Source organism: Pseudorhodobacter ferrugineus DSM 5888, from assembly GCF_000420745.1.
GTDB classification, from domain to species: domain Bacteria; phylum Pseudomonadota; class Alphaproteobacteria; order Rhodobacterales; family Rhodobacteraceae; genus Pseudorhodobacter; species Pseudorhodobacter ferrugineus.
On record NZ_ATVN01000004.1, the window covers coordinates 113,675 to 213,752 of the forward strand.

The 100,078-nt window shown below is 58.1% G+C and carries 104 protein-coding genes and 1 tRNA gene (1 of these 105 only partly in view); 54 read left to right on the plus strand and 51 right to left on the minus strand.

Translation table 11 applies throughout. From position 1 onward, the window contains the following. Positions 1-415, minus strand: partial view of an acetyl-CoA carboxylase carboxyltransferase subunit alpha gene (locus G560_RS0105250; RefSeq protein WP_022703261.1) — the beginning only. It extends 545 nt beyond the left edge of the window; the window shows 415 of its 960 coding nt (coding positions 1-415); its start codon is at positions 413-415; its stop codon lies beyond the left edge, outside the window. Between the two features lie 147 nt (positions 416-562). Here G560_RS0105250 and G560_RS0105255 point away from each other — a divergent pair, with 147 nt between their 5' ends. Together G560_RS0105255 and G560_RS0105265 are read left to right on the plus strand one after the other, a co-directional pair. Next, positions 563-1,027, plus strand: coding sequence for an AraC family transcriptional regulator (locus tag G560_RS0105255; RefSeq protein ID WP_022703262.1), 465 nt, complete (start codon positions 563-565; stop codon positions 1,025-1,027). Positions 1,028-1,198: 171 nt separating this feature from the next. Next, complete coding sequence (locus G560_RS0105265; protein ID WP_155947159.1) at positions 1,199-1,843, plus strand: DUF4304 domain-containing protein; 645 nt, start codon at positions 1,199-1,201, stop codon at positions 1,841-1,843. A gap of 19 nt (positions 1,844-1,862) precedes the next feature. Here G560_RS0105265 and G560_RS20950 read toward each other — a convergent pair whose 3' ends face one another. Further along, the gene (locus G560_RS20950; RefSeq protein ID WP_022703265.1) at positions 1,863-2,021 is read right to left on the minus strand and encodes a hypothetical protein; all 159 of its coding nucleotides are present in this window, start codon (positions 2,019-2,021) and stop codon (positions 1,863-1,865) included. Between the two features lie 128 nt (positions 2,022-2,149). Beyond that, positions 2,150-2,473, minus strand: a complete 324-nt coding sequence (locus G560_RS0105275; RefSeq protein WP_022703266.1) for a hypothetical protein — start codon at positions 2,471-2,473, stop codon at positions 2,150-2,152. Positions 2,474-2,620: 147 nt separating this feature from the next. Here G560_RS0105275 and pheT point away from each other — a divergent pair, with 147 nt between their 5' ends. Then, the gene (gene pheT / locus G560_RS0105280) at positions 2,621-5,038 is read left to right on the plus strand and encodes a phenylalanine--tRNA ligase subunit beta (protein WP_022703267.1); all 2,418 of its coding nucleotides are present in this window, start codon (positions 2,621-2,623) and stop codon (positions 5,036-5,038) included. A 120-nt stretch (positions 5,039-5,158) separates the two neighbouring features. On the opposite strand, the gene G560_RS0105285 is transcribed toward pheT, so the two are convergent. Then, positions 5,159-6,133, minus strand: a complete 975-nt coding sequence (locus tag G560_RS0105285; RefSeq protein ID WP_155947161.1) for a hypothetical protein — start codon at positions 6,131-6,133, stop codon at positions 5,159-5,161. After that, positions 6,097-6,765 carry an NAD(P)H-binding protein gene (locus G560_RS0105290; protein WP_022703269.1) on the minus strand — a complete coding sequence of 223 codons (669 nt, stop codon included), beginning with the start codon at positions 6,763-6,765 and terminating at the stop codon, positions 6,097-6,099. The genes G560_RS0105285 and G560_RS0105290 overlap by 37 nt, the downstream gene beginning before the upstream one ends. Positions 6,766-7,024: 259 nt before the next feature. Between G560_RS0105290 and G560_RS0105295 the strand changes: the two genes are divergently transcribed. The 8 genes from G560_RS0105295 to G560_RS0105330 all read left to right on the plus strand — a co-directional run bounded on the left by G560_RS0105295 (position 7,025) and on the right by G560_RS0105330 (position 12,304). Continuing rightward, entirely contained in the window at positions 7,025-7,639 is a 615-nt protein-coding gene (locus G560_RS0105295; RefSeq protein ID WP_022703270.1) for a ribonuclease D, read from the plus strand. An 89-nt stretch (positions 7,640-7,728) separates the two neighbouring features. Further along, the gene (gene lptC, locus G560_RS0105300; protein WP_022703271.1) at positions 7,729-8,340 is read left to right on the plus strand and encodes an LPS export ABC transporter periplasmic protein LptC; all 612 of its coding nucleotides are present in this window, start codon (positions 7,729-7,731) and stop codon (positions 8,338-8,340) included. Between the two features lie 28 nt (positions 8,341-8,368). Continuing rightward, on the plus strand, positions 8,369-8,869 hold the full coding sequence (locus G560_RS0105305; protein ID WP_022703272.1) for an LptA/OstA family protein: 501 nt from the start codon (positions 8,369-8,371) through the stop codon (positions 8,867-8,869). Continuing rightward, positions 8,869-9,627, plus strand: a complete 759-nt coding sequence (lptB, locus tag G560_RS0105310; RefSeq protein WP_022703273.1) for an LPS export ABC transporter ATP-binding protein — start codon at positions 8,869-8,871, stop codon at positions 9,625-9,627. Before G560_RS0105305 ends, lptB begins: the two co-directional genes overlap by 1 nt. Positions 9,628-9,910: 283 nt before the next feature. Further along, positions 9,911-10,486 (plus strand): ribosome hibernation-promoting factor, HPF/YfiA family, encoded by a 576-nt coding sequence (gene hpf / locus G560_RS0105315; protein WP_022703274.1) that lies wholly within the window; start codon positions 9,911-9,913, stop codon positions 10,484-10,486. Positions 10,487-10,519: 33 nt separating this feature from the next. Continuing rightward, entirely contained in the window at positions 10,520-10,987 is a 468-nt protein-coding gene (locus G560_RS0105320; protein WP_022703275.1) for a PTS sugar transporter subunit IIA, read from the plus strand. Positions 10,988-10,995: 8 nt separating this feature from the next. After that, a complete protein-coding gene (gene queG / locus G560_RS0105325; RefSeq protein ID WP_022703276.1) occupies positions 10,996-12,018 on the plus strand; it encodes a tRNA epoxyqueuosine(34) reductase QueG in 1,023 nt (340 codons plus the stop codon). A 91-nt stretch (positions 12,019-12,109) separates the two neighbouring features. Next, positions 12,110-12,304, plus strand: coding sequence for a hypothetical protein (locus tag G560_RS0105330; protein ID WP_022703277.1), 195 nt, complete (start codon positions 12,110-12,112; stop codon positions 12,302-12,304). A gap of 43 nt (positions 12,305-12,347) precedes the next feature. Here the strand turns inward: G560_RS0105330 and G560_RS0105335 are convergent, their stop codons facing one another. Next, positions 12,348-13,214 (minus strand): branched-chain amino acid aminotransferase, encoded by an 867-nt coding sequence (locus G560_RS0105335; protein WP_022703278.1) that lies wholly within the window; start codon positions 13,212-13,214, stop codon positions 12,348-12,350. A 153-nt stretch (positions 13,215-13,367) separates the two neighbouring features. Between G560_RS0105335 and G560_RS0105340 the strand changes: the two genes are divergently transcribed. The 8 genes from G560_RS0105340 (at position 13,368) to G560_RS0105375 (ending at position 20,455) form a co-directional block, all read left to right on the plus strand. Further along, positions 13,368-13,874, plus strand: a complete 507-nt coding sequence (locus G560_RS0105340; RefSeq protein ID WP_022703279.1) for a MarR family winged helix-turn-helix transcriptional regulator — start codon at positions 13,368-13,370, stop codon at positions 13,872-13,874. After that, positions 13,874-14,584: a response regulator gene (locus G560_RS0105345; RefSeq protein WP_028913756.1), complete on the plus strand. Its 711-nt coding sequence runs from the start codon at positions 13,874-13,876 to the stop codon at positions 14,582-14,584. Before G560_RS0105340 ends, G560_RS0105345 begins: the two co-directional genes overlap by 1 nt. Before the next feature lie 71 nt (positions 14,585-14,655). Next, complete coding sequence (locus G560_RS0105350; RefSeq protein ID WP_022703281.1) at positions 14,656-15,147, plus strand: hypothetical protein; 492 nt, start codon at positions 14,656-14,658, stop codon at positions 15,145-15,147. A 57-nt stretch (positions 15,148-15,204) separates the two neighbouring features. Then, positions 15,205-16,137: a histone deacetylase family protein gene (locus tag G560_RS0105355; protein WP_022703282.1), complete on the plus strand. Its 933-nt coding sequence runs from the start codon at positions 15,205-15,207 to the stop codon at positions 16,135-16,137. Then, entirely contained in the window at positions 16,127-16,375 is a 249-nt protein-coding gene (locus G560_RS0105360; RefSeq protein WP_022703283.1) for an exodeoxyribonuclease VII small subunit, read from the plus strand. The genes G560_RS0105355 and G560_RS0105360 overlap by 11 nt, the downstream gene beginning before the upstream one ends. Then, positions 16,372-17,235 carry a polyprenyl synthetase family protein gene (locus tag G560_RS0105365; RefSeq protein ID WP_022703284.1) on the plus strand — a complete coding sequence of 288 codons (864 nt, stop codon included), beginning with the start codon at positions 16,372-16,374 and terminating at the stop codon, positions 17,233-17,235. The genes G560_RS0105360 and G560_RS0105365 overlap by 4 nt, the downstream gene beginning before the upstream one ends. A 15-nt stretch (positions 17,236-17,250) precedes the next feature. Then, the gene (gene dxs, locus G560_RS0105370) at positions 17,251-19,176 is read left to right on the plus strand and encodes a 1-deoxy-D-xylulose-5-phosphate synthase (protein WP_022703285.1); all 1,926 of its coding nucleotides are present in this window, start codon (positions 17,251-17,253) and stop codon (positions 19,174-19,176) included. Between the two features lie 214 nt (positions 19,177-19,390). Further along, complete coding sequence (locus tag G560_RS0105375) at positions 19,391-20,455, plus strand: type I restriction enzyme HsdR N-terminal domain-containing protein (RefSeq protein ID WP_022703286.1); 1,065 nt, start codon at positions 19,391-19,393, stop codon at positions 20,453-20,455. A gap of 134 nt (positions 20,456-20,589) precedes the next feature. Here the strand turns inward: G560_RS0105375 and G560_RS0105380 are convergent, their stop codons facing one another. Genes G560_RS0105380 through G560_RS0105390 form a run of 3 tightly spaced genes read right to left on the minus strand, consistent with a single transcriptional unit; the run spans position 20,590 to position 27,141 of the window. Next, positions 20,590-21,471: a transglutaminase family protein gene (locus G560_RS0105380; RefSeq protein WP_022703287.1), complete on the minus strand. Its 882-nt coding sequence runs from the start codon at positions 21,469-21,471 to the stop codon at positions 20,590-20,592. Positions 21,472-21,474: 3 nt separating this feature from the next. Beyond that, positions 21,475-23,823 (minus strand): circularly permuted type 2 ATP-grasp protein, encoded by a 2,349-nt coding sequence (locus tag G560_RS0105385; protein ID WP_022703288.1) that lies wholly within the window; start codon positions 23,821-23,823, stop codon positions 21,475-21,477. Positions 23,824-23,826: 3 nt separating this feature from the next. Beyond that, complete coding sequence (locus G560_RS0105390; RefSeq protein ID WP_022703289.1) at positions 23,827-27,141, minus strand: transglutaminase family protein; 3,315 nt, start codon at positions 27,139-27,141, stop codon at positions 23,827-23,829. Between the two features lie 183 nt (positions 27,142-27,324). On the opposite strand from G560_RS0105390, the gene G560_RS0105395 reads away from it, so the two are divergent. Next, a complete protein-coding gene (locus G560_RS0105395; protein WP_197082869.1) occupies positions 27,325-27,957 on the plus strand; it encodes a LysE family translocator in 633 nt (210 codons plus the stop codon). Between the two features lie 204 nt (positions 27,958-28,161). Beyond that, positions 28,162-29,172 (plus strand): glycosyltransferase family 2 protein, encoded by a 1,011-nt coding sequence (locus G560_RS18635; RefSeq protein ID WP_022703292.1) that lies wholly within the window; start codon positions 28,162-28,164, stop codon positions 29,170-29,172. On the opposite strand, the gene G560_RS0105410 is transcribed toward G560_RS18635, so the two are convergent. After that, on the minus strand, positions 29,165-29,518 hold the full coding sequence (locus tag G560_RS0105410) for a hypothetical protein (protein ID WP_033419272.1): 354 nt from the start codon (positions 29,516-29,518) through the stop codon (positions 29,165-29,167). The two genes, G560_RS18635 and G560_RS0105410, sit on opposite strands and share 8 nt — an antisense overlap. A gap of 64 nt (positions 29,519-29,582) precedes the next feature. Continuing rightward, positions 29,583-30,392 carry a 4-hydroxy-tetrahydrodipicolinate reductase gene (gene dapB, locus G560_RS0105415; RefSeq protein ID WP_022703294.1) on the minus strand — a complete coding sequence of 270 codons (810 nt, stop codon included), beginning with the start codon at positions 30,390-30,392 and terminating at the stop codon, positions 29,583-29,585. An 80-nt stretch (positions 30,393-30,472) separates the two neighbouring features. On the opposite strand from dapB, the gene G560_RS0105420 reads away from it, so the two are divergent. The 5 genes from G560_RS0105420 to G560_RS18640 all read left to right on the plus strand — a co-directional run bounded on the left by G560_RS0105420 (position 30,473) and on the right by G560_RS18640 (position 34,706). After that, positions 30,473-31,249: a sterol desaturase family protein gene (locus tag G560_RS0105420; RefSeq protein WP_231575857.1), complete on the plus strand. Its 777-nt coding sequence runs from the start codon at positions 30,473-30,475 to the stop codon at positions 31,247-31,249. 91 nt (positions 31,250-31,340) lie between these two features. After that, positions 31,341-31,760, plus strand: a complete 420-nt coding sequence (gene rbfA, locus G560_RS0105425) for a 30S ribosome-binding factor RbfA (RefSeq protein ID WP_028913759.1) — start codon at positions 31,341-31,343, stop codon at positions 31,758-31,760. Then, on the plus strand, positions 31,750-32,478 hold the full coding sequence (locus G560_RS0105430) for a phosphodiester glycosidase family protein (protein ID WP_022703297.1): 729 nt from the start codon (positions 31,750-31,752) through the stop codon (positions 32,476-32,478). The genes rbfA and G560_RS0105430 overlap by 11 nt, the downstream gene beginning before the upstream one ends. A gap of 63 nt (positions 32,479-32,541) precedes the next feature. Continuing rightward, positions 32,542-33,447: a tRNA pseudouridine(55) synthase TruB gene (gene truB / locus G560_RS0105435; RefSeq protein ID WP_022703298.1), complete on the plus strand. Its 906-nt coding sequence runs from the start codon at positions 32,542-32,544 to the stop codon at positions 33,445-33,447. 194 nt (positions 33,448-33,641) lie between these two features. Beyond that, a complete protein-coding gene (locus G560_RS18640) occupies positions 33,642-34,706 on the plus strand; it encodes a calcium-binding protein (RefSeq protein ID WP_081647607.1) in 1,065 nt (354 codons plus the stop codon). Here G560_RS18640 and G560_RS0105445 read toward each other — a convergent pair. The 6 genes from G560_RS0105445 to G560_RS0105470 all read right to left on the minus strand — a co-directional run bounded on the left by G560_RS0105445 (position 34,703) and on the right by G560_RS0105470 (position 40,680). Further along, positions 34,703-35,596: an alpha/beta fold hydrolase gene (locus G560_RS0105445; RefSeq protein ID WP_022703300.1), complete on the minus strand. Its 894-nt coding sequence runs from the start codon at positions 35,594-35,596 to the stop codon at positions 34,703-34,705. The genes G560_RS18640 and G560_RS0105445 overlap by 4 nt on opposite strands. 3 nt (positions 35,597-35,599) lie before the next feature. Further along, the gene (locus tag G560_RS0105450; protein WP_028913760.1) at positions 35,600-36,106 is read right to left on the minus strand and encodes a DUF1643 domain-containing protein; all 507 of its coding nucleotides are present in this window, start codon (positions 36,104-36,106) and stop codon (positions 35,600-35,602) included. A 197-nt stretch (positions 36,107-36,303) separates the two neighbouring features. After that, a complete protein-coding gene (gene pnp, locus G560_RS0105455; protein WP_022703302.1) occupies positions 36,304-38,436 on the minus strand; it encodes a polyribonucleotide nucleotidyltransferase in 2,133 nt (710 codons plus the stop codon). A 315-nt stretch (positions 38,437-38,751) separates the two neighbouring features. Further along, positions 38,752-39,267, minus strand: a complete 516-nt coding sequence (locus G560_RS0105460) for a fasciclin domain-containing protein (protein WP_022703303.1) — start codon at positions 39,265-39,267, stop codon at positions 38,752-38,754. A 323-nt stretch (positions 39,268-39,590) separates the two neighbouring features. Continuing rightward, positions 39,591-39,860 (minus strand): 30S ribosomal protein S15, encoded by a 270-nt coding sequence (gene rpsO, locus G560_RS0105465; RefSeq protein WP_028913761.1) that lies wholly within the window; start codon positions 39,858-39,860, stop codon positions 39,591-39,593. 163 nt (positions 39,861-40,023) lie between these two features. After that, positions 40,024-40,680, minus strand: coding sequence for a peroxiredoxin (locus tag G560_RS0105470; RefSeq protein WP_028913762.1), 657 nt, complete (start codon positions 40,678-40,680; stop codon positions 40,024-40,026). 200 nt (positions 40,681-40,880) lie between these two features. Between G560_RS0105470 and G560_RS0105475 the strand changes: the two genes are divergently transcribed. From G560_RS0105475 to G560_RS19920, 3 genes are all read left to right on the plus strand, one after another. Next, complete coding sequence (locus G560_RS0105475) at positions 40,881-42,326, plus strand: aldehyde dehydrogenase family protein (RefSeq protein WP_022703306.1); 1,446 nt, start codon at positions 40,881-40,883, stop codon at positions 42,324-42,326. A 409-nt stretch (positions 42,327-42,735) separates the two neighbouring features. After that, entirely contained in the window at positions 42,736-43,380 is a 645-nt protein-coding gene (locus G560_RS21465; RefSeq protein WP_231575859.1) for an oxidoreductase, read from the plus strand. A gap of 20 nt (positions 43,381-43,400) precedes the next feature. Next, on the plus strand, positions 43,401-44,591 hold the full coding sequence (locus tag G560_RS19920) for an FAD-dependent oxidoreductase (RefSeq protein WP_231575860.1): 1,191 nt from the start codon (positions 43,401-43,403) through the stop codon (positions 44,589-44,591). Between the two features lie 73 nt (positions 44,592-44,664). On the opposite strand, the gene G560_RS0105485 is transcribed toward G560_RS19920, so the two are convergent. From G560_RS0105485 to G560_RS0105495, 3 genes are all read right to left on the minus strand, one after another. Beyond that, positions 44,665-45,120: a universal stress protein gene (locus tag G560_RS0105485; protein WP_022703307.1), complete on the minus strand. Its 456-nt coding sequence runs from the start codon at positions 45,118-45,120 to the stop codon at positions 44,665-44,667. An 83-nt stretch (positions 45,121-45,203) separates the two neighbouring features. Beyond that, the gene (locus G560_RS0105490) at positions 45,204-45,896 is read right to left on the minus strand and encodes a site-2 protease family protein (protein WP_022703308.1); all 693 of its coding nucleotides are present in this window, start codon (positions 45,894-45,896) and stop codon (positions 45,204-45,206) included. Positions 45,897-45,911: 15 nt separating this feature from the next. Further along, positions 45,912-46,778 carry a branched-chain amino acid aminotransferase gene (locus tag G560_RS0105495; RefSeq protein ID WP_022703309.1) on the minus strand — a complete coding sequence of 289 codons (867 nt, stop codon included), beginning with the start codon at positions 46,776-46,778 and terminating at the stop codon, positions 45,912-45,914. 198 nt (positions 46,779-46,976) lie between these two features. Here G560_RS0105495 and G560_RS0105505 point away from each other — a divergent pair, with 198 nt between their 5' ends. Further along, on the plus strand, positions 46,977-47,291 hold the full coding sequence (locus G560_RS0105505) for a hypothetical protein (protein WP_022703311.1): 315 nt from the start codon (positions 46,977-46,979) through the stop codon (positions 47,289-47,291). A gap of 84 nt (positions 47,292-47,375) precedes the next feature. On the opposite strand, the gene G560_RS0105510 is transcribed toward G560_RS0105505, so the two are convergent. The 3 genes from G560_RS0105510 to trpS form a co-directional block, all read right to left on the minus strand. Beyond that, entirely contained in the window at positions 47,376-48,632 is a 1,257-nt protein-coding gene (locus tag G560_RS0105510; protein ID WP_022703312.1) for an Hsp70 family protein, read from the minus strand. Between the two features lie 66 nt (positions 48,633-48,698). After that, complete coding sequence (locus G560_RS0105515) at positions 48,699-49,175, minus strand: VOC family protein (RefSeq protein ID WP_022703313.1); 477 nt, start codon at positions 49,173-49,175, stop codon at positions 48,699-48,701. Positions 49,176-49,655: 480 nt separating this feature from the next. After that, positions 49,656-50,693, minus strand: a complete 1,038-nt coding sequence (gene trpS, locus G560_RS0105525) for a tryptophan--tRNA ligase (RefSeq protein ID WP_022703315.1) — start codon at positions 50,691-50,693, stop codon at positions 49,656-49,658. A gap of 86 nt (positions 50,694-50,779) precedes the next feature. Between trpS and G560_RS0105530 the strand changes: the two genes are divergently transcribed. The 3 genes from G560_RS0105530 (at position 50,780) to G560_RS0105545 (ending at position 53,036) form a co-directional block, all read left to right on the plus strand. Beyond that, on the plus strand, positions 50,780-51,466 hold the full coding sequence (locus G560_RS0105530) for a rhomboid family intramembrane serine protease (RefSeq protein WP_022703316.1): 687 nt from the start codon (positions 50,780-50,782) through the stop codon (positions 51,464-51,466). A gap of 119 nt (positions 51,467-51,585) precedes the next feature. After that, positions 51,586-52,053, plus strand: coding sequence for a DUF3592 domain-containing protein (locus G560_RS0105535; protein ID WP_022703317.1), 468 nt, complete (start codon positions 51,586-51,588; stop codon positions 52,051-52,053). A gap of 230 nt (positions 52,054-52,283) precedes the next feature. After that, positions 52,284-53,036 (plus strand): hypothetical protein, encoded by a 753-nt coding sequence (locus G560_RS0105545; RefSeq protein WP_155947163.1) that lies wholly within the window; start codon positions 52,284-52,286, stop codon positions 53,034-53,036. A gap of 242 nt (positions 53,037-53,278) precedes the next feature. Here G560_RS0105545 and G560_RS0105550 read toward each other — a convergent pair whose 3' ends face one another. Further along, on the minus strand, positions 53,279-53,929 hold the full coding sequence (locus G560_RS0105550) for a pseudouridine synthase (RefSeq protein WP_022703320.1): 651 nt from the start codon (positions 53,927-53,929) through the stop codon (positions 53,279-53,281). A gap of 216 nt (positions 53,930-54,145) precedes the next feature. On the opposite strand from G560_RS0105550, the gene G560_RS18650 reads away from it, so the two are divergent. Next, positions 54,146-54,661, plus strand: a complete 516-nt coding sequence (locus G560_RS18650) for a hypothetical protein (protein WP_022703321.1) — start codon at positions 54,146-54,148, stop codon at positions 54,659-54,661. Here the strand turns inward: G560_RS18650 and G560_RS20570 are convergent. The 3 genes from G560_RS20570 to G560_RS0105570 form a co-directional block, all read right to left on the minus strand. Continuing rightward, on the minus strand, positions 54,581-54,949 hold the full coding sequence (locus G560_RS20570; RefSeq protein WP_081647608.1) for a VOC family protein: 369 nt from the start codon (positions 54,947-54,949) through the stop codon (positions 54,581-54,583). The two genes, G560_RS18650 and G560_RS20570, sit on opposite strands and share 81 nt — an antisense overlap. Before the next feature lie 43 nt (positions 54,950-54,992). Continuing rightward, on the minus strand, positions 54,993-55,448 hold the full coding sequence (locus G560_RS0105565) for a GAF domain-containing protein (protein WP_022703323.1): 456 nt from the start codon (positions 55,446-55,448) through the stop codon (positions 54,993-54,995). Between the two features lie 83 nt (positions 55,449-55,531). Beyond that, positions 55,532-56,704, minus strand: coding sequence for a thiolase family protein (locus G560_RS0105570; protein WP_022703324.1), 1,173 nt, complete (start codon positions 56,702-56,704; stop codon positions 55,532-55,534). Between the two features lie 97 nt (positions 56,705-56,801). Between G560_RS0105570 and G560_RS0105575 the strand changes: the two genes are divergently transcribed. From G560_RS0105575 to G560_RS0105585, 3 genes are all read left to right on the plus strand, one after another. Continuing rightward, complete coding sequence (locus G560_RS0105575; RefSeq protein WP_028913764.1) at positions 56,802-57,137, plus strand: STAS domain-containing protein; 336 nt, start codon at positions 56,802-56,804, stop codon at positions 57,135-57,137. A gap of 34 nt (positions 57,138-57,171) precedes the next feature. Beyond that, positions 57,172-57,600, plus strand: coding sequence for an ATP-binding protein (locus G560_RS0105580; protein ID WP_197082870.1), 429 nt, complete (start codon positions 57,172-57,174; stop codon positions 57,598-57,600). A 291-nt stretch (positions 57,601-57,891) separates the two neighbouring features. Beyond that, on the plus strand, positions 57,892-59,469 hold the full coding sequence (locus tag G560_RS0105585; RefSeq protein ID WP_028913766.1) for a gamma-glutamyltransferase family protein: 1,578 nt from the start codon (positions 57,892-57,894) through the stop codon (positions 59,467-59,469). A 57-nt stretch (positions 59,470-59,526) separates the two neighbouring features. Here the strand turns inward: G560_RS0105585 and G560_RS0105590 are convergent, their stop codons facing one another. From G560_RS0105590 to pheS, 3 genes are read right to left on the minus strand one after another with little or no spacing between them, the layout of a single operon-like run. Continuing rightward, entirely contained in the window at positions 59,527-60,468 is a 942-nt protein-coding gene (locus tag G560_RS0105590; protein WP_022703328.1) for an AEC family transporter, read from the minus strand. Then, positions 60,469-61,569 (minus strand): chorismate synthase, encoded by a 1,101-nt coding sequence (aroC, locus tag G560_RS0105595; protein ID WP_022703329.1) that lies wholly within the window; start codon positions 61,567-61,569, stop codon positions 60,469-60,471. Continuing rightward, positions 61,566-62,642, minus strand: a complete 1,077-nt coding sequence (gene pheS / locus G560_RS0105600; protein WP_022703330.1) for a phenylalanine--tRNA ligase subunit alpha — start codon at positions 62,640-62,642, stop codon at positions 61,566-61,568. Before pheS ends, aroC begins: the two co-directional genes overlap by 4 nt. A 213-nt stretch (positions 62,643-62,855) precedes the next feature. On the opposite strand from pheS, the gene G560_RS0105605 reads away from it, so the two are divergent. Then, a complete protein-coding gene (locus G560_RS0105605; RefSeq protein WP_022703331.1) occupies positions 62,856-63,533 on the plus strand; it encodes an SGNH/GDSL hydrolase family protein in 678 nt (225 codons plus the stop codon). 50 nt (positions 63,534-63,583) lie between these two features. Here G560_RS0105605 and rplT read toward each other — a convergent pair whose 3' ends face one another. The 4 genes from rplT to pyk form a co-directional block, all read right to left on the minus strand. Then, positions 63,584-63,973: a 50S ribosomal protein L20 gene (gene rplT / locus G560_RS18655; protein WP_022703332.1), complete on the minus strand. Its 390-nt coding sequence runs from the start codon at positions 63,971-63,973 to the stop codon at positions 63,584-63,586. Positions 63,974-63,985: 12 nt separating this feature from the next. Beyond that, on the minus strand, positions 63,986-64,186 hold the full coding sequence (gene rpmI / locus G560_RS0105615; RefSeq protein ID WP_028913767.1) for a 50S ribosomal protein L35: 201 nt from the start codon (positions 64,184-64,186) through the stop codon (positions 63,986-63,988). A gap of 150 nt (positions 64,187-64,336) precedes the next feature. Continuing rightward, entirely contained in the window at positions 64,337-64,561 is a 225-nt protein-coding gene (locus G560_RS0105620) for a hypothetical protein (protein WP_022703334.1), read from the minus strand. A 77-nt stretch (positions 64,562-64,638) separates the two neighbouring features. Next, positions 64,639-66,087, minus strand: coding sequence for a pyruvate kinase (gene pyk, locus G560_RS0105625; RefSeq protein WP_022703335.1), 1,449 nt, complete (start codon positions 66,085-66,087; stop codon positions 64,639-64,641). A 181-nt stretch (positions 66,088-66,268) separates the two neighbouring features. Between pyk and G560_RS0105630 the strand changes: the two genes are divergently transcribed. The 5 genes from G560_RS0105630 (at position 66,269) to G560_RS20270 (ending at position 71,583) form a co-directional block, all read left to right on the plus strand. Then, the gene (locus tag G560_RS0105630; protein WP_028913768.1) at positions 66,269-67,009 is read left to right on the plus strand and encodes an N-formylglutamate amidohydrolase; all 741 of its coding nucleotides are present in this window, start codon (positions 66,269-66,271) and stop codon (positions 67,007-67,009) included. Between the two features lie 3 nt (positions 67,010-67,012). Further along, complete coding sequence (locus tag G560_RS0105635; RefSeq protein WP_022703337.1) at positions 67,013-67,318, plus strand: DUF1244 domain-containing protein; 306 nt, start codon at positions 67,013-67,015, stop codon at positions 67,316-67,318. A 206-nt stretch (positions 67,319-67,524) separates the two neighbouring features. After that, positions 67,525-68,538 (plus strand): calcium-binding protein, encoded by a 1,014-nt coding sequence (locus G560_RS21590; RefSeq protein WP_022703338.1) that lies wholly within the window; start codon positions 67,525-67,527, stop codon positions 68,536-68,538. A gap of 278 nt (positions 68,539-68,816) precedes the next feature. After that, positions 68,817-70,349 (plus strand): calcium-binding protein, encoded by a 1,533-nt coding sequence (locus tag G560_RS18665; protein ID WP_022703339.1) that lies wholly within the window; start codon positions 68,817-68,819, stop codon positions 70,347-70,349. 250 nt (positions 70,350-70,599) lie between these two features. Further along, entirely contained in the window at positions 70,600-71,583 is a 984-nt protein-coding gene (locus G560_RS20270) for a calcium-binding protein (protein WP_022703341.1), read from the plus strand. Positions 71,584-71,763: 180 nt separating this feature from the next. On the opposite strand, the gene G560_RS0105660 is transcribed toward G560_RS20270, so the two are convergent. Together G560_RS0105660 and dgcA are read right to left on the minus strand one after the other, a co-directional pair. After that, on the minus strand, positions 71,764-72,627 hold the full coding sequence (locus tag G560_RS0105660; protein ID WP_022703342.1) for a D-amino-acid transaminase: 864 nt from the start codon (positions 72,625-72,627) through the stop codon (positions 71,764-71,766). 3 nt (positions 72,628-72,630) lie between these two features. Further along, positions 72,631-73,593: an N-acetyl-D-Glu racemase DgcA gene (gene dgcA, locus G560_RS0105665; RefSeq protein WP_028913769.1), complete on the minus strand. Its 963-nt coding sequence runs from the start codon at positions 73,591-73,593 to the stop codon at positions 72,631-72,633. Between the two features lie 311 nt (positions 73,594-73,904). Between dgcA and G560_RS0105670 the strand changes: the two genes are divergently transcribed. Next, positions 73,905-74,861, plus strand: coding sequence for an L-malyl-CoA/beta-methylmalyl-CoA lyase (locus tag G560_RS0105670; RefSeq protein WP_022703344.1), 957 nt, complete (start codon positions 73,905-73,907; stop codon positions 74,859-74,861). A gap of 49 nt (positions 74,862-74,910) precedes the next feature. Here G560_RS0105670 and trxA read toward each other — a convergent pair whose 3' ends face one another. The 8 genes from trxA to regB form a co-directional block, all read right to left on the minus strand. Beyond that, complete coding sequence (gene trxA / locus G560_RS0105675; RefSeq protein WP_022703345.1) at positions 74,911-75,231, minus strand: thioredoxin; 321 nt, start codon at positions 75,229-75,231, stop codon at positions 74,911-74,913. 58 nt (positions 75,232-75,289) lie between these two features. Further along, positions 75,290-78,646, minus strand: coding sequence for a double-strand break repair helicase AddA (gene addA / locus G560_RS0105680; protein ID WP_022703346.1), 3,357 nt, complete (start codon positions 78,644-78,646; stop codon positions 75,290-75,292). After that, entirely contained in the window at positions 78,643-81,594 is a 2,952-nt protein-coding gene (gene addB, locus G560_RS0105685; protein WP_022703347.1) for a double-strand break repair protein AddB, read from the minus strand. Before addB ends, addA begins: the two co-directional genes overlap by 4 nt. Then, positions 81,584-82,291 carry a nucleotidyltransferase family protein gene (locus G560_RS0105690; protein ID WP_022703348.1) on the minus strand — a complete coding sequence of 236 codons (708 nt, stop codon included), beginning with the start codon at positions 82,289-82,291 and terminating at the stop codon, positions 81,584-81,586. The genes addB and G560_RS0105690 overlap by 11 nt, the downstream gene beginning before the upstream one ends. After that, on the minus strand, positions 82,267-83,271 hold the full coding sequence (locus tag G560_RS0105695; RefSeq protein WP_028913770.1) for an aminoglycoside phosphotransferase family protein: 1,005 nt from the start codon (positions 83,269-83,271) through the stop codon (positions 82,267-82,269). Before G560_RS0105695 ends, G560_RS0105690 begins: the two co-directional genes overlap by 25 nt. Continuing rightward, positions 83,264-83,740 (minus strand): tRNA (adenosine(37)-N6)-threonylcarbamoyltransferase complex ATPase subunit type 1 TsaE, encoded by a 477-nt coding sequence (gene tsaE, locus G560_RS0105700; protein ID WP_028913771.1) that lies wholly within the window; start codon positions 83,738-83,740, stop codon positions 83,264-83,266. Before tsaE ends, G560_RS0105695 begins: the two co-directional genes overlap by 8 nt. Positions 83,741-83,789: 49 nt before the next feature. Next, positions 83,790-85,382 carry a PAS-domain containing protein gene (locus G560_RS18675; RefSeq protein ID WP_022703351.1) on the minus strand — a complete coding sequence of 531 codons (1,593 nt, stop codon included), beginning with the start codon at positions 85,380-85,382 and terminating at the stop codon, positions 83,790-83,792. Positions 85,383-85,514: 132 nt separating this feature from the next. Next, positions 85,515-86,915, minus strand: a complete 1,401-nt coding sequence (regB, locus tag G560_RS0105710; RefSeq protein WP_022703352.1) for a sensor histidine kinase RegB — start codon at positions 86,913-86,915, stop codon at positions 85,515-85,517. Positions 86,916-87,032: 117 nt separating this feature from the next. Here regB and G560_RS0105715 point away from each other — a divergent pair, with 117 nt between their 5' ends. From G560_RS0105715 to G560_RS0105725, 3 genes are all read left to right on the plus strand, one after another. Continuing rightward, positions 87,033-87,647: an SCO family protein gene (locus tag G560_RS0105715; protein ID WP_022703353.1), complete on the plus strand. Its 615-nt coding sequence runs from the start codon at positions 87,033-87,035 to the stop codon at positions 87,645-87,647. A gap of 53 nt (positions 87,648-87,700) precedes the next feature. Continuing rightward, the gene (locus tag G560_RS0105720) at positions 87,701-88,255 is read left to right on the plus strand and encodes an ActR/PrrA/RegA family redox response regulator transcription factor (protein ID WP_022703354.1); all 555 of its coding nucleotides are present in this window, start codon (positions 87,701-87,703) and stop codon (positions 88,253-88,255) included. Positions 88,256-88,393: 138 nt separating this feature from the next. Continuing rightward, the gene (locus G560_RS0105725) at positions 88,394-88,708 is read left to right on the plus strand and encodes an H-NS histone family protein (RefSeq protein WP_022703355.1); all 315 of its coding nucleotides are present in this window, start codon (positions 88,394-88,396) and stop codon (positions 88,706-88,708) included. A 25-nt stretch (positions 88,709-88,733) separates the two neighbouring features. On the opposite strand, the gene G560_RS0105730 is transcribed toward G560_RS0105725, so the two are convergent. Next, positions 88,734-89,324, minus strand: a complete 591-nt coding sequence (locus G560_RS0105730; RefSeq protein WP_022703356.1) for an HD domain-containing protein — start codon at positions 89,322-89,324, stop codon at positions 88,734-88,736. Positions 89,325-89,434: 110 nt separating this feature from the next. Between G560_RS0105730 and ahcY the strand changes: the two genes are divergently transcribed. Both ahcY and G560_RS0105740 read left to right on the plus strand, forming a co-directional pair. Beyond that, positions 89,435-90,823 carry an adenosylhomocysteinase gene (gene ahcY / locus G560_RS0105735; protein WP_022703357.1) on the plus strand — a complete coding sequence of 463 codons (1,389 nt, stop codon included), beginning with the start codon at positions 89,435-89,437 and terminating at the stop codon, positions 90,821-90,823. Positions 90,824-91,097: 274 nt separating this feature from the next. Further along, positions 91,098-91,439, plus strand: a complete 342-nt coding sequence (locus G560_RS0105740; protein ID WP_028913772.1) for a DUF2853 family protein — start codon at positions 91,098-91,100, stop codon at positions 91,437-91,439. A gap of 268 nt (positions 91,440-91,707) precedes the next feature. Here the strand turns inward: G560_RS0105740 and G560_RS0105745 are convergent, their stop codons facing one another. The 5 genes from G560_RS0105745 to tsaD all read right to left on the minus strand — a co-directional run bounded on the left by G560_RS0105745 (position 91,708) and on the right by tsaD (position 95,330). Continuing rightward, entirely contained in the window at positions 91,708-92,535 is an 828-nt protein-coding gene (locus tag G560_RS0105745; RefSeq protein WP_022703359.1) for a shikimate dehydrogenase, read from the minus strand. Between the two features lie 85 nt (positions 92,536-92,620). Then, on the minus strand, positions 92,621-93,040 hold the full coding sequence (locus tag G560_RS0105750; RefSeq protein ID WP_022703360.1) for an EVE domain-containing protein: 420 nt from the start codon (positions 93,038-93,040) through the stop codon (positions 92,621-92,623). Continuing rightward, complete coding sequence (locus G560_RS0105755) at positions 93,040-93,312, minus strand: YciI family protein (RefSeq protein ID WP_022703361.1); 273 nt, start codon at positions 93,310-93,312, stop codon at positions 93,040-93,042. The genes G560_RS0105750 and G560_RS0105755 overlap by 1 nt, the downstream gene beginning before the upstream one ends. Positions 93,313-93,318: 6 nt before the next feature. Then, a complete protein-coding gene (locus tag G560_RS0105760; RefSeq protein ID WP_022703362.1) occupies positions 93,319-94,254 on the minus strand; it encodes an NAD(P)H-dependent glycerol-3-phosphate dehydrogenase in 936 nt (311 codons plus the stop codon). Beyond that, on the minus strand, positions 94,251-95,330 hold the full coding sequence (tsaD, locus tag G560_RS0105765) for a tRNA (adenosine(37)-N6)-threonylcarbamoyltransferase complex transferase subunit TsaD (protein WP_028913774.1): 1,080 nt from the start codon (positions 95,328-95,330) through the stop codon (positions 94,251-94,253). Before tsaD ends, G560_RS0105760 begins: the two co-directional genes overlap by 4 nt. A 45-nt stretch (positions 95,331-95,375) precedes the next feature. Between tsaD and G560_RS0105770 the strand changes: the two genes are divergently transcribed. The 5 genes from G560_RS0105770 (at position 95,376) to G560_RS0105790 (ending at position 99,760) form a co-directional block, all read left to right on the plus strand. Further along, entirely contained in the window at positions 95,376-96,107 is a 732-nt protein-coding gene (locus G560_RS0105770) for a uroporphyrinogen-III synthase (protein ID WP_022703364.1), read from the plus strand. A gap of 81 nt (positions 96,108-96,188) precedes the next feature. Then, complete coding sequence (locus G560_RS18680; protein WP_022703365.1) at positions 96,189-97,472, plus strand: COG4223 family protein; 1,284 nt, start codon at positions 96,189-96,191, stop codon at positions 97,470-97,472. Between the two features lie 9 nt (positions 97,473-97,481). Beyond that, complete coding sequence (locus G560_RS0105780; RefSeq protein WP_022703366.1) at positions 97,482-98,954, plus strand: heme biosynthesis protein HemY; 1,473 nt, start codon at positions 97,482-97,484, stop codon at positions 98,952-98,954. 219 nt (positions 98,955-99,173) lie between these two features. Beyond that, a tRNA-Thr gene (locus tag G560_RS0105785) sits at positions 99,174-99,249 on the plus strand. 61 nt (positions 99,250-99,310) lie between these two features. Continuing rightward, the gene (locus G560_RS0105790) at positions 99,311-99,760 is read left to right on the plus strand and encodes a DUF6538 domain-containing protein (RefSeq protein ID WP_022703367.1); all 450 of its coding nucleotides are present in this window, start codon (positions 99,311-99,313) and stop codon (positions 99,758-99,760) included. A gap of 50 nt (positions 99,761-99,810) precedes the next feature. Here G560_RS0105790 and G560_RS0105795 read toward each other — a convergent pair. Continuing rightward, positions 99,811-100,078: ATP-binding protein (locus G560_RS0105795; RefSeq protein ID WP_028913775.1), on the minus strand; the 268-nt coding region annotated here is incomplete at its 5' end.

Genomic DNA, 100,078 nt, shown 5'->3' on the forward strand with positions numbered 1-100,078 from the left:
CCTTGCGATATCCCTCAGGCCGCGCCATGCCAAAATTACGTTCAATCCGGCTTTTGGTGTCATTGCCCTTCTCATGGCCAATCACCATGACCGGCATATCATTGAACCGCGCCAATCCGCCCATCACAGCATGATCATCAGCAAAGTTCCGGTCGCCCGCCAGCGGCGTATATTCGGTAAACAACGCCTCGATGTATTCCTTGCAATGCGGCCGGTCCGGATGCCGCGCCACAAGGCATTTCTGCCAAGGCGTCAAGCCCTTGTACAAATCGCGCAGCATCGTCGCGGCTTTCGCATCCAGCTGCGCCGCTTCCTTTTCCACATCCATCTGTTTGTTGGACCGCGCCATCGCGCGCAGCTCTTCCGCCTTGCCCTCAATTTCGGCCAACGGCTTTTCAAACTCAAGATAGTTCATCTGGATCTCCGCTCTCGCATTCCTGCGTTATATGACGCTTGGGCAGCCCAAATGCAACTGACCACGCCTTTCGGCCTCACATAACCCTGTGCCCGCCGCAAATTTGTGTCAAACTGGTGCAAAGCTCGCTTACCCAAAGGACAAACCATGTTCCCCGTCACCGTCAAGAAACTCCGCTCGCGCAATCTGGTCGGGCTGCCCCATACAGGCGACTACCAGCAGCTTTCGGATACCTACGCAAAACTGTTTGATCTGCTGGATACCCGCGACCTCACAGATAAAACCCGCCAAATGGTCGCAATCTTCTACGATGATCCGTCCAAAACCGCCGCCCCCAACCTTCGCTCTTTCGCCGCCGTCACAGCGCCCAAAACCGTGCCCTGCGACACGCCCCTGCAACCCATCACCCTGCCCACCGGCCCCCACGCCGTTCTGCGCTTTACCGGCCCCTACTCCGGCCTGCCAACCGCCTACACCTATCTCTATGGCGACTGGCTGGCACAATCGGGCCAACACCCCTCCGGCCAACCCAGCTATGAGGTTTATATCAACTCTCCCCGCACCACCGATCCAGCAGAGCTCGTAACCGAAATCTGCCTCCCCCTAAAATAACCCCCGCTTTCTTTTCGATACAAATATCCTCGGGGAGAAAGGGTTTGCCCCTGCGGCAAACCCTGTAGGGGGGGGGCAAACAGCCCCCCTTTCTGCGCCGCCCCTTCCCGCTTTTCAAAACGGCGCAATCCGTGCAAGCTTGCGCCAAACAGTCTGACAAAGGCCCAAACCATGCCCCTGCCCAGATGGCTTCGCGCCTTTTTGCCCAAACCCGTCTCCCCCACGCCACCCGTGCCCGCCAGAGATGTTCACGTCCTTGCCGCCAGCACGGCCGCTTGTGAACAGGCCCGCGCCGACTTGCAGCCAAGCCGTGATTTCATCGACACAGGCGTGCGCATGCATATCGCCGCCCATGACCCCGAATTTCCCAACAAACGCGAAGCCGCCGTAAAAACCATTCTTGCGGCAATTGATACTGTGGCACAGACGCATGGCTTTACCAAAAAGGCCAAATCATGGGCCAAAACCGGTAATCTCGGCATCGTCTCGATCCACCTTCAACGCAGCCGCTACGGGTTTGAAAGCTATGTAAATCTCGGATTTCAACCGCTTGACGAGGCCCCGCATGGCCCTTGGGCGCAAGATGATTTTGTCCGCCTAGCGCGGTTTTATCCGCCCAGCGCACCTCAATCCGGCGAGGCAGGAACCCTTACCTATCTGGATGTCTTTGACGATCCCTCAGCCCTCGACCAGCCTATGGAAATCCTGTCCGAACGGGCCTTGCCGTGGCTCGTGGCGCATTTGACCAACCCCACCGCCCACAGCCTGCCCTTCCTGCAAGGTCAGGCTGCGCTGCCCAATGACATATCCGATTGAATCGGTGGAACTGCCCGGTTTAGGCAAGCCCTAAAACCAAGGTGCCCAGCTCCGCCAAAACTGTCGTCTTGCGCCCGGCAACCACGAACAGCAGCAAAATTGTCAGCGCAAGGATAAGGCACAACCGCCCAACAGGCAGGCGCGTACGGTCCTTGGGAATTTCAAGCCACTTGTCCATCCAAGGGCTTCTACACGAGTTTGGGTTAACAAAACCGCATTTCCCCGCAAAAAATGGGCAACACGCCGTTTCCAGTTTAGAAACGCCCTGCACGGCAATATCGGATTTTCGCCCAAGCGGGCGGTGGGCTACTTGGCCTCGGGCCGCTTGAACACCGGGCCACCCGTGTTGCGGGCACCCGCATCCTCGCGCGTGGCGCTCAAAAACCGGATAGACGAAGTTTTGACCTTGGCCTTCAACACCACCGCACAGCCAAATGTTTTCAACTTGCTAGCACGTGCATCGGCAGAACAGTCTTCATACTGCGCGTTGCGCGTCTCAACCCTGTTCGGATCCGTCTCGGCAGGCTGAAGCCCAAACTCTTGGCTCGCCACGCCGCACAGGCTCATGACCCCCAGCGCAAGCACAATGCGCTTAATTCCCGCGATCCGGTCTTTCCAATCGCCTGACATAATCGTACCAACCTTTCCAAATACCCCTGCATCTTGTATGCGAAATTTGTCTAAACTTTGCGCGAATGGGGGCTTTCTCCTGTTATTGCGCCCCGCAGAATGAAACCGCCGACCCGAACAACCGCGCCTCAGCATTGGAGCCCTGCCATGAAATTCACCCTGTCCTGGCTCAAGGATCATCTCGACAACACCGCGTCACTTGACGACATCCTGTTTGCCCTGACCGATCTGGGGCATGAGGTGGAAGGCGTTGAAAACCCCGCCGATACGCTTGGCGCGTTCCGCATCTGCCGCGTGATCGAGGCGGTTCAGCACCCCAATGCCGACCGTTTGCGCCTGTGCCGCGTGGAAACCTATCCCAACGGTCCCGATGGCGCGCCGGAGGAAGTGCAGGTTGTCTGCGGTGCCCCGAATGCGCGCACGGGGTTGGTTGGTGTGTTCGCGCCCGTCGGCACCCATGTTCCCGGAACCGGCGTAGACCTGAAACCCGGCAATATTCGCGGCGTCGACAGCAACGGGATGCTGTGTTCCGAACGCGAACTCATGCTGTCGGACGATCATGACGGCATTATTGATTTGCCCGCCGATGCGCCCTTGGGCGAACGCTTTATCGACTATCGCGGCGTCAATGACCCGATGATCTACGTGAAAATCACTCCCAACCGCCCCGATGGCCTTGGCGTGCGCGGCCTTGCCCGTGACCTTGCCGCCCGTGGCCTTGGCACGCTCAAAACCCTTGATATCCCCGAAATCAAAGGCAGTTTTCCTTGCCCGATCACCGTGACAATCGACGCTGACCTGAAACCCAAGGCCGCCCCGCATTTCGCAGGCCGCCTGATCCGTGGCGTCAAAAACAGCCCCTCGCCTGCATGGATGCAAGCCCGCCTGCGCGCAATCGGCCTGCGCCCCATTTCCGCACTCGTTGATATCACCAACTATTTCACCATCGGCCTAAACCGCCCCTTGCACGTGTTTGACGCGGCCAAGGTTGTGGGCAACCTCCACATTCGCCCCGCGCAAGCAGGCGAAACCCTGCTGGCGCTCGATGGCAAAACCTACACCCTGACCCCAACCCAAATGGTCATCGCCGATGACAATGGCCCGGAATCCCTCGCCGGTATCATGGGCGGCGAACATTCCGGCTGCACCGACACCACCACCGATGTGTTCCTTGAATCCGCCTATTGGGACCCGATCACCATCGCCGCCACCGGCCGCGCGCTGAAAATCAACTCCGATGCCCGCTACCGGTTCGAACGCGGCGTCGACCCGGCCTTCACCCTGCTAGGCCTCCATGCCGCCACGCAAATGATCCTCGATCTGTGTGGGGGCGAGGCGTCCGACATCACCAGTGACGGCGCCGCCATCAACACCACCCGCCAGTATAAATTCGACCCCGCCCGCACAGGCTCTCTCGTCGGCATGGACATCCCCGAATCAACCCAGCGCCAAACCCTAACGGCCCTTGGTTTTGCCCTCACAGGCAACCTCGCAACCCCCCCCTCCTGGCGCCCCGATGTGCTGGGCGAGGCTGACTTGGTCGAGGAAATCGCCCGCATCGCCTCGCTCTCGAAACTGGTCGGCAAACCCTTGGCGCGCACCCAGTCCGGCGTCCCTGCCCCTATCCTGACCGCCGCCCAAATTCGCGAACGCGCTGCCCGCCGCACCTTGGCCGCCCTCGGTTACAATGAATGCGTCACCTACAGCTTCATCGACCACCAATCCGCTACCCTGTTTGGCGGCGGCACCGATGCCGTACGCGTCGATAACCCCATCTCATCCGAAATGTCGCACCTGCGCCCCGACCTTTTGCCGGGCCTTCTGCGCGCCGCCGCCCGCAATCAGGCCCGCGGCTTCATGGACCTGCAACTGGCCGAGGTTGGCCCAGCTTTCAGCGGCGGCGAACCGGGCGAACAACACACCCAGGCCGCAGGCATCCTTATCGGCCACATGGCCCCGCGTGACCCTTACGGGTCGCGCCGCCCCGCTGATATCTATGATGCCAAGGCCGATGCCGAGGCGGTTCTGGCCGCCCTTGGTGCCCCAACCCGTGCGCAAATCAACCGCAAAGTGCCAGCTTGGTTCCACCCGGGCCGCGCAGGCACCATCGGCCTTGGCCCCAACACGCTGGCCACCTACGGCGAAATTCACCCCCGCATCGTGGCGGAAATGGACCTGAAAGGCCCTGTCATGGGCTTTACCGTCTATCCCGCGAACGTCCCGCAGCCCAAAACCAAAACCACCCTGCGCCCCGCCTTGGCGCTGAACGCCCTGCAACCCGTAGACCGCGATTTCGCCTTTGTGGTGGATGCGAATGTCGAGGCCCTAACCGCCCTGAACGCCGCCATCGGTGCCGATAAAGCCCTGATCGCCAGCGTGCAGCTGTTTGACCAGTTCACCGGCGAAAAGGCGCAGGCGCAAATGGGCGCAGGCAAGAAATCCATCGCCCTGACCGTGCGCCTGCAACCCACCACCGCCACCCTGACCGACAAAGACATCGAGGCCGTGTCGGCCAAGATCATCGAAAAGGTCAGCAAAGCCACAGGCGGCACGCTACGGGGGTGAACGGGCGGTGGGTTCCACCCACCCTACGCATACCAAAAAAGGGCGGTGCAATACCGCCCTTATATCGGCCATGTGTCGGGGTTCACCCCGTCTCTCTTCCCTCTTGGTAATCCAGCCACATTAGCGGCAAATGGAAGGGACTAAATCTTTCAAATCACTGGACAAGAGGGTTGAATACTTGCGGTCTAATCCTGCTTGCTTCGCCCAACTTATGCTTGCGTTTTCAGCGATGATTACGTCTGCATAGGCAAGTGAAGCACACATCAACTCTATATCTCTAGAATCGTTTTCTATTAACGGCTGTGGCTCAGCCTCTAAAACCAAAGCCATCTCCCTCTCTATGTGGAGCCACGGCACGCCTCGAATAAAGTCTTTAAAAACAGAAGCCGCTATCGCCTTAAACTCAGCGGTAGGTATTCCCAAAGCGTCCACTTCAGCCCAAAAATGATCTTGGTTGTCCATCCACATTTGTGCACTCATTGCCCTTCGCCGCATCGACAAGGTTTCCAACGCAAACCGCTCTCTACGGTCTTGAATGGTAATCAACATTTTCCCCATACCCTCTGAATAACGCCGCAAGCCTTCGCTTCTGACGTCTGGATCTCGATCATTAATATAGGAAAAAAATGCGCCAGCAGGGTCAACTTTTATAGATTTCAATACAGCATCCGACAACTGATAACCGTCGATCAGCATCTCAATTGGCGCTGTTGCCTCCCAGTGAAGATCGGATAAAAACCAAAATTCCTCAAGGACAGGACTTGGCAACGAAAATGCTTTGCACAGCACCGTTTGCACTTGCCATTTTCTTTGGATCGCTCGCCCAACAATTACTTTTCCTTGGCTAACCAAACATTGAACATAAGACCGACTGCGGCGGCGCTTTGGATTTTCTATTCTTTCCGTCTCAAATATGGTTGTTTGACATAACGGAAAGACCGCACCTCCTTCTTGTGCCAAACGAACAATGTTTAACAAAATGTCGTAAGTCTCAGGATATTTTTCAGGCTGATCCAAAGCGTCTGCCAATGCGATCCACTTGTTTTGATCAAGAACGACTACTTTCGCCCCGCCAGCCCCATAATCCCGTCCCACTCCAAAACCTCCTCACCGTCACCCGCCCGCACAACATTGCGCGCCATCGCGGCCCCCAGTTTGGCCACCTCAACCCCCCGAAACTTGCGCAATCCGCCTTGCAAAACAGGGGTCAGCAGGGGCCAGACCTTCAGGATAATCCCTTGCGACAGCCCGTAACGGTTGGTCGGCGTCAAAATTATTGACGGGTGAAACAGGCTAAGGCGTTCAAACTCCAACCAGCGCAGCCCGTCCTCCAGCTCGCCCTTGCTGCGCAGGAAATAGGACCGTGACCGTGATGACACCCCCACCGATGACAGTAGTGAAAAATGCTGCACGCCCGCCGCTTTGCAGGCCGACGCAAACTCCAGCACGGCGGTTTTATCAACGTGCAAAAATTCCTCTCGGCTTACCTTGGATGGCTCGCCCACGCCAAAGGTGCAAATCGCGGCTCTGTGCCCTGCCAGATGCGCGGCATAGCTTGTGGGGTCGAATACATCGACCACCTCTTGGTGCAGTTTGGGATTGGACAGGGGCAAAACCCGCCGCCCCAAACTGGTGATCTGCGCCACATCCGGCAGCGCCAGTGCTTGCGTCAGCGCCTGCCCGCCCACAGCCCCAGACGCCCCCAACATCACAACCGAAACCGCCATCACTCTTCCCTTTCAAAACCCCGCTTTGCCCCGTTGTGTACGCATTAAAATTCAGTTAACAGAAACAGATATATATATGTATATCAACAGGTTACAAAAATGTTCGCGCGCGGTCATTTTCGTGGACACGCGGGCCAGTATTACCAAGCATCGGCGATTGGTCCGGTTTCGTAAACCCTTCCTTTCTGCAATCCCTTGGCATTTCAATCCTGCCAGCCCTATAAGCGGGCAACTCGATCCAATCGGAAAGCCCTGCCTGATGACCATTCACCTGCACCAAAATGACCTGCCAGACGGCCTTGACCTTGGCAAAATCGTCGCGATTGATACCGAAACGATGGGCCTTGATCCACGCCGCGACAGGCTTTGCGTGGTCCAGCTTTCTTCGGGCGATGGGAACGCCCATTTGGTTCAGATTTCCAAAGGCCAGACCTCGGCCCCGAATTTGGAACGGCTTTTGACCGACCCTGCCGTGACCAAGCTGTTCCATTTTGGCCGGTTCGATGTGGCGGCCCTTCAAAACGCGTTTGGCGTGGTCACGGCCCCCGTTTGGTGCACGAAAATCGCGTCCCGTTTGGTGCGGACTTTTACCGACAGGCATGGCCTGAAATACCTGCTTCAGGAACTGGTCGGGGTGGATGTTTCCAAACAGCAACAAACGTCAGATTGGGGCGCGGCCCAGCTGACCGAGGCGCAAAAAGATTATGCCGCGTCAGACGTTCTTTACCTGCACAAATTGAAAGAGGCGCTGGAGGCGCGTTTGATCCGTGAGGACCGTTTGGACCTTGCCCTGCGCCTGTTCCATTTTCTGCCAACCCGCGCGGAACTGGACCTGATGGGATATGATGAGCCGCTGGATATTTATCACCACTAGGCGGAGGAACGCCGCCGCCAAGGGCAAGGCTTGGCCTGCCAGCCAGCCGCGCCTATGGTGGCCGAAATCGCTTTGTGTTCGAGGGTGCCATGACGGGCCATGATAATTTCCACTCGACCGCCGTTGCATGGCTAAAGGTCGCGCTGCCCTTGCTGGCATTGGCGATCCTATCGACGTTATTTCTGGTATCGCGCACGATTGACCCGTCCGATGCCATCCCCTTTGCCGAGGTCGATGTCAAAGACCGCGTCCGCCAGCCGCGATTGACCAACCCGACATGGGCGGGCGTGACCGATGATGGCGCCGCCCTGACGATTGCGGCAAGCGAGGCCCGGCCCGAACAGGCAAACGGGGCTGCCGCTAGTGCCACCTCTCTTGTAGCGGATCTTGACACGCCTGACGGGGCCAGCACCCAATTGGTCGCAGCGCGCGGCGAGTTTGATACGGCGGCCAGGGTTTTTGCGATGGACGGAGGTGTTTTGATCACCACATCCACAGGATATACCTTGGAAACCGATGCGATGACGGCGGCATTGGACCGCACCTCGCTGATGAGCGACACCCCTTTGGCGGGGCGCGGACCCGCTGGAACCCTGACAGCAGGGGCGATGGAGTTGGTTCAAGCACCTGATGGTACAGGCGCGTATGTTCTTGTTTTGAAAAACGGTGTGAAGCTGGTATATCAACCCGTAGTCAAATAAGAATATCTGCAAAGTGATAGGGCTGGGCATGTTAAAGGCAATTCGAATTACCACAGTTTTGGCATTGTTTGCCCTTGCCCCCACAATGGGTGCAGCACAGGGCGCCAGCGTTGCCTTTGGCGGGTTGAAGCAAGATACGTCGCTTGCCGTCGAAGTTTCGGCAGATCAACTGGCCGTTAATCAGGCCGATGGGACAGCGGTGTTTACGGGCAATGTGCTGGTTGGGCAGGGTGCGATGCGGCTGTCTGCGGGGCGGGTCAAGGTGGAATATACCGCCGATGGTACAGGTATTTCCAAGCTGTTCGCCAGCGAAGGTGTGACCCTGATCAACGCAACCGATGCCGCCGAGGCGCGCGAAGCCGTCTATACAATCGACAGCGGCAATGTGGTGATGACGGGCGATGTGCTGCTGACCCAAGGCGGCAACGCGCTGTCGGGGCAAAAGCTGGTGATTGACCTTAAGGCCGGGACCGGCGTGATGGAGGGGCGTGTGCAAACTGTCTTTCAGCCGGGGAAAGCCAAGAACTGATGTCATCACCCGATCTGACAGTCACCGACGGGACTGCTGGCCTGCACATCGAAGGGCTGCGCAAAAGCTATAAGAACCGGCCTGTTATTCGGGATGTATCAATCCATCTGAATCGGGGTGAGGTTGTCGCGCTTTTAGGGCCGAACGGATCGGGCAAGACCACTTGTTTCTATTCAATTGCGGGGCTTGTGTCGCCAGAAGGCGGGCGGGTCATGATTGATGGGTATGACGTGACCGGCCTGCCCATGTACCGCCGCGCGCGAATGGGGATTGGCTATTTGCCGCAAGAGGTCAGCATTTTTCGTGGCCTGTCGGTTGAGGATAACATCCTAGCCGTGCTGGAAATCACGCTGGATGACCGCCACAAGCGGCGGGAACGACTGGAAGAGCTGCTGTCAGAATTCTCGATCACCCATCTGCGCCGTGCGCCTGCGCTGGCGCTGTCGGGGGGTGAACGGCGCCGTGTGGAAATTGCCCGCTGTTTGGCGGCTGATCCGAAATACCTGCTGCTGGACGAACCGTTTGCGGGGGTTGATCCGATTGCCGTGGGTGAAATCCGGCATTTGGTAAGCGATTTGAAACGGCGGGGAATTGGCGTTTTAATAACCGATCACAACGTCCGCGAAACGCTGGAAATCGTGGACCGCGCCTATATTTTGCACGATGGCAAGGTGTTGATGAGCGGGACCACAGACGAGGTGGTGCGCGATGAAAACGTGCGGCGGGTCTATTTGGGTCAAAATTTCCGAATTTCTTAGGCCGGTGCCTCTTGATTTTTGTACCTGATCAACGGGTTTGAAAAATCAGCATTTCATCGCTGAAAATCACTAGATTTCAAACGACCCCATTGACAAGCGCGCCTTGTCTGTCGCCAACTGGCCGTGATGCTAGCACGTACCGAACCAGTTCTGTGTTTTTACCCGATTGGCCTAAGCGCCCAAGCGCAAAGGGTTTTTGTTAACTGGATCGGTGTCTAACACCCATCGGCAGGGCCCCCTGCAAGGTGCGGGGACCCTTTGTAGAACCTAAAAAGGAGGGACTATGCGGTATCAGATCAGCGGGAAGCAAATCGACATTGGGGAAGCGCTTCAAACCCATGTAAAGGCCGAACTGGGCGAAACGGTTGAAAAATACGCCCAGCGCCCGACCGAAGCCATCGTGGTGTTTTCGCGCGAGGGCCATCAATTGATTTGTGAAGCAACGATCCACCTGTCGACGGGTCTGACGGCGCAGGCCCGCGGGCATGCAAGCGAGATCTATGCCGCTTTTGAATCCTGCCGTGAAAAGATGGACAAGCAATTGCGCCGCTACAAGCGCCGTTTGCGTGACCATCACCGTGATCGGCCAACCCCTGTTGAATTCGACGGCGGTTCCTCTTATATCCTCGCGTCAAGTGAGGACCACGGGGATAATGAGCCCGAGTCACTCCAGCCAATGATCATCGCCGAGATGGAGACCAAGGTTCCCACCGTCTCTGTCGGCGAAGCGGTCATGCAGCTGGAATTGGCTGGGCAACAGATGCTGGTGTTCCGCAACTCAAAGCATGGCGGGGTAAACGTCGTCTACCGTCGCGATGACGGAAACGTCGGTTGGATTGACCCGCGACATATAACGTAGAGCGCCTAATGCGGCGTAGGATAAAAGCGGACCATGGAACTAACCAATATCTTGGCACCCGGTGCCGTACGTATCGTTAGCCATTTGACCAGTAAAAAACGCCTGTTTCAAGAGATTGGAGAGGTTGTAGCCTCTGTTCACGGTCTGAATGCGTCCATCGCAGTTGACGGCTTGCAAGAGCGCGAAAGCCTTGGCCCCACAGGTGTGGGCCACGGCATCGCCCTGCCGCATGCGCGATTGCAGGAATTGGATAAAATTGTCGGCGTGTTCATGCGGCTGGAAAAGCCGTTGGATTATGATTCGGTAGATCGCCAACCAGCTGACCTGATCTTTGCGCTGTTTGCGCCCAAGGATTCGGGCGTGGACCACTTGAAAGCGCTGGCGCTGGTGTCACGCACCATGCGCGATGCAGGTGTGCTGGCAAAACTGCGGGCCAATAATGACCCGGCCAAGCTGTACGCGATACTGACCGAGGCACGCGCGCCACAAGCCGCCGCCTGACCGGAACAGTGGACAGTTTCCGCGAAACCCTGCATGCCCGCGCCCTGGCCGAGGGATTTTCGGCGATGGGCATTTGTGCGCCGGATGCGACACCTGATACCGCCGAACGGCTTGATCAATTTGTAGCGCTTGGCCGACATGGCCAAATGAGTTGGATGGCTGAACGCATGGGCTGGCGCGGGTCTGCTGCTGCTCTGTGGCCGCAAGCACGGTCTGTGATCATGCTGGCCGAGGTGTATACGCCGGATGGCAACCCCTTGGATGTGTTGTCCCAGCGCGATCGTGCGGCTGTGTCGGTCTATGCCCAAGGGCGGGACTACCATGATTTGGTGAAAAAGCGCCTGAAACGGTTGGGGCGCTGGATGGTGGAAACCACAGGGGCCGAAATCAAGGTGTTCGTCGATACCGCCCCTGTGATGGAAAAGCCCTTGGCACAGGCGGCGGGTCTGGGCTGGCAAGGCAAGCATACCAACCTGTTGTCGCGTGATCTGGGCAGTTGGTTTTTCCTTGGGTCTATATTCACCACGCTGGACCTGCCGTTTGATACCCCCGAGGCCAGCCATTGCGGCAATTGCACCGCTTGTCTTGATATCTGCCCGACAAACGCTTTCCCCGCGCCATATCAGTTGGATGCGCGCCGTTGCATTTCATACCTGACGATTGAACATAAGGGCGAGATTGACCCAGACCTGCGCCCCCTTTTGGGCAACCGCATCTACGGCTGCGATGATTGCCTTGCCGTCTGCCCGTGGAACAAGTTTGCCGTTGCCGCGTCCGAGGTCGGCTATGCCCATCGCGTGGGTGCGCCACCTTTGGCCGAGTTGGCAGGGCTGGATGATGCCGCGTTTCGGGTACGGTTTTCCGGCAGTCCGGTAAAGCGGATCGGGCGTGACAGATTTTTGCGTAATGTGTTGTACGCCATAGGAAATTCCGGTGATTCCGCGTTAATTTCGGCCGCGATGCCGCATCTTTCAGACCCCGACAGTGCCGTGGCAGATGCCGCCGCTTGGGCCATTGGCAGTCTGTCATAATCGGCAAACTTAGGCCAACTTCACAACTTGCAGGCGACCTGTGCCACATTTCATGCTAAAGTCCGACTCGTTAAACCTCTGGGAGGACAAGATGACCAAGCACCTTACAGACCATCGCAACGCGCCCGAAACTGGGCGGAAAAGGCATTTTTGGGCGATTGAACGGCAGGGAGAAATGGACACGCCACATCCGGCAATCCGCGCCCTAAACCAGCGCCCCCAAACCCGCAACGACGGCCCGCGCATGCAGCACTTTCTGCGCATTGATCGCGGAGTCACCGCCTAGGCCAATAAAAGGCCCGAACCGCAATGGCTCGGGCCTCACTCAATTAGCGACGCACCAGCGCCTCATATTCGGTGGAGATGTCGCGGGTCAGTTGCCCCACCTCAAAGTTATAATCACCGATCTGGCCAACAGGCGTAATTTCGGCTGCTGTGCCGGTCAGCCAGCATTGCTGCATGCCTTCCAGCTCATGCGCCTCAATCCGGCGTTCTTGCACCTCGATGCCCTTTTCCTTCAACATCCCGATCACGGTTTGGCGGGTGATGCCGTTCAAAATGCCATCGGCCAGCGGCGTATGCACTACGCCATCCTTTACGAAAAAGATGTTCGCCCCGGTCGCTTCGGCCACATAGCCGCGATAGTCAAACATCATGGCGTCCGAACACCCCTTCGCCTCGGCCGCGTGTTTGGACATGGTGCAGATCATATACAGCCCCGCCGCCTTGGCCGCATGGGGGATGGTTTCGGGGCTGGGGCGCTTCCATTTCGCGATGTCCAGCTTGGCGCCTTTCATCTTGGCGTCACCGTAATAGTTGCCCCATTCCCACACCGCAATGGCAAGGTGGATCGGGTTGCGCTTGGATGCCACGCCCATATCCTCGCCCGCGCCACGCCATGCAATTGGGCGGACATAGGCGTTGGTCAGGCCATTGGCCGCCAAGGTGACGACCTTGGCGGCCTCAATCTGCTCAACCGTCCACGGCAATTCCATGTCCAACAACTCACCCGATTTGCGCAGGCGGATTGAATGTTCCACCGATTTGAAAATCTTGCCGTTATAGCAACGTTCCCCTTCAAACACAGATGAGGCGTAGTGCATAGCATGGCTTAGAATATGGACCTTGGCACTGCGCCAATCAACCAATTCGCCATCCATCCAAATCTTGCCATCCCGATCATCATAGCCAGCCATGCCTGTGCCCCTTTACTATTATTTCATATATTGCGCAATATAGGTCCGATGCGGACATAAAGTTGCGCGAAATCGGGAAAATCGCTAACAGGGCGGGGTTGGAAAGTCAACAAGGCTGACATAAACTCAGCGAAACAGTGGGTGAGGTTGGCGATGGAACATTCTGGCGGGGCAAGCCACAGCGAAAGCTTGCTGTTTCTGACCGATGATCAGTTGCGCAAGGGGATCGAGGCGATGTTCTTTGCCTATCGCGGCTTTACCGCCGATCCTGACCGGATTTTGGAGGGAATGGATTACGGCCGCGCCCATCATCGCGCGCTGCATTTCATCCACCGCAGCCCGGGCACGACTGTGAACAATCTACTGGCTATTCTGGGTGTCACCAAACAATCGCTGAACCGTGTGTTGCGCGGGTTGATCGAGGATGGTTTGGTCGAAAGCCGGGTGGGGCGAGCCGACAAACGTGAACGTCATTTGCATCTGACCAAAAAAGGTGGGGATCTGGAACGCAGCCTGTCTGACGCCCAGCGCGCCCGCATGCGGGCAGCGTACCGCGCGGCAGGGCCGGGGGCGGTGCAAGGGTTTCGACAGGTGCTTGAGGCAATGATGGACGACAGTACGCGGCGACAGTATCAAAGCCTGAAGGAGACAAGCCTATGATCCCTGAACCTCAGGCGCATTTGCTGGTTGTAGACGACGATGAACGCATTCGCGGTTTGTTGCAAAAATTCCTGATGCGCAACGGATTCTTGGTGACCATCGCCCGCGATGGTGCACAGGCCCGCCGTTTGCTGGACGGGCTGGAATTTGACATGATCATTCTGGATGTAATGATGCCCGGCATCGATGGCATCGCCCTGACGCGGGAGCTGCGCGAAACGCTAAGCGCGCCGATCATGTTGTTGACGGCGCGCGGTGAAACAACCAGCCGGATTGAAGGGCTAGAGGCGGGGGCCGATGATTACCTGTCCAAGCCGTTTGAGCCCAAGGAATTGCTGCTGCGGATCAATGCCATTCTGCGCCGTGTTCCCCAAGCGCAGGCCGAGGTGGGGCCAAAGATGCTGCACATGGGCCATGTCCGCTATGACGTGGATCGAGGAGAGCTGTGGCATGGCGGCGACCCTGTGCGCCTGACCGCGACCGAGGCGCAATTGATGCGCCTGTTCGCCGCCCAACCCGGCCACCCGATCAGCCGAGAAGCCCTTGCAGGCGATCTGGGCCGCGACAGCAGTGCCGAGGAAAAGACGGGGCAGGAACGCGCGGTTGACGTGCAGATCACCCGCCTGCGCCGCAAGATTGAAAACGACCCAAAGCAACCGCGATATCTGCAAACCGTCCGCGGTGCGGGCTATATGTTGGCGCCCGACTGACGCACCCACTGGTAAAGTATCAGCGGTTGACTATGCTGGGTTTTCACACCCTTTAACTTTGGAATGTCCCCATGCTTATACGCCTGCTTCTTTCCGCTGTTGCCCTTACTGCGCTTACCTTGCCTGCCGCCGCACAGGACCTTATTAAATGGGGTGAGGCAGGCGGCTGGGATGTTCTTGTCGACCCGACCGTCGGCAATGGCTGCCTGATTTCCAGCGAATTCGAGGACGGTTCGGTTGTTCGCGTTGGGATAGATGCGGAAAAGGGCGAAGGCTATGTGATGGCCTTTAACGCCGCCTGGGGCGAAATTGTGGAAGGTGATACCTATCCGATCACTTTCGACCTTGATGGCGAAAAATATGAGGGACAGGCAACAGGCATTTGGCTTGATGATGCCCCCGGCATTGATATCGCCTTTGACAGCGAAGAGTTCGTTATGGATTTGGCGCAGAAACAAACCATGACCCTATCACATGATGGCGAAGATGTGATGTCGATTGACCTCTCCGGCTCTTACGAAGGGTTGGTACAGGCCCTTGCCTGCCAAGACGCACAGGGCTAACCGCCCCGTTCTAACAGCGCCCATCTTTCGGGCGCTGTTTTTTCAAAAGGTTTGCCAATGACGACTGCGCTTTTCACCCACCCCGACTGCGATTTGCACAAGGAACCTGCGGGCCACCCCGAACAATCCGCACGGCTGGCGGCTGTAACTTACGCATTGGCCGATATGGACCTGCTGCGGTTTGACGCGCCATTGGGCACCGAGGCGGCCATTTTGCGATGCCACCCCACCGCCTATATTGCCCGCATCCGTGCCGCCATACCCGCGCAAGGCTGGGCGCAGGTTGATGGCGATACCTATCTTGCCCCCGGCAGCTTTCAGGCCGCTTTGCGCGGTATCGGCGGGGTTTGTGCAGCGGTGGATCTGGTTCTATCCGGCGGTGCAGCAAATGCCTTTGTCCCCACACGCCCACCCGGTCACCATGCGGAAACCGACACGGCGATGGGGTTTTGTGTATTTGGCAACGTTGCCATCGCAGCCAAACATGCGCTGGACCATCACGGCCTAACCCGTGTGGCGATTGTGGATTTCGATGTGCATCACGGCAACGGCACCCAAGACCTTTTGTGGAATGAACCCCGCGTGCTGTTTGCCTCTTCGCACCAAATGCCGCTGTACCCCAGCACCGGCGCTGCGCATGAGGTGGGGGCGCATCACCAGATGATCAATGTGCCTTTGCGCGCGGGCGGCACAGGAGCCGATATGCGCGCGGCCTATACCGCACATATCTTGCCGCAAATTGATGCCTTTGCGCCCGAATTGATCCTGATCTCCGCAGGGTTTGATGCCCACCGCGATGACCCGCTGGCCAATCTGAACTGGTCTGCCGCTGATTTCACATGGCTGACGCAGCAGATTTGTGACCTCGCCGACCGCCATTGCGCGGGGCGGGTGGTATCGGCGTTAGAGGGCGGTTATGATCTGGATGCACTCGCGGCCTGTGCCGCCGCCCATGTGACAGTATTAAAGGAACGCGGACATGACAGATAAGACCGAAACGCCCGTCAGCGCGATGAGCTTTGAAGAAGCGATGAGCGCGCTGGAGCAAGTCGTCACCTCGCTGGAACGGGGCGAAGTGCCGCTTGAGGCGTCGATTGCGCTGTATGAACGCGGTGCAGCCCTAAGGGCGCATTGCGCAACCAAGCTGAGGCAAGCCGAAGACAAGGTTGAAATGATCCGCGCAAAGGATGGCGCAGCCATCGGCACCACCCCGGCGGAGGGGATGTGACCTTTCCCACCTTGCTGGCCACGCAGGCCCGCCGGGTGCAGGCCCGGCTTGATACGGCTTTATCCGAACTTGATGACGAACCCGTCATCCATGCCATGCGCTATGCCTTGCAAGGCGGCAAAGGATTGCGCGGGTTTTTTGTGCTGGAGTCGGCGGCGCTGCATGGCATTGCACCCGAAAGTGCCGTGGCCGCAGCGGCTGCAATAGAGGCGATGCACGCCTATTCGCTGGTACATGATGATTTGCCGTGCATGGACAATGACGATCTTCGCCGTGGCCTTCCCACTGTTCACCGCAAATGGGATGAAGGGGTGGCGGTTCTGGCTGGCGATGCCTTGCAAACCCTGTCGTTTGAGCTGCTGACCGATGCCACACTTGGCCCCAACCGTCTAGCGCTGATTTCGAGCATGGCGCGGGCTGCCGGTGCGCGCGGGATGGTCTTGGGTCAGGCCCGAGATATCGCCGCCGAAACCGCTGCTACGCCGCTGACCCTGCCCCAAATCACGCGTTTGCAGGCAGGCAAAACCGGCGCTTTATTTGAATGGTCGGCCACAGCGGGGCCCGTGCTGGCGGGGGCAGATACCGGGCCCTTGGGGCGATTTGCCGCCGCAATAGGTCTTGCCTTTCAAATCGCCGATGACATCTTGGACGTAACGGGTGACGCCACCAAGGCGGGCAAGCGGCTGGGCAAGGATGCCGATGCCCACAAGGCCACTTTCGTGTCGCTTCTGGGGCTGAAAGGCGCACAAACCCGTGCCGCAGCACTGGTTGATGAGGCAACAACCGCCCTTGCACCTTACGGCGCACGGGCAGACAATTTGATTGCAGCGGCACGTTTTGTGATCGCGCGCGAGCTTTAGGCCCAAGGGGGCAGTATGACCGACCAGAACCTTAACAGGCCCAAAACTCCGATGCTTGACCGCGTGACACTTCCGTCCGACCTGAAAGGCTTGAGTGATCGCGAGCTTCGGCAAGTCGCCGATGAATTGCGGGCCGAGACGATTTCGGCAGTATCGGTGACGGGCGGTCATTTGGGGGCGGGTCTGGGCGTGGTGGAGTTGACCGTGGCCCTGCATGCCGTGTTTGATGCCCCGCGCGACAAAATTATCTGGGATGTGGGCCACCAATGTTACCCCCATAAAATCCTGACGGGGCGGCGCGACCGTATCCGCACCTTGCGGGCAGAAGGCGGGTTGTCAGGGTTCACCAAGCGGTCCGAATCCCCCTATGATCCCTTCGGCGCGGCCCACAGTTCAACCTCGATTTCCGCCGCCTTGGGCTTTGCGTGCGCCGCCGGTCTGGGCGGTGATCCGGGCGATGCGGTGGCAGTGATCGGTGACGGGTCGATGAGCGCCGGCATGGCGTTTGAGGCGATGAACAATGCAGGCCACCTGAAAAAACGGCTGTTCGTGATATTGAACGACAATGAGATGTCGATTGCCCCGCCGGTTGGGGCGATGTCATCCTATTTGTCGCGCCTCTATGCCGGCGCGCCGTTTCAGGATTTGAAAGCCGTGGCCAAAGGGGCCGTCAGCTTCCTCCCCGAACCGTTCCAAGAAGGCGCGCGGCGGGCCAAGGAAATGCTGAAAGGCATGACCGTCGGCGGGACGTTGTTTGAGGAGCTCGGCTTCAGCTATATCGGCCCGATTGACGGGCATGACCTTGACCAGATGTTGCCCGTTTTGCGCACGGTTCATGACCGCGCCAAGGGGCCGATGTTGATCCATGTGATCACCAAAAAGGGCAAAGGCTACGCCCCCGCCGAACGTGCCCGCGACAAGGGACACGCGACCGCCAAATTTGACGTGTTGACGGGTGAGCAGAAGAAATCACCCTCCAACGCGCCCAGCTATACCAAGGTTTTCGCGCAGGCCTTGATGGATGAGGCGGCGCGGGATGATAAAATCGTGGCCGTGACGGCGGCGATGCCGGATGGGACGGGCTTGAACCTGTTTGCCGAGCGGTTCCCGAGGCGTTGTTTTGATGTGGGCATCGCGGAGCAGCACGCAGTGACATTTTCGGCAGGGATGGCGGCGGGTGGGTTGAAACCGTTCTGCGCGCTTTATTCCACGTTTTTGCAACGCGGCTACGATCAGGTGGTCCATGATGTCGCGATCCAGCGCCTGCCGGTCCGGTTTGCGATTGATCGGGCGGGGCTGGTTGGGGCCGATGGGGCCACGCATGCGGGGGCGTTTGATGTGGCTTTCCTTGCCAACTTGCCCGGTTTTGTCGTGATGGCGGCCGCGGATGAGGCGGAGCTGGTTCATATGGTTGCCACGGCGGCGGCGCATGAAGACGGGCCGATTGCGTTTCGATTTCCGCGCGGGGATGGTGTGGGAGTAGAGATGCCCGAACGGGGCATTCCGCTGGAAATTGGCAAGGGGCGGGTTATTCAATCGGGCAAACGGGTCGCGATTTTATCGTTCGGGACGCGGCTGGCCGAGGTGATGAAAGCGGCCGAAAGTCTGGCCGCAAAAGGGATCTCGCCCACGGTTGCGGATGCCCGTTTTGCCAAGCCTTTGGACCGCGATTTGATCCTTGAACTGGCGGCAAACCATGAGGTTTTGATCACGGTTGAAGAGGGCGCTATTGGGGGGTTCGGGTCCCATGTCGCCCAGCTTTTGGCCGAGGAAGGCGTGTTTGATGCGGGCCTGAAATACCGGTCAATGGTGCTGCCGGATATCTTTATTGATCAGGCCAGCCCTGAAAGAATGTATGAGGTCGCGGGGATGGATGCGGCCCAGATTGAGGGCAAGGTTTTAGAGGTTCTGGGGGTCGCCGCCTTGGGGAAACGGGCATGATGACCGCATGTGTTCGCGCGCGGACATTTTTGTAAAGTGTTGATGTAGAATGGTTTTCGGTTTTTTGTTAACCGAATTTTAATGCGTACGCGGGGTTTTGGCACCGTTGAGAGCGGTGGCTAGTCGAAAAGCCATACGTCGTACAGCACAACTTTTGCTTGCCTTAATTTAAGTAACCGCATTTTATAGAAGAAATTGTAAATGTGAGGGTGAAATGGAATTTGACGAGCGCGTAAAAGACCTTGCGAAACGATCGAAGCACGCCTCAAAACATGCCCTGACAGAAGAAGCGACAAAGACCTCTGTTGTTTTACCGCTGATACAGACCCTCGGGTTTGATGTATTCAACCTTGAAGAAGTTGTCCCCGAGTTCATCGCAGATGTAGGGATGAAAAAGGGTGAAAAAGTAGATTTTGCCCTTAAAATCGGCGGGAAGGTGTCTGTATTGATTGAGGTCAAGCCGATCTCAATGTCACTTGGAAACACGCAGTACAATCAGCTCTACCGATATTTTGCCGTGACAGACGCGCGTTTGGCGATTTTGACGAATGGGCGGGAAATTTGGTTTTTTTCAGACGTTGATGAACCCAACAAAATGGACAAAAAACCGTTTTTTACGTTCGATTTGCAATCACATGATGAAGCGCAGGCGCTTGAATTTACACGCTTTCAAAAGGACGGCTTCCAAATAGAGTCCATCTTAGAAGCTGCGTCGAACTTGAAGTACACGACTGCGGCTGCGAACTTTTTGAAAAAGCAAATTGCAAAGCCCGACGAGGAGTTTGTTAGACTCGTAGGCAAGCAGATCTATGATGGAATGCTTACAAAAGCAGTCATTGAAATGCTCCGGCCCGCGATACAAGCCTCGTTGGATGAGGTTATCCGCGACCGTATTCAAGATAAGCTTAATGTTGCATTTCGACCTGACCCTGTTGCGTCAGAGAGTTCACACAACAAAACGCCCGATGGTGCCGAACCAGTTTCTGATATTGTGACGACAGATGAAGAAATCCAGGCCTTTATGATCGTGCGTGCGATATCGGCCAAGGTTATTGATTTGGAACGCGTTACCATGCGTGATGCGAAAAGTTATTGCTCGGTTTTCGTTGACGATAATAACCGCAAGCCGATTTGTCGCTTTTATTTCAATGCCAAGAACAGCAAGAGTTTGGGCATTTTTGACGCGAGTAAGGTTGAGACGCGGCATGTAATTGGCAGTTTGAAAGAGATATATCAGTTTAGTGCTGCAATTGAGGATGCCGTTAAGGCACATTTATAAATACATGTTCATTTGGTTTGATCCGAGTCGGGGTGAACCCCGACCTACGGGGATTGATTTGGGGGGCGAGCTGGGTGGTGGGTTGCACCCACCCTACGCGTGGGGCAAAGGCCTGTTTCGCCTAGCCTACGTGTCTATTCGCCGACCTGTGCCACGTCGACCATTTGTTTGGACACAGGCGCGCCAGAGAGCCGCAGGTGGCCCAAGATCGGGCTGACATCGGCGTAATCGCGGCCATAGCCTACGACGATGTGATCGGTGCCAACCAAGGTGCCGTTGGTGGGGTCGTATTCTATCCAGCCCATTTCAGCGCCGCACCATGCGCGGACCCATGCGTGCATGGCATCGACGCCTTCAAGCCGTGGTTGGCCGGGCGGCGGCAATGTGCGCAGGTAGCCGCTGACATAGCCCGCCGGAATGCCCAGCGATTGCAAAGCGATGATCATGATATGGGTGAAATCCTGACACACGCCGCGCCGCTGGGCAAAGGCCTGTGCGGCGGGGGTGTCGACTGTGGTTGCGGTTGCATCAAAGGTCATTGCGTCATCAAGGGCTTTGCCCAGACGGATGGTGGTTTCGGCCACGGTTTCGCCTTGGCGGGTGGCATCACGGGCAAAGGCGGCGATTGCATTGTCTGGGGCGAGGCGATGGGACGGGCCAAGGAAATGCGCGGGCGACGAGGGGGCTAGGTCACGGCTGGCGGTGACTTGATCCAAAAGCTGGGGCACACGCGGCGAGGTATCGTGCCATGTTTGCGGCGGGGACAGGGCCACGCGGCAGGCCATCTGAATGGTCATTTCAAGATGCGGGTCGGCATGGGTGACGGTGGTTAAGGCGGTGCCAAAGAAATCGGAGCGGTCGGTTCGGTGATCGGGCAAGGGAGTCACGTCGATCAGATGGGACGAGAGCTGTTGGCGGCCCGCGATGTTTTGCGGCAAGACGCGCAGGAGGTGGCGGCTGTTGGCAGCGGGCTGCGTGTAGCGGTGGGTCAGGGTGAGGCGGATGTCATAGAGCATGGGTTAGACCAGATGCGCGGCGGTGAGGGATTCGGCCAGCGCCCAGATATCCCTTTCGATTTCGAGGAGGGCATCAGGGGTCAAGTCGGTCACGCTGGCCGTGGCAAGGCGGGTTTCAAGCGTCAGGACCTGACGCGCCACGGCAGTCAGGCGGTGGGTGTTTTGATCGCCCGGCAGTTGGGCGATGTGGCGGCGGGCGCGGGTGATGTGATAGCGCAGGGCGCGGGGGTTTTGATCATCGAGCGCCAGCAGATCCAGCACCGAGGCGGGATCGGCAAAGATGGAAAAGCGGTTGCGGTGGGTGATGACGCTGTCGCCCAATTCCAGTGCCAGATCCAGCGCGCCATCGGGGGCGGTTGGCGTGGTCAGGTAGGCAAGTGTGCTGGCCATCGAGCTGGCGCGTTCCAGTGACATGCCAAGGCTGAGAAAGCGCCAGCCATCGGAATTATACATGTTTTCATGGACTAGCCCTGCAAAGCCAGCAATTTGGCGCAGCAAGGTGCTGATTTCGCGCGGGAGGTCTTCGGGCGACAGGGTGCGGGTGTGAAAGCTGTTGGACAGGCTGACCAGATCGCGCAGGGCCATCATACCATCGGGGGAAAAGCGGTCGCCGATTTTGGCAGCGGCACGGTGGGCGTGGGTTAAGGGCGCGCTGAACCCTTTGGCCATATCGGCGGGTATTGCATCGTTCATCATGCTGCGCAGCAGGCGGGGCAGCGGGGCATCCGGGGCATCCGGGGCGGTGCCATCGTTGATGCGCGCGACATAGGCGCGGTAGAGGCGCATGTTGCGTTCGGCGCGTTCGACATAGCGGCCAAGCCAGAACAGGTTATCGGCGGCACGGCTGGGCAAGGCGCGGGTGGTCGCCTCGCGTTGGGTGGTGGTGCCGATAAGGCTGGATTTTGGCACGGGTTGGCCGCTTACGACCCAGACATCGGCCACTTTGCCGCCGCGCTGCATGGCAAAGGCCTTGGCGTCATGGCCGGCGCTGACACGGGCATAGCCGCCCGGCATGACCTGCCAGCCATCGCGGGTGCGGGCCATAAAGATGCGCAGGCTGAGCGGGCGGGGAACGAGGCTGCCGTTTTCATAGGTGGGGGTGGTGGACAGCGTCACCGACTCTTGCCCCACAAGCTGCGCGCCGGAGTGTTCAAGCTGGGCCGCATCAATGGGGACGTTTGTGCTGGCCATGAGGGGAAGGGTGGAAAAGGCCGAGCCGATCATCATGCGGGGGCTGTTTGCCATGACATAGTCGCGGGCGCTGGGTTGGCCGCACCACCATGTCGCGATGTTGGGCATAATCAGCGGCTCGCCCAGCAGTTTACGCGCGATTTTGGGCAGGAACGCCATGAGCGCGCGGGTTTCCAGCACACCACTGCCCAGCGCGTTGACCATTTTCACCGATTGCGCGCGCAGGGCATCCAGCAGACCGGGGGTGCCCAGCAGGGATGCTGGGTCAAGTTCAAGCGGATCACACAGCGCACCTGGCAGGCGGTTCCATAGCAGGGTCACAGGTTTGGGACCTGCGACAGTGCGCACAAGGGCACGGCCGTTTTGGACAATCAGATCCTCGCCCTCGACCAGCAGCAGGCCCAGATACCGTGCGATATAGGCATGTTCGGCATGGTTTTGGTGCATTTGGCCGGGCGAGAGGATAGCGATTTCGCCGCCCGCCTTGCCGCGCATTTCGAACAGGGTTTTTTGAAAGGACTGAAAAAAGCCTGCCAGGCGGTGGATATCGGCACCCGCAAAATGGTTGGGGAAAACGCGGGTCATGGCGACACGGTTTTCAAGGGCGAAACCGGCGGTTGACGGGGCCTCGACCAAGTCCGAAATCACCCACCATTTGTTATCGGGGCCACGCCCGATTTCAAAGGACAGCAGGTTCAGGTAATTTTTGGCCGCCGGTTTCACCCCGACCAAAGGCCGCAGCCATGCGGGGTTTTGCGCGAGCAGGGTGGCGGGAAGCTGACCTGAGGCGACAAGTTTGTTTTCGCCGTAAAGGTCACGCAGCACAAGTTCCAACAGATCGGCGCGTTGGGTCAGGCCCGCCGCGATTTCAGCCCATTCCTGTTCTTGCAAGATGACCGGAATATGGCTGAGCGGCCATTCGCGTTCTGTTGATACCGTGTCATCATATTGGCGATACAAAACCCCCGCATCGCGCAGATATTGGTCGCCGCGCGCGAAGCGTTTGGTCACATCATCCGGCGACAGACCGCAGAAATGCGCGATGAACGGTGCCCAGACGGGTTTGACGTTGCCCTGCGCATCCAGCATTTCATCGCGCCCGCCTGCGCGCTGGGCGTAGGCGGCGATGGGGTCTGCTGGGGCGAGGGGCTTGGTTTGCATGGGTTACAGACCGGGCCTGCGCCGCAAATCGAGCGTCATCGGAAACTCGGGGTGCGGCTGTTCAGATGGCGGTTCAAACGCGCCTGTGCTGTGGCCCATCGGTTCAAAGCGTGACAAACGCCGCGCCTCGGCCTCATTTCCATTGACGGGGAAGGTATCAAAATTGCGCCCCCCCGGATGGGCGACATGATAGCGGCAACCGCCCAAGGAACGGCCTGTCCATGTATCGTAAATGTCAAAGGTCAGCGGTGCGTCTACCTCTAACACCGGATGCATCGACAGCGCCGGTTTCCATGCCTTATAGCGCACAGCCCCCACACGTTCGCCGGTTTTGCCCGTGATGTTCAACGGGACCAGCCGTTTGTTGGCGGTGACGCGGTAGCGTTCGGGGTTGGCGCCCGACAGTTTGACCTGCAACCGTTCGACCGAGCTGTCGGTATAGCGCACGGTGCCTCCGATGGCGCCCGTTTCGCCCATCACATGCCACGGTTCCAACGCTTGGCGCAGTTCCAAGGTGACGCCTTCGTAGGTGACTTCACCACAGAACGGGAACCTGAATTCGGCTTGGGCCGCGAACCACGCAGGGTCCAGCACCATGTCGTGACCGCGCAAGTCGGCGATCACATCGAGGAAGTCATCCCAGATAAAGGCGGGCAGCATGAAACGGTCATGCAGCGTGGTGCCCCAGCGGGTCAGATTGCCGCTGATCGGGTTTTCCCAACACCGCGCGATAATGGCGCGCAGCAGGACTTGTTGCGCAAGGCTCATGCGGGGGTTTGGTGGCATTTCAAACCCGCGAAATTCGACAAGGCCAAGGCGGCCTGTGGGGCCATCGGGGGAATAGAGTTTGTCGATGCAGATTTCCGTGCGGTGGGTGTTGCCGGTCACGTCAATCAGGCTGTTGCGCAAAAGGCGGTCGGTCAGCCACGGCGGTGGCGGCGTGCCATCGGTCGGTGGCCAGATCTGGTCGAGCGCGATTTCAAGCTCGTAGAGCACATCATGGCGCGCCTCATCTATACGCGGTGCTTGGGATGTGGGGCCGACAAAGGTGCCTGCGAACAGGTAGGACAGGCTGGGGTGGCGCTGCCAGAACAAAATCAGGCTTTTGAGCAGGTCAGGGCGGCGCAGGAACGGGCTGTCAATGGGGGTGGCCCCGCCGACAACTACATGGTTGCCGCCGCCGGTGCCAGTGTGGCGACCATCGAGCATGAATTTATCGGTGCCAAGGCGGCATTGGCGGGCCTCTTCATACACCGTTTCGGTCGTGCGTACGCAATCGGCCCACGTGGCGGCGGGGTGGATGTTTACCTCGATGACGCCCGGATCGGGGGCGATGCGCATGACTTCGATGCGGGGGTCGCTGGGGGGGCTGTAGCCTTCGATCAGCACCTTGCGGCCGATGGTTTGGGCGGCGAATTCGGTGGCGGCGATCAGTTCCAAGTAATCCTCCAGTGTTTCCACGGGGGGGAGGAAAACGCACAGCTTGCCATCGCGGGGTTCGACGGAAATGGCGGTGCGCACACGGCCATCGAGTGAGCCGAGGGTTTGTTCGACCTGTTCTTGGCCCGCCGTGGCATCGGTGCGGCTGGAAATAGCCTGTTCGCGGGGTTCGGGTTTTACCGGATCGGCAAGCGGTTCGCGCGGGATTGTGGGGTCTTGGGGGTTGATAAAGGGATAGGCGGATTCGGGGATATGCGGCAGGGTGCCCAGCGGCAGGCGGTAGCCGACTGGACTGTCACCCGGCACAAGGAACACCTTGCCACGGCGCATATTCCACACCTCGGACAGCCAGCCTTTGCGCGCCGCCGCCTGCCAGCGTTGAACGGGCAGCACATAACCTGCCGCCGTGGTTAGGCCACGTTCAAACACGCGGGCAATGCGGGCGCGTTCCTCGGGGTCTTTCAGCTTGGAATTTTCGGGGGTGACGTTTTCGGGCAAATTGCCCTCTTTGATGATCCAGTCGGCGGGGTCTTCGAACGCCGGCAGGACGTTTTCAGTTGGTACGGCAAGGTTGCGGGCGATGGCGGCCAGCAGGGCGTGGGCATCATCGGGGCCGACGTTTTCATTGGTATCTTCGCGGGCCAAAAGGTCAGGATTGTTCCAGATCGGTTTGCCATCCTTGCGCCAATAAAGCGAGAAGGTCCAACGCGGCAGGGTTTCGCCGGGATACCATTTGCCTTGGCCGTAATGCAGCAGGCCACCGGTCGCGAATTTATCCTGCAAGCGGCGGATCAGGGTATCGGCCAGTTTGCGTTTGGTCGGGCCAACGGCGGCGGAATTCCATTCGTCGCCTTCAAAATCATCAATCGACACAAAGGTCGGTTCGCCCCCCATCGTCAGGCGCACATCGCCTGCGGTCAGGCGTTTGTCGATTTGGTGGCCAAGGGTGTTGAGCGCATCCCACGCCGCATCAGAGAACGGTTTGGTGATGCGTGGATGTTCGGCGGTGCGTTTGATCTGCATGTCAAAGGCGAATTCCACCTGCGCGAAGCTGGCGACGCCGGAAATGGGGGCGGCGGATTGGTAATGGGGCGTGGCGGCCAAGGGCACGTGGCTTTCGCCCGTCAGCAGGCCAGATGTCGGGTCAAGGCCAACCCAACCCGCGCCGGGAAGGTAGACTTCGACCCACGCATGCAGATCGGTGAAGTCGTGGTCGGTGCCTGCGGGGCCGTCGATGGCAATAAGGTCGGGTTTCAGCTGGATCAGGTAGCCCGACACAAACCGCGCAGCAAGGCCGAGGTGGCGGAGGGTTTGGACCAACAGCCAGCTGCTGTCACGGCAAGACCCTGCGGCGCGGCCAAGGGTGGTTTCAGACGTTTGCACACCCGGTTCCATGCGGATTTCGTAGGTAATCGCGTTGGCCAAGCGGCTGTTCAGCATCACCAAGAAATCGACCGTTACCATCGGGTCACGGGGGGTGGACTGCAACAAATCGGCGAGCAAGGGGCCTGCGGGTTCGGTTTGCATGTAGATCGACAGATCGGGTGCCAGATCATCGGCATAGCTGAAAGGGTATTTCATCGCCGAGTCTTCGACGAAGAAATCAAAGGGGTTGTAGACCGACATATCGGCGACGAGATCCACCTCGATCTTGAACTCGCGCACCGGTTCGGGGAACACGATGCGGGCCAGCCAGTTGCCATAGGGGTCTTGCTGATGGTTCACGAAATGCGGGGTCGGTGACACCTTGAGCGAGTGCGAAATGACCCGCGTGCGTGAATGGGGCGCGGGGCGCAGGCGGATGACCTGCGGGCCGAGTGTGACGGGGCGGTCGTATTTGTAATGGGTCAGGTGATAGATGCTGGCGGTGATGGACATGGTTTTGGGTACCCCTCTGCCAGACTATGGCGGGGGCAATGGGGGGCGGCAACCGATATCAGGGGCAAAGCAGCGATGGGCCGGAAATTTGCAGCGCAAAGCGCAGACATTGCCCAGCCTTTGTGCATAAGTGGCCGTGTGGGATGACGGGGCGATCCGCCGTGAAGAACGAAAGAGCCGATGATGATTGACGCTGCTATGTTTGGAAACCTGCTGTCTTTTGCTATGACCTGCATGGTGATCGAGCTGACACCCGGCCCTAACATGGGATATCTGGCGGTGCTGAGTGCAACGAAAGGTCGGCGCGCGGGGTTTGCGGCGGTGGCGGGCGTGGCCTTGGGGTTGGCTGTTGTGGGGATTGCGGCCGCGCTGGGGTTGGCGGCGGCGATTTCGGCATCGCCCTTGCTATATGAGGCGCTGCGCTGGGGTGGGATTTTGTACCTGCTGTATCTGGCATGGGATGGCTGGCGGGAAAGCGGCGCAGCGTTGGATACATCGCCCAGCCTGCACGGAACCGATGCCAAGTATTTTACCCGCGGGTTGGGCACAAACCTGCTGAACCCCAAGGCGGCGCTGTTTTATGTGGCGATTTTGCCGGGGTTTGTCGATGCCGCCCAGCCTGTGGTGCTGCAAACCGTTGTGCTGTCGCTGGTGTTTGTGGCGATTGCGACAGGCATTCATGCAAGCGTCGTGACACTGGCCGGAACCGCCGACAGATTTATGCAAAACGACCGAAACCGCCGGATTGTAGGGCGCGCGCTGTCGCTGGTACTGGCCGCGATTGCGGTTTGGTTTGCGTGGTCAACGCGGGGGTAATCTGGCCTGCCATGCCGACGCAGAAAAACGCGATGCAGCGCGCGGCAGATCGGCCACGGTCAGATGGGTTTCATAGACGCCCGTGATTTGTGAGGCAAAGGTTTCACCCATATTTGCAGCGTGGCTGAGGAGGCCGCGCTATCCAAGGGCTTGCCAACTGTGCGATGAGGTTGGCAAAGTGGGCTGGGGCATAAGGATTTACCAGTGATTGCGCGTATTTTGGCAGGGATCAAGCGGCGGTGGCACAGCTTTGCAGCGGCGCGGGCGGTGCGGCGGGGCAATGTGGTTTTGTACGGGCCTGCGCGGGTTGACCTTGCGCCGGATGGTGTTGCGGTAGTTTGCCTTGTGAAAGACGCCGCGTATTTTGTTCGCGGCTTTATCGAGCATCACCAAGCGCTTGGCCTGCGCCATATTGTGATTGTCGACAACGGGTCCAGCGATGACACCGTGGCGATTGCGGCGGGGTATGACGATGTGACGGTGATCGCCAACACCCTGCCCGCAAAACGCTATGAGGTATTGTTGCGCGATATCGCCGCGCGGCAAGTCTTGCGCGGCGGTTGGGTGCTGTTTGCCGATGCGGATGAGATGTTCGAGGTGCCAATGGGCGCGCCTTTGGGGCGGCTGGTGGGGTATTTGAACGCGCACGGGTTCACGGCGATGGTAACGCAGATGTTGGATCTGTTCTCGCCGCTGCCGTATGGCGTGGGCAAGGGCTGGAGCTATGCGGAGGTGGTGGCGCAGGCGGACAGCTATAGTTTGAGCAGCGTCGCCTCGGTGCCCTATCACGACCGTGCGCAGGTCGGGTTCAGCTGGTTTTTGGACAGCAACCAAGGCGATGTTGCGCTGAAAATCGGTGGGGTGCGGCGTGAGGTGTTTGGCGAGGCGTGTTTTCTGTCAAAACATTCGCTGGTGCGCAATGCAGGCGGGGTTTTGATGACCCATCCACATTGTGCAAGTGGCGTGCGTGTGGCCGATGTGACGGGGGTTTTGCGGCATTATAAACTGGCAGGCGATTATCTGGCCCGTGACCGTGCATCCGTGGAGGCGGGCACATGGGACCACTCCGAAGATGCGAAACGGTTGGCGGCGGCAAAAGGCGGGGATAATTTCGTCATAAAACCTGCCGAGGCGCAGGGCTATGCAGGACCGGAACGGTTGGTTGACCAAGGGTTCCTAGAGGCTTCAGCCGCCTACCGCGCCTTTATCACTTAAGCCGCAGGTCCGCCGAATCGCCTTTGCCTGCATCCGAGGTAAAGCGCAGCGTGCTGCCTTTGCGTTCTACCAACTGGCAATTGACAGGGATTTCCGTGCTGCCATAGGCCATATCGCGGCAGAACAACCCGTTTTTCCAGTTCCAATTGCCGGTCACTGTGGCGCCGAACGCTTTGCCCTTGATCGCGCCCTTGGGCGACACATTCAACGAAATACCAAAGCGGGTTAGCGCCTTGCCGTTGATAAGCCCGACAAATTCGGCCTTTTCACGCACGGGCGAAAACCCTTCGGCAAGGGCGGGAAGCGGTGCGAAAAGCAAAGCGAAGAGAGCGAGAGTTTTCATCATACATCCTCCTTTATCAAAGCCTACGCTTGTGCGCGACGATTGGATCACTTTGCGCGGGGAAAGGTTAAAGACCCAATACATCCATCATATCATATTCCCCCGGCTTTTGACCAATGCCCCACAGGGCCGCGCGCAGGGCGCCACGGGCAAAAATGGTGCGGTCGGTGGCAAGGTGGCGCAGCACGATGCGTTCGCCATCGGCGGCAAAGATCACGTCATGTTCGCCCACAATATCCCCGCCGCGAATGGCGGCAAAGCCGATGTCACCCCGCGTCCGCGCGCCTGTGATGCCGTCACGGCCACTGTCGCGCACATCGTCCAGTGACACGCCACGGCCCAACGCTGCCGCCTCACCCAGCATTAGGGCGGTGCCGGAGGGAGCATCGACCTTCATGCGGTGATGGGCCTCGACGATTTCGATATCCCAATCGGCATCAAGGGCTTCGGCGACTTTTTGGGTAAGACGGGTCAAAAGGTTCACGCCCAGCGACATGTTACCGGCCCGCACGATCACGGCATGGCGGGCGGCGGGGGCCAGTTTGGCGATATGCGCGGGTTCCATCCCCGTGGTGCCGATGACATGGACCAGACGGGCTTGGGCGGCGAGGGCGGCAAATTCGACTGTGGCGGCAGGGGCGGTGAAGTCAATCACCGCCTGCGCAACAGCAAAGGCCGCAAGCGGGTCATCTGTTACGGTTACGCCCAAGGCAACACCGCCCATGCATTCCCCGATATCGCGGCCTACCCAAGCATGGCCCGCGCGTTCCACACAGCCCACCAGCCGCGCCTTATCTGACGCGGTGATCGTGCGCACCAGCATTTGCCCCATGCGGCCCGATGCGCCCGTAACAACGATTCCCGGTAGGTCTGTCATATCCTGTGATCCCCAAACTGCTTTGCACCTGTTTAGCTTGAACGTAGGATAGGTGCAAAGGGGGGCTATGGCGCAACGTCATGAGCGACAGGGCGCAAGGGATCGGGCAAGCTGGTGCAAAACGGGGGGGAGTGATGGAACGGCTGCGGATTATGTACCGGCATTGGTCTGTGCGCGGGATGAGCGCGGTTTTGGTTTTGGCCGCCTTGTGGTTGGCTGTGAACGGGCCGCTTTGGGCATGGAGTTTTGTGGTGTTCGGCATTCCGGCGCAGATGCTGAACGAATATTCGCTGCACCGCTATATTTTTCATTTGAACCCGCCGCGCCAGCAATGGGCGTTTAACCTGCTCTATCAGGCGCATTACGGGCACCATGATTTTCCCACCAATCAGCGACTGTTTTTTGTGCCGGTCTGGGTGGCCGTTCCGGTGCTGTGCAGCAGTTTTGCGGTGGTTTGGGGGGTGTTGGCGCTGGTTACGCCCTATGCGTTGCCCTTGGCTGTGGCGATTGTGCCTGTGGGCGGGATTGCGACGTTTCTGGGCTATGAGTGGTTTCACATGACCGCGCATTTGACCGTTCCCAAAACGCGGGTCGAGCGCCATGTCACCACCTTGCACAACCAGCACCATTTCCGCGACTTTTCGCGCTGGTTTCATGTAAGCCCGGGCGGAGAGGTGATTGACCGTATCATGGGTACCGCTATTGACGTTGATGCCCTGAAATCGCAGCAGCGGATCGAGTTTATTCGCACGCTTGGCATGCGCCCCGATGATGCGCGCTTGGTCACAGCAAGGGCGCATTTTGCGGGCCGTTACGGCCTGAGCGCGGATGAGATTACGCGGGCGGCAGCAGTTTAACGGGGGTTTAGCGGCGTTTTCGGCGGAATGGCGCGCGAATGTGACTGCGCGGACCGTTGCGGGTGCCGCGATTCCGCCCTATGTGAGGGGCATGGCACATAAAAACCTTACCTCGGCCAAGGGGCCTTCGCAGCGCCAACTTCGTGTTGGTGAATTGATCCGCCGGATTTTATCCGAGGTGCTGTCGCGTGGCGATGTGCATGATCCGGAGCTGAACAAGTTCTATATCACCGTGGGCGAGGTGCAGATGTCTGCCGATTTGCGTGTGGCGACGGTGCATGTGATGCCTTTGGGCGGCAAGGATGTGGAGCAGGCGATTACCCTGCTGGCCCGCCATCAGGGCGAATTGCGCCACCATGTCAGCAAAGGCATGATTATCAAGCATGTGCCCGAACTGCGGTTTCGCCGCGATATAACCTTTGACCAGCTGGATGAAACCCGCCGTTTGCTGGATGACGAACGGGTGCGCCGCGATGTCGAGGCCGCACCGCGTGACGGTGATGACGCTTAGGGCGTTTATCCTGCTTTGCGCGTTGGTGATGCCTGCGGCGGCATCGGCGGCCTGCCGCGATATGGACTTTGAAAACCAACCCTATACCGTCTGCGAAGTTACGGCAGATCAGGACCTGAGGCTGTTTCATACTGGCGCCGATGGTGCCGTTTTGGGCAGCTTTGGCCGCGTTGACGAAGCGCTGGGCGCGACGGGCGAAAAGCTGCTGTTTGCCATGAATGCCGGCATGTACCACGCCGACCGTGCGCCTGTGGGCTTGCTGGTGACAGACGGAGTGGAACGCGCGCGGATTATCACCAGTGACGGACCCGGCAATTTCGGCCTGCTGCCGAACGGGGTGTTTTGCATTGGTGCGCAGTTTTCGGTGGTGGAATCGCGGGCCTTTGCCGCCAAACCCCCTGCCTGCCGCTTTGCCACGCAATCGGGGCCGATGCTGGCGATTGATGGCGCCTTGCATCCGCGATTCTTGCGGGATGGTGATAGCCGCTATATCCGCAACGGGGTTGGCGTGTCGCGCGATGGCAAGACCGCCTTTTTCGTAATCTCGGGCCGCGCGGTGAATTTTTATGACTTTGGGCGGCTGTTTCGCGATGTGCTGAAAACCCCCAATGCGCTGTATTTTGATGGCAAGATCAGCCGTCTTTATGCGCCAGAAATCCGCCGGAACGATTTCGGCTTTCAGATGGGGCCAATCGTGGGGCTGGTCGGCGCAAAATAGCAGCGGCTTGACGCGCCACGGCCTGCGGGCTAGCCACGCATTTTTACCTAAAGGGGCATCATCATGGCACGCAAACGCAAGGGCCGCGCGATTTCGGGTTGGTTGGTGGTAGATAAGCCTGCGGGCATCGGATCGACTACGGTTGTGAACAAGGTGAAATGGGCGTTTGACGCGCAAAAGGCGGGCCACGCAGGCACGCTTGACCCCGATGCGACAGGGGTGTTGGCCATTGCGTTGGGCGAGGCGACGAAAACCGTGCCTTACATCACAGATGCGCTGAAGTGTTACCGATTTGTTGTGCGGTTGGGGGTTTCTACCCGTACGGATGATGCCGAGGGCGAGGTGATCGAAACCAACGATACCCGCCCCACGGATGCCGAGATTGCTGCCGGTTTGGCCGCGTTTCGGGGCGACATCATGCAAGTGCCGCCGCAGTTTTCTGCCGTAAAGGTAGACGGCGAGCGTGCCTATGACATCGCGCGCGATGGTGGTGAGATGGATCTGGTCGCCCGCCCCTTGTGGGTGGAAAGCCTTGAGGTGATCGCCCGCCCTGATGCCGACCATGTGGAACTGGAAATGGTCTGCGGCAAAGGCGGCTATGTGCGGTCTATCGCGCGGGATTTGGGGGCGGCGCTGGGCTGTCTGGGCCATGTGCAATGGCTGCGGCGCACCTGGTCGGGGCCGTTTGATGCGGCGCAAGGGGTGTCGCTGGACACCATCGACCAGCTTGCCAAAACGCCCGCGCTGGATGCGCTGTTGTTGCCGCTGGAACTCGGGCTTGGTGATTTGCCGGAATTACCCACGACAGCCGAAGGCGCCATGCGGCTGCGGAACGGCAATCCGGGGATGGTTCTGGCATCGAACGCCGAATTTGGCGACGAGGCCTGGGCCAGCTATCTGGGCCGTGCGGTGGCCGTTGGTGTGTACAAGGCAGGGGAATTGCACCCGTCGCGGGTGTTCAACGACTAAACTTCGCGCCCAAATCGTATCTTTGCCTTAACCAAGGTTGCACAAACCAACCCAGTCACGCCGCGATTCGCTGGCGCGAGGCCCGTTTTTGTGCCATGATCTTTGAATAAACCTTATGTATAACAAGTGGTTAACTGAAATTATGGTTAACAAATTGTTAATACTGGTTTGGTAATCGGACAGGGATTGTCACCATGTTGGGACTATTAGGGTTATTCGGGGCGCTTTTCGCGGGTTTTGCCGCCGATGGGGTCATATCTGCAAAGATGAAGGCGCATTCGGATGATGCCACTGATGGTGAAGATGATTCTGCTACGGATGGGTCTAATGCCGACCATGCACCCACCACAGACCTATTAGAATTTGCAGCCACGACAGAATCGTCGCCCGATGGCGACAACGAAGGCACCGAATCAACAGACACGCCAGCGCCCGCACCTGAGAACCAGTTAATAATTGGTGAAGATGACGATGATATTTTGACGGGTGATGCCGGGGCAGATACGGTTAACGGCGGGAACGGTGGTGACCTGCTGGGTGGGCGTGATGGTGACGACGTGATTGATGGCGGTGAGGGTGATGACCACATCGACGGCGGCAAGGGCGCGGACACCGTGTTCGGCGGCGCTGGCAATGATGTCGCACAGGGCAATGACGGCGACGACCTGATAGCAGGCGGCGACGGCGATGATGCGCTGGCGGGCCATATGGACAATGACAGGTTGCAAGGCGGGGCGGGCGCGGATTCGCTGCTGGGCGGGTCAGGTGACGATACGCTGGATGGCGGCGACGGCGATGACTGGCTGGCTGGTGGTTATGGCGATGACGCGCTGTACGGTGGCGCTGGCAGTGATACACTGGATGGCAACGCAGGAAATGACACGCTGTGGGGGTTCGACCCCAACGACCCAGCCGACAGTGAAGGCGTCGATTTTCTGAACGGTGGCACGGGCGACGATACCCTGATCATCGGCGCGGGCGACTATGCCCACGGCGGCGAAGGTGCGGATGATTTCACTATCGGCGACTGGCTTGGTGGCGGCAACCTTGCCCATATTTCCGACTATGACCCTGATGAAGATGACATCGTGGTGTTGTACGATGCCACAGCGCATCCTGACCCCTATGTCGAACTGATCATCGAAGACGGGTCGGATGATGCGACCGTTTTGCTGGATGGCATCCCGCTGGCCGTTATTGCAAATGGCGCGGGGCTGACTGTGAATGCGCTAACACTGATGCCGTCAAACAGTTTTTAAGGGGCGCTGAAAAACGGAACAAACGCGGCCAACACCGCGTCGGGGTTCTCCTCGATCACAAAATGCCCGCTGTCGCAGGCCCCTGCGGTGACCTGATGGGCCCAATTGCACCACAGCCCCGCCGGATCACCCGTGCGCGCCGGAAACCCGTGGTGGCCATAGAGGAAATGCAAAGGCGCCGTGATCCGGTGACCAGCAGCCCTGTCCTCTTCATCATGGCGCCGATCCGTGGTGGCCCCCGCGCGATAATCGGCGCACATGGCATGAATGCGGGCGGGGTCACAGGCCTGCGCGCGATAGCTGTCCAGCGCTGCGGCGGGAAAATCCGCCAGCGATTTGGATAGGGTCCAGGATGCCAGCGTCCAATCGATATACCCAATAGGGTCGGCATTTATCATCCGTTCGGGCAAGGGCGCAGGCTGGGCCAGAAAGGTCCAGTGATAGGCCGCCATCGCCATCTCGGCCCCCCATGCCGCCCAATAATCGGCCGTCGGTGCAATCTCGATAATCCCCAACCGCGTGACGCGCGCAGGATGGTCCAGCGCCAGACGGTACGCCACCCGCGCCCCACGGTCATGGCCCAACACCATCGCAGTTTCCAACCCCAAGGCATCCATCAGACCCACAATGTCCAAGGCCATGCGCCGCTTGGAATAGGCCTCATGCCCCGCGTCATCCGCAGGCGCATCGCTTTGCCCATAGCCGCGCAGATCGGGAATAATAACCCGAAACTGCTGCGCCAACACGGGTGCAACCTGCGCCCAACACATCCCGTTCTGCGGATAGCCGTGCAAACAAATCAGCGCAGGCCCCCGCCCAGCCGTTTGTACCGATAGCACCACTTCACCGCAATCAACCCGATCCCGCGTAAACCCTGCAATCTCTGGCATACCCTACTCCCAAATCTCTGGCTGGCGATCGTACCCGATATAAAGTGGATGTTTCGGCTGCCCCGCCTTGGTCAATCCCAGTTGATACAAGGGCCGCCCAGTCCCGCGCAAAACGGCCTCTACCGCCGCCCCACGGTCCAAATGGCCCCCATGGCTGCCCCAAGCACATACCACACGGTCCGCCCAACCCGCCGCCGCCAGTATCACCGCATCATTGGCAGGCCCCACAGGGTCGCCCTGCGCTCGCATCACGCGCGGATCGGTGGCGCGATAGGCAAAGATATTCACCACCCGAAACGCCCCAAACCCCAAGGCCCGCGCGCGCCGCTCACACCGCTCCACCGTCGGGTCATTCTGAACCTCGGTCGCAGTGGATGGGTTCAGCATCACAAAGGCCACCTTACCACCCGCCGCATCCCAAACCCGCGTCAAAGCATAGCGATACGCCTCACAGCCCGAATACTCGGCCACACTTTCCGCATCGCCCTTGGTGAATCGCTTGGTGATCATCGCCACCCCCCATTTCATCTTTGCAAAAATACTCACGCTTCTTTGCCACAGCCGCCCGCCCCAAAACAACCGACCAACCGCCAGCCCCGCATCCCAACGGCCCGAAGGGCAAAAAGGCTCATGCCGCAGGCATTCCGCATAATACGCAAAAGGCCCCGGCGTTTCCACCGGGGCCTTGTCGTTCAATCCGTCAAGGATCAGCCTTCAGCAGGTGTCTCGGCAACTTCTTCGCCCGTCACCTGGTCAACCATCTTCATGCCCAACCGCACCTTGCCGCGATCGTCAAAGCCCAGCAGTTTTACCTTAACTTCCTGGCCTTCTTTCAGCGCCTCATTCGGGTGCTGCAAGCGCTTGTTGGCGATCTGGGACACATGAACCAAACCGTCACGCTTGCCAAAGAAGTTTACGAACGCACCGAAATCGACCAGTTTCACAACCTTACCGGTGTAAACCTTGCCTTCTTCCGGCTCGGCCACGATCGACCAGATCATGTCATAGGCTTTCTTGATTGCTTCAGCGTTGTTGGACGCAATCTTGATCACGCCATCATCGTTGATATCAACCTTGGCACCCGACACTTCCACGATTTCGCGGATAACCTTGCCGCCCGAACCGATCACTTCACGGATCTTATCGGTTGGGACTGTCATCGTCTCAATCTTGGGGGCATAAGCCGAAAACGCCTGTGCAGACGTCAACGCCTTGGCCATTTCGCCCAAGATGTGCATCCGGCCGTCTTTGGCCTGAGCCAGCGCTTTTTCCATGATCGCGGGTGTGATGCCTGCGATTTTGATGTCCATCTGCAGGCTGGTGATACCGTTTTCAGTACCCGCTACCTTAAAGTCCATGTCGCCAAGGTGATCTTCGTCACCAAGGATGTCAGACAGGATCGCATACTTGCCATCATCGTTCAGGATCAAACCCATCGCCACACCAGCAACAGCCGATTTCAACGGAACACCAGCATCCATCATCGACAGGCTGCCGCCGCAAACCGACGCCATCGAGGACGAGCCGTTCGACTCGGTAATCTCGGACACCAAGCGGATAGTGTAAGGGAAGTCGGTTGCCGCAGGCAAAACCGCCTGAAGCGCGCGCCATGCCAGCTTGCCGTGACCGATTTCACGACGACCGGGAGGGCCAAAACGACCCACTTCGCCAACCGAATAGGGAGGGAAGTTGTAGTGCAAAAGGAAGTTCGATTTCGACGTGCCGGTCAGCGCGTCGATGAACTGCTCATCCTCGCCCGTGCCCAGCGTGGTCACAACCAAACCTTGGGTTTCACCACGGGTGAACAAGGCCGAACCGTGGGTCCGTGGCAGGATGCCGGTTTCCGAAACGATCGGGCGGATGGTCGTGGTGTCACGGCCATCAATCCGTGCAGCGCCACCGATGATATCGCCGCGCAACACGCTTGCTTCCAACTTTTTGATCGCCGAGCCAAGGTTGTCATTGGCTTTGTCTTCGTCCGACAGGGTTGCTTTGATCGCGTCAACGGCGGCCGAGATTGCCGTCGTGCGCTCTTGCTTGTCGCGGATTGCAAACGCGGCACGCATTTGGGTTTCGCCTGCCTTTTTCACCGTTTCAAACAGCGTCGAATAGTCTGGCGGGGTGAACTCAAACGGTTCTTTGGCGCAATCATCGGCAAAATCACAGATCAGGTCGATCACTGGCTGAATGCTGTCATGCGCGAATTTCACCGCGCCCAGCATTTCGGCTTCGGACAGCTCGTATGCTTCCGATTCTACCATCATCACGGCGTCTTTGGTGCCGGCTACAACAAGGTCCAAACGCTGTTCAGGATTGTCGCGCAGCTTCATCATGTCGTCGCAAGATGGGTTCAGAACGTATTCACCGTTCACAAAACCAACGCGGGCGCCAGCGATTGGGCCCATGAATGGTGCGCCCGAAATGGTCAGCGCAGCCGATGCGGCGATCATCGCCAGAACATCAGGCTCATTTTCCAAGTCGTGCGACAGAACGGTACAAATGACCAGAACTTCGTTTTTGAAACCATCCACGAACAGCGGGCGGATCGGACGGTCGATCAGGCGCGATGTCAGGGTTTCTTTTTCCGATGGCCGCGCTTCGCGCTTGAAAAAGCCACCCGGAACTTTACCAGCAGCGTAATACCGCTCTTGGTAGTGAACTGTCAGAGGGAAGAAGTCCTGGCCCGGCTTTTGCGCTTTGGCAAAGGTCACGTTGGCCATGACAGAGGTTTCGCCCAGAGTGGCGATGACAGACCCATCGGCCTGACGGGCAACCTTGCCCGTTTCCAAAGTAAGCGTTTCACCGCCCCATTCGATCGATTTTTTCGTTACGTTAAACATTCATCGTTTCCTATATGGGGGCATCCCGGCGTTCCGGGCCCCCCGTTGCATAGCGGCCCCATTGCCGCCGCCCCCTATCCTTTGCATGTGGCCGGGGGCAGGCCTCACGTCACAGATGTGCGCCGCATACAGGAAAATAAGGGGTTTGGGAAGGGGCGGGGGGTGTCTGCCTTTCGGCGCTGAACGATTGCGCGCGATTTCTGGGCATAAGTCTATCCAAAGACAGATCAAACACGGGCCGTGCCTGACTTCGTCCACACTCACAAAATAGAAAGGCCCCGAAAGGTTCGGGGCCCATTCGATTTTGCAGTTGGATCAGTGACAGGCAGGGCGGGTGCCGGGCAGCAAGACCTTGTCGATTACGTGAATAACACCGTTGTCTGCCTGAATGTTGGCAATGATCACATTGGCGCTGGTTCCGGTGCCATCAGCGATGGAAACGCCCGAGGCCCCTTTGGTGATGCACACGCGCTGCGATACTAGCAGCGGCTTGAAATAGTTCGAGCCGTTTGGGATCATTTCGGCGGTCAGCTTGCGATCATCGACATGATAAAGCAGGGTATCTGTCAATTGGCCTTTGTTTTCCGGCCTCAGCAGCGTTTCCACTGTGCCTGCGGGCAAGGCAGCAAAGGCGTCATTCACTGGCGCGAAAACCGTGAAAGGGCCGGGACCTTGAAGAGTTTCGGCCAAGCCTGCAGCGCTGACTGCGGCCACTAGGGTTGAAAAACGCTCATCGCCCGAAGCGATTTCGACGATATTGGCTGCATTGGCAGCGGTGCCAAGTGTCAGGGCGGTCACGGCAACGGCGGCAAATCTACGAAGTGATGTCATGGCGATGTCTTCCCTTGTTGTATTTCCATGCCAATCTGCATGTAAAAAGGGATACGTGGCTAGTTCCGGCTTTGGATCTGCACATAACGGTTGTGTGAGAGCTTGTTATCGAAAACCTGTCAAAAACGCCAAAAAAGTCAGTTTTTGCAATATTTAGAATAACAAATGTTTCATAATTTCCCCTCGACATAGAGGCAACCATGCCCAAGCGCGTCACTTCAAAGATATTGGAGGCAAACTAAATCGATCCTTCTAACCCACCAAAAAACCAAAACGCCCGCAGCTTTCGCTACGGGCGTCTGGTATTCTAAACGCAGCTAGACTTAGCGGCGGATGCCCAAGCGGGTGATCAGCGACTGGTAACGCTCTTCGCTTTTGGATTTGGTGTAATCCAACAGCTTGCGGCGCAGGGCCACCATCATCAACAAACCACGACGGGAGTGGTTGTCTTTTTTGTGGCCTTTGAAGTGCTCGGTCAACGTCGCGATGCGCGAGGTCAGGATAGCAACCTGAACTTCGGGCGAACCGGTGTCACCTTCTTTGGTTGCGTATTCTTTGATCAATTGGGCTTTCAGTTCTGGCGTAATCGACATCGGGTTCTCCATAGTTGAATGTGACGGCGCGTGCCGGGATGTCGTCCAGCAAGGCCCTTAAGGTTTCCGCTGCACGCAACGGATGGGCGCGTATAGGCGGATTCGGTGGCAAAGGAAAGCAAAGTTTGCGCGGCCCCTTGGCGGGCAAGGGGCCGCACTATGCTTATTTCGGTGCCTTGGCATACCGCAGGTAGGGCAGCTTGATATCCAGCGTGCCAAACTTCGCCTCGGCGGCAGCATCGTCCAGCGACAGGGCCACGATCACATCTTCGCCCGGCATCCAGTTGGCAGGGGTCGCAATCGCCACGCCGTCGGTGGCTTGCACCGCATCCAGCGCGCGCAGGATTTCGGCAAAGTTGCGGCCAACCGACATGGGGTAGGTCATGGTCAGGCGGATCTTTTTGTCGGGGCCAATGATGTAGACGGCACGCACCGTCGCCGTGTTGGCGGGGGTGCGATCTGCGCCGGGCAGATAGTAATCGGCGGGCAGCATATCAAACGCTTTGGACACGGTCAGCGAGGTGTCGTCGATGATCGGAAAATCAGCAGGCGCACCGGCAACGGCGGCGATATCCTTTTTCCACTTCACATGCTCTTCAACCGAATCGACCGAAACGCCCATCACCTTGGTTTTGCGCTTGGCAAATTCAGGGGCAAGCTGGGCAACCGCCCCGAATTCCGTTGTGCAAACAGGCGTAAAATCGCGCGGGTGGCTAAAGATGATGGCATAGCTGTCACCGATCCAGTCGTGAAATTTGATCTGGCCTGCGGTGCTGTCGGCGGTGAAATCGGGGGCGATATCGTTGATACGAACGGACATGGCTGTCTCCTGTTTGGTTGGCTTGCCCATGACATATGCGAGGTTTGGCATATTTGCACCCCCCCTGCGACAGAATGGTCGCAGATAAAAACTACCTTCCGCTGGGTTGGCCTATGGCAAACCCGCTTCCCAAAAGTGCGGGCCTTGCAGGTCTGTCGTTCCGATGCCACCTTAGGCCAAAGCAAACACCGGAGGCTCTCATGCTCGACAAACGCCAATTTTATATCAACGGCCAATGGGTCGCCCCCGCCACCCCCCGCGACTGCGAGGTGATTGACCCGTCGACCGAAGAGGTTTGCGCTGTTATCTCGCTTGGGTCCAAGGCCGATACGGATGCCGCCGTGGCCGCTGCGAAAGCTGCGTTTGAAACATGGTCGGTTACACCGCCAGCTGAACGCCGCCGCATCGTTGCAGGTATTTTGGCGCAGTATAATGCGCGGGCCGAAGAAATGGCCCAAGCGATCAGTATTGAAATGGGTGCGCCGATTTCAATGTCGCGCGATGATCAGGCGCCCTGTTTGCCGTGGCATTTGGAAAACTTCCTGACCGCGTTTGACGAAATGGAATGGATCCGCCCGCTGGGCCCCCACGCCCCAAATGACCGGATCGCGATGGAACCGATTGGCGTCGTCGGGCTGATCACCCCATGGAACTGGCCGATGAACCAAGTCACGCTCAAGGCCATTCCCGCACTTTTGGCGGGCTGTACCTGCGTGCTGAAACCGTCCGAGGAAAGCCCTTTATCCTCGATGCTATTCGCCGAGTTTTGCCATGATGCAGGCGTACCTGCGGGCGTGTTCAACTTGGTGAACGGCGATGGTATGGGCGTGGGATCGCAGCTGTCGTCGCATCCGGATGTCGAGATGATTTCGTTCACCGGATCGACCCGTGCAGGCCGTGCGATTTCTGTGGCGGCGGCTGAAACGCTGAAACGCGTAACGCTGGAACTGGGTGGTAAGGGGGCAAACCTGATCTTTGCGGATGCCGATGAAAAGGCCGTAAAACGCGGTGTTTTGCATATGATGAACAACTCGGGTCAATCCTGCAACGCGCCCAGCCGGATGCTGGTAGAACGGTCGATCTATGACAAAGCCGTCGAAATCGCGGCTGAAGTCGCAAGCAGCATCAAGGTTGGCCCCGCGTCCGAAGAAGGCCGCCATATCGGCCCCGTAGTGAACCGCCGCCAATGGGACCAGATCCAAGGCTATATCCAAAAAGGCATTGATGAAGGCGCGCGGCTGGTTGCTGGCGGCCCGGGCCTGCCGGATGGCATGAACAAGGGCTTTTACGTGCGCCCGACAGTGTTCGCCGACGTGAAACCCGGCATGACGATTGAACGCGAGGAAATATTTGGTCCCGTGCTGTCGATCATCCCGTTTGATACCGAAGAAGAGGCCGTGCGCATCGCCAATGACACGCCTTACGGGTTGACCAATTATGTCCAATCCACCGACGGCGCCCGTCGCAACCGCCTGTCGCGCCGCCTTCGGTCCGGCATGGTGGAAATGAATGGCCAAAGCCGCGGGGCAGGTGCGCCATTTGGTGGCGTCAAAGCTTCGGGCCGTGCGCGTGAAGGCGGGCATTGGGGACTCGAAGAGTTCTTGGAAGCAAAGGCTATCTCGGGCTGGGATTCAGACGCTAGCTAAGGCGAGATGCCGTTGAAGGGGGCATCGAACCCCCTTCAACGGCGCTAATGCGTCCCAATGGAAGGGATAATCTCGGGAATCAGGGCGAAATGAGTATTTTTACAAAGATGAAGCCTAGACCGTAGTTTTCGACTTCATCTTTGCACCAATACTCCATCCAAATCCGTCACACCGCACCACATCACAAGCACAATATGGGACTGCTTGGCAATCCGTGACAACGCCGCCAGGGTGGGTTCGATGCCCACCCTGGCGGCACCCCCTCGCATGTGACGCGATTGGACATCTAGCTGTTGCGGGTCCGCCTCACGCTTGCCGTCCCGACCCGCTTAGGCTGTCTGTGAACCGGAGGCAGCAATTACCCAACACCCCAAGCTTTTACCCCCCCCTGCACTTGCAAGGCCATACTTTGCGCAATCGCATTGTATTTGGCGCGCACACCGCCAACATGGCCAAGGATGGTTTGCCGGATGCCCAGTTTGGCGCTTATCTTTTGGAACGCGCCAAAGGGGGGGCGGCGATGATTGTCGCTGAACCGATGCCCGTTCACCGTACTGGCGTGCTGACGCGCGGCAACTTTCGCCATTCCAGCGACGATGTGATCCCCCATTTCCGTGCCATCACCGAACCTGTGCGCGATGCGGGGGCGGTGATCCTCCAACAGCTTTACCACATCGGCGCGCATGGCGATTCTGATCTGTCTTTTGCGCCGCATTGGTCGCCGTCTGGCCACCCCAGCTATCACGATTCCGATGGCTCTCATGCCGTGACCGAGGCCGAGATTGAAGAGCTGATTGCCACCCATATTGCCGCGGCAATCCGGTGCCAAAAAGCGGGGTTTCAAGGGGTCGAGGTGTGGGCCGCCTATCATTCGCTGCTTGATCAGTTCTGGACCCCTTGGTCCAACACCCGCACGGACCAATGGGGCGGCAGCGTAGAAAACCGCACCCGCCTATCGCGGCGTATCATCCAAGGCATCCGCAAACCTGTGGCGATGACTTCATCATTGGCCTCGCTGTATCTACCTCTGACAGCTATGACGTCACCCTTTTAACTAAGTCCTTATGCGAAATTGTGGCCCTGCATGATGCCACGGGCGATGTCGATTATATCACCTGCGGGCATGGTGGATACCTCGACTTTGAACGCCTGATGCCGACGTTCCTGTTCCCCGAAAAGCTGACAGCCCCCGTGACGGAACATCTGAAAGCCGCTGTCACCCAAGCGAAGATCACGTCCGAAGCGCATGTCCGCACACCTGAAAATGCGGAAAGCATAATCGCATCCGGACAGGCTGATCTGGTATCCATTGTGCGCGGCTGTATTTCTTGCAACCAGATGTGCTGGGGGCGGCGGTCGCGCGACTATTGGAGTTCGTGTCTGATAAACCCTAGTGCAGGGCGCGAATGGGAATGGGGGTCCGAACCTTTTGCGGCCACCAAAACCCCCAAGGATGTACTGGTCATAGGCGCTGGCCCTGCAGGGCTAGAGGCCGCACGTGTCGCTGCAGAACGCGGCCACCGCGTCCATATCCATGAGGCGAGCGGCCAAATCGGTGGCCAGTTCCGCCTTGCAGGGATGCAGCCACGGCGGGCGCAAATTTTGGACCTGATGGCATGGTATGAACGCCAGTTTGAAAAACTGGGTGTCAGCCTGCACCTCAATTCCTATCTGGACGCGGGCGATTTGCCCCCGGCAGACCATACAATCATCGCCACAGGGTCGCAGCCCGACCCGTCTGGCCGCCAACGCTGGAACCCCGCCCATCCCACCCTGCTGGGTTTGGAAAACGGCAATGTCTGGTCACCTGAAGACGTGCTGCGCCGCGAGGCAAAGCTGGGCGATACCGTGGTGGTCTATGACGAAGGCGGCAATTGGCGTGGCGTGGGGACAAGCTGGCATTTGGCCGAAATGGGCAAAGCCGTGATCCACGTCACCCCCGATGCCTTTGCCGGCAAGGAAATCGCCCGCACCTCGGCCGATATGCCCGCGCGGCAACGGCTGGCACGGGCAGGGGCGCGGCTGATAACCGAACACTGCATTGCGCGCTGGCACGGCAACGGCATCACCTTGCGCAGTTTTCTGACCGGGGCCGAGGAAACGATCCCCGTCTTGGCGTTGGTAATGGCCACGACGAACCAAGCCTTTGACCCGTTCCCCGAAACATTGGCGGGCCATGCCTTGCACCGGATTGGTGATTGTACCGCGCCTCGCACCGCACCCTACGCGTTCCACGAAGGGCGGAAGTTGGGTTTGGTGTTGTGACAGGGATGGTGGGTTTCACCCACCCTACGGCTAACGGGTAGGGTGGGTGAAACCCACCACCCCTGCACCCAGATCAGGTAATCTTTTCCAACCGTTCCTTGGACATATCGCCAGGCACAATCGTAATCGGCACCGGCAAACCGCCCGAATTGCGGCTCAGTTGTGTCACCAACGGACCGGGGCCGGATTTATCATCGCCTGCGCCCAACACCAAAATCCCGATTTCCGGATCATCGCGCACCTGCGCCAAAATCTCGGTCACAGGGTCGCCTTCACGGATCACCAGCTCGGGGTTCACCCCTTGCTTATCGCGCATCCACTTGGCGAACACTTCAAAATGCGCCTCGATCCGTTCACGTGCCTCGGCCCGCATCAGGTCGGCGACGCCCATCCAATGCTGAAACTCCTCGGGCGGGATGACCGACAAAATCTGCACCCCTGCGCCCGTATGCGCCGCCCGTAACGCGGCAAAGCGCATCGCGTTCAGACATTCGCGGCTGTCATCCAGCACCACCATAAACTTGCGCATTCTATCCCCCGCGTTTGCGAGGCGATCATGGCTTATCTGCCCCCCCGCTGGCAAGCCTTACTGGTGCCCTACGCTTGGGGGCATCACGCCACCCGTTCGCCCCGCATCATCGCCAAATGCTGCTTGAACGATGGAAAAAAGAATAAAATCCACCCCGTCGTGATGAACAAATACAACAGTGCTGGCCACCACAGCACCGAAAACACAACGCCCACAGCCCCCGCAATCCGCATCGCAGCCATCGGCGGCATCAAACGGCGCAGCAGAATGTGAAACAACTTGCCCCCATCCAAAGGATGCACCGGCACCATATTAAAGAAAAACAGCGCAAGGTTCAGAAAGCCGAACATATGCGTCCAATAGGCCAGTTCCAGCTGCCACGCCGCCGCCGTATCATCCAGAACCGAGAACCCCCAATTCGCCAGCATCGACGCCAAAGCCCACAGCGCAAGGTTCACAATCGGCCCCATCGCCACGATCAATTCGTCCTGCCGGTAGGTGCTGGGCCGATGTTCACAAAACCCGCCGCCGCCAAAGATCACCACGCGGCGCACTTTGATGCCTTGAACCCAGCTGCCCCAGGCATGCCCCATTTCATGCAGGAAAATCGCCGTAATGAGCAGCGCGACCATGAGCAGCGCGTCAATCGCACCCTGCACCGACCGCGCCGAAAACAGCAGGTAGAACATCGCCAACATAACGATGGATTGCCGTATCTCGACCGGAAAGCCGAAGCGCGTGTGAAACCTGAAAACCGCCCGGTCGTTTTGAAACATTTTTTGCTCTAGCCTTCACGCGCCCGCGCTATGTGCCCAATCCCAATACATCTGCCGCACCCTGCGTGTCACGGGGCCAATTTGGTATTGCGTATCGTCAAACGCCTTAACCGGCGTCACCTTGGCAAAGTTGCCCGACAAAAACACCTCATCTGCCGCATGGAAATCGTCAAAGGTCAGCACGCTTTCCACCACCTCAATCCCGTCAGCCCGCATATTGGCGATATGGCGCGCGCGGGTGATGCCAGACAGGAACGTCCCGTTGGCAATGGGGGTAAAGGCCACGCCGTCACGCACCATAAACACATTGGCTGTCGCGGTTTCGGCCACATTGCCCATCGCATCCGCCACCAGCGCGTTGCCAAACCCCTTGGATTTCGCCTCAACCAGCATCCGCGCGTTATTCGGATACAAACACCCCGCCTTGGCATTACACACGTTGTCCTCCAACACCGGCCGGCGAAACCGCGTGCGTGTCAGGGTGGTCGCCGCCTCTGGGTCGGGCATCGCCACCTCCTCCAACGCCATGGCAAATCCGGTTGATCCCATTTTGGGGGCAACCCCAATGTCAGACCCGTCCAGTGCCCAATACATCGGCCGCACATAGACCGCTTGCCCCGCGCCATAGGCCCGCAACCCCTCGCGGGCGATCGCCACCATCTCATCCGCCACAATCGTGGGCGTAATCATCAACGCCTCGGCAGATGCATTGGCCCGCGCGCAATGCTTCGCCAAATCCGGCGCCACCCCGTCAAACTGCCGCGCCCCGTCAAAGATTGATGATCCCTGCCAGATCCCATGATCCGACGCGCGCATCACAGGCACATCGCCCTCATGCCACTTACCTTCAAAATACGTGCGGATATTGGTGCCAAATGCCATGCTCTTGCCTTTCAAATCAGTTTCCGAACCTTAAACACCCCGCCCGCCCGTGGTCCAGCCCCCACAACAGCCCCCCAAACGCACCATAATTACCACCAAACGGCAGATACCTTCAAAAATGCGCATATTTACCAAAGTTTCCCCTTTGCTGCACTGCAGCATGGTGTAGGATGCCCTTAACTTTTAGGGGAATGCGCCATGACCAAACTGCCAAATCTTGCGAATTACTGGGAAAACGCTGTCGAGATGAGCATGATGATGGTCGAGGCGCACAGCGTCATCAACATGCGCGTCATGGGCATGGCGGGCCTGTGGTCGGTCGGCCCCGGCGAAAACAACCGCATGGTCAGCGAAAAGCTGGAAGCGATGGTCAAGGCCACCACCGATGCGGGCAATGTCACACTGCGCGGCGGCTCGCCCGATGAAATTGCCGCCGCCGCAATTGCGCCGATGCGCAACGCCACCCGCTCCAATTCCAAACGCCTTACCAAACGCGGCATGAAAAAGGGTTAAGGCGGTTTAGACGCACCCTGCCGCGCGTCCCTCCAATACGAGCCCTTTTTCTGTTTACAAATATCCTCGCCGAAGGCTCCGGTCTCAGCCAAACCGCCGCGCCGCATCCAGTGCAAGCCCGGTGCCAACGCTGCCCAGCAAATCGCCCGCAGCCATCCGCACAGCCGGCAAACAGGCCCGCACCGCCGCTTGAACCACGGGCAGGCTGGATGACCCGCCTGTCATGAACACGGTGCCAATCTGGTCCGCATTCACCCCCGCCTGTGCCAATACCACGCCAATCGCCTCGGCAATCCGCGCCACAGGTTTTTGCACCACCACCTCAAACATCCCGCGCGTGGCCCCCGTGTCCAGCCCGATAAACTCGGTCAGCCAGATCGGCGTGGCCAACGTTTCGGACAGCTCGATCTTGGCCACCTCAACCGCCATCGCGATGGAATGGCCCGACCGTTCCTCCAACACGCGGATCAGACGGTCCAACACCTCTGGCGCGTCCGCGTCAAACCGGATCTGCTTTACATCCCCCAGCGCGCGCCCCGCATAGAGCGTGTTAATCCGGTGCCAAGTCGCAAGGTCATGGTAGTAATGCAAGGGCATCGGGTTCTTGCCCTTGTTGATCAACGATCCCAACCCCAGCGCGGGCATCACTTGGGCCAATGACAACAGGCGGTCAAAATCGGTGCCGCCCACGCGAATACCGTGGCTTGCCAGAATATCCCCGTCACGGTTGCGCGCCACCCGCCCCGCAGGTGACACGCGCAAAATGGAAAAGTCGGACGTACCGCCGCCAATATCGACGATCAGCACCAACTCCTCGGCCTCGACGCTCGATTCATAGTGAAGCGCTGCGGCGATCGGTTCAAACTGAAAGGCGACATGCTCAAACCCGTTGTCGCGCGCAATCGCGTGCAGCACGTCTTGGGCAGCATCATCACCTTCCGCGTCATCATCGACAAAATGCACGGGCCGCCCCAAAACCGCATGGCGAATGCCCGGTTGCACCGCATCCAGCCTGTCACGCAGATGGCCGAAAAAGGCGCTGACAATATCAGTAAACGCCAAGGTGCGGCTGCCCACACGGGTTTTCTCATGGATCAGGCTTGACCCAAGCGTCGATTTCAGCCCCCGCATCAACCGCCCGTCCCAGCCTTCGGTATAGGCGGCAATCGCGGCACGGCCAAATTCGGGGGGCGCGCCATCACTGTCCCAAAACACCGCCGACGGAATGGTCGGCGCAGACCCTTCCAACGGGATCAACCGCGAGGCGCCATTTTCCAGAACCGAGACGGTTGAGTTCGATGTGCCAAAGTCGATGCCACACACTTGCACGGTCTGCGCCATCCTCGGCCCCCTGTCACTACGAAAGTTGATGGCTCTAGGCCCGTTTTCACCCCATGTAAAGCCGCGCTACGCCTCGGCCAACAGCGCCGCCAGATCCAACCGCGCATTGCCCATCCGCAAGGCCCCCGCCGCATCGCGTGGCCAGTCGGCACGCGGACGGTCGCGGTACAGTTCTACGCCATTGCCATCAGGGTCGCGCAGATACACCGCTTCGGACACGCCATGATCGGCCGCACCTTCCAGCACAACCCCCGCCGCCAACACCCGCTTTACCGCAGCGGCAAGGCTGGCACGGTCCGGCAACAAAATCGCCGTATGGTACAGCCCCGTATGCCCGCCGGGCGCAGGCGTACCGCCAAGGCTTTCCCAAGTGTTCAGCGCGATATGATGATGATAGCCGCCAGCCCCAAGAAAAACCGCTTGGTCGCCGTATCGCTGCTGCACCTCGAACCCCAGCACATCGCGGTAAAACGTCAATGCGCGGTCAAGGTCGGCCACCTTTAGATGCACATGGCCAATGGTCGTCGTGGCGGGCAGGGTCATGGTCACACTCCTGAACTTCGGTGCGCCAAACCTATGCTATGTCGCCAAATCCCCAAACCCCCACGCCCGCACAGCACCAGTGCGAAAAAAAACGCCCTTTCCCGGGAACAGGGGGAAAGGGCGCTCATCGGGCCGATCAAACCGGCTGGATAGGCCGGGTTTTTGGGGACAATAAATTTGATCGCGCCCAACATTCCAACAGTCGCCACACCAATCAGGAAACCAGACCAACCAAAGGAATGCCGTACAAATCCAGACATCCCGCCCAACACATCGGGCACAGCAATTCTGAATTAAAAACCTCCGGACCCAAGGACAGATCCGGAGGCGTGATTACTGCCGGTTTGACCTGCTTACCGCAGGGGGGACCAAACCGACACGACCCATAATTTGCCGCACCCCCGTTATGACAAGCGGCAGGCAGAGTCGCTGTTCCCTTGGTAACAGGCCCCCCAAAAGCGTACCGGTTTTTTTAACGGATCAGCGTGACCGGATCATTCCCACGATGTCATAAACATCATTCACAATCGGGCGGGCAATTGCATCGGCACGCTCGGCCCCTGCGCCCAAAATCCGGTCAATCTCGGTCACATCCTGCATCAAGCGGTTCATTTCCGTGGTGATCGGCGACATAACCGACACGGCCAAATCGGCCAGCGCGGGTTTAAAGCTGCCGAACTGTGATCCGGCGTGTTCCCGTACCACCTCGGCTGGCGTCATCCCTGCCAGCGCCGCATAGATGTTCACCAAATTGCGTGCTTCGGGCCGGTCCGCCAACCCGTCCAACTCGCTTGGCAATGGCTCGGCATCGGTCTTGGCCTTTTTGATCTTTTTCGCAATCATATCGGCGTCATCGGTCAAATTGATGCGGCTTTGGTCCGACGGGTCCGATTTCGACATCTTTTTCGTCCCATCCCGCAGGCTCATCACCCGCGTGCCCGCACCCTCAATCACCGGCTCGGTAATGGGAAAGAAATTCACCCCAAAGTCATTGTTGAACTTGGCCGCAATATCGCGGCACAACTCCAGATGCTGCTTTTGATCCTCGCCCACCGGCACATGCGTGGCCTTATAGGCCAAAATATCCGCCGCCATCAGCGCAGGATAGGCAAACAGCCCCAACGATACATTTTCTGAATTCTTGCCCGCCTTGTCCTTGAACTGCGTCATCCGGCTCATCCAGCCCATCCGCGCCACGCAGTTGAAAATCCACGCCAATTCGGCATGGGCATGGACCTGAGACTGGTTGAACAGGATCGACCGCGCAGGATCAATCCCCGCCGCAATAAACCCCGCCGCCGCCTCTCGGGTCTGCTGGCGCAGGCGCACGGGGTCTTGCCACACCGTGATCGCGTGCATATCGACCAAACAGTAAACCGTCTCGATCCCCTCATCCTGCTTTTCCACAAAGCGTTTCAGCGCGCCAAGGTAATTGCCCAGCGTCAACCCGCCCGAGGGCTGAATGCCTGAAAAGATGCGTGTCGGAAAGGCATGAGGCGTTTGGACCGGCTCGGCCATAGGGAATACTCCATCTGGAAACTGCGTTCCATCTCGCTTACCCTTGGCGCAAAGGGGCGTCAATCATTGCCCCCGTGAAAGGCCCTATGCAAACAGATCACAACGCCGCCCCGCTCAACCCGCTGCCGCCTGTCATTTGGCCGCTGGCCCTGCCGATCATCGCAATGGAACTGATCGTCAATCTTGCCGCGACTGGGGTGATTGGCGGGGCCACAGGCATTGGCTGGCGTGCCGATGCGGTGCAGCGTTTCGCCTTTTCGCCCGACCTGATGCGCGACCTTATCGCACGTGGCACCTACCCCGCCGAACATATGCTGCGCCTTGTCAGCTATCCCCTGATCCACCTCAACTTTACCCACGCCTTGTTTGTCGTGGTGTTCCTGCTCGCCCTTGGCAAAATGGTGGGCGAGGTGTTTCGCGCATGGGCCGTATTGGTGGTGTTTTTCGGCGCGGCCCTTGCCGGTGCCTTGGCCTATACCGCCCTGCCGTTCATCCATACCCCCCTGATCGGCGGATACGCCCCCGTTTACGGGTTAATCGGCGCGTTCACCTTCCTGCTTTGGACCAACCTGACCGGCACCGGCAGCAGCCAATACCGTGCCTTTTCCCTAATCGGCATGCTGATGGGCATCCAACTGCTGTTCGGCCTACTCTTCGGCGGCGGCTGGGATTGGGTGGCCGAACTTTCGGGCTTTTTCAGCGGGTTCTTTTTGTCCTTCGTGGTCAGTCCGGGGGGCTGGGCGCGGGTGCGCCAAAAGATACGCGAACGGTAAGGCCACCCCAGCGGCCCATTGCCGAACCCAAATTGCCATAATTCCAACCTAGACACAGCGTCAGGCGCGCGGGCCATCCGGCCTTTGCCCTGCTCTGTCTCTAACTGGCTGGAAGTGTCATGATCAAAAAATCCCTAACCCTCATCCTGTTTGGAACCCTGTTCCTTGTGATCGGCCATTTCTTTGCCACTGCCGACAAACGCTTTATCGCCAATTCAGACCCCGCCACCCTGATCGTGCTGCGAGTCGAGGCACAGGCTATAGATCACGGAAAAACCGCCTACCGCCCCGTCTATGCCTTGCAAACCAAATCCAAACCCCGCCCCGAATATGGCCCCGAATACGGCGGAGGCCCCTATTCCTCGCCCATGCCACACAAGGCGGGCGACATCGTCTCTGGCCGCTACAATCCCAAAACCGGCGAAATGCGCAGTGACACGATGACCCAACAAGGCAACCGCATGTGGTTCTGGGCCCAAATCCTCGGCGCGCTGTGCATCCTGCAAGCAATAGCACTCTGGTTCGGGTTCCCGTCGATCATAACGGTCACATCAAGCGACCGGCGGCGCGGGTGGTTGCAGGGGTAAGGGGGGGATGGTCGGCTTGGCATATGCGCACCGCGCAAGGCGTGTATATGTCAGATGACCGCTATGCGGACCTTTCGGACGCTCGCTTCCAAATTCCTGTTGACCGCTCGCTACCTGAAGGAGACATTGGCGAGTATTCAGTGCAAGCCGATTGAAATAATACCTTCTCGTTGGCGCAATGAACGCAAATGGTATTTGTACTCAGAAATTGAATGAAGGATCCTCGCGGAATGCTTGATACATCGGATCCAAGGACATTCGACGATGAACTGTTGGTCGCACTTCGAGACAACCACACATTGATCCGAGATTACCTGAACCGAGATCGCGAGATATTTCAAACCTACGATAACTATAACGGTCCAGGCCGACCACTTTTCCGACCAGACAATCCCCACTGGAATCCTTTCCAAGCATTCCGGGAGCGCCTTGATCCTTTAATGGAGAGCAGAGTTATCAGAGGCTTTCACTACACTAGGATGACTGACGCTGAATTAGAAATCATGCGTACAGGGGGTATTCGCCTATCTACTCCATCGTTTCTTGAAGCGCGTCTCGCCGCTCTTGTGTCAGCGGACTTGCTGACGATTGATGAAGTCGGAACCATCTTGGATCAAAGCGCCTTCAAAACTCAACTGGGCATCAGGCCGAATATGTTTTGGATGGTGTCCTCTCGCCTACCCATGGACGACACTGGCGTTAAACCGCTTCTTGCTGCATGGGGTGGCGAGGTCGCCTCGATGCATCTCACCGATCATGATCTTTTGACAAAACTTCAATCAATTGGTCGTCCGCGGATGATTGAAGTCGCCGCACCTCTTTCGGCTACCAACCAAATACATACTGCGACATGTGCAGTGGTCGCGGCTTATGCCTTGCAAAATGGATGGCCGAGCGAGGAAGGCTTGTTCGATTTTTATGTCAAGAACGACCTTCCCTCCGACGCGCTCTTGCATGTCGTTACACAAGACAATGCTGGATAGTAGGGTAAAGAGGTCTTCCAGCGGTTTATGTAACTACGTGACTGAATTCTGCGCATAGCAGCCTTTCGGCCATAGCGCAGCATCGGTAATTTTGGGCTCAGACTTGCCGTTCGTCTGCTAAACCCAACTCGACATCTGTTGCGTACAAAATCTTAACATCACGTAAACAAAAATTCCAAAACCCTTCTAAATCAAACTCTTACAAAAACGTTCGCGCGCGAACACACTGCGTACAACCCCCCTTAAAACGGGCAAGGGGCCGCAAAATTCATCGCGACCCCACTCTCGGGGTGCCGGATTTTCAAACTATCCGCATGCAGCATAAGACGCGGAAAATCGACCGCCGCCCCGCTGGCATATAAAGGGTCGCCCAAAATCACATGCCCAATCTCCAGCATATGAACCCGTAATTGATGGCTGCGGCCCGTGAGCGGGGTCAGCTTCATCCGCGTCTCGCCGCCGCCCCGCTTTAAAACCCGCCAATCGGTGACAGACGGCTTTCCGGTTTCAAAATTCACATGCTGGCGCGGGCGGTTTGGCCAATCGACGATCAAAGGCAGGTCCACGCGCCCACTATCCTCCAACACCTCACCCCACACCCGTGCCAGATAGATTTTCTTGGTCAGCCGCTGTTCAAACTGCTGCCCCAAAAACGCCTGTGCCGGTTTGGTGCGGCCAAAGATCATCACGCCGGATGTGTCCAGATCCAGCCGATGCACCAGCAAAATATCGGGATAAACCTGACGCAGGCGGTTGATCAGGCAATCGCTGCGGTCCTCGCCCCGCCCCGGCACCGACAGCAGGCCAGAGGGTTTATCCGCGACCACAATTTGATCGTCGGCATAAATCACCGACAGGGGGGTCGTGGGGGGGATATAGACGAAATCGCTCATCCCCACCCCATAGCCCAAGCCGGTGCGTCAGACAATCGTGTGCCCTGCCACGCGCAAGGCACCTGCCCGTGCGGCAATATGGGGAACCTGGGCTATCTCGCTTTCCTTATCCTCAGTTTTGGCCAGACAGTCAGTGTCTTGCTATCACAGATCAAAAGTTGTGGTTTGACTCAGCCATTGCGCCCGCCACGCGTAGCAAGAAAATAGGAGACGTAGATGGACTACGAAACCACCCCCGCCGCAACATTTGGTCATTCGTTAACGGGGGTGTCGATCAATCTTTTGGTGCGCGCTGTTGCGGTCGAGGTGGCGTTCTTGGTCGCCGTGTTCGGGATGCGGGCACGCCGCCAATCCAGAGATTTTGCGATCGCCCTGTATCAGGGCCAAGCGATCCAGATCCATTCTGATGGGACATTTGCCAACCATCCACTGCAAAGTTTGCTGCCCGAATCGGGCGTGCGCGGTGCAGGAATTGAGATTCGCTCGCAAGAAATCGACCCGGATTCTGCTTGTGCGCTGGCCGAGGCCGTTGGGGGCATGGTTCTAGCAAAACCTAACGACAAAACCGCCCACGAATTGCGTGAAGCGGTGATTTTGTCGCCGCGGGGCTATGCCTTCGTGCCGAGCAGACGGATATGGCGGGCGGCGGGTTCAGCCACCCGACATGAGTTCCAAGAGCTCTATCCGGTTGCCAAAAGGGTCATGGATATAAATGCGGCGGATGCTGGGTAAGTCCTGATCCGTTTTGGTCTCCAGCCCTGCGGATTTCAGCTGCTCTGTCACTGCATCAAGGTTTTTCACCTGAAAGGCAGGATGCGCTTTTCGCGCGGCAGTGAAGGGGGTTTCGACGCCCAGATGCAGGCGGATAGACCCTGCTTCAAACCACACGCCGCCGCGCCCCGCCAAGGCTTGGGGTTTTTGCACCTGCGTCATGCCAAGGACATCTGTATAAAAGGCAATTGCCTGCGCCTCGGCACCTGCGGGCATGGCGAGCTGGACGTGATGCAGAGCGATTAACATTTGGTCTCCGGGTTTAGGGGTGGTGGGTTTCACCCACCCTACGCTAGGCGGCATCAAGGAACAAATCGCCTAACAGGCGGGTCAGTTCGGAAACATCCGTTTCGGTAAAGGCGTCGGGCGTGTTGCTGTCCAGATCCAGCACGCCCAAGAGTTTACCCGCGCCGTTCCAGACAGGCAGCACCAGTTCCGACCGCGTGGACGACGCGCAGGCGATATGGTCTGGAAAGGCATCTACATCAGGAACCAATTGCGCCTGCCCCGTGCGTGCCGCAGCCCCGCAAACCCCGCGCGAAAAGGGTATGACGAGGCAGCCGTGCCCGCCTTGATAGGGGCCAATTTTCAAAAGTTCTGGCGCTGTGACACGATAAAATCCGGTCCAATCTGACAGTTCATGCGCATGGTGCAGCTCACAAGCGATGGTGGCCATAAGGGCGACGGCGTCGTTTTCACCGTGGCACAGCGCGTGGAGGGATTGGGTAAGGGTGGCGTAATCGGGCATGGTTTGTCTTTCTGGCAGACGCCGGGGGTTTCACACCCCCAGACCCCCGTGGGATATTTGTGAACAGAAAAAGGAGGGTCAGGTTAAGGGCGTTCGATGGCGATTGCCGTGCCTTCGCCGCCGCCGATGCAGATGGCCGCAATGCCGCGTTTAAGGTTGCGGGATTCGAGGGCATGGAGAAGGGTCACGATGATACGCGCGCCGGATGCGCCGATGGGGTGGCCCAAGGCGCAGGCCCCGCCGTTCACGTTCACCTTATCATGCGGGATGTCGAGTTCGCGCATGAAGGCCATGGGCACCACGGCAAAGGCTTCGTTCACCTCCCACAGGTCCACGTCGTCTTTGGTCCAGCCCAGCCGGTCCAGCAATTTGCGGGCGGCGGGGACAGGGGCTGTGGGGAAATCGGCAGGCGCATGGGCATGGCTGGTGTGACCCATGACATAGGCGCGGATTGGCAAGGCATGGCTGCGGGCGGCAGTTTCAGACGCCATCACCAAAGCCGCAGCGCCATCGGAAATGGACGAGGAATTGGCCGCCGTCACTGTACCGTCCTTGCGAAAGGCGGGTTTAAGGGTAGGGATCTTTTCTGGCCGCGCCTGGGCTGGTTGCTCATCGGCGCTGACGGTCACATCGCCTTTGCGGTTTGTCACGGTTACAGACGCAATTTCTGCGACCATTGCACCTGCGCTTTGGGCATCCAGCGCGCGGGTCAACGAGGCCAGCGCATAGGCATCCTGATCGGCGCGGGTGAATTGAAACGCCTGCGCGCAATCCTCGGCAAAGGTGCCCATCAGGCGGCCCTTTTCATAGGCATCCTCTAGCCCGTCCAGAAACATATGGTCCACCACCGCGGCGTGGCCCAACCGCGCCCCACCGCGCATTTTAGGCAACAGGTACGGCGCTTCGGTCATGCTTTCCATGCCACCTGCGACCATCACATCGGTCTGGCCAAGGGCGATTTGGTCATGCGCAATCATCGCCGCTTTCATTCCCGACCCGCACATTTTGTTCAACGTCGTTGCAGACACGTTTTCGGAAAGCCCCGCAGCAAAGCCAGCCTGACGGGCGGGGGCCTGACCCTGGCCCGCAGGCAAAACGCAACCCATCAACAGCTCTTCGACCAGCGCTGGGTCAATCGCCCCCAAGGCTGCGCGAATCGCTGTGCCGCCCAAGCTCGCTGCTGGAACACCTGTAAATACGCCTTGAAACGCGCCCATCGCCGTGCGCGCCGCCCCGACAATAACAACTTTTTGCATTTTAGCCCCTTTGCCACGCGTTTGGTTACCGAATGCTAACCACTGGGTCATAGCCTGCAAGCCCTGAATGTGCCGGAATTTGAAGGAGTTTTCGAAGATGGACCTAACTGCCACGGCGCATGGCGCCCTACTTGTTATCAGCATATGCGAAAATCGGATCGATGCCGCCAGTGCAATTCAGTTCAAGGAGCGGATGCGCGAGGTAACGCAAACCCCGTCAGACCGTGTATTGCTTGACCTGTCGCAAGTGCAGTTTCTGGACAGTTCGGGTTTGGGCGCGGTGGTGGGTGTGATGAAACTGCTGGGCGCAGACCGCAAGCTGGAACTGTCGGGCCTAACGCCAACGGTGGCCAAGGTTTTCCGACTGACGCGGATGGATTCGGTTTTTACCATCCATCCCACCCTGCCCGATGGCCTGCGCAAAGCAAGTTGATATGGGCCCACCTGAAGGCGGCGAAGGACAGACCATGCATCTGACCATTGCAAGCGACCCTGTCGCTGTCCGCAGCGCGCTGGATACAGTGCTGGCAAGCACCGCGATGCTTGGCCTGGGTGACTGCGCACGCGGCACAGCAGAAATTGTGTTGGCCGAGGTGCTGAATAATATTGTCGAACATGCCTATGCCAGAACGACAGGCGAAATACAGCTACGCCTTGTGCCAAAATCGGACGGGGTATTCGTAGCCGTCTGTGATCAGGGACGGGCCTTTCCACATGAACAATTGCCACAAGGTATCTTGCCCGTGATCGATGTGGATGCCGGCCTCCCAGAAGGCGGCTTTGGGTGGTTTCTTATTCGAACCTTGGTTCAAGACCTTCGATATCAACGAACAGACACCACAAATCACCTGAGCTTTACTCTTCTTACCGATGCAGAACCTGACAGTGTTCATTAATTGGTGACAATCCACGCCAAACGGGCCCATTTCGCGGAGTCTAATCAGATATGACACCAAATGGTCACTCTTTCCCCCTAAACTCGCCACCTATTATCCCGCATATGGTACTTGTAGCTGCATAAAAGCTTCCCTCGGTGTCACGCTAATTGCCCCCACCCAGTACGTGACATCGAGGCGTCTACCCCCCTATTGCCCGCGCGCAGACAGAACGAAAATCTGTGCAAAATAACGGATTACGCTTTGCAAAATTTGCCTTTAGGGTCGGGCAAAACAATTGTGGAGACCCCAATGCGCGATTTTCAAATGCCGGGCCGTTCGGCCGTTTATGCCGCCAATGGCATGTGTGCCACCTCCCACCCTTTGGCCGCTGCGGTCGCGATTGATACCCTCAAGGCAGGCGGCAACGCGGTCGATGCCGCCATTGCGGGCGCGGTGCTGCTCGGGTTTTGCGAACCGCAGATGACTGGTCTTGGTGGCGATTGTTTTGTTCTGTTCAAACCTGCCGGGGCGCAAGATATCCACGGCCTCAACGGTTCCGGCCGCGCCCCCCGTGGCCTTGATGCCGCAGCCTTGCGTGCCCGTGGCCTGACCGCCATGCCGCTTTATGCGCCCGAGGCGGTAACAATGCCCGGCGCTGTCGATGCGTTTTGCCAGCTTTCGGCCGATTGGGGCCGCATGGGCCTTGCCGAAACCCTCGCCCCGGCGATCCATTACGCAGAAGAAGGCGTGCCCGTTGCCCCCCGCGTTGCCAAGGATTGGGCCGAGGCCGAACACCTGCTGCAAGGCCGCGCCCGCGAAACCCTTCTACTTGATGGCAAATCGCTCACCCTTGGCCAGCGCTTCCGCGCGCCCGGGCAGGCCGAGGTGCTGCGCCGCATCGCATCCCAAGGTCGCGCAGGGTTTTATGAAGGCGAGGTTGCGCAAGACATGGTCGCCTCCCTTAACGCCCTTGGCGGCACCCACACGCTTGATGATTTCGCCGCCACAAAATGCGATTACGTTAGCCCCGTGTCCGGTCCCTACAAAGGCGTCGACCTGTATGAGCATCCGCCGAATGGGCAGGGTGCCACCGCCATTCTGCTGCTAAAAATCCTTGCCCATTTTGACATAAAGTCAATGGACCCCTTCGGCGCCGACCGCGCGCATATAGAGGCCGAGGCGACAAAACTCGCCTATGACGCCCGCAACCGTTTTATCGCCGATCCGGACCAAACCAAACGGCTCGACCATATGCTGTCCGATGCCACGGCGGCAAAACTCGCGGCCTTGATCAACCCCAAACGCGCGATGGCAGCCGCCGCCCCACTCACCGAATCGGTCCACAAAGACACAATCTACATAACCGTGGTCGACAAAGACCGCATGGCCGTCTCCCTCATCTACTCGGTCTATCACAGCTTTGGCGCCTGCCTCGCGTCTGATAAATTCGGCATCAACTTCCAAAACCGCGGCGCGGGCTTCACACTGGACCAAGGCCACCCGAACGAGGCTGCTGGCGGTAAACGCCCCATGCACACCATCATCCCCGGCATGATTGCCGAAAAGGGCCGCGTCACAATGCCTTTCGGCGTGATGGGCGGGTCGTACCAACCCACAGGTCACGCGCGTTTTGTCTCGAACATCCAGGATTTCGGCATGGACCCGCAATCCGCAATGGACGCCCCGCGCTGCTTTTCAGGCGCCGAAGGGATGGAGGTTGAACGCGGCTATTCCGACACCATCCGCGCCGATCTTGCCGCGCGCGGCCATGACGTCAAAATCCCCGTGGTCCCGCTCGGTGGCTCCCAAGCCATCAAACTCCACGCAGACGGCCTTCTCGAAGGTGCCTCCGACCCTCGCAAAGACGGCTGCGCATTGGGCTATTAACCCCCAATTTCATCTTTGCAAAAATACTCAAAACGGGTCGCTCAGCAGAGCGGCCTGTCACATCAACAGCACCAAAACCAAACTCAAGCTGAAAAAGCTCATCGCCGTTGCCCCCAGCATAGCAAGCGACGCCAAGCCCTCCAGCCCCACCTCCTGCGCAAAAATCGGGTAAACCCCCAGCATCGGCACCGCACAGGCAATCACAAAACACGCCTGCAAATCGGCACCCAACACAGGCCCGCCCAGCGCCGCTGCCATGGCCAGAACCGCAACACCCAAAGCTGGATGCAGCACCAGCTTGCCAAATCCGATCTGCCCCGCCAGCGCCATATTCCCGCGCAGCGCAATTCCTGCCAGCGACCCGCCAACCACAAACAACGCAAGCGCCACCGCAGCCGTCGAAATCATCGTCAGCCCACGGTCCATCGCCTCGGGGATCGGCAGCTTCAACACCGACCACGCAAGCCCCGCAATCATCGCCAATATCAACGGACGGCGGATCAGGTTGCGTGCAATATCCCAAATCATCACGCCCATCCCAGCACCGCTGCGCCCCATCGCAATCAGCGTCAGCGCCACGGGAATCATCAACAAATTTTCCACCATCAGGCTCATCGCCAACACTTTGGGCGCCAAATCCGGATAGGCCAGCAGCAAAATGGGAAAGGCCATATAGCCGGAATTGGAACAGGCCGACCCCATGATGCAAATACCCGCGCGCTCCATCGGCAGCCCTTGGATACGGTGAAACCAAACATAGCCCACAGCCATCACCAGCAATGACGCCAGCGCATAAAGCCCCATAAATGCAGGGTCAAACACCTCGGCCACATCGCGTTTGGAAAGCGCATTGAACAGCAGCGCAGGCAACGCAATCGTAATCACAAAACGCCCAAAAATCCGCATATCGGGGGCCGAAAACAGCCCCGCGCGCGTCACCGCAAACCCCAGCCCCACCACCAGAAAAATCGGCAAGGTGATGGCGATGACCGTTTCCATTTACCCGATTTGCCCGCGCACGCCGCCGGTTTGGCCGCGGTCCATCAGTACATGGTCCAGCAAAACACAGGCCATCATCGCCTCACCCACTGGCACGGCGCGGATGCCAACGCAGGGGTCATGGCGGCCTTTGGTGATCAAATCCACCTCATCGCCCGCGACCGTCACCGTTTGGCGCGGTGTCAGGATCGAAGACGTCGGTTTAACCGAAAACCGCACCACAACATCTTGGCCCGTGGAAATCCCCCCCAAAATGCCACCGGCATGGTTGGTCAAAAACGCGGGGCCAGTCGCACCCATCCGAATCTCATCCGCATTTTCCACGCCCGTCAACATCGCGGCCGCCATGCCTTCGCCAATCTCCACGCCTTTGACGGCATTGATCGACATCATCGCTGCGGCCAAATCCGTGTCTAACTTGGCATAAATCGGTGCGCCAAGGCCGGGCACCATGCCTCGCGCCACAACTTCAATCACCGCACCGACCGAGTTATGATCTTTGCGCAAAGCGTCCAGATAAACTGCCCAATCGCTTGCCGCCTGTGCATCAGGCACCCAGAACGGATTCTGATCAATCTGATCCCAGTCAAACCGCGCGCGGTCAATCCCGTGCGGCCCCATCTGCACCATATAACCCGTTACCGACAGCCCCGGCACCAGCTGCGCCAGCGCTGCGCGGGCCACACTGCCCGCCGCGACCCGCGATGCCGTCTCGCGCGCCGATGACCGGCCCCCGCCGCGCGGATCGCGCAGCCCGTATTTCTGGTGGTAGGTAATATCCGCATGGCCGGGCCGAAAACTCTGCACGATATCACCGTAATCCTTGGACCGCTGATCGGTGTTTTCAATCATCAGCTGGATCGGCGTGCCCGTTGTACGCCCCTCATAGACACCCGACAGAATGCGCACCTGATCGGCCTCTTGCCGCTGCGTGGTGAACTTGTTCTGCCCCGGTTTGCGCTTGTCCAACCAAGGCTGAATATCGGCCTCTGTCAGCGCCACACCGGGCGGGCAGCCATCCACCGTCGCCCCAATCGCGATCCCATGACTTTCGCCCCAGGTCGTTACCCGAAACATATGGCCAAAGGTGTTATAGCTCATGCTACGCCACCCGCCAATTCAGGCATGTTCAGCGCCGAAAACCCATAGTGTCGCAACCAGCGCAGATCAGATTCGAAAAACGCGCGCAAATCGGGGATGCCGTATTTCAGCATCGCCATCCGGTCGATCCCCATACCAAAGGCAAAACCTTGCCATTCGTTCGGGTCCACCCCTGCCGCTGTCAGCACCTTGGGGTGCACCATGCCGGACCCCAAAACCTCCATCCAGCCATCGCCTTCACCAATGCGCAACTGCCCGTCAATCCACGAACACTGAATATCGACCTCGGCTGAAGGCTCGGTGAACGGGAAATGGCTGGCGCGGAACCGCGTTTTCACGGGCTTGCCGAAAAACGCAGAAAAGAACTCTTCCAGCACCCATTTCAGATTGGCCATTGAGATGTCTTTACCAATCACCAATCCTTCAACCTGATGGAACATCGGCGAATGGGTTTGGTCCATGTCCATCCGGTACACACGGCCGGGGCAAATGATGCGAATGGGCGCGCCTTGCTCCATCATAGCGCGGATCTGCACGGGGCTGGTATGGGTGCGCAGCACATGCGGCGGGCGGTCATCGCCGATCGCACGGTTCATGAAAAACGTGTCATGCTCCTGCCGCGCAGGGTGTTCGGGCGGAATGTTCAGCGCGTCAAAGTTATACCAATCAGATTCCACCTGCGGCCCCTCGGCCACGGCAAATCCCATATCGGCAAAAATCGCGGTCAATTCCTCGGTCACTTGGGAAACGGGATGAATGGTCCCCGCCGCCCGTGGCCGCGCGGGCAGCGTCACATCCAGCCATTCCGACTGCAAGCGCGCATCCAGCGCCGCATCGGCCATCGCGGCTTTTTTCGCGCGCAAGGCCGCGTCAATCTCATCCTTCAGCGCGTTCAGGGCGGCACCGAATGTGCTCCGCTCCTCCGCGCTCATTTTGCCCAATTCGCGCATTTTCAGGCTGATCTCGCCTTTTTTGCCCAGGGCCGCCAAACGTACCTCTTCCAGCGCGGCCTCATCACCGGCACTCGCAACGGCGGTCAGGTATTTGCCCTTCAGGTCATCAAGCTCGGTCATGGTCTGTCTCCGGGAATTGGTCGATTTCGTGCTAGCGGGCAGGGTGCTGAAATGCAAGCGGCCAGTCAGACGGAATGGACAAGTCGTTAATCCATCTGGCGCTAAACTGGCCCAAAGATGCAAATGCCTTGCCAAAGCACCAGTCTCGCCTTGTTTCTGCGCCGATTGGTGTAGCTTGCTGTTCACATTCATTTAACCACTTCGGATTCCTTTATGTTCAACCGTATTTGCGTCGTTGCTTCTTTCTCTGTGCTGCTGGCCTGCGGCGAAACCGTCACCCCCGATACGCGGGCGCGGGTTTTGCTGTTGGGGGATTCGATGATGGCTTCCAATTCCATCCAAAACCAAACCGTCGCCGATGGGATAGAGTCGATTTTGCGCGAAGAGGTGATTGACCGTTCAGTCCCCGCCGCGCGCTATTTCTACATTTTACCGATTTCAGGCGCGGCAGGCTTGCGGCTTGATGCGCAATACCGCCCCGGCCCTTGGAAATGGGTCGTGCTGAATGGCGGCGGCAATGATCTGCTGTTTGGCGGCGGTTGCGGCACGTCAACCACCCAACTTGACCGGCTTGTTTCCCACGATGGCAAACGCGGCGCGATCCCTGATTTTGTCGCTAAGCTACGCGCGTCGGGCGCGCGGGTGCTTTATGTCGGCTATCTGCGCAATCCTGGTTTTACCAGCCCAATCAAGGCCTGTGGCCCCGCTGGGAATGAAATGGACAAGCGGTTGGCGACAATGGCGGCACTGGATAAGGGCGTGGATTTCATGGCCCTATCCGACCTCGTGCCGCACGGTGACACATCTTACCATCAGTTTGACCGCATCCACCCCTCACCCAAGGGCAGCCGCGCAATTGCGGCGCGGATCGCCCAACATATTAAACGCTGAAACGCAAAAAGCCCCGCAAACTGCGGGGCCTTTCACAAACCTCGATCAAATCAGGCTGCTGCTTTTGCAGCTTCCGACTTGTCAAATGCGGCTTTCGCGGATGCTGCGATGGCGTTGAACGCCTCCGGCTCATGCACGGCCAGATCGGCCAGCACTTTGCGGTCCACTTCAATACCTGACAGCATCAAACCATTGATGAAACGGGAATAGGTGAAGGCAGCATCAAACAAACGCACAGCCGCGTTGATCCGCTGGATCCACAGCGCGCGGAAGTTGCGCTTGCGGGTCTTACGGTCGCGTGTGGCGTATTGGTTGGCTTTATCAACCGCCTGCGTAGCAGTGCGGAAGTTGGTGCTGCGCGCGGCATAATAGCCCTTGGCAGCTTTAATTACCTTGCGGTGACGGGCGTGGGTAACGACGCCAGATTTTACGCGGGACATCTTTGGCTCTCCTTACCGGTTATAGGGCATGTATTTTTTGACGATTTTCGCATCCGCATCACACAGGATCATTGTCCCTGCTGTGTCGCGGATAAATTTCGTCGAACGCTTAATCATGCCGTGGCGCTTGCCGGCGGGGCCAGCCTTTACCTTACCGGATGCGGTGAAGCTGAAGCGCTTCTTGGCCGCAGATTTGGTCTTCATCTTGGGCATTTCCATCTCCTCGTTCGAGTGGTTTTCGCGCGACTCGGCATGCCACTTTGGCCGGTCGTGCGGTTCATAGAGCGCGTCGTGTAGGATGGGTAGGCCGCAAAGGCAAGCCAAAAACGGGGCCGCAGCCTGCTATCTGGCCGAAAATCCGCTTTAATGGATATAGCGGCCAATAACGCTGTAAAACGCATGCGGAATATCGGCAATCCGGTAGCCACCACCCTTGGTTTGCAGCGCCACAACCACCAAAACCCCAGCAATCAGCACCACAATCGATGCGGCACGCGGGGCGCGACCATCAGAAAGGGCGGATAGAATCGATGGAATTGCAAGCACACCCAGAATTAGGCCGATAACCAGCAGCAGATCGGGGTCCATTCAACACTCCAAATACCTAAAGCGTTTCGGCTTTAACAGCGTGTCAAAGCCGAAACACGTTAAAACACTATAGGTATTTATTCAGCTTCAGAGCTGTAAATCAACCGCTCATCACAAGGGGCCACGCGCAAGATGTTGGTCGTGCCTGGCACGTTGAATGGCACGCCGGCTGTCACAACAATCTGCTCGGCTTCCTTGGCGAATCCGTCAGCGCGCGCCGCACGAACAGCGGCCAGTACAGCGCCCTTAAACCGGCCCTGCGGTTCGGTGATTACGCAATGAGCACCCCAAGTCATTGTCAGGCGGCGGGCCGTGCGCACCAATGGCGTCAGCGCAATGATCGGTGTGCGCGGACGCTCACGCGCCACAAGGCTGGCCGTTGTCCCCGATTGGGTAAAGCAGCAAATCGCCTTGATATCCGTGGTTTCCGCAATTTCACGCGCCGCAGATACAATCGCATCGGCCACGGTGTTTTTCGCGCCACGGCGGCTTGCTTCAATCACCTCACGGTAAATCTTGTCGCTTTCCACCGAAATCGCCACGTTGTTCATCGTGGTCACAGCCTCAACAGGATAATTACCTGCCGCCGATTCCGCCGACAGCATCACAGCATCCGCACCTTCATAAATCGCCGTTGCCACGTCCGACACTTCGGCCCGTGTCGGCACCGGCGATTCGATCATCGATTCCAGCATCTGGGTTGCCACGATCACCGGCTTGGCCGCAGCCCGCGCCGCACGGATCAGGCGTTTCTGGATCGGTGGCACGGCATGCACCGGCAGTTCCACGCCCAAATCACCGCGCGCAACCATGATCCCATCCGACACGGCCAAAATCGAATCAAACGATTTTACCGCCGCAGGCTTTTCAATCTTGGACAAAATCGCCGCGCGCCCACGCGTCAATTCCCGCGCTTCCAGCACATCTTCGGCCCGCTGCACGAATGACAACGCCAGCCAATCCGCGCCCATCTCGCAGGCAAATTCCAAATCGGCACGGTCCTTGACCGACAGCGCGGCCAGCGGCAACAGCACATCGGGTACATTAACGCCCTTGCGGTTGGAAATCACACCACCCACCATCACGGTGCAATCGGCAAAATCATTGCCGCACGCCTCTACCTTCAGCCGGATTTTCCCGTCATTGACCAGCAGGGATGACCCCACCTCCAGTGCGGCAAAAATCTCGGGGTGAGGCAGGTTTACGCGGGTCGCATCACCGGGGGTCGCATCCAGATCCATCCGGAACTTTGCCCCTTCAACCAACTCTTCGCCACCATCGCGGGCAAACACGCCCACGCGCAGTTTTGGCCCTTGCAGGTCGGCCAGCACACAAATCGGACGGCCTGTATCGGCCTCGATTTTGCGAATAATGTCATAGCGGGCGCGCTGTTCGTCATGCGTCCCGTGGCTCATGTTCAGGCGGAACACATCGGCCCCTGCCTCAAACAACGCGCGAATGGTTTCATAGGTCGACGAGGCTGGGCCCAGCGTGGCCACGATCTTTACATTGCGAAGGCGTCTCATATCTGCCGCTGTCCTCTATCCTATGAATTGGTAGCGCCCTTATGGCGGAATTTCCGGCACGGGGCAACGCGTTTATGATAGCGCAATCATGGCCGAATTGCTGGGCAAAATCGAAAGGTTTCTTTGTGGCATGCTTTGCCGTAAACAAATCCCATCCTTATTGGTACATGGTAAAGGAATTATGACCAAGCCTTATGAAATCATCGGTGCCAACCGCCCTTCGCGGTTCTTGATCACATGCGACCACGCCACAAACCGCGTGCCCGATGACATAAACGACGGCACCCTTGGCCTGCCCGATGCCGATATGGCCCGCCACATCGCCTATGATCCGGGGGCCGCAGGGGTAACGCGCGCGCTGGCCGATGTGCTGGATGCACCCGCCATCCTGTCCAATTTCAGCCGCTTGGTGATTGACCCCAATCGCGGCGATGATGACCCGACCTTGGTGATGAAACTCTATGATGGCACCCTGATCCCCGCCAACCGCCACATCACAGAAACCGAAATCGCCCAGCGCCGTGCCGCGCTGTATGACCCCTATCATACCGCCTACGCCAAACTCGCCGCGCGCCGCCCCGATACGGTCATCATCGCGATCCATTCCTTTACCCCTTGCCTGCAAGGCAGAACGCCGCGCCCGTGGCACATCGGCATCCTGCACGCCCCCGCCGACGGGCGCCTCAGCCGCACGCTGCTGGCCCGCCTGCACGCCGAACCAGATCTGTGCGTTGGTGATAATGAACCCTACCTTGGCCACCTGCCCGGCGATGCGATTGATCGTCACGCCTTGCAAACGGGGCGCCTGAACACCTTGATCGAACTGCGCAATGACCTGATAGTGAATGCAGCCGCTCAAACCTCTTGGGCCCAACGTCTTGCCCCCCTGCTGGTCGCAGCATTGGTCGATATTAAAGGATAGCAAATGGACAACGCCACCCAAACCGAACTTGAAGCCGCTGCTTTTCGCCGTTTGATGGACCACCTGCTGGACAAACGCCCCGAGGTGCAGAACATCGACATGATGAACCTTGCAGGCTTTTGCCGGAACTGTCTGTCGCGTTGGTATCAAGAGGCAGCGGTTGAGCGTGGCATCGAAATGGACAAAGACACCGCGCGCGAAATCGTCTACCGCATGCCGTACGAGGATTGGCGCGCCGCCAACCAAACCCCCGCCGATGCCGAAAAGCAGGTCGCTTTTGCCAAGGCGTTCAAGGATAACGTCGGCTAAGCCGCCAAACAGATCCTGCGAAAATCCTAACCGAAGCCGGCCTATTGTTTCCCAAACCGGCGCAAATTAACGCCTTATTAATCTATTCCTTGACTCTCCCCCTCTGGGTTTCCCACCCTAGTCGCGGGTGTGTGACATGGCCCCGCGCTGAAACCTTTGCTGCCGCAAGCTGTTTCTCTCGGGCAATCAGGATTGGGAGATTGAGGATGGAAATTGTATTATTGTTGGCTTTGCCGTTTTTGGCGTTTCTTGGCCTGTCTAACGACGACAATGACGATAGTGGCACAACAGATGGCGGCGAAACCGGTGGTGGTGGTGGCGAAGAGCAGGAAGAGGGCCAAACCTATTTCGGCACCACAGGCGATGACAGCATTGCGGGCACCGATGCGGATGATCTGTTTGATGTCGGTTCCGGCGACGATACCATTTTCGGCGGCCTTGGCGATGACACCATCATTGGCGGCTTGGGTGATGACGAACTTGAAGGCTTTGACGGGGATGATTCCATTGATGGCGGCGACGGCGATGATCTGCTTTGGGGCCGCGACGGCAACGACATTCTGAATGGCGGCAATGGCGCAGATAGGGGCGTCGGCGGCCTTGGAGATGACATAATCTATGGTGGCCGTGACGATGACACCCTTGCAGGCAGCCAAGGCAGCGACGAGATTTACGGTGGCGATGGTGACGACATCGTCTTTGTCGGCATAGATGAAGGTTCGGACGAGATTTATCTGGGCGATGGCAACGATGAACTTGACGCCCTAACCGCAACGTCCGCGCAGCTCGCCTATGGAAACGCTGGCAATGACACGATGATGGGCGGCGACGGCTTTGATACCTTGTTCGGCGAGGATGGGGACGATGCCCTTTACGGCGGTGCAGGCGGTGGCGCGCTTGATGGTGGCATCGGTGATGACACCCTGACCAGCATCGGCGACGCTGATCTGATCGGCGGTGACGGCAGCGATGCCTTTACCATCGCAACCGATACGACCGGCGTGCTTCAGGTTCTCGACTTTATCGTTGATGTCGACCGGATCGAGGTTCAAGTCGATGATCCGACCACCCCACCCGTTGTCACAACAGCCCTTGCTGCAAACGGTCTGGATAGCGAAGTATTGCTCGACGGGGATTTGCATATGGTCCTGCAGGGAATCACCCCCGATCAGCTGACCGCCGCTTCGGTTGTGTTGGTTAACGCACCAATCGCGGCTTGAATTAATGCTGCATCAAGCACAATAACAGCGGCGCGCACCCATTGTTTCCGGTAAATCTGTACAATGGGGGCCGCCAAGATAAATCAGATTGACGACACCGCAAATGCGGCGTTTTAGTATCTAGCTGCTGCAAATTAACACAATATTAATCTTTGGACTCGGCACGCCCCAAGCAAAGCAAAGGGGCGCGCCATAACGCGGAAGATGTGGTCACGTTCACGGTTTGCCTTTGACCTGGGGGGGTCATGTCAAACCTCTGTCTTGTTAGGGGTTATCCTATGGAATTTTTACTTTTGCTTCTTGTCCCTCTCGCTCTTGGTGCTTTGTTCTCGGGGGGCGGCAGTGACGATACCGACACCCCACCAGAAGAGCCAAATCCAGAAAACGCCGTTGAGGGCACAACCGGCCCCGATACGCTGCTTGGTACAAGCGCCGCCAATACGATGATCGGCAATGACGGCGACGACACCCTCAGCGGTGCAGGCGGCGCTGACGACATGTTTGGCGGCAACGGCGATGATGTGCTGAACGGCGATGCAGGCGATGATACCTTGCAAGGCGCCGAAGGCGACGATGTCCTTAACGGCGGCGAAGGCAACGACTCGTTGCTGGGCGGCGGCGGGAACGACTCGCTTGCAGGGGGTATCGGCAACGACACCCTTATCGGCGATGGCGGCGCAGATACGCTGAACGGCGGGCTGGGCGATGACCTCCTTCACGGCGGCAACGGCAGCGACTCGCTGAACGGCGGCGCGGGCAATGACGCGGTCTATGGCGGCAACAATGCCGACACCTTGATCGGCGGCACCGGCGCAGATTCGCTTTACGGCGGCAATGGCAATGACATCCTGACCGCCCGCCCCCAGAACGCGGCAGATGACCGCGACCCGCAAGGCGATCTGCTGGACGGTGGCGCAGGCGATGACACCCTGCGCGGCGAATCCGCCTTTGTTCTGGGTGGGGCCGATACCTTGACAGGTGGCGCGGGGGCAGATGAATTCCGCATCAACGCGCTTGGCGGTGCCGTGGGTCAGGCTGTGGTCGACCCGGCTGTTATCACCGACTTTTCCCGCGACGATACGCTTGAAATCCGCGTTGACCGCTTGTCGGCCAATCCCGACCTTGCCCTGACCCCAACCGCAGATGGCACTGGAACGCTGGTCCAGATTGGTGGCGTGACCCATGTTATCTTGCAAGGCGTCACAAACGCGACCGTGAGCCAGATCAGCCTGCTGTCTGACACCCCGTTGGGCGAACGCATCCTTGGCACGTCTGGCAATGACCAGCTGTTTTCGACAGGCCGCGCAGATTATCTGGCTGGCTATGGTGGTGATGACCAGCTGTTTGCCAATGTTCTGTCAACAGCTGGCGTCACGATGGAAGGCGGCGCGGGCAATGACACGCTCGACGGTGGCCTTTACGGCGACCTGATGTATGGCGGCGCGGGCAATGACGAACTTACAGGGTCCGGCGTTGATGATGAACTCGCAGCTGATACCATGTTCGGCGGCTTTGGTGATGATACCCTGATCGGTGCCGATCGCGACATCATGACCGGCGGCGCGGGCAACGACACGTTTGACCTTGATGCCTTTTACGGTGCCGTCACCATCACCGACTTTACCCCAGGCAGTGACGTGATTTCGGTCAGCGACTTTGGCGCAGGTGGCGCCGATGCCGCGCAAACCCTGTCCTTGCGTGCGGTAACGGGGGGGTCGGAACTGCTTTATGGCACCAGTGTCGTGGCCCTGCTCCAAGGTGTTCAACCCGCCAGCATCGACCTTGCCCGCGATGTGCGACTAGAACTTTAAACCAACGCCGCGCCCTTGGCCCCTGCGGTAAACCGCTGGCCAAGGGCGCGAATCACGCGCCAGACCCCTGGGCGCTCATGTTTCAAATTTAGCGAAAATCAAACACATCCCGCGCCATTGTTTCGGCATTGTCGCGCCACAGCCCTCGGGTTGAAAAATACATTGACCCTTCGCGTTTTTGGGGCGTTATAGTTGAAATTGTAACCCACTTTCAGGGGCTTATCATTCTTGAACGCGCAAAGGTGTCCCCATGGAATTTCTACTTTTACTTCTTGTCCCTGTTGCCCTTGGCGCGCTCTTTTCTGGCGATGGTGATGATAGCACAGATACCCCTCCAAATCCCGAAACCGATGACAACGACGTCGTGCGCGGTGTCGCCGCAGATGATACGCTGGACGGCGGCGATGGCAGTGACCTTTTATTCGGCTATCGCGGCGATGATACCCTTAGCGGCGGCGCGGGTGACGACCTGTTGGATGGCGGTCTGGGCGATGACCAGATTTTTGGCGGTGCGGGCGAAGATGTGCTTGTCGGCGCTGCCGGTGATGACAGCCTGCAAGGTGGCCGCGGCGATGACGCTTTGGCGGGCGGCGCGGGCGATGACACGCTCGACGGCGGCGATGGTGACGACGTCTTGAATGGGTCCACCGGATCCGATGTTATGTATGGCGGTGCAGGCGATGACGTTATCGATGGTGTTTCGCCTACTGCAAGCCGCAGCTTGGAAGACGCTTTTGACGATGTCCGCGATGAATTCAGCGCTTCCATGCGCAGCACGTTTGGCACTGATGTGACCGATGCTGATATTGGCCGTTTCCTGAATGACTTTGCGTCCGAAGAGGGCACCCACGGCGCAGACGCGTTGTTTGGCGGGGCAGGTAATGATCAGCTGATCGGAAATGACGGCGACACCCTGACAGGCGGCGCGGGCAACGACAGTTTCGGCGTCAATTGGGTGACGGGCAATGATCCGGTCGCAATCACCGATTACGACACCACCATCCAATCCGGCGTCACCACACCCGAAGCGCTGCGGATTTTTGTGGATGATCCCACCATCGTAAATCCGGTTCTGGGTCTGCGCGACGCCGCCGATGGCTCTGGGGTAGAGGTTCTGGTCGGGCTGAACGTGGTCGCAAACCTGCAAAACGTGGATGTCGCCGATATCAATCTCGGCTCCATCACGATGGGCGTTACAGGTACGACCGTCATAACACAGGCAATCCGGCTCTAAGGGCGCATTGCGCCAAATCAGGCGGTCCTGATTTTTGGCCCAAGACGGTGTTAGGCCGGAACGGGTCGCTGCAAACACACTGAGGCACAGGTTAATTTTAGGTTAACGAAAAAAGGGAAGTCGTTTTTTATCAACGACTTCCCTAAATGTCCGCGCGCGGTCATTGTGCGTACAGGCTCTTCAAATCGCGGTCTTGCGGCTCTCTTCCAAATAGATTTCCCGCAGCCTTTTTGCCACCGGCCCCGGGGTTCCATTTCCAAGGCTGGCCCCGTCAATTTCCACCACAGGCATCACAAAAGCCGACGCCGAGGTGAAAAACGCCTCATCCGCCTGCTTTGCCTCTTCAATCGTAAAGGGCCGCTCTTCAACCACCATTTGCGCCTCTTTCGCGAACCTCAAAACCGCCGCCCGCGTGATTCCGTGCAAAATATCGTTGGAAAGCTGGCGGGTAATAATCCGCCCCCCTTTCACAATATAGGCGTTATTCGAGGTCCCTTCGGTGACGTGCCCATCCTCAACCATCCAGGCATCATCCGCGCCCGCTTTCTTGGCCATCATCTTGCCCATTGACGGGTACAAAAGCTGGACCGTCTTAATATCCCGCCGCCCCCAGCGAATGTCTTCAATCGAGATCACCTTGATCCCCGTTTTCGCAACCGGACTGTCCGCCATGCCCGGCTTTGATTGGGTAAACAAAACCAGCGTCGGCTTGATCGTGGCAGGGTCCGGAAAGGCGAAATCCCGGTCCCCCGGATTGCCGCGCGTGACCTGCAAATAAATCATCCCGTCCGTCAGATCATTCCGCGCCACCAATTCGCGGTGAATTTCCAGCAGCTCGTCATCCGAACAGGGCGCCTCAATATCCAGCTCTTTCAAACTGCGTGCCAGCCGCACCTGATGGCCCGCAAAATCCAGCAGCTTGCCACCCAAAACGCTGGTGACCTCATAGACCCCGTCGGCCATCAGAAAACCGCGATCAAAGATCGAAACCGTGGCCTCGGCTTCGGGTAAATACTGGCCATTTACATAAACGATGCGCGACATGATCTATCCCCAGAATTTGGCGCTGGGCGGATGGACGCCTTGCGCGTCAAAAACCAGCGGGTCCTCTCGGTCTTCGGCCAAAAGCAGCGGCCCGTCAAGATCGGTAAAGGCCACACCCTGCGCCAACAGGGTCGCGGGGGCCATCGCCAGCGACGATCCAACCATGCAGCCCACCATCAAACCATACCCCTCGGCCAGCGCCGCCTGCTTCAACGCCAATCCCTCGGTCAGCCCGCCGGTTTTATCCAGCTTGATGTTCACCACATCATACTTGCCCTTCAAATTCGGCAAACTCGCACAATCATGCGCCGCCTCATCGGCACAAACCGGCAAAGGCCGCGCCATTTCAGCCAGCATATCATCCGCCCCCGCAGGCAAGGGCTGCTCCACCAAGGCCACCCCCATCGCGACCAAATGGGGTGCAAGTTCGGCATAAACCTCGGCCGTCCATCCCTCATTCGCGTCAATGATGATCCGGGTTTTTGGCGCGCCTTCCCGCACCGCCTCCAGCCGTGGCATATCATCCGGCGTACCCAGTTTGATCTTTAACAAGGGCCTGAATGCATTCTTCGCCGCCGCCGCCCGCATATTCTCCGGCGTATCCAGCGACAAAGTATAGGCCGTAATCTCCGGCCCAGGTGCTGCCAGCCCTGCAACTTCCCAGACCCGTTTTCCCGCCATCTTGGCCTCCAGATCCCACAAAGCACAATCGACAGCATTCCGCGCCGCGCCCGCAGGCAGGGCCTGTTGCAAGGCGAGACGGTCAATCCCAACGTCCAATCCCTCAATCTGAGCCGTCACCGATTCCAACGTCTCGCCATAACGGGCATAGGGCACACATTCCCCCCATCCTGTCACGCCGCCGCGCGAAACCCGCACCGTCAGCACCCGCGCCTCGGTACGGGAACCGCGCGAAATGGTGAAGACTTGGGCAAGACGAAAGATATCAGGGGTGACAGTGATCATGGTTTGGCCTGTTGTTGCAGTTGTCTGTTTAATCCGGCTGGGCGGGCAATGCCCATCGAGGCGGCGCGCGTTACTGTTGCAAAGACCTGTTTGGCCGTTAAGCGTTGGGTTGAAGTTTGGGCTGGGTTCGACGGTCGCGCGCGGGTCATTTGACACCTGAGAATTACTTTATCAAAGGTCGCGCGATTTAAGGGGGCATTCAAGGCTTGAATAAATGCTGCAGGTGCAAAGGTCGTCTTGCACTTGGTGGCGCCACAATCTAACCATGTAAGCTGAAAACCCGACATAAAATTACGCCAAGGATATCTGATATGAGCTTTCGCATCCAGCCCACCCCCACAGCCCGCCCCAACCGTTGCCAATTGTTTGGCCCCGGCTCACGCCCGGCGATCTTTGAAAAAATGGCGGCCTCGGCGGCGGATGTAATTAACCTCGACCTAGAGGATTCGGTCGCACCAAGTGACAAAGACAGTGCGCGGGCGAATGTGATCGCGGCGATTTCAGCTGTGGATTGGGGCAGCAAAACCCTGTCGGTGCGGATCAACGGGTTGGACAGCCCCTATTGGTACCGTGATGTCGTGGATTTGCTGGAACAGGCAGGCGACCGGCTGGATCAGATCATGATCCCCAAGGTAGGTTGCGCCGCCGATGTTTATGCCGTGGATGCGCTGGTCACGGCGATTGAACGCGCCAAAGGCCGCAAAAAGCCGATCAGCTTTGAAGTGATTATCGAATCTGCGGCTGGCATCACGCATGTCGAAGAAATCGCGGCATCGTCGCCCCGCTTGCAGGCGATGAGCCTTGGTGCTGCCGATTTTGCCGCATCGATGGGGATGCAAACCACGGGCATTGGTGGCACGCAGGAAAACTATTACATGCTGCAAGATGGCGCACGCCATTGGTCGGACCCGTGGCATTGGGCGCAGGCGGCGATTGTGGCGGCCTGCCGCACGCATGGGGTTTTGCCCGTGGATGGCCCGTTCGGCGACTTTTCCGACGACGAAGGTTTCCGCGCCCAGGCCCGCCGTTCCGCTGTGTTGGGCATGGTTGGAAAATGGGCAATCCACCCAAAGCAGGTGACCCTGTCGAACGAGGTGTTTACCCCTTCTGAAGCTGCGGTGACCGAAGCACGTGAAATTTTGGCCGCGATGGAAGCAGCCAAGGCGCGGGGTGAAGGGGCCACCGTGTACAAGGGGCGGCTGGTCGATATCGCATCGATCAAGCAGGCAGAAGTGATTGTACGTCAGTCTGAGATGATCGCGGGTTAAATAAAAAAGGCGGCCTTAAGGCCGCCTTTTTGTCGTAAATCTGATGGAATTAGACGGCCGAAGCGATCCAAGTGGCCAGCGCGGCCTTGGGGGCAGCGCCCACCTTATTCGACACGACCTGACCGTCCTTGAACAAAAACAGCGCCGGAATACCGCGCACACCCAGTTCGGCTGGGCTGTTCGGGTTTTCATCAACGTTGATTTTGACGATCTTTACCTTGCCTTCGTATTCGGCAGAAAGCTCTTCCAGTGCCGGACCGATCTGGCGGCACGGGCCACACCATTCCGCCCAAAAATCGACAACGACGGGAATGTCCGAATTGCGGACTTCGGCGTCAAAGGTTGCATCTGTGACTGCGATTGTGGCCATTACATATCTCCTTAATGGAATGTATTGCAGTTGAAGGTAAGGGGCTCCCCATCGGACGTCAAGGGAGTGTGGTACGGTTAAGCACAGACCTCACGATATCGGGAGGAATGGGCATAAGTTGTGCTGTACGCGTCCAGAGCAATGCAACACCTATTTTTTTATCTGGGTAAATCTGGGCAAGCGCGGTGTGATAGGCCGCCATCTGGCGCAACAACCCATCTGGCACGGCTGCGACCGCTTCAGGCACCAGCAGATTGGATTTGAAATCGACCGCCAACACGCGGTCTGTCGTCACCAACAGCCGGTCAATCGTGCCAACCATCGGCTTGCCATTCAGATCTGCAGTGATCGGGGTCTCGGCCAAGGCATCTGGGCCAAAAAGCGCGACAAAATCTGGATGGGTCAACACGGCTTGCGCCTCTGCCAACAATTCAGCGCGGTCGGGAGCATCGGGCATAAGGCCGGTGGCGAATGCGGGCCAATCAGCGGCTGGATGATTGGGCAAATGTTCCAGCAACAGATGCAACCGCGTGCCACGGTCCATCGCGGCGCGGTTGTCATCATCCGCAGTATAATCGCCCGGCAACGCCTTCGCCCCGCCCAGTTGGGACGGGTTCAGCGGCTGATCGGGGCGGCTCTCAACCGGCGCGGGGTGCAAAACCCAATCTTGCAAAGCGACGCTTGCCGCCTGCATTTTGACCTGCGGACCAATGTCATCCGGCCAGACGCCTTCGGCCAGACGCAGCCCGCCGTCTGGTTGCAAGGTAGCCCCTGCCTGGGCCATAGCCTCTTGGATCAGCCGATACCAAACCACGTTTGATGCCTCGTCATCATCGCTTTTATCCGCGCCAATCGACCCCGCAGCCGCCACGATCAGCCAGCTTTGCGCGCGCGTCATCGCAACATACAGTAGGCGCATCGCCTCGGCTTCCTCCCGCGCTTTGCGGGCGGCGCGGGCATTGGCGATGGCTTCGGGGCTGTCGTCTTTGGCAGTTTTCCAAACGGGGCCCTCGGGCAGGACAAATATCTCATTTCGTTCGCGCGCAGTGTATTGCGCAGTATCAGGCAAGATAACAATCGGCGCCTCTAATCCCTTGGAGCCGTGCACCGTCATCACCCGAATACGCTCGCCCGCGCTGTCCATCTGGCGCTTAACCTCGATGTCATCCGTCTCTAACCAGCCCAAAAAGCCGGTCAGGCTGGGCACGTCATTGCGCTCATAGGCCAAGGCTTGGGACAAAAGCTCGTCAATCCCATCCTCTGCCTCGGCCCCTAAACGGGCCAGTAATTTGCGGCGGCCGTCATGGCGGGTCAGCATGCGTTCGATCAAATCATAGGGGCGCAAAAAATCGGCCTGATCGCGCAAATCCTGCAAGATGGTTACTGTTTCGGCATGCTTAGGGTCTGTTTCCAATGCCCGCCAAAGGTAGCCTTTGCGCGGCTGGGCAAGGCTGTAAAGCTGCTGTTCAGTCCAACCAAACAACGGGCTGCGCAGGCAAGCGGCCAGTGACAAATCATCCTCGGGCGTGGCCAGAAACGCCAGCAGCGCTGCCAAATCGCGCACGGCCAGCTCGGCCCCCAGTTTCAACCGATCCGCGCCTGCAATCGGCAAACCGGCCGCCTTGCACGCCCCGATGATAGCCGAGAAAATTTCGGACCGTCGACGCACCAAGATCAGAAAATCGCCCGCATGTACCGCGCGAGTTGTTTTGCCGCCATCAACAGGGATTTGCACACCTTTGGCGATGGTGTGGCGAATGGTTTCGGCGACCTTTTGGCCCAGCTTTGCCGCGTGATGTTCCTCGGTAATAAGGTCAACGGGGTCATACCAATTGTCCGGCTTGGGGTTGGGCGATTTTTCAATCACCGGCCACAGATCAACCCGCCCCGGCATATCGGGGAAAAACGCGATGTGCTTTACCTCGCCCCCCAATCCCTTTTCGCGGCGTTCGTCAAAGGTCAGGTCGACCAGCCGCAAAATGGTGTTCGACGACCGGAACGAATGTTCCAACAACAGCTCTTGCAGCGGCGTATCGACTTGCTCCAGCTTACCCTTGAACAGGTCGCGCTTTTGGTCAAACGCCTCGACATCCGCGCCTTGAAAGCTATAGATCGACTGCTTTTTATCGCCCACCACGAAAATCGTGCGGGGTTCATCGCGCGCACCGCGTCCCGATGTAAACTCATCCGCCAGCAGTTCGATAACGCGCCATTGGTCGGGGCTGGTATCCTGCGCCTCGTCCACCAGAATGTGATCAATGCCGCCATCCAGCCGGAACAGCACCCATTGCGCGACTTGCGGATCGGTCAGCAGCGCCTTGGCATAGGTGATCAGATCGTCAAAATCGAGCCAGCCCCGCGCCTCTTTCCGCGCCTTGTATTCAGGCAGAAACACAGCGGCAAAGCGGTGCAAAATGGCGGTGCGTTTGGCGGCATTCAGGGCAATGCGGGCACCGCGCGCAGCCTCGACCCGCCGCATCAAATCCTCTAGCCGGTCCAAAAGCTGACCCAGTTTCGGTTGGGTGGCTTTGGTTGGAAACGTCCCTAACTTGGCGGAAAATGGCACTTTGGTTTTGGCGCCATTCAGGAAAACGCCTTCCAGCCCTGCCAAAAGCCGCATGTCGGGGGCCGCCAAATTCAGGCCACGCAGCTTATCCGCCGCCTTTACATCATTGGACGATCCGGTGGCGATAATCTCAACAGCCTCGGCCAACCACTCGGCCTCACCGCCTAAAAACACCTCGGCCAGAATCGCCGCCTCGGTTTGGTTGTCGGGTACTTCAAACAAAGCGCGACAGTCGGCATCAGACAAAAAGCGCGCAAAATCATTGCGCCGCCCCGCAACCTCACCCGCCAGCGCGCCAAAATCCTCACCCGTATAGGCAGCCGCCAAGGCCGCGATAACATCAGGCGCACCCAGATCGGCGAGTTCGTCAATAATTTCATCGCGCAACAAAGCGGCGGCGCGGTCATCCATTTCGGTGAATTGCGGCGACACACGCGCCTCTAGCGGAAACCGCCGCAGCAAAGATGCGCAAAACGAGTGGATGGTTTGAATCCGCAACCCACCCGGCGTTTCAATTGCGCGGGCAAACAATTGGCGCGCGCGGGCCAACCGTGCCGCATCAATCGCGTCATCAACCCCCAGATCGGCCAGCGCTTGGCGCAGCGCTGCATCTTCCTTCATCGCCCAGTCGCCTAGGCGGGCAAACAGGCGGTTCTGCATCTCGGACGCCGCGGCCTTGGTATAGGTCAGACACAAAATCCGCCCCGGGTCGACGCCCGACAGCAGCATCCGCGCTACTCGGTCGGTCAGTACCCGCGTTTTGCCCGATCCTGCGTTGGCCGATAGCCATGTCGACGCGCACGGATTGGCCGATTGGACCTGTCGTTCGGACGCTGCGTTGCGGATCATGTTACATCCTCGGGCCGTGGATCATCGGTCATTTCCCATTCACCAAAACGCGCAAGGTGGTCATAATCACCCGCAAAGCGTTCGCCATGCATGGCGCGGCGCGAAACATAGCCACGATCGGGCGACATATATTCGGCGATAAGCTGGTGCAATTCCTCCCAAACTTGACCCAAAACCACCTCATCCGGTGTGCTGGTGTCTTCCTTGGGGCTGGAGCCAAGACCGATATAGGTAATCCCCGCCACATCGCGCGGTCCGTCCAATGCTTTGAACGCCCCACGGGCCGCCATCGCCGCCTCTAGCAGCAACTGTTTGTCAAAGAATTTCTGCTGGTCTTTGCTGGGCGGGCTCCCGGTTTTATAGTCGAAAATATGCACGCGGCCATCGGGCAGCGCATCAATCCGGTCGGGTTTCGCAGTCAGGGTAAAGGGCAGGCCGGTCAGTTGCACAGCACCTTGCTTCTCAATCACCACAGGCGTGCCACCCCGTGCCGCCTCGACCCCCAAAAAGAAATCGGCGGCGCGGTGCATGCGGGACAGCCACAAGGCACGAGCAGCGGGCCAAGGCACCTCATTTTCCAGCACCGTTTGGGCCGCTGCAATCAGGCGCACGCGAGCGGCATCGCGGGTTTCCTCTTCGGGCCGTGTGCGGGTAAAGGTTTCCAGAACCTTGTGCAAAACCGACCCGCGCAGCAGGGCATCGGGTGAAGGGCGCAAAGGGTTCAGCTTGAACAGCCGCAAAATATAGCGGGCGTAAATCGCATAGGGGTCGCGCAGCAGGGTTTTAATGCCCGTAACGGCCAGCTTATCAGGCCGTGCGGCGATAGGTGGGCGCGGGGCAGGGCGGTGGGCATGGGCGACGGGTTCGGCACGTTCGGCGGCGGCGGCAAGCGCCAGCCAATCATCCCCCCGCTTGCGCATCTCGTCAAACGCGATTTTGCCGCCCTGATCCGGCAACCCTTTCAAAAGATTAGTTAATCGGTTCACCCAACGCGAGGCGACCGTTTCCGCATCGGCATTGCGTACCGCGCGCGAAATCACCACGTGCGGCGCAGAGATAGCTTGCTGATAATCATGCGCCGACAGGCCAATCCGGCGTTCGGGCAACAAAAGCCCCGCCTCCAGCCGCATGGCGCGGTTCATCCACGGGTCGGGCGGCGGGGTTTGCGGCCAAATGCCATCATTCAAACCGCCAAGGATCACCAGTTCCGCGCCCTGAACGCGCGCCTCGATCGTGCCCCAAATCATGATGCGGGGGTGCGATTGCAGCGGTTCGCGCACCTCGCCTTTGTTCAAAATAGCCTCAAACAAATGGCGGTAATCGGCGGGGGTCATGGTGCCGCCATGTTCGGCCTCGGCCTCCAATTCCTCCATGGTCGTCAGTGCCTTTTCACCCGCCGCTTTTTCCCACAAGCCACTGGTTTGCGCGGTTTGGCTAGGGCCAAGCGCCAACGCCTCGGCCAGTTTGCGATGCCGCGTGATGTGGTCGACCAAAGGCATGGCACCTTTTGCCGGCAGCCCATCCAGCGTGGCGGCCAACCATTTGGCCCAAAGCAGAACCTTGGGGTCTTTTTGCGTTTCGGCCCAAAGAGTCAAATCAGACCCTGTAGGAAAGGCAGGGCCGTGGCGGCGCAATTTCAGTTCAAGATTGCGAGTGAACAGCAAATGTTCGCCTCGATCCATCTCTCCCACTGCTGCCTTGCCGCTGGCGGTCAGCGGATGTTTGAGCAAGATCAGCAGGGTTTCAGCGGTGATCCGGCTTTCAAGCAGATCCAGCACATGCCGCAAAAACCGCCCCGGCGCGGACAAGGCAAGCGGCCGCCCTGCACTGTCATCGGGCAAAATATTCCAACGATCCAGCGCGGAGGCCACTTGCCGCGTCAAGCCCCGGTCCGGCGAAATAAGCGCCGCAGTCACCCCGTCTTGCGTGGCCTTGCGCAGGATCAGCGCAATCGCCATCGCCTCGGCGCGTGGGGTCGGCGCCTCAATCAGAGTCATATCTGCGCAAGCCGCAGGCAGGTCGGCCAAATCGCGCCCTTCGGTCAGCCATTGATCGGTGACGGGGGCAGGACGCAGAGACAATGAAATCAGAGCGTTACGGGCAGGGTTGGGCGCTGCAGCATCGTGCCAAGGCTGAATATCCTTATGCGACAGACGCAGCATCTGCATTAGTTTAAAAAAACGATATTGCGGGTGATCCTCGGCTGTCAGCGCATCGCCCAATCCCGCCCAAACCGATGTGGGCATGTCAAAATCAAACCCCGGCAAGATGATCGCCCCTTGCGGCAGCGCAGACACCGCCTGCATAAACAGTGCGGTGGTCCCGCGCGATCCCGTGGAACCCGCCACAATCACTGGGTCTTGCGGTGGTGCGATTTGCCAAAGCGCAGCAATCCGTTCGACCAAAAGGCGCTGTCGCGTTTGGCTGTCGGGCTGGCCCATAGCCTCCAAAAGCTGGGCGACGATCGCCATGAATTCCCGCGTTCGCGCCCAATGTGCCGAATGGTTGGCGACATCCAGCGTTGCGATTTTGTTAGGGGACACACCCTCGCCCTGCATTTCATCCAGCAAGGTGGCAAGGCTATCGGCAAGGTCATAGAGCGCCGAACGGGGGGCAAGGTCAGGCTGTTGTTGCAACAACCCCTCGATCAACTGCGCCAGAACCAACCGCTGCCGCAAGGGCGACACGGCAGGTGGAATTCCAGTGCTGGGCAGGGTACCTTCTAGGTCAGTCACCAACCGGATGCGGGGCAAAAAACTGGCCCCTTGGGCAACGAACAGCTCGGTAATCCGGCGGCGCATGCGAGTAGTGTTGACGTAAAGCTTGACCCGCGCCATCGCCTCGGGCGGCTTGCCTGAAAGCCGCTGTTTCAGCCCTGCGACCAGTTGCGCGGGGAAATCCGCACCGGGAGGCAAGGCAAAGACGCGAGGGCCGATGTTATTGAACATTGCGCGCGCCTAACAGTGTTTCAGCCTCGATAATCCCCTCGGGGCGGCCCACATCACACCAGCTGCCGCTGTGCAGCACACCATAAGCACGGCCCTGCGCAATCATCTGATCCCACAGAATGTTCAGCGAAAACGCCGCATCCGCTACCGCGTCAATCCCGACAGGCCGCAAAATCTGCGCCCCAAGATAGGCCAGCCCCGCCGCCCCTTTGGCGCGGGTAATCTGGCCATCGGCCCTTAACAAAAAGTCACCCTTTCCCTGAAATTCCTTGATCTGTGATGGCGGCGCCAGCAGTAAAAGCGCATCCATTATTTCGCCATCCCAATGGCTTTGCAGCGTAGCCAACGGGTTCGGCCCTGTCCAAACGGCATCGGTGTTCAATGTGAAAACCGGCCCCGCGCCAAGCTGTGGCAAAGCCGCACGCAACCCGCCGCCGGTTTCCAGAATCTTACCCCTTTCCCACGACAGGGCAATGTTAGGCCGCCCCTTGAGATGTGTTGCGATCTGATCGCCGTGATAGTGCACATTCACCACCGTTTTCGTCACACCTGTCCCTGTGACCTGATCCAGCGCGTGGTCAATCAACGCCTTGCCACCAACCTGAAGCAGCGGCTTTGGCCGATCCTTGGTCAATACGCCCATCCGCGTGCCAAAACCTGCCGCAAACAACATTACCGCGCTGGGTTGTTTCCGCATTGCGCGCGTATCCTTTCAAGGGCTTGGGGGGTCGGTTCCGGCACTTCACTGGCGCAGATTTCGGCAAGATCAGCAAGGGCAGGGTGCGCCAAATTGCGTTGCAACTGGCGCCAGACTCGCGGGATAAGATCAACATAATGAGCCTTACCCCCAACAAGGCAAAGCCGCGCGAAAATCCCCAAAATGCGCAAGGCTCGCTGCGCGCCGAAAACGGCGTAACCTTTTGAAAACACATCAGGGTCAGCATCTTTGCGAAAGCGTGCGACCATCGCGGTCTCGGTTTCCAACGATACATCGCGCCGCGCATCTTGCAGCAAGGACACCAGATCATAGGCGGGCTGCCCCATTTGAGCCAATTGAAAATCCAGCAACCCCGCCCGCGCAATCCCGCTCCGATCTGGCAGCCACAAAAGGTTCTCGGCGTGATAATCCCGCAATATCAGCACGCGCGGCCCATCTGCATGGGTTTCAATAAGCCGGGTCAGCGTCGCGTAAAAATCCGCACCCTTCCCTGTATCGCCCACAACTGCGAAACGATACCAGTCCAGCGCAAAGCCGGCAGCCAAGGCCCATTCCCCCGCAGTGAGGTTAGGCAGGTTTACAGGTGCAGGAGAGGTTTGCAGGTGGGACAAAACATCGGTAGCTGCCGCATAAAATTCGGCTTCTCGGCTCTGATCTTGCTTGAGCAAACGGGCAAACAGCGCATCGCCCAAATCCTCGATAAGCAGAAAACCGTTCACAAGATCCTGTGCGAAAATCCGTGGGGCAGACAGGCCAAGCCCGTTCAGATGGGCGGCAATTGTGATGAAATCGGCAGGGTCATCACCCTTGCCCGGGGGTGCATCCATCAAGACCGCTGTCTTGTAGCCAAGGTAGAGCCGTTCATAGCGCCGGTCGGACGCATCACCAGCCAAAAAAACCCGTCGCGCAGCGGACCATTCTGTGCTGTTCAAAAAGGCAAGGGCATGTCGATTATCCATCGCCATGTGACACCTGTATTTGGCTCAAAAGGCCTTCACGACCACCGGAAAAAGTGGCCTTTCGGCCATTCTCCTGTTGTGAAAGCGTAATGATCAAGGCCGTGTCAGGCACAAGGTCTCCCAATCTATCGGGCCATTCGACAAAGCAAATTGCCGTTTCAAACGCAGAGTCCAAGCCAAGTTCCAACACCTCATCCGGGTGCGAAAGGCGGTACAGGTCGGCATGCCATACCTCCAATCCGTCCGCATTATAGGTCTGAACAAGCGTAAAAGTGGGCGATGGCACGTCCTCTAACCTGCCAAGTTTTGCTTGGATGAAGGCGCGGGCCAGATGGGTTTTTCCAGCCCCTATTGGGCCGTTCAATAAAACCGTATCACCCACCTGCAACACTTTTGCAAGCACCGCGCCAAGTGCGGTGGTCGCTGTGTCATCAGCTAAGAAAAAAGAGGTGGGCTGGGTGGCTGACATATCGGTCAGTTTTACGCGCTGCAATGGTCGGCGCAAGGGCCAAGGCTGGTTAGCCTACCATTTTCTGCTTGCTCGTAAACCTTACCCCGGGACCGTTAAGGCCTTCTGAGTCTACTCGAAAAGTGGCCATCATCGCGCCACCTGAAAGAGGTGAAAACTGACAATCCAACCGCCGGCCATCTGACAAGCGTGCTTTATCTTTCCAAGATGTGCGCGGGCCCAAATCTGCCGAAAAATCCTCAACTCGGTCCCAAACACCAGAAGGTGCGGTTGCGCTGCGCCAGTACTCGCATATCTTTGTTATGCCGCCTTCTGACCCCAAGGACGCAGCCGGATCATGGCCCCAAAGAGCTGCATAAGCAGCATTAGACATCAAAAGCGTGCCCGAGACCGAAAACACCGCAATTGCCGCGTCTACTGCATCAATAACGGCTTGCCCAAGTTCAAGTTCGGCGCGGTACCGGCGCGTCTGTGACATTTCGTTTGAAATATCCTCAAACGACAGGGCAAGCGCGCCGTTCGGGTGGGGCCTGCCAGTAACACGATAGGTTTGGCCGCTTGAAAGGCTCCATGTTTCTTCATAAAGGCCCGACGCAGCCGCCTCTTCTATGTCGGTGATCTGATTGCGCCAGCTTTTGTAATCACGTGGTTCTGGGATCATCGAGCTTTCGCGCAACGAATCAAAGAAACTGGGCAATGTCGGCCGCATCGTGAGCAAATCAGGCGAAAGGCCCGTCAGATCCAAAAGGGCCGGATTAAACAGCACAAGCTTGCGATCCTGATCGAAAATCGCAAGCCCCGTTGAAAGCTGTGCGAAGGTTTTGGTCAGGGTTTGCATGAAGGCGCGCAGCCCCTCTTCGGCTTTTACCGTCCGATCGGCAGGTAAGGCATAAAATTGGTGGTCCTTGCCAGTTGTGTATTCAAAAACATCGAACCAGCGGTCCGTTTTCCCGTCTCGGCCTGTTAGGACCCGGCGCGTGCTTGCCATATTGTCCGATGCTGCCCTGTCCGAGAAAAGTATTGGCAAAGGCCATTTCAGGTCTTCGTCGTCAGCCAAACGCTCGGTCGCGAGATCAAGATAGTTTGCGTTGGCCCAAATCACATCGCCCGCATGGGATTCTCGCCAAATTGGCAAGGGCGCATTGGCCGAAATTTGACGAAGCTGTTCCAGCTCATCGCGAATGGCCCGACGTGTTAACGGGTCAAGCCCGCCCTTTGCCGTAGCCGCGTCCGCCTCTAGCACACTGATGCGCGTCAGGCCCCCGCGCAGTTCGGCCCGCAGGATTAACGGCGCCACATCCTCGTCCTCAACGCTTCCCATCGCAAAGGTGCCCTGCATGGCCAAGGTGTCAAGCCGTGCCGTCACACCAGGAAAGCGTTGTTCCAAATAGCTGATAAGGCCAGGCCAAGCAGAAGCCCGCCCTTGGCATGCCTTGGGAAGCAGGCTGCGCCCGACAGGCGTTGCATCGACCAGGGTATGACCATCAAAGAGATAATCAGCGCTGCCATTCACCTCGAGAAACACTGTGCCCTCGGCGCGCTTGGGCTTTTGTTGCAAAAGGGAAAGCACCACAAGGCCCAAAAAAGCCGAGAACATGCCGGTAACAAGCAGACCAATGGCAAACACAGGTTCGAACGTCACAACGGGTTCCTTATCGATAAGCCATCCAATAGATTTCAACCTGCGGTCGATAAAGTTAAGGGACCGTTAACATGCGAGAAAAAGCGTGTGCCATGCAAAATTTTTGATCAAGAGCGGCTATTTTACCAAGATCTAAGCCTCGATCTGGGTATTTTCGCCCAAGCCACCTTCACCGGTTGCCGCGATATCTTCCAACCGCCAAATGACTTCGACAATGGCGCCGCAACGGGCCGGTCTTTCGGATGATGTCAGAAACGGGTCCGACCCATTTGCAAAAGACACCTCGGCGCCCGACCGCTCCAGTAAGGTTTTTGCGATAAACAACCCCAATCCCATCCCTTCATAACCCGGACGCATATCTTTTTTTTGGGAAGAATTCCGGCGCTTTACAAAAGGGTCGCCAATGCGACCAAGGATATCGCTTGAATAGCCTGCGCCATCATCGACAACCCGAATTATAAGAGTTTCTTTACCCCACTCCGCATCGACCCATACTGTTGCCTTAGCAAAATCCACCGCATTTTGAATCAGATTGCGGATACCGTGAATGACCTCGGGTCGGCGCTGAATGGCTGGTTGCTGGGTGGTGCCGCCAACGGCAGGGCGCAAATCAAAAACAACGGCCTTCCCGCGCCCCAAATGCGGCTCTGCAGCGTCACGCAACACGGTGTCCAAAGGCGCACGCATCAAATGGCGGTCGCTTTTTCCAGCCCGTCCCATTGACCGCAAAATGTCGCGGCATCTGTCAGCTTGATCCTTTATCAGCTGGGCGTCATCGCGCAGGTCGGGATGCTCGGCCAACTCTTCGATCATTTCGGCGCTGACCAACTTGATCGTCGCCAAAGGCGTCCCCAGCTCATGCGCGGCAGCGGCAACAACACCCCCCAAATCGGTTAGTTTCTGTTCACGTGCCAATGCCATTTGGGTGGCAAGTAAGGCATCAGACATAGATTGAATCTCGGACGCGACGCGGTGTGAATAAAGGCCAAGAAACAGGATCCCGATCACAATCGACAGCCAAAAGCCAAATTCGAACAACCGCGGCACGGCGAGGGTCGTGCCATCCGCGAAATGTAACGGGATGTTAAAGGTCGCGGAAAGGCTGATCAGCCAAATTGCCATCAGCCCAAGCAAAACAGTTGTGCGCGATTTCAACGCCGAGGCGGAAATGATCACCGGCGCAATAATCAACAGCGCGAAAGGATTGGTTACCCCGCCAGTCAGATACAAAAGGAACGACAGCTGGGCCAAATCGAACAACAAAACAAGCATGGCCTCTATGTCGGTCAGCCGTCTGTTTTCGGGGAACACAAAGGTCGACACAAGGTTGGCAATCACCGAAACGCCAACCACAAGACAGCAAAGCCCTATCGGCAATTGCAGCCCCAGATAGAAATACGCCACCAGAATTGCCGCTAGCTGCCCGGCAATTGCCATCCAACGCAATACGATCAAGGTGCGTAGCCGTAACCTGTTTTGTCCGCTCGTCCGGAAAAAGGGGCCGACACCCGAATTCGTCCCCGAATTGATCATTCCATTGCCCCGCCAGTACAAAAAGACTATCTCCATTGATACGAGGCGCTGAACGGGGTTTCAACGCAAACCCGCCAGCGGTGCCTTGTTTGATAAGATTACGTGTGGGGAAAACGGATGATCAAAGTTTACGCTGGGGCAGCAGTGGCCGTTTTGGCCGGACTCTTGGGCGGATCCGCCTATTGGGTCTATAGCAATCAAAATGGTGACGCCTTTACGCAATGTCGCGGCGGGCAGGTTGGCGGCGGCTCGATTGGTGGGCCATTTACGCTGGTCAATCCGGCGGGCGAAACCGTTACCGACACGGATGTGATCACCAAACCGTCTTTGGTCTATTTCGGCTATACGTTTTGCCCGGATGTGTGCCCGCTTGATAACGCCCGTAACGCAGAGGCCGTTGATATTTTAGAAGAATTGGGTCTTGACGTAACACCAATCTTTATCTCCATTGATCCAGCCCGCGATACGCCCGAAGTCATGGGCGAGTTCGCGTCCATAATGCACCCCAAAATGATCGGGCTAACGGGTAGCGAAGAGCAGGTAAAAGCTGCATCGCAGGCCTATAAAACATATTACAAAAAGCAAGACGCGACAGACAAATATTATCTGGTCGACCATTCGACCTTTACCTACCTGATGCTGCCAGGTGTTGGCTTTGTCGATTTCTTTAAACGCGAAACCACACCGGATGAAATGGCCCAAACGGTTGCCTGCTTTTTAGGGGCAAGCTGACACGGCCTCACGACGTTATTGCTCGGTAGAGCAGACATAAAAAAGGGTTTTAGATGTCCGAAGATCTGAGCGCGCAAATCGGGGCCGATCGGTCGCTTCTTTTGGTTGATGATGACGAGCCGTTTTTGAAACGGCTGGGCCGCGCCATGGAAAAACGTGGTTTTGTGGTCGAAATGGCTGAAACCGTGGCAATGGGCAAAGCGATTGCACAGTCTCGCCCTCCTGCCTTTGCCGTCGTCGACCTGCGTCTCGAGGATGGCAACGGGTTGGACGTGGTAGAGGTGTTGCGCGACAAGCGGCCCGATTGCCGGATTGTTGTGTTGACGGGATATGGCGCAATCGCCACCGCCGTTGCCGCCGTTAAAATTGGTGCAACCGATTATCTTTCCAAGCCGGCCGATGCGAACGAAGTCACGAATGCGCTTTTGTCACGCGGCGAAACATTGCCCGAGCCGCCCGAAAACCCGATGTCGGCCGATCGCGTGCGCTGGGAACACATTCAACGGGTCTATGAGATGTGCGAGCGCAATGTGTCCGAAACTGCCCGCCGCCTGAACATGCACCGCCGGACCCTGCAGCGCATTCTGGCAAAACGCAGCCCGCGCTAAAAAAATAACAATTCTGCCAGATCATGATCTTAAGGCTTATCAACATATCTATTAAAATTTTTGACCAAACTTCAATGGATTGAAATTAGATAATGTATGCCATATTAAGTAGAACCTAATACAGAAAGGGACCCTGAATTGTCAGTTGATCTAGAAAAACTATCGCTGAAAGAACTTAAGGACCTACAATCCAAGATTGCAAAAGAAATTGCAAACTTTGAAACGCGCAAGAAAAAACAGGCTTTGTTGGAGCTGGAAGAAAAGGCAAGACAGCTTGGCTTTTCTCTTGCAGAATTGACGGGTGCTGCGACCATTCGTAAACGCGCACCTGCCGTTGCTAAATATGCCAACCCTGCCGATAGTTCTGATACATGGTCTGGGCGTGGGCGCAAACCGCGTTGGTTTGTTGCTGCTTTGGCTGCAGGCAAGACGCCTGACGATCTTTCGGTCTAAGGCGGGCTTTCAGTTTAACAGCCTATCAAAGCTTTGACATGAGCTCCGTGTGCCGTGAAATAAAGGCGGCGCGCACTTGTACAGGCGGCCTCAGCTCTATCGACAATCCTTTGATAAGCTGGGGTACCTGTTTTCCGAAAAACTTATCCGCCTCCGCTTCGGAAAACCCCGCAATGTGCACGGCCTCCAGCCACGCCGAAACGGTATCCGCCGCCTTGATCGCCTTTTTCATCGCGACCGGCAAAACGGCGGGCAGGCCAAAGCGGATATGTATAGCCGCCGTTAACTTGTCATCCAACGCACCATAGCCCAGCCCGACTGCCGCCTTTACTGGGCTGATCATGTCACCAATCACATATTCGGGCGCATCGTGCAAAAGCGCAGCCAATTGCCAACGCGGTGCCGCCGCTGGATTGGATTTACGGAAAATCTGTTCCACCAGCAAGGAATGCTCGGCAACCGAATAGGGCCAATCGCCAAAGGTTTGCCCATTCCACCGCGCAACAAAGGCCAATCCGTGGGCGATATCCTCAATCTCGATATCCACGGGCGTTGGGTCCAACAAGTCCAAACGGCGACCAGATAACATCCTCTGCCATGCTCTGGGTTGCTTCATAAAACCGTTCCCATTCCTGCCATTACTTCGCGAGACACGCCTGACATTGCCCAACGCGACCTACAATGCTATCTGACCCACAACAGATCAATTGCCAAGGAGTACGGCTCATGCCGCAAGATTACATCGTCAAAGACATCGCGCTGGCCGAATTTGGGCGCAAAGAACTAAACATCGCCGAAACCGAAATGCCCGGCCTGATGGCACTGCGTGAGGAATTCGGTACCGCAAAGCCGCTGAAAGGCGCGCGGATCGTTGGCTCTTTGCACATGACCATCCAAACCGCCGTCTTGATCGAAACACTGACAGCCCTTGGTGCCGATGTGCGCTGGGCGTCGTGCAACATCTTCTCGACCCAAGATCACGCTGCTGCCGCGATTGCCGCAGGCGGTACACCTGTGTTCGCGATCAAGGGCCAGACCCTGACCGAACATTGGGATTACCTTGATAAATCCTTCATGTTCCCCGAAGGCGCGAACATGATCCTTGATGACGGCGGCGATGCCACGCTTTACGTCCTGCTCGGTGCACGGATGGAAGCTGGCGAAGACGTGCTTGCCGTGCCCGCATCCGAGGAAGAAGAAGTCATCAAGCTGCAAATCCAAAAGCGCATGAAAGAGACCCCCGGCTGGTTCGCAAAAACCAAAGCGGCGATCCAAGGCGTGTCCGAAGAAACGACCACAGGTGTGCACCGCCTTTATGATCTGCACAAAAAGGGCCAATTGCCCTTCCCTGCGATCAACGTGAATGATTCTGTCACCAAATCGAAGTTTGACAATAAATACGGCTGCAAAGAGTCGCTGGTTGATGGCATTCGCCGCGCGACCGACACCATGATGGCTGGCAAAGTGGCCGTTGTCTGCGGTTACGGCGATGTTGGCAAAGGCTCGGCTGCGTCCTTGCAAGGCGCTGGCGCCCGCGTGAAAGTGACCGAAGTAGACCCGATCTGCGCGCTTCAAGCCGCGATGGACGGTTTTGAAGTAGTCTTGCTGGAAGATGTGGTCGGTTCCGCCGACATTTTCATCACCACCACTGGCAACAAAGACGTGATCCGGATCGAGCATATGCGCGAGATGAAGGACATGGCGATCGTTGGCAACATTGGCCACTTTGACAATGAAATTCAGGTCGCTTCGCTGAAAAACCACAAGTGGACCAATATCAAAGAACAGGTCGACATGATCGAGATGCCATCCGGCAGCCGCTTGATCCTGCTCTCCGAAGGCCGTTTGCTGAACCTCGGCAACGCCACGGGCCACCCGTCTTTCGTTATGTCGGCCTCGTTCACCAATCAGGTTTTGGCGCAGATCGAACTTTGGACCAAGGGCGACGAATATGCCCCCGGCGTTTACATCCTGCCCAAGCATCTGGATGAAAAAGTGGCACGCCTTCACCTTGCCCGCATCGGTGTAAAACTGACCGAACTGCGCAAGGATCAGGCCGACTATATCGGCGTGCCGCAAGAAGGACCGTTCAAGCCGGAACACTACCGCTACTGAGCGTTTTGGTGTGATTTCGAACATAGGGCCCAGCGTTGCGCGCTGGGCCTTATCCATGTGATTGGACCGCCAATCTTTGGACTTGGCGTAAGCCATAGCCATTTACCGATAAATCACCAAACCTACGCGCCGATGGGCACCCCCGCTTGGTGCAGCGGTGAAAACTTCGCAATTTTTCCCTTTGTTTGAAGCCCGCTTTCCGCCTAATGTTCTGCTGGGGGTCCGCTTTTGCTGGGCTTGCACTGAAGAACCAATCAACAAGGAGCGACCGAAAATGAGCAAGAGAGACGATCTGATCGCAAAATATGCTGATGACCTGCGCACCAAGTGCAAAATGGAACCAGACATGGCGCTGCTGACCAAAGTGACCATTGGTTGCGGCCCTGCAATTTATAACGCTGACAGTTCCACCGTCGCGGGCACTGACCTGGCCGAGCTGGAAACCGTCAAGAAAAACTTTTTGATGAAGAAACTCGGCCTTGCTGATAGCCCAGCGCTGATGGAAGCAATTGATGCCGTGATCAACACCTATGGCCGGTCCGAGCGCAGCAAATACCGCGCAGTGGTCTATTACATGCTGGCCAAGCATTTCAAAAAAGAATCCGTTTACGCCTGAACCATGGCCTGAACGTCTGCATCGCACCCGCAGCCCTGAACGGCGCGGGTGTTTTGCTTTTGATACATATACTTATCGGCTTTGTTGTTTCAATTTTTCGCTGTTTGGCTTTTGCAGGATCGCGGCAAATGCGCTAGAACAGTCAGACAGGGCAGTATGCCCAGGACCTTTTCAATCAGAACACGTGTGGTGCTAGGGAGCGCGTGGGTGGGAGGAGGGTCCTGATGGGGTCGGGGCCCTCCTATTTTCACACCACTACGGGGTCATTCTATTGTAACGCTTGCCGCAACGCCGCCGCATCAATCGGCGCGTTTGTGAAAATATGCCAAGCATCAATCCCTTGACCAAAGAACAGCTCATAACCTGAAATAACCTGCAAACCCGCCGCTTTGGCATCTTGCAGAAACCGCGTATCAATCGGCGTATAAACCGCGTCAAACGCCCAAGCCGCCCCTTGCATCACATGTGCAGGCATTGGCGTGCCATCATACCCTACCATCCCAATCGGCGTGCAGTTGATCAATCCACTGGCCCCGCGTGCAGCCTCGTCTACATTGTCAAAAACCACCACTTCGGTCTTTGGGCTGGCTTGTCGCAGCGCTGTGGCCAAGGTTTCGGCTTTGGTGCGGTCCAGATCCATCAAGCGGATCCCCTCAGCGCCAAGCGCGATCAGCCCGAATGCGACCGCCCGTCCCGCGCCACCCGTTCCTACCATGCAAACCACGCCCGGCGTCACCTGCCCCATCTCTTTGCGATAAGCAGCGACGAATCCGGTATAATCGGTATTGAACCCAACTGGCCCGTCCGGTTCAAAAACCACCGTATTCACTGCCCCGATTGCCCGCACCAACGGGTCCGGCACGCTGACACACGCAAAGGCGGTTTTTTTATACGGATAGGTAATATTCAGCCCGCGAAAGCCTTGATCCCGCGCCAACGCAAAGACACCATCGAAATTCAGGCCCATATCGCGCGGCACCAAACGGTCATAACTGACAGAAAGCCCCGTAATCTTCCCTGCCAGCTGGTGCAGGCGCGGGGCTTGCGACTGCGCAATATTGTCCCCGATCAAGCCAAGTTTGATGTCTAGATCCACAATCGTTTCCTTAAAGACACGCCCAAAAAGATTGCCAAAATCTACACGCGGCGAACGCCTTTTCCGTGGAAAAGGTTTGCGCGCGCTAGGCCTTCAACCCACCCATGCGCCGCACAATTTGCCATTCCTCGGCCGTCACTGGCTGCACCGACAGGCGCATGGATTTCACCAGCGCCATGTTTTCCAGCCCTGGCTGGACCTTGCAATCTTCCAATGTCACGGGCCGTGCCAGCGGCACCACCGCCGTTATCATCACACAATCCCAGCGCGGATCGTCGGTGGTGCTGTCCGGCGCGCTGGTCCGGCACACCTCAACCACACCGACAATTTCTTTGCCGATGTTGGAATGGTAGAAAAAACCAAGGTCGCCAACCTGCATCGCGCGCATGTTGTTGCGGGCCTGATAGTTGCGCACGCCGCCCCATTCCTCGCCCGCATCACCCTTGGCGACCTGATGGTCCCAGCCCCAAACATCGGGTTCAGATTTGAACAGCCAAAAGGCCATCAGCCTACAACCTTTTTCCATTCCGTAATCTGAACAGATGCAAACAACCCTGCCAACGCATAGGGGTCCGCCGCCGCCCAGGCCTGACCTTGGGCCAATGTGTCCACCGACAGCACCACCAGCGACCCGCACATCTCACCCTCGGGTGTCAGCAACGGCCCTGCCATTTCCACCACGCCCGTGGCCTCGATATAGGCCAAATGCGCCGTGCGGTTGTCTTTACGGACCTGCAAGGCACCAGGTTTGTCATGGCAAAAAAGGGCGACGCGCATTGGGGTTTACTCCTGTTTCAATGGTCGGGACATGAGGGCGCGAATGGCATCCTCAAGCATGATTTTGTTTTGGGTTAGGCCTGCGACCATCTGGGTCACAGGCATATCAACACCCAATTTATGTGCCAGTGTAGCCACTGCCAAAGCCGTCGCAACCCCTTCGACAGTCACAGCAGGATCAAAAGCAACACCTGCGCCCAGCGCTTGCCCAAACCGAAAGTTACGCGATTGCGCCGATGTGCAGGTCAACACCAAGTCGCCAAACCCCGACAACCCGCTCAGGGTTTCAGGCCGCGCGCACTTGTGCAGCGCCAGCCGCTTCATCTCGGCAAACCCGCGGGTCATAAGTGCCGCCCGCGCGCTTTCACCAAGACCTGCGCCCATCACCACGCCCGCCGCAATCGCGATCACGTTTTTCAGCGCCCCGCCAAATTCGGCACCTGTCACGTCGGTCGTGCGGTACAGGCGCAAAACATCCGTAGAAAGCTGGTGCTGCAACGCCTCGCCCACCGCATCATCGGCACAGGCCAGCGTCAGCGCAGTCGGCAGGCCCGCCGCAATATCGCTCGCAAAGCTCGGGCCGGTCAGAATGGCCGCGACTGCGTCACCACAATGCGCCTCAATCACACCTGTGGGGCCAAGGCCTGTGGTCAGATCAACCCCTTTGCAACACGCAACCAAACGCTTTCCAGCAAACATCGCGCCATGATCGGCCAAAAACCGCCCCATCGCTTGCGCAGGCAAGGCCAGCAAAACTGTATCGCAGCGCGCCCCCTCTGCCAAATCCGCGGCAACTGTCACCAGCAAAGGCAGTTCGGCCCCGGGCAACCGCACAATCTCACGTCCCGTTTGGCCGCGCCCCCACAGGGTAACAGGTTGCTTTGCCCCCAAGGTTATCGCCAGCGCCCCGCCAAACGCTCCTGCCCCGATGATCCCGATCATGCCTTGGCCCCCTTTTTACCAAAGCCCAAAAGCGCTGGGCTGGTCTGGTCCAACGGCCAACGCGGCCGTGCCGATAGTGTTAGATCGTCGCTATGCCCAAGGCGAAACCGCTCTATCCCCGCCCAAGCGATCATTGCTGCATTGTCGGTACACAGGGCCAGAGGCGGTGCCAGAAACTGCACGCTGTTTTCAGAACAAACCTTTTCCAACGCCGCGCGGATCGCTTGGTTTGCGGCCACGCCCCCTGCCACGGCAAATGCCTTTACGGGTGCCATGGCCAAGGCACGGCGGGTCTTTTCCGCGACAACATCCACCACAGCCGCCTGAAACCCAGCGCATAAATCGGCGCGGTCTGCCCGCAACATACCACCCTTTTCGACAATCACCCCATCGCGCGCGCGCAGCAAGGCGGTTTTCAGCCCCGAAAACGACATGTCACAGCCAGGCCGGTCCAAAAGCGGACGCGGCAGGGCAAAGCGTTTGGGATTGCCCAACGCCGCCTCGGCCTCGACCATTGGGCCACCAGGTTGGGGCAGGCCCAAAACTTTGGCCACCTTGTCGAACGCCTCACCCGGCGCATCGTCAATAGACGCGCCCAGACGGGTAAAGCTGTCTGGCCCATCGACCCGCAAATATTGGCAATGTCCGCCCGAAACCAGCAGCATCAGGTATGGAAATTCCAACCCATCCGTCAAACGCGGGGTCAGCGCATGGCCCGCCAGATGGTTCATCCCGATCAGCGGAAGACCTGTGGCAGCGGACAGCCCCTTGCCGCACATCACCCCAGCCAACACGCCGCCAATCAACCCCGGCCCTGCCGTCACGGCGATTCCATCCAAATCGCCAAAGCCGACTCCCGCCGCCGCCATCGCTTGCGCCACACAACCATCAACTCGCTCGGCATGGGCGCGGGCAGCGATTTCGGGGACCACGCCACCAAAGGCCGCATGCAAACTGGTTTGCCCTTCGACAATAGACGCCAAAATCTGTCGCCCGCCCTCGCCATCACGCACAATTGCAGCCGCCGTGTCATCACAGCTGCTTTCGATCCCAAGGATGGTTAAGGTTTTGCGCATATCAGGCCGTTGCATGGGAGTTTTATAGCAGGTAACACCTGCATCATGGCCACACAATCCCGCCTGCCCGCCTTTCTGCTGACCCGCCCCGCCGCGCAAAGCAATCGCTTTGCGGGCCAGCTGCGGCAGCGCTTTGGACAGGATATCGAAGTCACCATCAGCCCCCTGATTGCGCCGCGCTTTGTGAATGCCGCCCTTCCGGCTGGCCCGTTTGACGCGCTGATCTTTACCTCAGAAACCGGTGTGATGGCATTTCAGACCCTAAAGCCCCGCCCCGAAACCATGCCAAAGCTTGCCTATTGCGTTGGCAAACGTACTGCAAAAGCGGCTTTATTGGCGGGGTTAGAGCCTGTATCTGCCGATGGTGACGCATCTGATCTTATCACCTTTATCGGCAAGCAGGGGCCAGCGCGCTTGCTCCATATTTGCGGCGCGCATAGCCGTGGCAATGTGGCCCAAAGGTTAACCGATTCAGGCCTAAAGACAGACATATGCGTTCTTTACGAACAAGTAGAACAGCCCCTGTCGTCCTCAGCAATTGACCTGCTTCAGGGGGAAATGCCTGTGGTGGTTCCCCTGTTTTCTCCTCGCAGCGCCGCCCTATTCTGCCAAAACGTTTCTTTCCTTACGCCACTGGCGCCGTTAACCTTTGCAGCCCTAAGTAAAGCGGTTGGGGAGGAATTGTTGAAATTGACACCTGTAAACCTGTGCTATGCAAACCAACCGAACGCAGTTTCGCTGCTGGATGCTATCTCTGGTTTCTATGCCGCATCCTAGATGGCTTGAGCCTGTGGCCCTGTCAGTCTAGGCTAAGGAAAAACCCTGGCACATCCGGAGCATTGGAATGGAGGCGCATTTATGGCTACCCCAAAGACACCGCGCAAAGCCGCGACAAACCCAAAACTGGATAAGCGTGTCGAAACCCCTGACGCGACACCTGTTGAAAAGTTGATAGAGGCTGGAGACGCGAAAGAAGCCGTGGCAGAGGCCCCTCCCCCCGAGGCGGCCAGTGTTGAGGATGCGGAGGTTATGGACCCGCCCAAACCGACGCCAGAATCGACACCCGAGCCGGACCACGCGAATGACGAAACATTCGACAGCGAAACGTCTGTGCCCTCAGGCGCGCCCGCCGTCATAAAATCCGGCCCCGGCTTTTTGCCTTTGGTTCTGGGTGGCGTCATCGCCGCCGGTATCGGCTTTGGCCTTGCGCGTTATGTCGTGCCAGAAGGCTGGCCCCTGCCCGGCAAATCGCCTTTGCAAACCCAACTGACCCAGCATGCAGATGAGATTGCGGCATTACACGCCCAGTTTCAGGCCTTGCCACAAGACAGCTCGCAGGCCGTGATGAACGAGCTTGCCGCCCTGCGCGCCACAGCCAACACCGCACTCGAAAAAGCCGAAGCCGCAAAGCTGGCCACCATGCCCGCAACAGACCAAGATAGCGCAGCGCGCATCGCGGCGCTTGAAGATGGGCTCGCCGCACTTGAATCCCGTCCTGCTGGAACCGACGTGGTTGATCTCGCGGCCCTGACCGGCCTTTCCGCCGAACTCGACAGCCTGCGCAGCGATCTTGCCGCGCAAAAAACTGCCACTAAATCCTTGATATCCGAGGCCGAAACCATGCGTGCAGATGCTGCTGCCAAGGCCCAATCCGTACTATTGCAGGCCGCGTTGACCAAGATAAAGGCCGCAATGCTGGGCGGGACGCCCTTTGTGGAACCGCTGACACTGCTGGTTGATGCCGGTTTGCCTGTGCCCGCGATACTGAGAGAGAACGCCGAGAACGGGGTACCAACCCAAGCCGCCCTGATTCAAGGGTTTGAAGATCCGGCCCGTGCCGCGCTGGCACAAAGCCTGCGCGGAAATATGGGCAGTACATGGACCGACCGCATGGGGTCGTTTCTGCGGAGCCAAACCGGCGCGCGGTCGTTGACTCCGCAAGAAGGCGACGATCCTGATGCCGTACTGTCGCGCGCAAATGCCGCCGTGGTATCTGGTGATTTGCCCACCGCACTGACCGAGATCACCACACTGCCCGATCCGGCGCAAACCGCGCTAGCCGGTTGGGTAGCACAAGTTAATCTGCGCATTGACGCGCAAGTAGCGACTGCCGCCTTGGCGACAGCGTTGAGCGAAAGGTAAGCCACAAACATGATTTGGTCGCTCATCAAAGTTTTGCTGTTTGTCGCCGCGATTGCGGGCCTTACCTATGGTGCAGGGGTGTTGATGGACACGGGCGGCGGTATCCGTATTGCCATGCTAGGCGTCGAATACACGCTGGAACCATTACAGGCCGCTATTGCGCTCTTGCTCCTCTTGGCAGCCCTTTGGGTGCTTTTAAAGCTCATCGGCTTGGTCGTCGCTGTCTTGCGCTTTTTGAACGGCGACGAAACCGCCATTTCTCGCTATTTCGACCGCAACCGGGAACGTAAAGGGTATCAGGCGCTATCTGATGGCCTTATGGCCTTGGCATCGGGTGAAGGGCGTGTGGCACTGTCACGTGCGGCCAAAGCCGATAAGCTGTTGGATCGCCCTGAACTGACCACCCTGCTGATCGCCCAAGCGGCGGAAATGACAGGCGACACCAAGCGCGCGACCGAGGCGTACAAGCTGCTGCTCGACGATGATAAATCCCGCTTTGTGGGTGTCCGCGGGTTGATGCGCCAAAAGATCGCTGAAGGCGATACAGCAACCGCGTTGAAATTGGCTGAAAAGGCTTTTGCGCTGAAACCCAAGCACGATGAAATCCAGGAAACGCTGTTGAACCTGCAAACCGGTCAAGGCGATTGGAAAGGCGCGCGCGTCACCCTTGGCGCCAAGCTGAAATCCGGCGCCTTGCCGCGCGATGTGTTCCGCCGCCGTGATGCCGTTCTGGCCCTGCAGGAGGCCCACGGCGTGCTGGACGAAAACGCCAGCATCGAATCCCGCGAGGCCGCGATTGAGGCGAACCGCCTGTCGCCAGACCTGATCCCCGCCGCTGCAATGGCCGCCCGTGGCTATATCGCCAAGGGGGATGCGCGCAACGCGACCAAGGTGCTGAAAAAGGCATGGTCCGCCCAACCGCACCCCGATCTGGCAGCCGCCTTTGCCGAAATCACGCCAGACGAATCCAGCGTCCAGCGTTTGAAACGCTTTCAGACTCTGACCAAGCTGAACCCCGACCACATCGAAACCCGCCTGCTGCTGGCCGAACTCAGCCTGACGGCCGAGGATTTCCCCGCCGCCCGCCGTGCGCTGGGCGACCTTGCCACGAGCCACCCCAACGCCCGCACTTTGGCGATTATGGCGGCGGTGGAACGTGGCGAAGGCGCCGATGATGCCGTAATCCGTGGCTGGCTTGCCCGCGCCCTGACGGCCCCGCGCGGCCCGCAATGGTGCTGTGACAAATGTCAGGCAATTCATACGCAATGGGTGCCGATCTGCGACAATTGCGCGGGCTTTGATACCCTGTCATGGCGCGAACCCGCAGATACCACGGGGCCAAGCGCAACCGGCACCGAACTTCTGCCCCTTATCATCGGCAAACCCCAACAGCCTGCAGTTTCGGACCCGGATGCCGATACCAATGAACCCGAAGATGCCGAAATTGTTTCGGACCCCGCCCCGGAAAAAAACGAAAAATAGGGGTACACAGTTTTAAATTCCGGTGATACTAGCCCGCCCATGCGCTAACATAACGGCTTGGCGCATGAGGCACAGAACGCCCCGCGAAAAGATGGCCGGTGTAGCTCATCAGCTAGAGCACATCATTCGTAATTAGCGGGTCTCCGAGAGAATGACGCGCAATACCAGTCAGTTGCGGGGCTTGACGAGAAATTACTAGGACCATAGTAGGGTCCGTACGCCGCTGTAGCTCATCAGGTAGAGCACATCATTCGTAATGATGGGGTAGTAGGTTCGAGTCCTATCAGCGGCACCACTTGAAGTTCCAACGCATTGATCACGCTCAGTTTCTTTGGGAAAGTGCGGGAGCGTAGGACATGGCGAATGACAAATCGGTGCCCTTTTCTTTTACCAAGAACGGCATCTATTACTTCGAACGGAGGGTCCCAAGTGACCTTCAGAAGCACTATTCATCCAAGAAAATCACTTATTCGCTGAAGACCCGGTCAGCACCTTCCGCCGCATCGAGGGCCAGTAGAGCAGCGCACCAGCTTGATGAGTATTGGTATCACCTGCGGATCAAGGACGTAGAGTTGCCGGGCAAGCATAAACTGCGCATGGCTTGCGACATTGCCAGCAGTGCAGGTCATGCCCCATTTACGGACGCTGTGACGCTCTCCGAGGCAGTTGATGTCTATCTTAAGCTGAAGGGAGCCAACCGTCCGATGACCTTTCGTCGTGCCGCAGAGAGGTCATGCGGGTACGTCATCGACGTTGCTGGCGACAAGGACCTTCGGGCCTACATGTTGATTGTCACTGAGAACTGACCCGGCATTGTCACCGCGATTTGACCCACCCATTAGTTATGTTCTCTATGTCATGATGGCGTCAATGCTGTTGCCTCCTTTCGCTTTTTCTTCGCTGTTTCGGAGCTGGCCTTGAAGCGGTAGCTGTCATTGCCAGTCTCGAGGATGTGGCAGCGATGGGTAAGACGATCGAGCAGTGCGGTGGTCATCTTGGCATCGCCGAACACGCTGGCCCATTCGCTGAAGCTCAGGTTGGTGGTGATGATGACGCTGGTGCGTTCATACAGCTTGCTCAGAAGGTGGAAGAGCAATGCACCGCCAGAGGCACTGAACGGCAGG

What these genes read in the sequence shown, in the direction of transcription:
- G560_RS0105255 (WP_022703262.1), top strand. Translation starts at nt 563, where the DNA reads ATGTTCCCCGTCACCGTCAAGAAACTCCGCTCGCGCAATCTGGTCGGG.
- G560_RS0105265 (WP_155947159.1), top strand. Translation starts at nt 1,199, where the DNA reads ATGCCCCTGCCCAGATGGCTTCGCGCCTTTTTGCCCAAACCCGTCTCC.
- G560_RS20950 (WP_022703265.1), bottom strand. Translation starts at nt 2,021, where the DNA reads ATGGACAAGTGGCTTGAAATTCCCAAGGACCGTACGCGCCTGCCTGTT.
- G560_RS0105275 (WP_022703266.1), bottom strand. Translation starts at nt 2,473, where the DNA reads ATGTCAGGCGATTGGAAAGACCGGATCGCGGGAATTAAGCGCATTGTG.
- pheT (WP_022703267.1), top strand. Translation starts at nt 2,621, where the DNA reads ATGAAATTCACCCTGTCCTGGCTCAAGGATCATCTCGACAACACCGCG.
- G560_RS0105290 (WP_022703269.1), bottom strand. Translation starts at nt 6,765, where the DNA reads ATGGCGGTTTCGGTTGTGATGTTGGGGGCGTCTGGGGCTGTGGGCGGG.
- G560_RS0105295 (WP_022703270.1), top strand. Translation starts at nt 7,025, where the DNA reads ATGACCATTCACCTGCACCAAAATGACCTGCCAGACGGCCTTGACCTT.
- lptC (WP_022703271.1), top strand. Translation starts at nt 7,729, where the DNA reads ATGACGGGCCATGATAATTTCCACTCGACCGCCGTTGCATGGCTAAAG.
- G560_RS0105305 (WP_022703272.1), top strand. Translation starts at nt 8,369, where the DNA reads ATGTTAAAGGCAATTCGAATTACCACAGTTTTGGCATTGTTTGCCCTT.
- lptB (WP_022703273.1), top strand. Translation starts at nt 8,869, where the DNA reads ATGTCATCACCCGATCTGACAGTCACCGACGGGACTGCTGGCCTGCAC.
- hpf (WP_022703274.1), top strand. Translation starts at nt 9,911, where the DNA reads ATGCGGTATCAGATCAGCGGGAAGCAAATCGACATTGGGGAAGCGCTT.
- G560_RS0105320 (WP_022703275.1), top strand. Translation starts at nt 10,520, where the DNA reads ATGGAACTAACCAATATCTTGGCACCCGGTGCCGTACGTATCGTTAGC.
- G560_RS0105330 (WP_022703277.1), top strand. Translation starts at nt 12,110, where the DNA reads ATGACCAAGCACCTTACAGACCATCGCAACGCGCCCGAAACTGGGCGG.
- G560_RS0105335 (WP_022703278.1), bottom strand. Translation starts at nt 13,214, where the DNA reads ATGGCTGGCTATGATGATCGGGATGGCAAGATTTGGATGGATGGCGAA.
- G560_RS0105340 (WP_022703279.1), top strand. Translation starts at nt 13,368, where the DNA reads ATGGAACATTCTGGCGGGGCAAGCCACAGCGAAAGCTTGCTGTTTCTG.
- G560_RS0105350 (WP_022703281.1), top strand. Translation starts at nt 14,656, where the DNA reads ATGCTTATACGCCTGCTTCTTTCCGCTGTTGCCCTTACTGCGCTTACC.
- G560_RS0105355 (WP_022703282.1), top strand. Translation starts at nt 15,205, where the DNA reads ATGACGACTGCGCTTTTCACCCACCCCGACTGCGATTTGCACAAGGAA.
- G560_RS0105360 (WP_022703283.1), top strand. Translation starts at nt 16,127, where the DNA reads ATGACAGATAAGACCGAAACGCCCGTCAGCGCGATGAGCTTTGAAGAA.
- dxs (WP_022703285.1), top strand. Translation starts at nt 17,251, where the DNA reads ATGACCGACCAGAACCTTAACAGGCCCAAAACTCCGATGCTTGACCGC.
- G560_RS0105375 (WP_022703286.1), top strand. Translation starts at nt 19,391, where the DNA reads ATGGAATTTGACGAGCGCGTAAAAGACCTTGCGAAACGATCGAAGCAC.
- G560_RS0105380 (WP_022703287.1), bottom strand. Translation starts at nt 21,471, where the DNA reads ATGCTCTATGACATCCGCCTCACCCTGACCCACCGCTACACGCAGCCC.
- G560_RS0105385 (WP_022703288.1), bottom strand. Translation starts at nt 23,823, where the DNA reads ATGCAAACCAAGCCCCTCGCCCCAGCAGACCCCATCGCCGCCTACGCC.
- G560_RS0105390 (WP_022703289.1), bottom strand. Translation starts at nt 27,141, where the DNA reads ATGTCCATCACCGCCAGCATCTATCACCTGACCCATTACAAATACGAC.
- G560_RS0105395 (WP_197082869.1), top strand. Translation starts at nt 27,325, where the DNA reads ATGATTGACGCTGCTATGTTTGGAAACCTGCTGTCTTTTGCTATGACC.
- G560_RS0105410 (WP_033419272.1), bottom strand. Translation starts at nt 29,518, where the DNA reads ATGATGAAAACTCTCGCTCTCTTCGCTTTGCTTTTCGCACCGCTTCCC.
- dapB (WP_022703294.1), bottom strand. Translation starts at nt 30,392, where the DNA reads ATGACAGACCTACCGGGAATCGTTGTTACGGGCGCATCGGGCCGCATG.
- G560_RS0105420 (WP_231575857.1), top strand. Translation starts at nt 30,473, where the DNA reads ATGAGCGACAGGGCGCAAGGGATCGGGCAAGCTGGTGCAAAACGGGGG.
- rbfA (WP_028913759.1), top strand. Translation starts at nt 31,341, where the DNA reads ATGGCACATAAAAACCTTACCTCGGCCAAGGGGCCTTCGCAGCGCCAA.
- G560_RS0105430 (WP_022703297.1), top strand. Translation starts at nt 31,750, where the DNA reads ATGACGCTTAGGGCGTTTATCCTGCTTTGCGCGTTGGTGATGCCTGCG.
- truB (WP_022703298.1), top strand. Translation starts at nt 32,542, where the DNA reads ATGGCACGCAAACGCAAGGGCCGCGCGATTTCGGGTTGGTTGGTGGTA.
- G560_RS18640 (WP_081647607.1), top strand. Translation starts at nt 33,642, where the DNA reads ATGTTGGGACTATTAGGGTTATTCGGGGCGCTTTTCGCGGGTTTTGCC.
- G560_RS0105445 (WP_022703300.1), bottom strand. Translation starts at nt 35,596, where the DNA reads ATGCCAGAGATTGCAGGGTTTACGCGGGATCGGGTTGATTGCGGTGAA.
- G560_RS0105450 (WP_028913760.1), bottom strand. Translation starts at nt 36,106, where the DNA reads ATGATCACCAAGCGATTCACCAAGGGCGATGCGGAAAGTGTGGCCGAG.
- pnp (WP_022703302.1), bottom strand. Translation starts at nt 38,436, where the DNA reads ATGTTTAACGTAACGAAAAAATCGATCGAATGGGGCGGTGAAACGCTT.
- G560_RS0105460 (WP_022703303.1), bottom strand. Translation starts at nt 39,267, where the DNA reads ATGACATCACTTCGTAGATTTGCCGCCGTTGCCGTGACCGCCCTGACA.
- rpsO (WP_028913761.1), bottom strand. Translation starts at nt 39,860, where the DNA reads ATGTCGATTACGCCAGAACTGAAAGCCCAATTGATCAAAGAATACGCA.
- G560_RS0105470 (WP_028913762.1), bottom strand. Translation starts at nt 40,680, where the DNA reads ATGTCCGTTCGTATCAACGATATCGCCCCCGATTTCACCGCCGACAGC.
- G560_RS0105475 (WP_022703306.1), top strand. Translation starts at nt 40,881, where the DNA reads ATGCTCGACAAACGCCAATTTTATATCAACGGCCAATGGGTCGCCCCC.
- G560_RS0105485 (WP_022703307.1), bottom strand. Translation starts at nt 45,120, where the DNA reads ATGCGCAAGTTTATGGTGGTGCTGGATGACAGCCGCGAATGTCTGAAC.
- G560_RS0105490 (WP_022703308.1), bottom strand. Translation starts at nt 45,896, where the DNA reads ATGTTTCAAAACGACCGGGCGGTTTTCAGGTTTCACACGCGCTTCGGC.
- G560_RS0105495 (WP_022703309.1), bottom strand. Translation starts at nt 46,778, where the DNA reads ATGGCATTTGGCACCAATATCCGCACGTATTTTGAAGGTAAGTGGCAT.
- G560_RS0105505 (WP_022703311.1), top strand. Translation starts at nt 46,977, where the DNA reads ATGACCAAACTGCCAAATCTTGCGAATTACTGGGAAAACGCTGTCGAG.
- G560_RS0105510 (WP_022703312.1), bottom strand. Translation starts at nt 48,632, where the DNA reads ATGGCGCAGACCGTGCAAGTGTGTGGCATCGACTTTGGCACATCGAAC.
- G560_RS0105515 (WP_022703313.1), bottom strand. Translation starts at nt 49,175, where the DNA reads ATGACCCTGCCCGCCACGACGACCATTGGCCATGTGCATCTAAAGGTG.
- trpS (WP_022703315.1), bottom strand. Translation starts at nt 50,693, where the DNA reads ATGGCCGAGCCGGTCCAAACGCCTCATGCCTTTCCGACACGCATCTTT.
- G560_RS0105530 (WP_022703316.1), top strand. Translation starts at nt 50,780, where the DNA reads ATGCAAACAGATCACAACGCCGCCCCGCTCAACCCGCTGCCGCCTGTC.
- G560_RS0105535 (WP_022703317.1), top strand. Translation starts at nt 51,586, where the DNA reads ATGATCAAAAAATCCCTAACCCTCATCCTGTTTGGAACCCTGTTCCTT.
- G560_RS0105545 (WP_155947163.1), top strand. Translation starts at nt 52,284, where the DNA reads ATGCTTGATACATCGGATCCAAGGACATTCGACGATGAACTGTTGGTC.
- G560_RS0105550 (WP_022703320.1), bottom strand. Translation starts at nt 53,929, where the DNA reads ATGAGCGATTTCGTCTATATCCCCCCCACGACCCCCCTGTCGGTGATT.
- G560_RS18650 (WP_022703321.1), top strand. Translation starts at nt 54,146, where the DNA reads ATGGACTACGAAACCACCCCCGCCGCAACATTTGGTCATTCGTTAACG.
- G560_RS20570 (WP_081647608.1), bottom strand. Translation starts at nt 54,949, where the DNA reads ATGTTAATCGCTCTGCATCACGTCCAGCTCGCCATGCCCGCAGGTGCC.
- G560_RS0105565 (WP_022703323.1), bottom strand. Translation starts at nt 55,448, where the DNA reads ATGCCCGATTACGCCACCCTTACCCAATCCCTCCACGCGCTGTGCCAC.
- G560_RS0105570 (WP_022703324.1), bottom strand. Translation starts at nt 56,704, where the DNA reads ATGCAAAAAGTTGTTATTGTCGGGGCGGCGCGCACGGCGATGGGCGCG.
- G560_RS0105575 (WP_028913764.1), top strand. Translation starts at nt 56,802, where the DNA reads ATGGACCTAACTGCCACGGCGCATGGCGCCCTACTTGTTATCAGCATA.
- G560_RS0105580 (WP_197082870.1), top strand. Translation starts at nt 57,172, where the DNA reads ATGCATCTGACCATTGCAAGCGACCCTGTCGCTGTCCGCAGCGCGCTG.
- G560_RS0105585 (WP_028913766.1), top strand. Translation starts at nt 57,892, where the DNA reads ATGCGCGATTTTCAAATGCCGGGCCGTTCGGCCGTTTATGCCGCCAAT.
- G560_RS0105590 (WP_022703328.1), bottom strand. Translation starts at nt 60,468, where the DNA reads ATGGAAACGGTCATCGCCATCACCTTGCCGATTTTTCTGGTGGTGGGG.
- aroC (WP_022703329.1), bottom strand. Translation starts at nt 61,569, where the DNA reads ATGAGCTATAACACCTTTGGCCATATGTTTCGGGTAACGACCTGGGGC.
- pheS (WP_022703330.1), bottom strand. Translation starts at nt 62,642, where the DNA reads ATGACCGAGCTTGATGACCTGAAGGGCAAATACCTGACCGCCGTTGCG.
- G560_RS0105605 (WP_022703331.1), top strand. Translation starts at nt 62,856, where the DNA reads ATGTTCAACCGTATTTGCGTCGTTGCTTCTTTCTCTGTGCTGCTGGCC.
- rplT (WP_022703332.1), bottom strand. Translation starts at nt 63,973, where the DNA reads ATGTCCCGCGTAAAATCTGGCGTCGTTACCCACGCCCGTCACCGCAAG.
- rpmI (WP_028913767.1), bottom strand. Translation starts at nt 64,186, where the DNA reads ATGCCCAAGATGAAGACCAAATCTGCGGCCAAGAAGCGCTTCAGCTTC.
- G560_RS0105620 (WP_022703334.1), bottom strand. Translation starts at nt 64,561, where the DNA reads ATGGACCCCGATCTGCTGCTGGTTATCGGCCTAATTCTGGGTGTGCTT.
- pyk (WP_022703335.1), bottom strand. Translation starts at nt 66,087, where the DNA reads ATGAGACGCCTTCGCAATGTAAAGATCGTGGCCACGCTGGGCCCAGCC.
- G560_RS0105630 (WP_028913768.1), top strand. Translation starts at nt 66,269, where the DNA reads ATGACCAAGCCTTATGAAATCATCGGTGCCAACCGCCCTTCGCGGTTC.
- G560_RS0105635 (WP_022703337.1), top strand. Translation starts at nt 67,013, where the DNA reads ATGGACAACGCCACCCAAACCGAACTTGAAGCCGCTGCTTTTCGCCGT.
- G560_RS21590 (WP_022703338.1), top strand. Translation starts at nt 67,525, where the DNA reads ATGGAAATTGTATTATTGTTGGCTTTGCCGTTTTTGGCGTTTCTTGGC.
- G560_RS18665 (WP_022703339.1), top strand. Translation starts at nt 68,817, where the DNA reads ATGGAATTTTTACTTTTGCTTCTTGTCCCTCTCGCTCTTGGTGCTTTG.
- G560_RS20270 (WP_022703341.1), top strand. Translation starts at nt 70,600, where the DNA reads ATGGAATTTCTACTTTTACTTCTTGTCCCTGTTGCCCTTGGCGCGCTC.
- G560_RS0105660 (WP_022703342.1), bottom strand. Translation starts at nt 72,627, where the DNA reads ATGTCGCGCATCGTTTATGTAAATGGCCAGTATTTACCCGAAGCCGAG.
- dgcA (WP_028913769.1), bottom strand. Translation starts at nt 73,593, where the DNA reads ATGATCACTGTCACCCCTGATATCTTTCGTCTTGCCCAAGTCTTCACC.
- G560_RS0105670 (WP_022703344.1), top strand. Translation starts at nt 73,905, where the DNA reads ATGAGCTTTCGCATCCAGCCCACCCCCACAGCCCGCCCCAACCGTTGC.
- trxA (WP_022703345.1), bottom strand. Translation starts at nt 75,231, where the DNA reads ATGGCCACAATCGCAGTCACAGATGCAACCTTTGACGCCGAAGTCCGC.
- addA (WP_022703346.1), bottom strand. Translation starts at nt 78,646, where the DNA reads ATGATCCGCAACGCAGCGTCCGAACGACAGGTCCAATCGGCCAATCCG.
- addB (WP_022703347.1), bottom strand. Translation starts at nt 81,594, where the DNA reads ATGTTCAATAACATCGGCCCTCGCGTCTTTGCCTTGCCTCCCGGTGCG.
- G560_RS0105690 (WP_022703348.1), bottom strand. Translation starts at nt 82,291, where the DNA reads ATGCGGAAACAACCCAGCGCGGTAATGTTGTTTGCGGCAGGTTTTGGC.
- G560_RS0105695 (WP_028913770.1), bottom strand. Translation starts at nt 83,271, where the DNA reads ATGGATAATCGACATGCCCTTGCCTTTTTGAACAGCACAGAATGGTCC.
- tsaE (WP_028913771.1), bottom strand. Translation starts at nt 83,740, where the DNA reads ATGTCAGCCACCCAGCCCACCTCTTTTTTCTTAGCTGATGACACAGCG.
- regB (WP_022703352.1), bottom strand. Translation starts at nt 86,915, where the DNA reads ATGATCAATTCGGGGACGAATTCGGGTGTCGGCCCCTTTTTCCGGACG.
- G560_RS0105715 (WP_022703353.1), top strand. Translation starts at nt 87,033, where the DNA reads ATGATCAAAGTTTACGCTGGGGCAGCAGTGGCCGTTTTGGCCGGACTC.
- G560_RS0105720 (WP_022703354.1), top strand. Translation starts at nt 87,701, where the DNA reads ATGTCCGAAGATCTGAGCGCGCAAATCGGGGCCGATCGGTCGCTTCTT.
- G560_RS0105730 (WP_022703356.1), bottom strand. Translation starts at nt 89,324, where the DNA reads ATGAAGCAACCCAGAGCATGGCAGAGGATGTTATCTGGTCGCCGTTTG.
- ahcY (WP_022703357.1), top strand. Translation starts at nt 89,435, where the DNA reads ATGCCGCAAGATTACATCGTCAAAGACATCGCGCTGGCCGAATTTGGG.
- G560_RS0105740 (WP_028913772.1), top strand. Translation starts at nt 91,098, where the DNA reads ATGAGCAAGAGAGACGATCTGATCGCAAAATATGCTGATGACCTGCGC.
- G560_RS0105750 (WP_022703360.1), bottom strand. Translation starts at nt 93,040, where the DNA reads ATGGCCTTTTGGCTGTTCAAATCTGAACCCGATGTTTGGGGCTGGGAC.
- G560_RS0105755 (WP_022703361.1), bottom strand. Translation starts at nt 93,312, where the DNA reads ATGCGCGTCGCCCTTTTTTGCCATGACAAACCTGGTGCCTTGCAGGTC.
- G560_RS0105760 (WP_022703362.1), bottom strand. Translation starts at nt 94,254, where the DNA reads ATGATCGGGATCATCGGGGCAGGAGCGTTTGGCGGGGCGCTGGCGATA.
- tsaD (WP_028913774.1), bottom strand. Translation starts at nt 95,330, where the DNA reads ATGCGCAAAACCTTAACCATCCTTGGGATCGAAAGCAGCTGTGATGAC.
- G560_RS0105770 (WP_022703364.1), top strand. Translation starts at nt 95,376, where the DNA reads ATGGCCACACAATCCCGCCTGCCCGCCTTTCTGCTGACCCGCCCCGCC.
- G560_RS18680 (WP_022703365.1), top strand. Translation starts at nt 96,189, where the DNA reads ATGGCTACCCCAAAGACACCGCGCAAAGCCGCGACAAACCCAAAACTG.
- G560_RS0105780 (WP_022703366.1), top strand. Translation starts at nt 97,482, where the DNA reads ATGATTTGGTCGCTCATCAAAGTTTTGCTGTTTGTCGCCGCGATTGCG.
- G560_RS0105790 (WP_022703367.1), top strand. Translation starts at nt 99,311, where the DNA reads ATGGCGAATGACAAATCGGTGCCCTTTTCTTTTACCAAGAACGGCATC.